General features: G+C 72.3%; 72 protein-coding genes and 2 pseudogenes. 41 read left to right on the forward strand and 33 right to left on the reverse strand.

Translation table 11 applies throughout. The features are described from left to right. A partial coding sequence (locus GWK25_RS43815; RefSeq protein WP_308404328.1) for an aminodeoxychorismate/anthranilate synthase component II occupies positions 1 to 626 on the reverse strand: 626 nt, incomplete at its 3' end. 28 nt (positions 627 to 654) lie between these two features. Beyond that, positions 655 to 1,245, reverse strand: coding sequence for an antibiotic biosynthesis monooxygenase (locus GWK25_RS26360; protein ID WP_308010920.1), 591 nt, complete (start codon positions 1,243 to 1,245; stop codon positions 655 to 657). A 478-nt stretch (positions 1,246 to 1,723) separates the two neighbouring features. On the opposite strand from GWK25_RS26360, the gene GWK25_RS26365 reads away from it, so the two are divergent. Next, entirely contained in the window at positions 1,724 to 2,377 is a 654-nt protein-coding gene (locus tag GWK25_RS26365) for a hypothetical protein (RefSeq protein ID WP_251829045.1), read from the forward strand. On the opposite strand, the gene GWK25_RS26370 is transcribed toward GWK25_RS26365, so the two are convergent. The 3 genes from GWK25_RS26370 to GWK25_RS26380 form a co-directional block, all read right to left on the reverse strand. After that, positions 2,368 to 3,282, reverse strand: a complete 915-nt coding sequence (locus GWK25_RS26370) for an SDR family oxidoreductase (protein WP_215453648.1) — start codon at positions 3,280 to 3,282, stop codon at positions 2,368 to 2,370. The genes GWK25_RS26365 and GWK25_RS26370 overlap by 10 nt on opposite strands. A 252-nt stretch (positions 3,283 to 3,534) precedes the next feature. Then, a complete protein-coding gene (locus tag GWK25_RS26375) occupies positions 3,535 to 4,164 on the reverse strand; it encodes an MBL fold metallo-hydrolase (protein WP_215453650.1) in 630 nt (209 codons plus the stop codon). Continuing rightward, the gene (locus tag GWK25_RS26380) at positions 4,164 to 5,252 is read right to left on the reverse strand and encodes an S-(hydroxymethyl)mycothiol dehydrogenase (protein WP_215453652.1); all 1,089 of its coding nucleotides are present in this window, start codon (positions 5,250 to 5,252) and stop codon (positions 4,164 to 4,166) included. The genes GWK25_RS26375 and GWK25_RS26380 overlap by 1 nt, the downstream gene beginning before the upstream one ends. Positions 5,253 to 5,631: 379 nt before the next feature. Between GWK25_RS26380 and GWK25_RS26385 the strand changes: the two genes are divergently transcribed. Beyond that, on the forward strand, positions 5,632 to 7,392 hold the full coding sequence (locus tag GWK25_RS26385; RefSeq protein ID WP_215453654.1) for an ABC transporter ATP-binding protein: 1,761 nt from the start codon (positions 5,632 to 5,634) through the stop codon (positions 7,390 to 7,392). Between the two features lie 28 nt (positions 7,393 to 7,420). Here GWK25_RS26385 and GWK25_RS26390 read toward each other — a convergent pair whose 3' ends face one another. Together GWK25_RS26390 and GWK25_RS26395 are read right to left on the reverse strand one after the other, a co-directional pair. After that, complete coding sequence (locus GWK25_RS26390) at positions 7,421 to 8,881, reverse strand: aldehyde dehydrogenase family protein (protein ID WP_215453656.1); 1,461 nt, start codon at positions 8,879 to 8,881, stop codon at positions 7,421 to 7,423. Positions 8,882 to 9,060: 179 nt separating this feature from the next. After that, on the reverse strand, positions 9,061 to 9,357 hold the full coding sequence (locus GWK25_RS26395; protein ID WP_215453658.1) for a hypothetical protein: 297 nt from the start codon (positions 9,355 to 9,357) through the stop codon (positions 9,061 to 9,063). A 211-nt stretch (positions 9,358 to 9,568) separates the two neighbouring features. Between GWK25_RS26395 and GWK25_RS26400 the strand changes: the two genes are divergently transcribed. Both GWK25_RS26400 and GWK25_RS26405 read left to right on the forward strand, forming a co-directional pair. After that, positions 9,569 to 9,934: a nuclear transport factor 2 family protein gene (locus GWK25_RS26400; protein ID WP_215453660.1), complete on the forward strand. Its 366-nt coding sequence runs from the start codon at positions 9,569 to 9,571 to the stop codon at positions 9,932 to 9,934. A 135-nt stretch (positions 9,935 to 10,069) separates the two neighbouring features. Continuing rightward, positions 10,070 to 11,299, forward strand: coding sequence for a glycosyltransferase (locus tag GWK25_RS26405; protein ID WP_215457595.1), 1,230 nt, complete (start codon positions 10,070 to 10,072; stop codon positions 11,297 to 11,299). A gap of 196 nt (positions 11,300 to 11,495) precedes the next feature. Here GWK25_RS26405 and GWK25_RS26410 read toward each other — a convergent pair whose 3' ends face one another. Continuing rightward, complete coding sequence (locus GWK25_RS26410) at positions 11,496 to 12,173, reverse strand: TetR/AcrR family transcriptional regulator (RefSeq protein ID WP_215453662.1); 678 nt, start codon at positions 12,171 to 12,173, stop codon at positions 11,496 to 11,498. A gap of 163 nt (positions 12,174 to 12,336) precedes the next feature. On the opposite strand from GWK25_RS26410, the gene GWK25_RS26415 reads away from it, so the two are divergent. Beyond that, positions 12,337 to 13,602, forward strand: a complete 1,266-nt coding sequence (locus GWK25_RS26415) for a YncE family protein (protein ID WP_215453664.1) — start codon at positions 12,337 to 12,339, stop codon at positions 13,600 to 13,602. Here GWK25_RS26415 and GWK25_RS26420 read toward each other — a convergent pair. Beyond that, positions 13,595 to 15,478, reverse strand: coding sequence for a cellulase family glycosylhydrolase (locus tag GWK25_RS26420; RefSeq protein WP_215453666.1), 1,884 nt, complete (start codon positions 15,476 to 15,478; stop codon positions 13,595 to 13,597). The genes GWK25_RS26415 and GWK25_RS26420 overlap by 8 nt on opposite strands. Positions 15,479 to 15,803: 325 nt before the next feature. On the opposite strand from GWK25_RS26420, the gene GWK25_RS26425 reads away from it, so the two are divergent. Next, positions 15,804 to 16,007, forward strand: a complete 204-nt coding sequence (locus GWK25_RS26425) for a hypothetical protein (protein WP_215453668.1) — start codon at positions 15,804 to 15,806, stop codon at positions 16,005 to 16,007. A gap of 73 nt (positions 16,008 to 16,080) precedes the next feature. Next, positions 16,081 to 16,644: a hypothetical protein gene (locus tag GWK25_RS26430; RefSeq protein ID WP_215453670.1), complete on the forward strand. Its 564-nt coding sequence runs from the start codon at positions 16,081 to 16,083 to the stop codon at positions 16,642 to 16,644. Positions 16,645 to 16,716: 72 nt separating this feature from the next. Here the strand turns inward: GWK25_RS26430 and GWK25_RS26435 are convergent, their stop codons facing one another. Together GWK25_RS26435 and GWK25_RS26440 are read right to left on the reverse strand one after the other, a co-directional pair. Next, on the reverse strand, positions 16,717 to 17,217 hold the full coding sequence (locus GWK25_RS26435; RefSeq protein WP_215453672.1) for a hypothetical protein: 501 nt from the start codon (positions 17,215 to 17,217) through the stop codon (positions 16,717 to 16,719). A 72-nt stretch (positions 17,218 to 17,289) separates the two neighbouring features. After that, positions 17,290 to 17,763, reverse strand: a complete 474-nt coding sequence (locus GWK25_RS26440) for a hypothetical protein (RefSeq protein ID WP_215453673.1) — start codon at positions 17,761 to 17,763, stop codon at positions 17,290 to 17,292. 272 nt (positions 17,764 to 18,035) lie between these two features. Between GWK25_RS26440 and GWK25_RS26445 the strand changes: the two genes are divergently transcribed. After that, positions 18,036 to 19,163, forward strand: coding sequence for an XdhC/CoxI family protein (locus GWK25_RS26445; protein ID WP_215453675.1), 1,128 nt, complete (start codon positions 18,036 to 18,038; stop codon positions 19,161 to 19,163). 21 nt (positions 19,164 to 19,184) lie between these two features. Here GWK25_RS26445 and GWK25_RS26450 read toward each other — a convergent pair whose 3' ends face one another. Both GWK25_RS26450 and GWK25_RS26455 read right to left on the reverse strand, forming a co-directional pair. Next, positions 19,185 to 19,688 (reverse strand): metallophosphoesterase, encoded by a 504-nt coding sequence (locus GWK25_RS26450; RefSeq protein WP_215453678.1) that lies wholly within the window; start codon positions 19,686 to 19,688, stop codon positions 19,185 to 19,187. Positions 19,689 to 19,700: 12 nt separating this feature from the next. Continuing rightward, positions 19,701 to 22,346 carry a SpoIIE family protein phosphatase gene (locus GWK25_RS26455; RefSeq protein ID WP_308404329.1) on the reverse strand — a complete coding sequence of 882 codons (2,646 nt, stop codon included), beginning with the start codon at positions 22,344 to 22,346 and terminating at the stop codon, positions 19,701 to 19,703. Positions 22,347 to 22,610: 264 nt separating this feature from the next. Between GWK25_RS26455 and lanKC the strand changes: the two genes are divergently transcribed. From lanKC to GWK25_RS43820, 4 genes and pseudogenes are all read left to right on the forward strand, one after another. After that, complete coding sequence (lanKC, locus tag GWK25_RS26460; RefSeq protein ID WP_215453681.1) at positions 22,611 to 25,322, forward strand: class III lanthionine synthetase LanKC; 2,712 nt, start codon at positions 22,611 to 22,613, stop codon at positions 25,320 to 25,322. Positions 25,323 to 25,409: 87 nt separating this feature from the next. After that, the gene (locus GWK25_RS26465) at positions 25,410 to 25,526 is read left to right on the forward strand and encodes a SapB/AmfS family lanthipeptide (RefSeq protein ID WP_005483995.1); all 117 of its coding nucleotides are present in this window, start codon (positions 25,410 to 25,412) and stop codon (positions 25,524 to 25,526) included. A 289-nt stretch (positions 25,527 to 25,815) separates the two neighbouring features. Further along, positions 25,816 to 27,615 (forward strand): ABC transporter ATP-binding protein, encoded by a 1,800-nt coding sequence (locus GWK25_RS26470; RefSeq protein ID WP_215453685.1) that lies wholly within the window; start codon positions 25,816 to 25,818, stop codon positions 27,613 to 27,615. Between the two features lie 611 nt (positions 27,616 to 28,226). Beyond that, positions 28,227 to 29,339 (forward strand): annotated as a pseudogene (locus tag GWK25_RS43820) (ATP-binding cassette domain-containing protein); the annotation flags it as partial. Positions 29,340 to 29,639: 300 nt separating this feature from the next. Here the strand turns inward: GWK25_RS43820 and GWK25_RS26480 are convergent. Next, positions 29,640 to 30,242: a response regulator transcription factor gene (locus tag GWK25_RS26480; RefSeq protein ID WP_308404330.1), complete on the reverse strand. Its 603-nt coding sequence runs from the start codon at positions 30,240 to 30,242 to the stop codon at positions 29,640 to 29,642. A 281-nt stretch (positions 30,243 to 30,523) separates the two neighbouring features. On the opposite strand from GWK25_RS26480, the gene GWK25_RS26485 reads away from it, so the two are divergent. Further along, positions 30,524 to 32,668, forward strand: a complete 2,145-nt coding sequence (locus GWK25_RS26485; RefSeq protein ID WP_215453689.1) for a SpoIIE family protein phosphatase — start codon at positions 30,524 to 30,526, stop codon at positions 32,666 to 32,668. 164 nt (positions 32,669 to 32,832) lie between these two features. On the opposite strand, the gene GWK25_RS26490 is transcribed toward GWK25_RS26485, so the two are convergent. Next, positions 32,833 to 34,221, reverse strand: a complete 1,389-nt coding sequence (locus GWK25_RS26490) for a S1 family peptidase (RefSeq protein WP_251829047.1) — start codon at positions 34,219 to 34,221, stop codon at positions 32,833 to 32,835. Between the two features lie 718 nt (positions 34,222 to 34,939). On the opposite strand from GWK25_RS26490, the gene GWK25_RS26495 reads away from it, so the two are divergent. The 4 genes from GWK25_RS26495 (at position 34,940) to GWK25_RS26510 (ending at position 41,136) form a co-directional block, all read left to right on the forward strand. Next, positions 34,940 to 35,155 carry a hypothetical protein gene (locus tag GWK25_RS26495; protein WP_033528587.1) on the forward strand — a complete coding sequence of 72 codons (216 nt, stop codon included), beginning with the start codon at positions 34,940 to 34,942 and terminating at the stop codon, positions 35,153 to 35,155. Positions 35,156 to 35,257: 102 nt separating this feature from the next. Further along, positions 35,258 to 36,064 carry an HlyD family efflux transporter periplasmic adaptor subunit gene (locus tag GWK25_RS26500; protein ID WP_215453692.1) on the forward strand — a complete coding sequence of 269 codons (807 nt, stop codon included), beginning with the start codon at positions 35,258 to 35,260 and terminating at the stop codon, positions 36,062 to 36,064. Continuing rightward, on the forward strand, positions 36,061 to 38,298 hold the full coding sequence (locus GWK25_RS26505; protein WP_215453694.1) for an NHLP family bacteriocin export ABC transporter peptidase/permease/ATPase subunit: 2,238 nt from the start codon (positions 36,061 to 36,063) through the stop codon (positions 38,296 to 38,298). The genes GWK25_RS26500 and GWK25_RS26505 overlap by 4 nt, the downstream gene beginning before the upstream one ends. Beyond that, positions 38,299 to 41,136, forward strand: a complete 2,838-nt coding sequence (locus tag GWK25_RS26510) for an NHLP bacteriocin export ABC transporter permease/ATPase subunit (protein WP_215453696.1) — start codon at positions 38,299 to 38,301, stop codon at positions 41,134 to 41,136. A 121-nt stretch (positions 41,137 to 41,257) separates the two neighbouring features. Here the strand turns inward: GWK25_RS26510 and GWK25_RS26515 are convergent, their stop codons facing one another. The 5 genes and pseudogenes from GWK25_RS26515 to GWK25_RS26535 form a co-directional block, all read right to left on the reverse strand. Continuing rightward, on the reverse strand, positions 41,258 to 41,752 hold the full coding sequence (locus GWK25_RS26515) for a GNAT family N-acetyltransferase (protein WP_215453698.1): 495 nt from the start codon (positions 41,750 to 41,752) through the stop codon (positions 41,258 to 41,260). Positions 41,753 to 41,761: 9 nt separating this feature from the next. Further along, the gene (locus tag GWK25_RS26520; RefSeq protein ID WP_215453700.1) at positions 41,762 to 43,132 is read right to left on the reverse strand and encodes an MFS transporter; all 1,371 of its coding nucleotides are present in this window, start codon (positions 43,130 to 43,132) and stop codon (positions 41,762 to 41,764) included. Next, a pseudogene (locus GWK25_RS26525) lies at positions 43,129 to 44,424 on the reverse strand (ABC transporter permease subunit). The gene GWK25_RS26520 and the pseudogene GWK25_RS26525 overlap by 4 nt, the downstream one beginning before the upstream one ends. A 20-nt stretch (positions 44,425 to 44,444) precedes the next feature. Continuing rightward, positions 44,445 to 45,935: an ABC transporter substrate-binding protein gene (locus GWK25_RS26530; RefSeq protein WP_215453702.1), complete on the reverse strand. Its 1,491-nt coding sequence runs from the start codon at positions 45,933 to 45,935 to the stop codon at positions 44,445 to 44,447. Between the two features lie 82 nt (positions 45,936 to 46,017). Continuing rightward, complete coding sequence (locus tag GWK25_RS26535; protein ID WP_308404331.1) at positions 46,018 to 46,614, reverse strand: GNAT family N-acetyltransferase; 597 nt, start codon at positions 46,612 to 46,614, stop codon at positions 46,018 to 46,020. A gap of 188 nt (positions 46,615 to 46,802) precedes the next feature. On the opposite strand from GWK25_RS26535, the gene GWK25_RS26540 reads away from it, so the two are divergent. From GWK25_RS26540 to GWK25_RS26560, 5 genes are all read left to right on the forward strand, one after another. Then, positions 46,803 to 47,825: a Ppx/GppA family phosphatase gene (locus GWK25_RS26540; protein ID WP_215453706.1), complete on the forward strand. Its 1,023-nt coding sequence runs from the start codon at positions 46,803 to 46,805 to the stop codon at positions 47,823 to 47,825. 57 nt (positions 47,826 to 47,882) lie between these two features. Next, complete coding sequence (locus GWK25_RS26545) at positions 47,883 to 48,110, forward strand: hypothetical protein (RefSeq protein WP_215457976.1); 228 nt, start codon at positions 47,883 to 47,885, stop codon at positions 48,108 to 48,110. A gap of 259 nt (positions 48,111 to 48,369) precedes the next feature. Continuing rightward, on the forward strand, positions 48,370 to 49,041 hold the full coding sequence (locus GWK25_RS26550; RefSeq protein WP_215453708.1) for a hypothetical protein: 672 nt from the start codon (positions 48,370 to 48,372) through the stop codon (positions 49,039 to 49,041). Between the two features lie 221 nt (positions 49,042 to 49,262). Then, positions 49,263 to 49,712, forward strand: a complete 450-nt coding sequence (locus tag GWK25_RS26555) for an STAS domain-containing protein (RefSeq protein WP_215453710.1) — start codon at positions 49,263 to 49,265, stop codon at positions 49,710 to 49,712. Positions 49,713 to 49,810: 98 nt separating this feature from the next. Further along, positions 49,811 to 50,002, forward strand: coding sequence for a hypothetical protein (locus GWK25_RS26560; RefSeq protein ID WP_215453713.1), 192 nt, complete (start codon positions 49,811 to 49,813; stop codon positions 50,000 to 50,002). A gap of 247 nt (positions 50,003 to 50,249) precedes the next feature. Here GWK25_RS26560 and GWK25_RS26565 read toward each other — a convergent pair whose 3' ends face one another. Continuing rightward, positions 50,250 to 50,684, reverse strand: a complete 435-nt coding sequence (locus tag GWK25_RS26565; protein WP_215453715.1) for a protease inhibitor — start codon at positions 50,682 to 50,684, stop codon at positions 50,250 to 50,252. Between the two features lie 567 nt (positions 50,685 to 51,251). On the opposite strand from GWK25_RS26565, the gene GWK25_RS26570 reads away from it, so the two are divergent. Next, positions 51,252 to 52,418, forward strand: coding sequence for an alpha-hydroxy-acid oxidizing protein (locus GWK25_RS26570; protein WP_215453717.1), 1,167 nt, complete (start codon positions 51,252 to 51,254; stop codon positions 52,416 to 52,418). A 233-nt stretch (positions 52,419 to 52,651) separates the two neighbouring features. Here the strand turns inward: GWK25_RS26570 and GWK25_RS26575 are convergent, their stop codons facing one another. From GWK25_RS26575 to GWK25_RS26590, 4 genes are all read right to left on the reverse strand, one after another. Next, positions 52,652 to 54,484, reverse strand: a complete 1,833-nt coding sequence (locus GWK25_RS26575) for an RICIN domain-containing protein (protein ID WP_215453719.1) — start codon at positions 54,482 to 54,484, stop codon at positions 52,652 to 52,654. Between the two features lie 576 nt (positions 54,485 to 55,060). Beyond that, positions 55,061 to 55,438 carry a toxin Doc gene (locus GWK25_RS26580; RefSeq protein ID WP_192360676.1) on the reverse strand — a complete coding sequence of 126 codons (378 nt, stop codon included), beginning with the start codon at positions 55,436 to 55,438 and terminating at the stop codon, positions 55,061 to 55,063. A 3-nt stretch (positions 55,439 to 55,441) separates the two neighbouring features. After that, positions 55,442 to 55,687, reverse strand: coding sequence for a hypothetical protein (locus GWK25_RS26585; RefSeq protein WP_215453721.1), 246 nt, complete (start codon positions 55,685 to 55,687; stop codon positions 55,442 to 55,444). An 87-nt stretch (positions 55,688 to 55,774) separates the two neighbouring features. Then, positions 55,775 to 58,018, reverse strand: a complete 2,244-nt coding sequence (locus tag GWK25_RS26590; protein WP_215453722.1) for a glycoside hydrolase family 9 protein — start codon at positions 58,016 to 58,018, stop codon at positions 55,775 to 55,777. Positions 58,019 to 58,411: 393 nt separating this feature from the next. On the opposite strand from GWK25_RS26590, the gene GWK25_RS26595 reads away from it, so the two are divergent. Together GWK25_RS26595 and GWK25_RS26600 are read left to right on the forward strand one after the other, a co-directional pair. Continuing rightward, positions 58,412 to 60,826 (forward strand): SpoIIE family protein phosphatase, encoded by a 2,415-nt coding sequence (locus tag GWK25_RS26595; protein ID WP_286014551.1) that lies wholly within the window; start codon positions 58,412 to 58,414, stop codon positions 60,824 to 60,826. Positions 60,827 to 60,973: 147 nt separating this feature from the next. Continuing rightward, on the forward strand, positions 60,974 to 62,233 hold the full coding sequence (locus GWK25_RS26600; RefSeq protein WP_215453723.1) for an SLC13 family permease: 1,260 nt from the start codon (positions 60,974 to 60,976) through the stop codon (positions 62,231 to 62,233). Between the two features lie 66 nt (positions 62,234 to 62,299). On the opposite strand, the gene GWK25_RS26605 is transcribed toward GWK25_RS26600, so the two are convergent. Further along, complete coding sequence (locus tag GWK25_RS26605) at positions 62,300 to 63,259, reverse strand: helix-turn-helix domain-containing protein (protein ID WP_215453724.1); 960 nt, start codon at positions 63,257 to 63,259, stop codon at positions 62,300 to 62,302. Between the two features lie 63 nt (positions 63,260 to 63,322). Between GWK25_RS26605 and GWK25_RS26610 the strand changes: the two genes are divergently transcribed. From GWK25_RS26610 to GWK25_RS44340, 4 genes are all read left to right on the forward strand, one after another. Next, the gene (locus GWK25_RS26610; RefSeq protein WP_215453725.1) at positions 63,323 to 64,117 is read left to right on the forward strand and encodes a phytanoyl-CoA dioxygenase family protein; all 795 of its coding nucleotides are present in this window, start codon (positions 63,323 to 63,325) and stop codon (positions 64,115 to 64,117) included. Positions 64,118 to 64,620: 503 nt separating this feature from the next. Further along, positions 64,621 to 64,812 carry a helix-turn-helix transcriptional regulator gene (locus GWK25_RS43825; protein ID WP_308404332.1) on the forward strand — a complete coding sequence of 64 codons (192 nt, stop codon included), beginning with the start codon at positions 64,621 to 64,623 and terminating at the stop codon, positions 64,810 to 64,812. Positions 64,813 to 64,861: 49 nt separating this feature from the next. Continuing rightward, positions 64,862 to 65,767 carry an alpha/beta hydrolase gene (locus GWK25_RS26620; RefSeq protein ID WP_308404333.1) on the forward strand — a complete coding sequence of 302 codons (906 nt, stop codon included), beginning with the start codon at positions 64,862 to 64,864 and terminating at the stop codon, positions 65,765 to 65,767. A gap of 397 nt (positions 65,768 to 66,164) precedes the next feature. After that, positions 66,165 to 66,299, forward strand: a complete 135-nt coding sequence (locus GWK25_RS44340; protein WP_286014552.1) for a hypothetical protein — start codon at positions 66,165 to 66,167, stop codon at positions 66,297 to 66,299. Here the strand turns inward: GWK25_RS44340 and GWK25_RS26630 are convergent. Continuing rightward, positions 66,289 to 66,894: a flavoprotein gene (locus tag GWK25_RS26630; protein ID WP_215453729.1), complete on the reverse strand. Its 606-nt coding sequence runs from the start codon at positions 66,892 to 66,894 to the stop codon at positions 66,289 to 66,291. The two genes, GWK25_RS44340 and GWK25_RS26630, sit on opposite strands and share 11 nt — an antisense overlap. Before the next feature lie 172 nt (positions 66,895 to 67,066). Between GWK25_RS26630 and GWK25_RS26635 the strand changes: the two genes are divergently transcribed. The 3 genes from GWK25_RS26635 (at position 67,067) to GWK25_RS26645 (ending at position 69,118) form a co-directional block, all read left to right on the forward strand. Beyond that, a complete protein-coding gene (locus tag GWK25_RS26635; RefSeq protein WP_215453732.1) occupies positions 67,067 to 67,639 on the forward strand; it encodes a MarR family winged helix-turn-helix transcriptional regulator in 573 nt (190 codons plus the stop codon). 285 nt (positions 67,640 to 67,924) lie between these two features. Next, on the forward strand, positions 67,925 to 68,545 hold the full coding sequence (locus GWK25_RS26640; protein WP_215453735.1) for a LysE family transporter: 621 nt from the start codon (positions 67,925 to 67,927) through the stop codon (positions 68,543 to 68,545). A 126-nt stretch (positions 68,546 to 68,671) separates the two neighbouring features. Continuing rightward, positions 68,672 to 69,118, forward strand: coding sequence for a nitroreductase family deazaflavin-dependent oxidoreductase (locus GWK25_RS26645; RefSeq protein WP_215453737.1), 447 nt, complete (start codon positions 68,672 to 68,674; stop codon positions 69,116 to 69,118). Positions 69,119 to 69,361: 243 nt separating this feature from the next. Here the strand turns inward: GWK25_RS26645 and GWK25_RS26650 are convergent, their stop codons facing one another. Further along, positions 69,362 to 70,402 (reverse strand): cation diffusion facilitator family transporter, encoded by a 1,041-nt coding sequence (locus GWK25_RS26650; RefSeq protein WP_215453738.1) that lies wholly within the window; start codon positions 70,400 to 70,402, stop codon positions 69,362 to 69,364. Positions 70,403 to 70,508: 106 nt separating this feature from the next. Between GWK25_RS26650 and GWK25_RS26655 the strand changes: the two genes are divergently transcribed. Both GWK25_RS26655 and GWK25_RS26660 read left to right on the forward strand, forming a co-directional pair. After that, positions 70,509 to 71,525, forward strand: coding sequence for a glutathione S-transferase family protein (locus GWK25_RS26655; protein WP_215453739.1), 1,017 nt, complete (start codon positions 70,509 to 70,511; stop codon positions 71,523 to 71,525). 48 nt (positions 71,526 to 71,573) lie between these two features. Next, on the forward strand, positions 71,574 to 71,870 hold the full coding sequence (locus tag GWK25_RS26660) for a DUF4235 domain-containing protein (RefSeq protein WP_215453741.1): 297 nt from the start codon (positions 71,574 to 71,576) through the stop codon (positions 71,868 to 71,870). An 84-nt stretch (positions 71,871 to 71,954) separates the two neighbouring features. Here GWK25_RS26660 and GWK25_RS26665 read toward each other — a convergent pair whose 3' ends face one another. Beyond that, positions 71,955 to 72,347, reverse strand: a complete 393-nt coding sequence (locus tag GWK25_RS26665; protein ID WP_215453743.1) for a VOC family protein — start codon at positions 72,345 to 72,347, stop codon at positions 71,955 to 71,957. Positions 72,348 to 72,717: 370 nt separating this feature from the next. Here GWK25_RS26665 and GWK25_RS26670 point away from each other — a divergent pair, with 370 nt between their 5' ends. Together GWK25_RS26670 and GWK25_RS26675 are read left to right on the forward strand one after the other, a co-directional pair. After that, positions 72,718 to 73,080 carry a DUF1304 domain-containing protein gene (locus GWK25_RS26670; protein WP_215457601.1) on the forward strand — a complete coding sequence of 121 codons (363 nt, stop codon included), beginning with the start codon at positions 72,718 to 72,720 and terminating at the stop codon, positions 73,078 to 73,080. Next, positions 73,077 to 73,649, forward strand: coding sequence for a TetR/AcrR family transcriptional regulator (locus GWK25_RS26675; RefSeq protein WP_215453746.1), 573 nt, complete (start codon positions 73,077 to 73,079; stop codon positions 73,647 to 73,649). The genes GWK25_RS26670 and GWK25_RS26675 overlap by 4 nt, the downstream gene beginning before the upstream one ends. A 203-nt stretch (positions 73,650 to 73,852) precedes the next feature. Here the strand turns inward: GWK25_RS26675 and GWK25_RS26680 are convergent, their stop codons facing one another. Continuing rightward, a complete protein-coding gene (locus tag GWK25_RS26680) occupies positions 73,853 to 74,962 on the reverse strand; it encodes an NAD(P)-dependent alcohol dehydrogenase (RefSeq protein WP_215453748.1) in 1,110 nt (369 codons plus the stop codon). 75 nt (positions 74,963 to 75,037) lie between these two features. Further along, positions 75,038 to 76,495: an aldehyde dehydrogenase gene (locus GWK25_RS26685; RefSeq protein WP_215453750.1), complete on the reverse strand. Its 1,458-nt coding sequence runs from the start codon at positions 76,493 to 76,495 to the stop codon at positions 75,038 to 75,040. A gap of 116 nt (positions 76,496 to 76,611) precedes the next feature. Here GWK25_RS26685 and GWK25_RS26690 point away from each other — a divergent pair, with 116 nt between their 5' ends. Both GWK25_RS26690 and GWK25_RS26695 read left to right on the forward strand, forming a co-directional pair. Next, entirely contained in the window at positions 76,612 to 77,040 is a 429-nt protein-coding gene (locus tag GWK25_RS26690) for a MarR family winged helix-turn-helix transcriptional regulator (protein WP_215453751.1), read from the forward strand. A 155-nt stretch (positions 77,041 to 77,195) separates the two neighbouring features. Then, positions 77,196 to 77,579, forward strand: a complete 384-nt coding sequence (locus tag GWK25_RS26695; protein WP_215453753.1) for an anti-sigma factor antagonist — start codon at positions 77,196 to 77,198, stop codon at positions 77,577 to 77,579. 14 nt (positions 77,580 to 77,593) lie between these two features. On the opposite strand, the gene GWK25_RS26700 is transcribed toward GWK25_RS26695, so the two are convergent. Further along, positions 77,594 to 78,562, reverse strand: a complete 969-nt coding sequence (locus GWK25_RS26700) for a ribose-phosphate pyrophosphokinase (protein WP_215453755.1) — start codon at positions 78,560 to 78,562, stop codon at positions 77,594 to 77,596. Positions 78,563 to 78,689: 127 nt separating this feature from the next. Between GWK25_RS26700 and GWK25_RS26705 the strand changes: the two genes are divergently transcribed. Further along, positions 78,690 to 79,346, forward strand: coding sequence for a DUF4230 domain-containing protein (locus GWK25_RS26705; RefSeq protein WP_215453758.1), 657 nt, complete (start codon positions 78,690 to 78,692; stop codon positions 79,344 to 79,346). Between the two features lie 291 nt (positions 79,347 to 79,637). Continuing rightward, positions 79,638 to 80,375: a VanZ family protein gene (locus tag GWK25_RS26710; RefSeq protein WP_215453760.1), complete on the forward strand. Its 738-nt coding sequence runs from the start codon at positions 79,638 to 79,640 to the stop codon at positions 80,373 to 80,375. Here the strand turns inward: GWK25_RS26710 and GWK25_RS26715 are convergent. Beyond that, complete coding sequence (locus tag GWK25_RS26715) at positions 80,356 to 80,592, reverse strand: hypothetical protein (RefSeq protein WP_215453762.1); 237 nt, start codon at positions 80,590 to 80,592, stop codon at positions 80,356 to 80,358. The genes GWK25_RS26710 and GWK25_RS26715 overlap by 20 nt on opposite strands. Before the next feature lie 148 nt (positions 80,593 to 80,740). Here GWK25_RS26715 and GWK25_RS26720 point away from each other — a divergent pair. Further along, positions 80,741 to 81,815: PHP domain-containing protein (locus GWK25_RS26720; protein WP_251829052.1), on the forward strand; the 1,075-nt coding region annotated here is incomplete at its 3' end.

Below are 81,815 nucleotides of genomic sequence, written 5' to 3' on the forward strand. Positions count from 1 at the left end.
CCGGGGGCGGGGGCGACCGCCGTGTTCTTGGTACGGGGGCTGCCCGCACGTTCCGCCGTGAGGTCGCGGAAGTTCGCCAGCAGCCGGTGGCCGTGGTCGGTGAGGATCGACTCGGGGTGGAACTGGACGCCCCACAGCGGCCGTTCGCGGTGCCGCAGCCCCATGAGGACGCCGTCCTCGGACCAGGCGGTCGCCTCCAGGGCCGGCGGCAGCGGCTCGCGCACGGACAGCGAGTGGTAGCGGACGACCGTGAAGTTCTGCGGCAGGCCCCGGAACAGGTCGCGGCCGTCGTGCCGGACCGTGGACAGGTGGCCGTGGCGGGGCCACGGCGCGGGCTCGACATCGGCTCTCTCCCCCACGGCGATGCCCTGGTGACCCAGGCAGACGCCGAGGACGGGGATCTCGGCCTCGGCGATCACCCGGGCGGCGATACCGAAGTCACGCGCTCGTGCGGGGTGGCCGGGTCCCGGCGACACCACCACGTTGTCGAATTCCCCCAACGCCGGAATGTCGTCGGCCGAGGCGTCGTTGAGCACGACCACCGGTTCCTCGCCGTTGACCTCGGCGATCAGCTGGAACAGGTTGTACGTGTACGAGTCGTAATTGTCGATGAGCAGGGTCTTCACCCGCCCACCCCCCTCTTCGTTCTCGGACCTAGGCGGTCCGTCGTTTGTGCCGACCGCGCAACGCCTGCAACGGCGGATACAGCCATTTCTTCAGGAATCTCTGGAGTCTCGGCATGAGAATCCAGGTGACGATGGCTGCCACGGTCAGACACAGCAGAAGTGTACGGAAAAGCGGATTCAGGTCGTTGAGATAGGGAAGTATCGCCTGGTTGAACAAGAACACGGGCGGGAAGACCGCCCCGGAATTCACCAACCAGAGTTTCCATTTCGGGGGTGGCCCCGGAGGGCCGGCCGGTGTCGGGGCCCGCGCGGTCTGGGAGTCGAACCAGGCCCTGGAACCCACGATGCTCCGCCGACCCGTCTCCTGCGCCAACGGGTCGGCTCCGGCCGACAACTGTGCCCAGACCACGGAGTTCTCCCAGGTCCGGACAGAGTCCTCGCTGTCGAAGCGGTAGACCACATGCCAATCAGCCTCTCCGTCGACCAGTACGCCACCCCCCAGAAAACCCGGCTGCTGCGCACTCCTACGCAGCGCGGCCCACCCCCAGGAGTGGAAGTCGGCCTCGCGCCCCGGCACCACCTGGTATGCGACGGTGACGGTAACGGGATTCCTGCTCACGCCGTCGAATACGCAAAGAACACGGGCACCGTTCAAGCATCAACGAAGATTTTCGACAGTGTCCGTATCATGCTCCTATGACGGTCTTTCAGATGTCTTGGCGGCTTCTGTCGCGGGGTACGCGGGAGTAACTTCAGGGAATTCACGGAAGCGCTTGCCGGATTAGCGGGAATAGGCGCATCATTCGCCGACAGTCTCCCGGGAATTACCGGAAAGGGAGGAAGCCGGTACATCGCGAGTGGACCGGGACCTCGCTCCGCTCCCCGTCGCGCCTTGGAACTCCGGACCCTGGGGTGGCAGCGGGAGTTGTTCGGACTGGGCGCGCAGTGGCGTCGCCGAGGCGCTGGACGGGCGGCCGGGGATCGTCGGGGCCGACGCCGGGACCGTCGACTCGGCCGACTTCGACACAGCCGCCCGTAGCGGTCACGCGTGACCGGGACGGATGCCCCGCGATCTTCGTCCCGGATACGGTCTGATCATGTCGACTTTCATCCAGCAGCTCCCGGCCCTGCTCGGCGTGGTGATCGGTGCACTCGGCTCGTACCTCGTGGTGATGCGGGGCGAGCAGGTGCGGTTCCGGCGCGAGCGGGAGACCCGTTGGGAGGAGCGACGGCTCTCGGTCTACGCCGACTGGGCGCGGGCCCTGAAGCAGTCCATCACCCTGACCTACCGGGTCGCCTCCCATCTCGGCAACGACCCCCATCCTCACCCCCTGTCACCGGAGGAGGCCGCGCCCCTGATGGCGGAGGCGACGGTCGCCCGGGATCCCTCCGGCGAGGCACTGCTGCTCCTCGGCAGCCCCGAGGTGGTGGAGAAGGCCCGTGCCTGGGTCGTCACGGTGATGAGGATGGAGGAGTTCCTGCGTGCCGGGACCCGTGACCCGGCGGCCTGGCAGGTGCTGCTGGAGCGGCAGCGCGCCGGGCGGGAGGCCTACTACGTCGCCGTGCGGGAGGACCTGGCGCTCCCGCCCGGCCACGCGGCGCACTGGCAGCTGCCGTCCCCGCCGCCTCATTACGGCGACGGTGTCCGGCTGAATCAGCGCGTCGGGGGTCGACCCGATACCGGTGACGAGGCCCGGCAGGGTGCCGGTGACGGGGCCCGGCCGGGTCCCGGTGACGAGGGTCAGCGGTAGCCGGTGGTGTCCGCCGGCTTGCCCGCGTCCTGGACCTCGACGATGTAGCGCCAGGCGTCCGGCCGGCTGCCGTCGAGGTCGGTGAAGCCGTAGGTCCGGGCGAGGGAACCGCTGGAGAGGGACTGCCCGTTGAAGCGGGCGACCTCCGGGTCGGCGGCGAGCGCGGCGACGGCCCGGCCGACGAAGCGGGGGGTCTCGGAGATGGCGAAGTGGGGGACGCGCTCCAGGGCGTCCCGCCAGTTCTCCTCGGTGACCCCGAAACCGTCGAGCATCATCTCCGAGCGGAGCCAGCCGGGGGTGAGGGCCACGGCGGTGGCGCCGCGCGGCCCCAGCTCATGGCCGAGGCCGAACGCCATGCGCAGGACGGACGACTTGGCGAGGTCGTAGAAGAAGGTGGCCCGGTAGTTGGACCCGTTGTACTCGGCCGTCCCGTCGGTCATCTCCACGACCAGGCCGCCGGGGTTGCGCAGCAGCAGCGGCAGGGCGAAGTGGCTCGTGATGGCATGGGTCTCGACGGCGAGACGCAGCAGCCGCAGCCCGTTGTCGAGATCGTGCTCCCAGACCGGACTCTCCCATTCGAAGAGCTTCTCGCCGCCCCAGACGTCGTTGACGAGGACGTCCAGCCGGCCCTGCTCCTCGGCGATCCGGTCGACGAGGGAGCGGACCTGTTCCGGTTCGAGATGGTCGGTGGGTACGGCGATGCCGTGGCCGCCCGCCTCGGTGACCAGGTCGGCGGTGTCCTCCAGGGTCTCCGGGCGGTCGTACTCGGAGCGCCGCTCCCGTGTGGAGCGCCCTGTCACATAGACCGTGGCTCCGGCCGCCCCCAGTTCCACGGCGATCCCCCGGCCCGCTCCGCGGGTGGCTCCCGCGACCAGTGCGACCTTGCCGTCCAGCGGCTTCGACATCCTCGACCTCCATTGCGTACGGGTACACCTTGGCCGACGCCGGGGGTGGTCCGGCGTCGTCGACACGAGGGTGTCGTGGAAGCCGGACATCTTCTGTCGGGTTTTCCGTGGGACTCCATGGCTCGGCCGAGGGGGTGATCGGGCGGCTGCGGGGTCGTCGGGGCTCGTCGCGCGGTTCCCCGCGTCCCTGTCGGGCGCTCATGGCGGGGCCCGGCTGCCATGCCTTCTCGGCAGCCGGGCCCCGGGCGGCCGTCAGTGACCGCGGGCGATCCACTCCTGGAGGTGCGGGGCCTCCGCTCCGATCGTCGTCGTGTCGCCGTGGCCCGTGCGCACGACCGTGTCGGGCGGGAGGGCGAGGAGGCGGTCACGGATCGAGTCGATGATCGTCGGGAAGTGGGAGTAGGAACGGCCGGTGGCGCCGGGACCGCCGGAGAAGAGGGTGTCGCCGGTGAAGACCGTGCCGAGGCCGGGGTCGTAGAGGCAGACGGCGCCCGGGGCGTGGCCGGGGGTGTGCAGAACGGTCAGGTCGGCGCCGGCGGCCTCGATGACCTGTCCGTCGGCCAGCCAGTGGTCGGGCAGCCGGTCCGGGTGGGTCTGCTTCCACAGCGGCAGGTCGTCGGGGTGGAGCCAGATCGGCGCGCCGGTGCGCTCGGCGAGGGCGGGGGCGGCGTCGATGTGGTCGTTGTGGGCGTGGGTGCAGACGATGGCCGCCAGTCGGCGGTCGCCCACGGCCTTCGCGATGGCGTCGGCGTCGTGGGCGGCGTCGATGACGATCACCTCGTGGTCGTCGCCGACGAGCCACACGTTGTTGTCGACGTCCCAGGTACCGCCGTCGAGGCTGAACTGGCCCGAGGTGACGAGGTGTTCGATACGGGCGGCCATCAGAGCGTCACCACCGATCGCAGGACGTCGCCGCCGTGCATCCGCTCGAAGGCCTTCTCCACGTCGTCGAGGCCGATGGTCTCCGTGACGAACGCGTCCAGGTCCAGGCGGCCCTGGAGGTAGAGGTTGATCAGCATGGGGAAGTCGCGGTCGGGCAGACAGTCGCCGTACCAGGAGGACTTCAGGGCGCCACCGCGGCCGAAGACGTCGAGGAGGGGCAGTTCGAGCTTCATCTCCGGGGTGGGTACGCCGACGAGGACGACCGTGCCGGCCAGGTCGCGGGCGTAGAAGGCCTGCCGGTAGGTCTCGGGGCGGCCGACCGCCTCGATGACGACGTCCGCGCCGAAACCACCGGTCAGTTCACGGATCGCCTCGACGGGGTCGGTGTCCTTGGAGTTGACCGTGTGGGTGGCGCCGATGCTCTTGGCGGTGGTCAGTTTCCGGTCGTCGATGTCGACGGCGATGATCTTCTCGGCGCCGGCCAGCCGGGACCCGGCGATGGCCGCGTCCCCGACGCCGCCGCAGCCGATGACGGCGACGCTGTCCCCGCGACCCACGTTGCCGGTGTTGATCGCGGCACCGATGCCCGCCATCACCCCGCAGCCCAGCAGTCCGGCGACCGCCGGGGCGGCGGCCGGGTCGACCTTGGTGCACTGGCCCGCGGCGACCAGCGTCTTCTCCGCGAAGGCGCCGATCCCGAGGGCGGGCGAGAGCTCCTGACCGGTGGAGGCGAGGGTCATCTTCTGCTTCGCGTTGTGGGTGGCGAAGCAGTACCAGGGCCGACCGCGCCGACAGGCCCGGCAACTGCCGCACACCGCACGCCAGTTGAGGATGACGAAATCACCGGGCGCGACATCCGTGACCCCCTCACCCACCGACTCCACCACACCGGCCGCCTCATGACCGAGCAGGAAGGGGAAGTCGTCGCTGATGCCCCCCTGCTTGTAGTGCAGGTCGGTGTGGCACACCCCGCACGCCTGAACCTTCACCACGGCCTCCCCCGGCCCCGGGTCGGGCACCACGATCGTCTCGATCCGCACCGGCTCGTTCCTGCCGGGTGCGATCACGCCGCGTACTTCCTGCGCCATGGTGAACCTTTCCGTCGATCCGTGAGAGGGCGGTCGCCCGCCCACGATCACCCTACGGACTGACCAGCCAGTAGGGCCTGCCGTGCGGCCGGAGCCGTGGCCGGAAAACGGCGCCTCGCCCGGTCACCGGACCACCGCCGAGCGGCAGCCCACCCGCCTCGCCCGGTCACCGCCCGGAGCCTCTGCGGTCCGCCGCCGAACCGGGCGCCGCCACCCCGTCGGCCGTGCTCACCGTCACCGTCGGCCGTGCTCACCGTCACCCCGGACCGGGAGCTGCTGCCGGGCAGTTGAAAGTCGTTCCCGGTGCTCCTCACCCCCGACGTAGGCTGAAGCTCCGCGCCCCGGTCCCCACTCCCCGACCGACCTGCCGAGGAGCCTCGTGAGCACCCCTGAGACCACCGCCGAGCGGCAGCCACCCACCTGGCGGCTGCTGCTCGGCTATGTACGGCCCCATCGTTGGACCCTGCTGCTGGGCGCGGTGCTGTCCCTCGTCACCGGAGCCACCGGCCTCGCCCTGCCGCTGGTGGCCCGCGAGCTGATCGACGACCTGTCGCACGACCGGACGATCACCTGGGCGCTGGTCCTCATGTCCGTGCTGGTCGTCACCAACGCGGCCGTGGGCGCGGTGGGTTCGTACGTGTTGCGGCGCACCGCCGAGTCGGTGGTGCTCGGCGCGCGGCGAGCCCTGTCGTCGTATCTGCTGCGGCTGCGGATCACCGCGGTGGACCGCAGCGAGCCGGGCGATCTGATGGCGCGGATCACCTCCGACACCACTCTGCTGCGCGAGGTCACCACCGACACCCTGGTGGGCCTCGGCACCGGCGGACTCACCCTCGTGGCGACGGTGGTGCTGATGGGTCTGGTGGACCCGGTGCTGCTGGTCGTGACGCTGGGCGTGATCGTGGGCGCGGGCGTGGTGTTCGGGGTGATCGTGCCGCGCATCAACCGGGCGAGCAGGGCCGCGCAGGACGCGGTCGGCGCGATGGGCGCCTCGCTGGAGCGGATCCTCGGCGCACTGCGCACGGTGAAGGCGTCCGGCGCCGAGCACCGCGAGGAGGAGACGGTCCACGCGGCGGCCGAGGAGTCGTGGCGGCAGAGCGTGCGCGCCGCCAAGTGGTCGGCGGCCGCCGGGAACACGGCCGGGCTCGCCATGCAGATCGCCTTCATCACCGTGCTGGCGGTGGGCGGCGCGCGGGTCGCGACCGGCGCGATCGACGTGGGCACGCTGGTGGCTTTCCTGCTGTACGTCTTCTATCTGATGTCGCCGATCCAGCAGGTCGTGGGCGCGATCACGCAGTACCAGACCGGTGCCGCCGCGCTCGCGCGCATCCAGGAGGCGCTGCGGCTGCCCGCCGAACCGGCCGGCGAGGCGGCCCCGCTGCCGTCCCCGGACGCGGAGCCCGCCGCGCTCGCCTTCGACGAGGTCCGTTTCCGGTACGCCGACGACCTGCCGTACGTCCACCACGGGGTGACCTTCGAGGTCCCCGCGCGGGGCATGACGGCGTTCGTCGGCCCGTCGGGCGCGGGCAAGACGACGGTGTTCTCGCTGATCGAGCGGTTCTACGACCCGGAGGCGGGCGTCATCACGGTCGACGGCCGCGACGTCGCCGAGTGGGAACTGGCCCGGCTGCGGTCCGCGATCGGGTACGTCGAACAGGACGCGCCCGTGCTGTCGGGGACGTTGCGGGACAACCTGCTCCTGGGCAACCCGCAGGCCGACGAGGGCGATGTCGGCCGGGTGCTGAAGACGACCAGGCTGGACGGGCTGGTCGCCAGGCTCCCGCAGGGCCTGGAGACCCTGGTCGGGCACCGGGGCACCAAGCTCTCCGGCGGTGAGCGTCAGCGGGTCGCCATCGCGCGGGCCCTGCTGCGCCGACCCCGGCTGCTGCTGCTCGACGAGGCGACGAGCCAGCTGGACGCGGTGAACGAGGCGGCGCTGCGGGACACGGTCGCCGACGTGGCCCGTACGACGACGGTGCTGGTGGTGGCCCATCGGCTGTCCACGGTGACGATGGCCGACCGCATCGTGGTCATGGACGCGGGCCGGGTCCGCGCGGTCGGCACCCACCGTGAACTCGTGGCCGCCGACCCGCTGTACGCGGAGCTGGCGGCCACGCAGTTCCTCGCGACGTCCGGTTAGCCGGGGCCTTGCCGGCCGGCGAGCGGGGTCAGAAGGGGAAGTGCGACTGCTGGCCGGCGATGGTCACCCAGCGGGTGTTGGAGAACGCCTCGATGCCCCAGCGGCCGCCGAAGCGCCCGTAGCCGGAGGCCTTGACCCCGCCGAAGGGGGCCATCGGCTCGTCCGCCACCGACTGGTCGTTCACGTGCACGATGCCGGTACGGATCCGGCGCGCGACGGCCAGACCGTGGCTGGCGTTCTCGGTGATGATGCCGCAGCTCAGACCGTTGTCGGTGTCGTTGGCGACGGCCACGGCGTCCGCGTCGTCGGCGAACGACCGCACGACGCAGAGCGGGCCGAAGGACTCCTGGTAGTAGAGGTCGGCGTCCTCGGGGACGTCGGTGAGGACGGTCGCCGGGTGCACCGCGCCCTCGGGCTGCCCGCCCCCGGTGAGCACCGTGGCGCCCTTGGCCACGGCGTCCTTGACCAGGGCGGCGATCCGCTGGGCGGCGTCGGCGCTGACCAGCGGGCCGACCACGGTGTGCGGGTGGTTGGGGTCCCCGGCCTGGAGACCGGCGACCTTGGCGGTGAACTTCTGCGCGAACTCCTCGGCCAGCGACTCGTGGACGAGGATGCGGTCGCCGGACATGCAGATCTGCCCGGCGTTCATGAAGACGCTGAAGGTGACGGCGTCGACGGCGTAGTCCACATCGGCGTCGTCGAGCACGATCACGGAGTTCTTGCCGCCCAACTCCAGCACGGCGGGCTTGAGATGGCGGGCCGCGTGCTCGCCGATGATCCGGCCGACGCCGGTGGAGCCGGTGAAGTTCATCGCGCGCACCCGCTCGTCGGAGATCAGCGCCTCGGCGATCTCCGCGGCGTCCTCGGGGGCGTTGGTGACCACGTTGAGCACACCGTCGGGGAGGCCCGCCTCGCGGAACACGTCCGCGACCAGCAGACCGCAGGCGATCGGCGCGTCCTCGCTGGGCTTGACGACGACCGTGTTACCGGCGGCCAGCGGCGCCGCCACGGCCCGCACACCGAGGATGACGGGCGCGTTCCACGGCGCGAACGCGGCCACCACGCCCAGCGGTTCGCGCAGCGCGAGGCCGAGCGCGCCCTCCTTCTGGCTGCTGAGGACCTCGCCGCGCGGAGCGGTGATCGCGGCCGCCGCCTCACGCAGGATGTTCGCCGCGAGCGCCACGTTGAAGAAGGCCCACGGCCGGGTGCCGCCCACCTCCCGGGCCATGATGTCGGCGACCTGGTCGCCCCGGCCCTCCAGCAGTTCGGCCGCCTTGAAGAAGATCGCCCGTCGCGCGAAGGGAGCGAGCGCGGCCCACTCCTCGAAGGCGGCGTCGGCGGCGTCCACGGCCCGCCGGACGTCCTCCGGCCCGGCCGCCGCGACCGTCGCGTACACCTCCCCCGTGTACGGGTCGAGGTCATCGGCGGTGCGGCCGGACGTGGCGGGCACGTCCTTGCCGCCGATCAGAAGGTCACGGGTGATGGCCATTGCGGCTTCCTCGGGGGTACGTGTCGACGACGGTACGTGATCGAGCATGATCGGTCGGGAGCGTCCGTAGTGCGAAATTCAATTACGTTACTATTCCGTGATCCTCTGCCCGGTCCCCGGGCATGTCAAGAGCCCCACCACGACGTCCGCGGCGGGGCTCCCGGTCCGTGCCCGACCGGCTACTCGATGGCGCCCAGCAGGCCGAGGGCGGGCGCGGCCAGGTCGGTGACCTGGTGCAGTTCGTTCAGCCGGTTCAGCTCGTGCACCTGGTCGAGGCTCTTGAGCTGCTGCGAGGGACGCGGCAGGGCCGCCCGGTGCTCCTCGGGCAGGTCGCTGACGGCGAGCGAGTCCAGCGTGGTCATCGGGTTGAGCTGGGTCGCTTCCGCGACGGCGTCCGCGTTCGCCATCGGTGCGGCCAGGCCCGTCACACCGACGGCGAGACCCACGGCGGCGACGATACGTCGAGTTGAGATCATGCCCTCAGCAACGGCCCCCGGCCCCCACCGGTCACGGCCGCTCACCCGTGAGGCGCATCCCGGGGACGTGCGGCGTGGTCCCCCCGCGCGGCGCACGCCCGCGCTCACGCCTGCGCTTGCCGTGTCGCGCCGGGCGGAGGAGCCTCAGGGGGAGAGGCCGTTCGCGGCCCGCTGACCCGTGCCGGGCCACGGCCTTCGAAGGAGGTCATCCATGGGCACCTCGACCAGCCCCGCCTTCGACGTCGAAGCGCTGCGCAGGGGCACGGAGGAAGCGAACGCGGCGACTTTGACGTCGCTCTACGCGGAAGACGCCGAGCTGCGCGTCGTGGACCGCAACACCCAGCCCAGCCATCCCAAGGTCCTGCACGGCCGGTCCGAGATCGGCGCGATGTTCGACGACGTGTGCAGCCGGGAGATGACGCACAAGGTCGAGCAGTGCCTGGTCCAGGGCGACCAGGTCGCGTTCACCGAGTCCTGCGAATACCCCGACGGGGTGCGGGTCCTGGCGAGTTCGATGATCTCCCTGAAGGACGGGAAGATCGTCGACCACACGATGATCCAGGCCTGGGACGAATAGCCGGAAGGCCGGGACGAGCGGGCCGCTCCGTCGTCGAACGGGCCGGGCGCAGGGGCTCTTTCGGGTCATCCCGCCGCGCTCCCCCTGACTCGGCGTGGTCGCGCCGCCATACTGGCCGGCGTGCGTGTAGCGATCATGACGGCTGGTTCCCGGGGCGACGTGGCGCCGTACACCGGGCTCGGGCACGGGCTGGTACGGGCGGGGCACGAGGTCACGCTGGTGACCCACACCCGTTTCGAACCGCTGGTGGCGGGCTCGGGGGTCACCTTCCACGCACTGCCCGTGGATCCGCGGGCAGAGCTGGAGTCGGAGCGCGGGCAGGGCCTGCACCGCAGTTCCACGGGCGCCGGGAAGCTGTACCGGGCGGCGGAGATGGCCCGGAGTCTGGTCGGGCGGATGGCCGGTGATCTGGTGGCCGCCGCCCGCGCCAGTGACGCCCTGCTGCTGGCGGGCACCCTCGCGCCCCTCGGCCACACCATCGCCCAGGGCCTGTCGATCCCCAGCCTGGGCGTCAACCTCCAACCCCTGGCGCCGACACGGGAGTTCGCGCCCCCGATGACCGGCGTGCGCTCCTGGGGTCCGCTAGGAAACCGGGCCGCGGGGCACGCGGTGAACACGGCCGTCGAGTGGATCTTCAAGGACGAGGTGCGCAGGCTGCGCGCCGAGTACGGGCTCGCGCCCGCCGGCCGTACGGCGGCGCGGCGCGCCCGGGAGCGGCCGGACCGGCCGGTGTTCCACGGCTTCAGCCCCCGGGTGGTGCCACGCCCCGGCGACTGGCGGGCGGGGCTGGACGTCACCGGCTACTGGTGGCCCTACGACCGCGAGGACCGACTGCCCGCCCCGCTGCTGGACTTCCTCGACTCCGGTCCGCCCCCGGTCTTCGTGGGCCTGGGCAGCGCCACCGTGCCCGATCCCGAGCGGATGAGCGGCGAGGTCGTACGGGCCCTGCGGGCGGCCGGGCTGCGCGGGGTGATCCAGCGCGGCTGGGGCGAACTGCGCGGGGAGGGCGACGACATGTTCACCGTGGGCGAGGTGCCGCACTCGCTGCTCTTCCCGAGGACGGCGGCCGTCGTGCACCACGCGGGCGCGGGCACGACAGGGGCAGGCCTGCGCGCCGGGGTCCCGGCCGTGCCGGTCCCGGTGCAGTTCGACGAGGGTTTCTGGGCGGCCCGCCTGGTCGCCCTCGGGGTGTCGCCGGGGGCCGTCCCCCTGCGGGGCTTCACCGCCACCGCCCTGACGGCCGCCCTGCGCCGGGCGACCGGCGACCCGTCGTACGCCCACCGCGCCCAGGCCCTGGCCGCCGAACTGCGCAGGGAGGACGGAGTGGCCCCGGTCCTGACCGCGGTGAACAGCCTGGCGGGTTGACCATGCGAGGAGGCCTGCCGGCCTGAGAGGCGACGGCTCCGCGGGCATGAAGGGCGACGGCTCCGCGGGCATGAAGGGCGACGGCTCCGCGGGCGTGAAAAGCACGGGGCGCAGCCCCTGCTTTTCAGGGGCGCGGGGAACTGCGCGGAAGGCCCCACGGACCCGCGCCCGAAGTACCACCCTGCCGCCCCGCCCCCTACCGCTCCACCCCTGCACCCTCCTCCGGTCGCCAGCCCGGCGGGCGGAGTATCCCCAGCAGCAGGCGGACCAGTTCGTCGACGACCACGTCGAGGGGGGCGTCGACCCAGCCGGCCTGCCAGTCATGGAGGAGGCCGTTGACGCTGCCGATGAACGCGGCGGCGGCGATGCGGTAGTCGCGGTGGACGGCCTCGCCGCGCTCCGCCGCGGCGTCGGCCTCGGCGCAGATGAAGTCGATCCAGCGGGCGCGGCGTTCGAGGCGCTGGCGCTCCAGCCGGGGACTGACGCCGATGATCTCGGTGAAGGTGATGCGCAGCCGGCGCGGGTCGCCGGTGACATTGGCGGCGTACGCGAGGAACGCCGCGGTGGCCCGCTCGGCGATCGGCCGCCCCTGAGCCGTGGCGAGCCCGGTGAGCGCGGCCTCCTCGGCCCAGTCGTTGACCCGCAGGTGGAGGGCGGCGAGCACGTCCTCCAGGGAGTGGAACTCCTCGTAGAACTGGCGGGTCGACAACCCGGCGGCCTCGCTCAGCGCCGCGATCGTGGTCCCCCGGAAGCCGGGGCTGTCGCCGAAGAGCTGCAACCCCGCGTCGAGGAAGCGGTCCCGGCGCTCGGCCCGGCGCTCCGCCGCGGATCTGCCCCCGTAACGGCCGGTGGGCTGTTTGAGCCTGCCCGACACGTATCTCCCTTCCGACGGACTCACCGTACGACGGCCGATGCCGCCGTCGCTCGATTTTGTCGTGTCCCTGGTCTTGTGGTGAAGCGGGACCGTTCCTTACTTTCCAGTAAGTCTTCTCTGAAAACTGCTCTGTTCAGACTCCGCCCGCGCAGGAGGATCCGACATGCCCCTCTCCCCCACCCCCCGTAGTCGCAGAAGCCGGCACCTCGGTGCCGTCGCCGTCGCGCTCGCGCTGACCGCCTCCGCCGCGGCGACCGCGACCCCGGCGAGTGCCGCCGCCGACCTGCGGGAGGTGATGTTCGTGGGCAACAACTGGGAGGGCACCGCGGACGTCATCAAGGCCTCCGGCGACTTCGCGAAGATCGGCCGGGTCAACGTCATCCCCGACAAGAACGCGCGGATGGCGGAGATCAACGCCGATCCGATCCGGTGGATCGCGTTCATGACGATCCGCAACAGCGTGGGCGAGGGCCACGACCAGTTCGTGGACGACATGTACTCCACACCGGACGGCTCCTCCATGGTGGTCTCCCGGCCGAGCTTCGCCGACGTGGTCTCCATCGACATCAGGACCGGTGCCATCAACTGGCGCTTCGCGGTGTCCGGTTACCGCGCCGACCACATGGCGGTCTCCCCCGACGGCAAGCGCGTCGCGGTGTCCGCGTCGACGGGGAACACCGTGCACGTCCTGGACATCGTCACCGGCAAGCAGGTCGGTTCGTTCAAGACCGGCGACAAGCCGCACGAGAACATCTTCACCAAGGACGGCAAGTACATCTGGAACATGGCGATCGGCGATGTGAACACCCAGACCGACGCGCCCTGGCTGGACTGGACGAAGGGCGACCGGAAGATCACGATCGCCGACGCGAACACCTTCCAGCAGGTGAAGGTGATCGACATGCGCGAACGTCTCAACGCCATCGGGCTGAACGACTACTCGGACGCCGTCCGGCCCGCCGCGTTCTCGCCCGACGAGACGAAGCTGTACTTCCAGGTGTCGTTCTTCAACGGCTTCTTCGAGTACGACATCGCCACGGACAAGATCACCCGCACCAAGACCCTGCCGAAGTCCCCCGGGGTCAGCGACGACCGCACCACCTTCGTCAACGACTCCCGCCACCACGGTCTGACCATGAAGCCGGACGGCAGCAAGCTGTGCATCGCGGGCACGATGGACGACTACGCGACCGTCGTGGACCGCGCGACCCTCCAGGAGGGCCCGCTGGTCCCCGTCTCCAAGCCGTACTGGTCGACCGTCAGCGGTGACGGCAAGTCCTGTGTGGTCTCCGAGAGCGGCGCCGACCAGGTCACGGCGATCGACTTCGCCACCGGGAAGAAGACCGTGTCCGTCGCAGTCGGCGACCACCCCCAGCGGGTGCGGGTGGCGAAGGTGCCCGCCGACTGGACCGGACCTTCCGCTAACTGAACCTGGCGGTCAGCCAGTTCGACAGCTCCGTCCGCGCCGCGTTCAGCTGCGTCGCGGTCGGGGCTGTCGCGCCGTTGGTGACCAGGGCGTAGTGCAGCTTGCCCGAGTCGGCGGCGGTGAGGAGCAGGCGGCGGCTGCCGGTGCCACCGGGTTCCCTGGCGGCGGCGATCGGCGTGGAGGTGGTGTACGCCGGCGGCGTGGCCGTCACCCCGAGGTCGGACACCACCGTGGTGGACGTGGTGGGGAAGGACGCCGGCAGGTGCAGCTCGGTCGGCTCGGTGCTGCCGTCCGAGCGCCAGACCAGCAGGGAGTACTGGCCGGAGCCGACGAGCGAGGAGACGTTCGGCAGGGAGCCGGGCACCGGGTTCCACGTCAGCGTCGTGGAGCCGTCGCGCGAGCGGTCCTCGTAGGTGAAGGCGACCGCCTTGCCCGCGGTGGCGCTCGGGTAGATCCGGTCCAGCATCCGGGCGTCCTGGCGGAGCACGGCCGTGCCGGAGTCGTCGAGCCGTACGGCGGAGAGGTCCTCGCCGTTCCAGGCGTCGCCCTCGACCTGCACCTTGTCGGGGTTGTCGTTCATCAGCTCGTGGTGGCGGCCCCAGTAGATGTCCCACTGCCACTGGGAGCCGGAGAGGACCGGACCGGAGGCGGTCGGCTTCGACCACCAGTCGACGCCCTTCACCCGGGAGTCGAGCGCCTGGTACATGGCCTTGTAGACCGTGGGTGCCTTGTCGGAGACCGAGCCGCTGAGCGGGTGCCCGAACTCGCTGACGATCGCCGTGGTGCCGCCGGCGGCGGCGCGGTCACGGACGGCCTGGAAGTCGTTCACGTACTGGCCGTTCTCCGCCTTGCCCCACATGAAGACGCCGGAGATCGCCTTCTGGTCGTAGAAGTGGGTGTTGAAGACGAAGCGCGGTCCGATCGTGCCCGAGTCGAGGAGGCCGCCCTCCTGCCTCTGGAAGTCGATGTTGGCGTTCCAGAAGAGGTTCGGCTCGACGAACGCCGGCTTGGACTGCCAGCCCGCCGAGTCCATCCGGGCGCGGAACTTGACGTAGAACGGCCACAGGACGTCCTTCTCCCACGTCCGGCTGGTCTGCCCGGAGTCGAGCTTCCCGGGATGCGGCTCGTTCCACGGGTCGAAGCCGACGACGCCCTGGAACTGGGCGGCCGTGAGGTTCGCCTTCATGTAGCTCATGGTCTTCTGCGCGGTGTCCAGGAAGGAGTCCTGGAGCCCGTGGGTGTTGTGCCAGAAGTCGTACGTCGCCTCCGTGACGGCCGCGTTGGAGGTGATGTTCTGGCCCCAGAACGGGCAGATGCCGCAGTACTCGTCGGGGTAGCCACCGAGGTCGACGGCCCACTTGGGGGCGCCGTCGCCGGTGTACCAACTGTCGGAGTCGAACAGCCAGCGGGAGTAGAGGTCCTGGTGGAAGTCGGGGTAGACCTTGATCCCGGCGTCCAGGAACGCGCCCATCTGGGCGGTGGCCGCCGAGAGGTAGGAGGAGCTCACCTGTCCGCGCACCGGTTCCGCGTAGGCCCAGGAGAGCAGGAAACGGACGGAGTTGCCGCCGCCGAGCGCTCTGAGCGCGGTCGCCGACTTCTTCGCGTCGGCGACCGAGGCGAAGGGCAGACCGTTGTTCTCCTTGAGTTTCGTCTCCCCCGAGACGTTGTAGCCGCGCAGGACGACCTCGCGGCCGAGACCGTCCTTGAAGGTGCCGCCGTCGACCGTGAGGGTGGCCGCGGCCTGGGCGTCGAACCAGAGTTCGTCCGTGAGAGCGGAGGCGGGCCGGGTGGGGCCCGCCGTGGTCAGGAAGCCGGTGACGAGGATCAGGACACCGAGCAGACGAGTGCGCAATCTTGACATGTCCGCCACATTCGACATGTTCACTACCGTCCCAATCGGCAGGCGGACCGTCAATAGCAACTGACGCACGAGTAAGTACCCTTTTTCGCAGAAGAGTTCACTCGTCACGGCCAACTCTTTGCCCGCACGCGACCAAGCAGGGGCGCTCGGGGCGCGCGCGGCGACAGAAGGACCCCCTGGGCCGAACGGGTGACGCCACCGACCTTGCCCTCCGGGAATTCAACCGACGTTCACCCGATCGTCACCATGAAGGGCCCTGTCGACGGAACCGACCTATGGTTGAGCGCAGTTTGAGCCTTTTGTTCCGTACTCCGTCCGGCTTACCCGAAAGGCGGTACGAGCGGTGGACAGCTCATTTCGCGGGCTCCGCGAACACAAGCCAGGCACGCGCGACTTCGACCCGAGGAGCGCACTGAAGCGCCCGGAAGCGCGCGACGAGCGCTGTGCGTCGTTGTACGACGCGATACGGGACATGGGCAGGTACGAGGCCGCGGTGGAGGCGGAGAAACTCCAGCGGGGTGGTGAGGACCTCCTGCCGGGCCCGTGACGAAGTGACGCGACAGAGACCGAGCCGTCTGTGAGGGGCTCGGCGAGACGGACCACCATCGGGCTGGGCTTGCATGGGCACAGAACCGCGGACCGACACCGGCTCCTTCCCGGAGGAGCCCTCGGGACGCACCACGGGGAACAAATACTTCAAGGAGTTCATGGGGGTCGTCCACGTGAGCCTGCGGAGCTGGTGGTGGGGGGAACCGCTGGCGGCGACACTCGGCGGTGTCGGGGGCGCCTGGATCGGGCACGACGACGACCTGCCGATGGACGAGGTGCTGGGCGTCGCCGTCTCCATGGTGGGCGTCATCATCGGGTCCGTGTTCGCCGTCCTGGCGATGATCACACGCGCCTGCGACAACACCTTTCTGCGCAAGGCGAGAAAGGCCCGCCTCCTCCCCGTCGTCAACTACCTGTGGCCGTTCTTCACGATCATCGGCATGGGGATCCTGTCCATCGTGTTCCTGCTGCTGATGGCCGGGATCTCCGAGGACGCGCCCACACTGCTGCTCATGACGGTCTGCGCGTCGGCGGGCTTCTGCGTCCTGTGGACGCTGGCCGGTCTGCTGCCCGCCCTGGGCGCGCTCATCGTCTTCACCCGCCTCATCGAGAAGACCTCCGGCGTGAACGACTGAGGGCGCAGCCCGAACGGCACCGGTGCGCAGCCGTGGTGCGCGTCCCCGCGCCGGTGCCGTTCCGGCTCGCCGTCACTCGTCGACGTTGAGCACGATGTGGGTCCGGTGCCCGTCCAGCGTGATGTAGCCGTCTCCGTAGGCGGAGCGGTAGTGGCCGGTGCCGCCGACGATGGCGGTCTTGGCCGTGACGGGCTGCAGGGGGCGGTAGTCGACCATGTCGCTGAGGGTCAGCGTGCCCTTCTTCAGGCGCAGCACGCGGGTGCACTGGGCGGTCACCGCCTCGGCCCGGGCCTGCACCACGTCGCACTCCGACTCGCCGTCACCGGCGTACCGCAGCTTCGGCTTGCCGGACTTCTTGACCTGCTTGGTGTACAGGTCCAGCGGTGTGGTCCAGGTACTGCCGACCACACCGTCCAGGGACGGCCAGGTGGCGACCCGGTTGACGCCGACGAGCTCGACCTTCTCGATGTCGTTGTCCTCGTCCTTCTGCTCGGCCTGCGCCGACGACGCGAGCAGGACGAGCGTGCTGGTGAGGGCGGTGACGACCACCCCGCGGACAGCCGATGTGATCACAGAACCTCCAGGTCGGACAGGGTGCACTCGGACGGCAGAACGGCCGACGTGGCGTCGGCGCCAGAGGGCCGGTCAGTCATCGACGTAGAGGTCGAAGACGATCCGCCGGGGCTCCAACGTGATGTAGCCCTCGCCCTCGGCGTCGTTGTAGATGCCCGTGCCGCCCGCGATGGAGGTCTTGGCCGTGACGGGCTCCTGGCCCTTGCGGCTGATCATGTCGTTGAGGGTGATCTCCCCGCCCTTGAGGCGCAGCACGCGGGTGCACTGGGCGGTGGACCGCTGGTGGTCCGCCTCGACGAGGGTGCAGCGCGAGCCGGCGTCGCCGACGTACTTGCCCTTGGGGTCGTGCAGTTGGAGGTAGGTGGTCCAGCTGTCGCCCGGCTCGGTGTGCGCGGCGGTCGTGTCGTACGCGGCGTGACCGACGAGCTTGACCCGTACGACGTCCTCGTCGCCGACGTCCGCGACGGCCGGTGCGCAGAGCGACGTGGAGAGAGCTGCGGCCAGGACGCCGAGGGTCACGGCGCCACGGGCAGTGGCAGAGGGCATGCATCCTCCCAGGTGTGTGTGACGGTGGGTGCTCGGACTCAGGAGCATGGTCATTTCATGTATCCGGGTCCCGCGTGGCAACGCGCCTGGCGCGGCGGGCGGCACAGGCCACCCGAACAGGGGCGCGGAGCCTCATCCGTATGGGCGTCCGCGCGACGGGCCGAACGCACTCGGGCCGGCGTAGGTCGGCGGGGCGGACTGTCGGTGTGCCGTACGCCGGGCCGCGTACTTGGATGGAGGGGGAACCGCCGGGAAGGCGAGAGGAGCGGGCGATGCGTGAGATCCTGCCGGCGCTCGGCGAGTGGTACGCGGCGGGCTCCCCCTTCGCGCTCGCCACCGTCGTCGCGGTCAGCCGGAGCGCGCCGCGCGGTCCGGGGGCGGCCATGGCGGTCGGCCCGGGGGACGAGGTCGTCGGCAGCGTGTCCGGCGGCTGTGTGGAGGGCGCGGTCTTCGAGCTGGCCCAGGAGGTCCTCGAGTCCGGCGAGGCACGGTCGGCGACCTTCGGGTACAGCGACGACGACGCGTTCGCGGTCGGGCTGACCTGCGGCGGGGAGATCACGCTCCTGGTGCGCCGGGTGACGACGGCCGAGGATCTCTCGTTCGGGCGGGTCGTCGCGACGGTGGGCGCCGGGCAGCCGGTGACGGTGGCGACCGTGACCGACGGGCCGGGACGGCGCGGCGCCACGCTGGCCGTGTGGCCGGACGAGGCCCGCGGAACCCCCGGCACCCTCGGAACCCTGGGCACGGCGGGTCTGGACGCCGCCGTGGCCGCAGACGCGCGCGGGGAGCTGGCTCAGGGAGTCACCGCGACCCGGCACTACGGTCCGCACGGCGAGCGGCGTGAGGACGCGGTCACCGTCTTCCTGCACTCGTTCGCGCCGCCGCCCCGCATGCTGGTCTTCGGCGCGATCGACTACGCGGCGGCCGTGGCCCGTATCGGTGACTTCCTCGGGTACCGGGTCACCGTGTGCGACGCCCGTCCGGTGTTCGCCACCCCGAAACGCTTCCCGGCCACCGTGGAGGTGGTCGTCGACTGGCCGCACCGCTATCTGCGCGGCACCGCCACCGACGACCGCACGGTGGTCTGTGTGCTCACCCACGACCCCAAGTTCGACGTGCCGCTGCTGGAGGAGGCGTTGCGCCGGCCGGCTGCCTACATCGGGGCGATGGGGAGCCGCCGGACGCACGAGGACCGCGCCCGGCGGCTGCGGGAGGCCGGGCTCGGCACCGCGGAGCTGTCCCGGCTGCGCTCCCCCGTGGGCCTGGACCTCGGCGCCCGTACGCCGGAGGAGGTGGCCGTGTCGGTCGCGGCGGAGATCGTCGCGCTGAGGTGGGGCGGCAGCGGGGTGCCGCTGACGGCGACGACCGGGGTGATCCATCCGCCGGCGCCGCCCGGGTGAGGTGCATGGCGCGCCCCCGGTTCAGGTCCTGGGCGGCAGTCGGTGCAGGCGCACCTGCGTGAGCGCGCCGTCCGCGACCGTCGCCGTCATGTAGGTGCAGTGGGGCTGCCGGCGGCGGTCGGTCGGGGAGCCGGGGTTGAGCAGGCGCAGACCGGTGGAGGTGGTCGTGTCCCAGGGGATGTGACTGTGGCCGAAGACCAGGACGTCGGTGTCGGGGAACCGGGCGGCGCAGCGGTGTTCGCGGCCCTGGGCGGGGCCGGTCTCGTGGACGACGGCGAGGCGCAGCCCGGCCAGGTCGGCGCGGGCCACCTCGGGGAGTCGGGCGCGCAGGGCGGGGCCGTCGTTGTTGCCGTACACGGCGATCAGCCGCCGTGAGCGGGCCTGGAGGAGGTCGAGGGTGGCCTCGTCCACCCAGTCGCCGGCGTGCACGACCACGTCGGCGTGCGGGAGTTCGGCGAGGAGTGGTGCGGGCAGCGCTTTCGCGCGCTTGGGCAGGTGGGTGTCCGAGAGGAGCAGCAGGCGCACCCGGCCAGCGTGTCACTCGATGGGGATCTCCGCCCACACCTGCTTCCCGCCGCTGACGGGGACCGTGCCCCATGCGGAGGACATGGCCTCGACGAGGAGGATGCCGCGGCCGCCGGTGGCCTCCCAGCCGATGACGGTGGGTTTCATCGGGGTACGGGGGGAGGAGTCGGCGACGGAGACCCGGAGGCGGTCGGCGAGCAGGGTGAGGTCGAGGCGGACGCGGCCGTCGGTGTGCACAAGGGCGTTGGTGACCAGTTCGGAGACCACGAGGAGCACGGTGTCGGCCATGGAGTCGACGCCCCAGCGGCGCAGGACGCGCCGGGTGTAGCGGCGGGCCTGCCCGACCGCCTGGGGGACGCGCCACACGCTCCAGTTCTCGCGCTGGGGGCGCAGGGCCATGCCGTCGTAGCGGACGAGGAGCAGGGCCACGTCGTCGTCACGGTTGGCGCCGCCGAGCAGGGTGTCGGCGACCACGCCGAGGTGCGCGGGATCGGCTGCGGACAGTTCGGCGGCGAGCTGGTCGAGGCCGTCCTCGACGTCGACGTCGGCGGACTCCACCAGGCCGTCCGTGGTGAGGGCCAGCAGGGTGCCGGGAGTCAGCCGCAGAGGGCTCATCGGGAAGTCGGCCTGCATCACGACACCGAGCGGCGGGCCGCCCTCGGCTTCACTGATCTCGGTGCTGCCGTTCGGGTGGCGCAGCACGGGCGGGATGTGCCCGGCGCGGACGTACCAGGCGGAGCCCTCCTCCATGTCGATGTCGACGTAGCAGCAGGTGGCGAAGAGGTCGGTCTCCATGTCCATGAGGAGCCGATTGGCGTGCGAGACGACGACGTCCGGCGGGTGTCCCTCGACGGCGTACGCGCGCAGCGCGGTGCGCATCTGGCCCATCAGGGTGGCGGCGCCCGCGTTGTGGCCCTGGACGTCACCGATGACGAGGGCCACGTGGTTGTCGGGCAGCGGGATCACGTCGTACCAGTCGCCGCCGACCTCCAGACCGGCGGTGGTGGGCAGATACCGGGCGACGGCCACCGCGCCGGGCAGCTGGGGCAGCCGACGCGGGAGCAGGGTGCGTTGGAGCATGCCGACGAGTTCGTGCTCGGCGTCGAAGGCGTGGGCCCGCATCAGGGCCTGCCCGGCCAGGCCGGAGGCGGCGGTGAGCAGGGCACGTTCCTCGGGTCCGAAGTCGTGAGGGTTGTCCCAGCCGATCAGGCAGGCACCGGCCATACGACCGCCGGCGGGCAGCGGGAGGACGGCGAGACCGCCGGGGCCGACGTCGGCGAGGGCGGGCTCCAGATCGGCTCCGGCGGGCCAGATCCCGGCGCGTCCCTCGCGCAGCGCGGTGGCGAGGGTCGGCATGGTGCGCACGGGCGCGTCCGGCCACTCGGAGCGCCACTCGGAGCGCCACACCTCGGGCCAGACCTCCGGCTGCGGCGGATCGAGGACGGTGACGACCAGGCGGTCGCCCTCCAGCTCGGCGAGGGCGATCCGGTCGGCCAGGAGCGGTTTGCGCAGGGCGGTCACCACGGCCTGGCTGACGTCCCGGACCGTGCCGGCGGTGGCGAGGGCGGCGGCGAGACGCTGGATGCGGGCCACGTCCCCACGCCCGGTGCGCAGGGTGGAGGCGTCGGCGACGGTGCCGACGAGGCGGGCGGGCCGGTTCTCGCCGCCGGGCAGGATCCGGCCGCGCAGCCTGAGCCACCTCTGCTCTCCGGAGGGCTGGAGGATGCGGAACTCCAGCTCGCGGTCGCCGATGGACATGTGGTCCGCCTCCACGACGGACATCAGCGCCGGCAGGTCCTCGGGCACGGTCAGCGCGATCAGGGTCTCGACACGGCCGTCGAAGTCGTCCCGGCCGATGCCGAACAGGTCCAGCAGGCCGTCGTCGACCTCGACCCGCCCGCTGTCCATGGCGAGGTCGAACGAGGCCCCGTGTCCGGCCGGCGGAGCGGGGGTGGCTCCGGCGGCCGCCTCGGCGAGCAGCCCGAGGCAGCGCCGGTCCTCGGCGTCGAAGGCGTCCGTGCCGTCGCCGACGGCCACCAGACAGCCGCGCTCGCGCAGCGGCAGCACGCCCAGCGAGAACCCCTCGGGGTGGGCGCGGCGGAGGTCGGCGTCCTCGGGAAGGTCGGCACTCTGGGGGGCGTCGGCGCCCTCGGGGACACCGGCGCCTTCGAGGACATCGGCGCCCTTGGGAACATCGGGGCCTTTGGGGACACCGGCGCCCTCCGGAAGGTCAGGGCCCTCGGCGCCTTGAGGGGCGTCGGCGCCCTCCGAGACACCGGCGCCCTCGGAGACATCGGCGTTCTGGTGCAGGTCGGCGTTCCGGAGCAGGTCGGCGTTCCGGTGCGAGGCGGTGGAGACGAGCCAGCGCGGGCGGCCCGAACGGCAGGTCTCGGCGACGGGGGCGGTGCCCGAGGCCGGATAGGTGTCGGAGAGCCCGTACAGGCGCCTGGGCACGCCGGCGGAGGCGGTGAGGGAGAGCGCCTCGCCCTCACCGTCCGGGAGGTACACGGCGGCGACGGTCGCACTGGTGAACACGAGCACCTGTTCGAGGATGGCGTGCAGCCGCTCGTGCGGATCGAGATCGCCGCCGAGCGTCTTGAGCGCGAGTTCGGCACGCAGCGTCCTCGTTCCGTGTTCCGCAGCGCCCTCACTGACCACGTCCGCAATTACAGCGCTTCCGGCACGCTCGCGCAGCCCCTGGGACCGTTCAGCGAGGCCGGGGGCCCGCCGCGAGGAGGCTCCCAGGGTTCGAAAGAACCCGAACAGATCTTTACGCATGCGTTCCGCACAGTGGTCGCGTGACAGCCGTGACGGGTCACTGGTGACAGCCGTGACTGTCGGGCACCGGGCCGGGCTGGAAGGCTCGTCCTCACCCGGCCCAGGGGGCGACGGCAGTGACGGCACACGACCCGGGGGACGCGCATGGACAAGCGGTACGAGGCGTACGCGCTCGCCGACCGACACTTCTACGAGACACCCGACCGGCTGTCGGCCGGTGACCGCGCCGGCACCACGGCGCCTGGCTACGAGACGGCCGGGCGCGCGGTCCCCGAGGGCTGGCGGGCCGCCCGGATCGGGGACTGGCTGACGCTGACCCCGGTCGACGACGGCGGGCGGCCCCGTCCCGGGCCCACCCAGGGATGGAAAGTGCACGCCTCCGCCACCCGGGGGAACGCGGGCCGCGTCGCGGCGATCGTGTGGGACTACTGCGTGCCCCGCCGGATCCCGTTCAAGTTCGTACCGGGCCCGCACCTGCTGCACCTGCGCAACGCGAAGTACGCGGCCCGCGACACCAGCGGCAAGTTCGTGACGGTCTACCCGGCCGACGAGGAGCAGCTGCACCTCGTCCTGCGCGAGCTCGGGGCGCTCCTGGAAGGCTTCGAGGGGCCGTACATCCTCACCGACCTGCGCTGGAACGACGGACCGCTGTACGTCCGCTACGGCGCCTTCGCCCGCTCCTTCGTCGTCGACGAGCGCGGCACGCTCGTCCCGGCCGTCCGCGACGGCGCGGGCACACTGGTGCCGGACCAGCGCAAGCCGACCTTCCACGTCCCGGACTGGGTGACCCTGCCCGCGTTCCTGGAGCCGCAGCTGGCGGCACGCAACACGACCACGGTCGGCGAGCTGCCGTACCGCATCGAGAAGGCGCTGCACTTCTCCAACGGCGGCGGCGTGTACGTCGGCACCGACACCCGCGACGGGCGCCGGGTCGTCCTCAAGGAGGGCCGACCGCACGCCGGGCTGGCCGCCGACGGGGCTGACGCGGTCACCCGGCTGGAGCGGGAGAAGGCCGCGCTGGAGCGGCTGGCCGGCCTGGGGGTCGTGCCCGAGGTCCGCGACTGGTTCACCCTGGGCGACCACCGCTTCCTGGTCATGGACTTCGTGGAGGGCCGCCCGCTCAACTCCTACGTGGCCGAACGGCACCCGCTGCTCGCCGCCGACCCCGAACCGGGCGCGGTCGCCGCGTACACGGCCTGGGCGTTACGGGTCCACCGGGCCGTCGAGGAGGCGGTGGAGGCCGTGCACACGCGCGGGATCGTCTTCAACGACCTGCACGTCTTCAACATCATGGTCGCGCCCGACGAGCACTCGGTGTCGCTGCTGGACTTCGAGGCGGCGGCGCCCGCCGAGGAGAACGGCCGCCAGGTCGTCGCGCACCCCGGATTCCTGGCACCCCCGGACCGCACGGGCCCGGACGTCGACCGCTACGCCCTCGCGTGCCTGCGCCTCGCGCTGTTCCTGCCGGTCACCTCGCTGCTGGTGGTGGAGCGGGAGAAGGCCGCGCATCTGGCGGCGGTGATCGCGGAACAGTTCCCGCAGGTGCCGCGGGCCTTCCTGGACGAGGCGGTGGCGGAGATCACCCGTGACACCGTCACCGGCACCGGCACCGAGGGGACGACGCCGACACCGGTGGCGCGGACCCGGGCCCCCGCGACCGGGGCGGCCGTGGCGGCCGGTGTGGAGGCCGGCTGGTCCCTCGCCGAGCCCGGCGACTGGCCCTACAGCCGTGACTCCATGGTCAAGGCGATCCTGGCCTCCGCGACACCGGAGCGCGACGACCGGCTCTTCCCCGGCGACGTCGCCCAGTTCTCCGACGGCGGCGGTCTCGGGCTCGCGCACGGCGCGGCCGGGGTGCTGTACGCGCTCACGGAGGTCGGCGCCGAGCGCTACGAGGAGGGCGAGCGCTGGTTGCTCGACCACACCGACCCGGTGCCGATCGGCACCCCGCTCGGTCTGTACGACGGTCTCGCGGGCGTCGCCCACACCCTGGAGCGGCTGGGGCACAGGCAGCGGGCCCTGGACCTGGTCGAGCAGGTCCTCGGTGAGAAGTGGCACAAGCTCTCGTCCGACCTGCGCGGCGGGCTCGCCGGGCTCGGCCTGGTCCTCGACGAACTGGCGCGGGCGACCGGTGAGTCCGCGCTGCGCGACCACGCGGCTCGGGCGGCCGACCTCCTCGTGCACCGTCTCGCCGAGCCGCGCCCCGCACCGCCCCGCCGCCGGGCCGGCCTGCTGCGCGGCGCGAGCGGACCCGCGCTGTTCCTGCTGCGCCGGTACGAGGCGACGGGCGAGCGCGCGTGGCTCGACGCGGCGGGCGAGGCGCTGCGGCAGGACCTGGAGTGCCTCGTCGAGCAGAAGAACGGAGGGCTGGCCGTCGACGAGGGGTGGCGGACCATGCCGTACCTCGGCGACGGGAGCGTGGGCGTCGCGATGGTGCTCGACGAGCATCTGGCGGCGAACGGTCTCACGGACACCGGCACGGGCACGACCACCGGCACCGGTCCTCTGCCGGACGAGTACACCCGGGTCCGGGCGGGTGTCCTGACCGCCGCGACCTATCGCTTCTACGCGCAGCCGGGGCTGTTCGAGGGCCGCGCCGGGATGATCCTGCACCTCGCCCGGTCGGGCGCCCCGCGCGAGCGGCTGACGGAACAGATCGCCGCCCTCGGCTGGCACTCCATGCCCTACCAGGGACAACTGGCCTTCCCCGGCAGCCACTTGATGCGGCTCTCCATGGACCTCGCCACCGGAACGGCGGGGTGCCTGCTGGCACTCGGCGCGGCCCAGACCGCCGCCGACACCGACGCCACGGCACACCTTCCGTTCCTGCCGCCGCCGCGACGGCGGCCCCATTGACGCGGCTTCGCCGTCCGGCGCAGTCGTGACGCACCACCCCGTCCCCACAAGGGCCCGTTCGCGGGCCATCGATCGAAAGGAATCGACATGGCACTTCTCGACCTGCAGACGATGGAAGCCGACGAGACGACCGGCACCGGCGGCCCCAGCTCCCTGAGCGTGCTGTCCTGTGTGAGCGCGGCCAGCATCACGCTCTGCCTCTGATCCGAGCGGGGCGTCCCGGCCGTCCGGGACGCCCGTCGGACCGGTACGGCGGCTGAGTCGCGCCGAGGGCTCCGGACGGCTCCCCTCCCCCTGTCCGGGAAGGGGCCGTCCGGAGCTCATCCGTCTGTCCTCCGTCCGTCTGTCCTCCGTCCGTCAGGCCTCCATCCGTCAGGCCTCCGTCCGTCTGGCCTCCATCCGGAGTCCTTCATCCGTCTGGCCTCCATCCGTAGTCCTTCATATGTAGTCCTTCATCCGGCCGTTCATCCGGTCGTCCCACGTCAGGACGGGTATGACGACCCTCACCGAAGGCGGTGCCCGCGGCCCGGCGGCCGTGTCCGTCCCTCTGCTGCGTTCGACCGTCCGGCACTCCGGTGCCCGCTGTACGGCCCTGGCGCTCGTGTCCATGGCCTCGACGGGGGCGAACCTGTTGCTGCCGGTCGCCCTGGGCCGGGCTCTGGACCTGCTGCTGGCGGGCGACCCGGACGGCTCCGCCTGGGTGCTGCGGTGCGCGGCGCTCGTCCTCGCGGCGGCCGCCCTCGACGCGGTCGAGACCGTGCTCGGCGGCACCACGAACGCCGGTGCGACCGCATGGCTGCGCCACCGACTCGTCCGGCACGTCCTGGCCGTGGGGCCACGGGCCGGCTCCCGGTTCGGCTCGGGGGACCTGGTGGCCCGGCTCGTCGGGAACGCGGCCCAGGCGGGCACGGCCCCCGCGACCGGTGCCGCGCTCGTCGCCGCGCTCGCCGGGCCCCTGGGCGCGGTGGTGGCCCTCGCGCTGATCGACCCGTGGCTCGCCGTGGTCTTCCTGATCGGCGCCCCGCTGCTCGCCCTGGTGCTGCGTGCCCTCGCGCGGGACTCCTCCGACTGCTCGACGCGCTACCAGCGGGCCCAGGGCCGTATCGCGGGGGGCCTGGCCGAGGCCGTCGCCGGACACCGCACGATCGCGGCCGCCGGCACGGCCGAGCGCACCGTCGCCCGTGTCCTGCGCCCCCTGCCCGAACTCTCCCGCCAAGGGCACCGCATGTGGCACGTCCAGGGGCGCGCCGCCGCCCGCGCGGCCACCGTGGCCCCGCTCCTGCAGCTCGCCGTCGTGGCCGGCGCCGGCGTCCTGCTCACCCGACAGCACCTGTCCGTGGGCGAGTTGCTGGCCGCGTCCCGCTACGCCGTGCTGGCCGCGGGCGTCGGCGTCCTCGTAGGGCAGCTCTCGGGCCTGGTCCGCGCGCGGACGGCGGCCCGGCGTCTGGACGAGATACGGAGCGAGCCCGCGACCGAGTACGGGGAACGTGCGCTGCCGCCCGGCGGGACGGGGCGGCTGGAGCTACGCTCCGTGACCGTCCGCCGAGGTGGGCGTGCCGTGCTGGACCGCGTCGATCTGGTGGTGCCGGGCGGTGGCACGGTGGCCGTCGTGGGCCGGTCCGGTGCGGGCAAGTCGCTGCTCGCGGCCGTGGCCGGGCGGCTGACGGATCCGGACGACGGGGAGGTGCGGCTCGACGGGGTGCCCCTGCCGGAGCTGGACCGCCGCGAGCTGCGCCGGGCGATCGTCCACGCCTTCGAACGCCCGGCCCTGCTGGATGGGTCGGTGGAGGACACCATCGCCTTCGGCACCGGCCGGCCCTCCCCCGCACGGATCCGGGAGGCGGCCCGCGCCGCGCACGCCGACGGGTTCGTCCGCCGTCTTCCCGAGGGCTACGCCACGCCCTGTGCCGACGCGCCCCTGTCCGGTGGGGAGGCCCAACGCCTGGGCCTGGCCCGTGCGTTCGCCCGCGACTGTCGTCTCCTCGTGCTCGACGACGCCCTCTCCAGCCTGGACACCCTCACCGAGCACGACATCACCGACGCGCTTCTTCGCCCCACCACCGGTGGCAGCCGGCTGCTCATCGCCCACCGCGTCACCACGGCGGCCCGTGCGGACACCGTGGTGTGGCTGGAGAAGGGGAGGGTGCGGGCCGTCGGACCGCACATGGAGCTGTGGCACACGGCGGAGTACCGGGAACTGTTCGGAACACGGGCCCCGACCGGCAAGGACGGGGGCGCCGCCGCCCGCGACGACACCACGGCACACGGCGCGCCGCGCGGAGGGGGCCGATGAAGGAGGCCGTTGGACGACGGGGCCCCACCGAGGGCCCCGAAACCGGAGCGACGCGCCACACGCGCACCGCGGGCACGAACCGACCCGGGGACGCCGGCGAAGCGCAGGCAGCCGGGGCCGCCACCGCCGCGACGCGCACGGGCGGCGAGAGCGAAGCACCGGAGACGGGGCCCGCCACCCGCGCGACGGGGACCGGCCGCGTCGACGGGGCGTCGCGGCCGGGTGTGCCCCCGCTCGGGCTGCCGCGCCGGGGCCTCCGGTTTCTCCGGGCGCGGAGGTGGGTCGTCGTGCGGCTGGTTCTGTGGTCCGTGCTGGAGACGGGGCAGACCTTTCTGATGGGGTACGCGCTCGCGCGAGCCCTCGACGACGGTTTCCTCGCGGGGCGGGCGGGCGTCGGCCTGGGCTGGCTCGGGGCCGCCGCCGGGGCGGTGGTGCTCGGGGCGCTGGGCACCTGGCGGGTGTACGCGTGCGTGGCGGGGCTCGTGGAACCGTTGCGGGACCGGCTGGTGCGCGGGGTGGTCGACCGGGGGGTCCAGGAGGCGGACGGCGGTGCCCTGTCGGGGCTGACCCAGCAGGTGGAGATCGCCCGGGACACCTTCGCCGGACTCGTCATGGTGTCCCGCTCGTTCCTGTTCACCTCCGCCGGGGCCCTCGTCGGCCTCTTCTCCCTGGCCCCGCCGCTGCTGCTGGTCGTCGGCCCACCACTGGTCACCGGCGTGGCCCTCTTCCTGGTGACGCTCAGGCCCCTGGCCCGCCGCCAGGAGCGTTTCCTGGTCGCCGACGAGGCCCTCGCCGACCGGCTCGGTACCGTCTGCCCGGGGCTGCGGGACATCACGGCGGCCGGCGCGGAGGACACGGTCGCCGCCGACACCGGCCGGTGCGTCGACGCGGAGTTCCGGGCCGCGCGCTCCCTGGCCCGTTGGGGCGTCGCGCGGGTCGCCTCCCTGGCGATCGGTGGTCAACTGCCCGTTGTACTGCTCCTGGTGGCCACCCCGTGGCTCCTGGATCAGGGGGTGAGCGCGGGCGCCCTGATCGGCGCCCTCGCCTACGTCACCCAGTCCCTCCTTCCCGCCCTGCAGAACCTGGTCCACGGCCTGGGCACCAGCGGCTCCCGGCTCGCGGTGGTGCTCCGCAGACTGGCCCCGGCACCCGCCTCCCGGCCCCCGGACGACATCCCGCGGCCCTCGACGCGCACCCCGTCGCCGCGCACCCCGTCGCCGGCGCACTCCCCCGTCTCGCCGAGCCCCGGCCCGCACCGCCCCGCCGCCGACCCGCGCGACGCGGCCTCCGGGGACGCCCTCTCCCTCGCCTCCGTGACCTTCGCCTACGGCTCCTCCGGCACCCCGGTCCTCGACGGCCTCGACCTCCGCCTCCCGCACGGCACGCACCTGGCCGTCGTCGGCCCCAGCGGCGTCGGCAAGTCCACGCTCACCGGGGTCGTCGCGGGTCTCCTGCGTCCCCGGCACGGCACCGTCCACTTGTGTGGGCGGCCGGTACCCGGCGCCACATCCCGCGCACACCGGGTGCTCATCCCGCAGGAGGCGTACGTCTTCGGGGGATCCCTCGCAGAAAACCTCGGCGAGCTGCGGCCGAAACCCGTGCCCGAGGACGAGTTGTGGGCCGCCGCCGAGGCCGTGGGGCTCACCGAGGTGATGGTCCGGCTGGGCGGCCCGGCCGGAGAGGTCGACCCGGGCGCGCTGTCCGCCGGGGAGCGGCAACTCGTCGCGCTGGCGCGGGCGTACCTGTCGTACGCGGAGGTCGTGATCCTCGACGAGGCGACCTCTCACCTGGACGCGGAGGCGGAGGAACGCGCGGAGCGGGCCTTCGCGCGGCGGCCGGGCACGACCCTCGTGGTCGTCGCGCACCGCCTCAGCTCGGCCCGCCGCGCGGACCGGGTGCTGGTCATGGACGGACGGTCCGTCGCGTACGGGGACCACGACGGACTCCTGGCCCGCTCACCGCTGTACCGGGACCTGGTCGGCGCCTGGCTCCCGGGACCTACGCCGGTGAGCTCCCCCGGCGCCTCAGAGCCACCCCTCCCCCTGCGAGATCCTGATCGCGTCGATCCTGTTGCGCGCCCCCGTCTTGCGGGTGATCGCGGCCATGTAGTTGCGCACGGTCCCGTGGGAGAGGTGCAGGCTGCCGGCGATCTCCGCGACGGAGGCTCCCTCGGCAGCCAGGGATAACACGCTCAACTCCCGCCGTGTCAGCGGCATCTCGGCGGCCTTGAGGAAGCCGAAGCCGAGGGAGTCGTCGACGAAGCGTCTGCCCCGGGCGACCTCGCGGATCGCGGACACCAGCCGCTGCGGGGAGCCCTCCTTGTCCACGTAGCCGAGGGCACCCGCCTCCGCCGCGCGCTTGAGCAGGCCGGGTCTGCCCGCGTGCGCCAGGACCAGCAGACCGGGGGCCGGGCCGCCCGTGCCGCGCAGATCGGCGAGCGGCGGGATGCCGACCGCGTCCGCGCAGTCCAGGTCCGCGGCGCAGACCTCGGGCCGCAGGGTCCGCACCCGCCCCGGCGCGGCGCGCCAGGACGTGTGGAACACCGTCAGGTCGGATTCCCGGCGGAGCCACTCCGCCAGCACCGATCTGACCAGACACTCGTCGTGCACGAGAAGTACCCGGATCACGTTCGCCCCTCCGCCTGCCGACCACCGATGTCCTCCGCTCAGCGCGTGCCCATTGTTGGCGCCCCCCACCACGCCCGGGCGCGAAGAACCAGCCATCGGGGTGCGTGGGGGCGCACTTACGGCGCCCGTGCGCGACGCCGCGCATCAGCGCGGGGGCATGGCGTGGGCGAGAGGGGGTACGGCGGAGCGTCCGCGGCCGCCGCTCGCCGTGCGCGGGCGGCCCCCAGGGAGGAGCCTTGACCCTGGGGTCTGTCGCACGGTCGTGCGAGGAGGTGGTCGGCATGTCCGACGTCCACGCGTCAGGAGCGCGGACGACCGTCGAGACGGGACGCGTCGGCCATCCACTGCTGTCGCTGGCACTGGCCGCGATGATGGACGACGTCCAGGCCCACTCGGGCGCGGTGTACCTGCTGACGCCGGACGAGCCGGTCCTGGAGATGGCCGTCATGGCGGGGCTGCCGAGATCGTTCGCCGCGCCCTGGGAGCGGGTGGGACTCAACTCACCGGTCCCGGTCTCCGAGGCCGTACGGGGCCGGCGGCTGGTGTGGGTCAACGGCGAGGAACAGATGGCCCGCCGCTATCCCCGGATCGCGGTGGTCCTGCCCTACCCGTTCGCCCTCGCCGCCCTGCCGGTGGCGACCCGCGACACCACCTACGGCGCGGTCTTCCTGACCTGGCCCGGCTCTCACCCGCCCGAGCTCAGCGAGCGCGAGCGGGACCAGCTGACCTCGGCCTGCGACCGGCTCGCGATGCGGCTGCGGCGCGCCGAGGAGGAGGGCCGCCCGGTGCGGCCGGAGCCGGATCTGTCGGCGCCGTCGGCGACCACGGTCGCGGGGACGCTCGGCACGGTGGAGGCCGCGCGGATGGTGGCGCGGCTTCCGTACGGGATGTGCGCGCTCGATCTGCACGGGCGGATCACCTTCGCCAACGCGGCCACCGCCGAACTGCTCGGCATCCCGGTGAGCGGCCTGCTGGGCACCCAGCTGTGGGTGTCCGTGCCGTGGCTCAACGATCCCGCGTACGAGGACCGGTACCGGGCGGCCCTGATGAGCCAGCACGTGACCTCGTTCGTGGCGCTGAGACCGCCGAGCGACTGGTTGTCCTTCCGGCTGTACCCGGGGACCAACGGTCTGAGCGTACGGATCTCCCGGGCCCGGGCGGTCGCCGAGGCCGAGCACGCGGCGCGGGAGGAGAGCCACGGGCCGGGCCGGCTGGTGACCATCCACCACGTGCTGGCGCTGGCGAGCGCGCTCACCGAGGCGGTCGGGGTGCAGGACGTGGTGGACCTGGTGGCCGACGAGATCGCCCCGGCCATCGGCAGCCAGGCCCTGGTGATGCTCGGCTCACGCGCGGGGCGCCTGCATGTGCTCGGACACCGCGGCTACGCCGACCCGCATCTCGTGGAGCGTTTCGACGGGATGCCGCTCACCGCGGCGATGCCCGGGGCGCACGCCCTGGTCACCGGAGTGCCGGCGTTCTTCGAGTCCCGGCAGCAGCTGGAGCACCTGTATCCGCTGCGGAAGGAGACACCGGACGGGCTGGGCGCCTGGGCGTACATCCCGCTGATCGCCTCCGGGCGGCCGGTGGGCACCTGGGTCCTCGGGTACGCGGAGCCGCATCCGTTCCCGCCCGAGGAGCGCGCGGTGCTGACCAGCCTCAGCGGCCTCATCGCCCAGGCACTGGAGCGGGCTCTGCTGTACGACGCCAAGCACCAGGTGGCGCACGGCCTCCAGAAGGCGCTGCTGCCGCACTCGCTGCCCTCCATCCCGGGCATCGAGTCCGCCTCCCGCTATCTGCCGGCCACCCGTGGCATGGACATCGGCGGCGACTTCTTCGACCTGGTCCTCTCCCACGGGAGGGCGTCGGCGGTCATCGGCGACGTACAGGGGCACAACGTGACGGCGGCGGGGCTGATGGGGCAGATCCGTACGGCCGTGCGCGCGTACACGACCGTCGGGCAGACGCCGGAGGAGGTGATGAGCAGCACCAACCGGCTGCTGATCGACCTGGGTTCGGAACTGTTCGCCAGCTGTCTGTATCTGCGGCTGGACCCGGAGCACGGGACGGCCGTCATGGCGCGGGCCGGGCATCCGCCGCCGTTGCTGCGCCGGCCGGACGGGAAGGTGCGGGTGCTCGACCTGGCGGGCGGTCCGCTGCTGGGCATCGACGCGGCGGCCACGTACCCGACGACGGAGGTGGCGCTGACGGAGGGTTCGGTGCTGGCCCTGTACACGGACGGGCTGATCGAGTCGCCGGGCGTCGACATCGAGGACGCGCTGGCGGATCTCGGGGAGCGGCTCTCGACGACCGGGGAGCGGCCGTTGGACGCGCTGGCCGACGGTCTCGTACGGGAGACCGAGGCGGCGCAGGAGCGGGCGGACGACGTGGCGTTGCTGCTGCTGCGGGCGACCGGCTCCGCCGGGTGACACCGCCGCAGGCGTGTGGTCCGGCCCTCCCGCCGGAGGGCCGGACCGTGCCATCTGCCGGCCGGAACCACTGTGGGTGAGCCGGCGGATGGGTCGTGGGGCGACGGGCGGGGTCAGTGGCCGCTGATCCCCGGGCCGTCGCCCACGTACTCGGTGGCTTTCGCCTACTGATGGTCGCCCTGGTCGCCTACGCCCTGCTCGTCGGCGCCCTGCTCGCCGGCGCCCTGCTCGTGCTCCTCACCCGCGCCCGCGGCGGCGGCCTCGTCACCGGCACCGGCCGCTGCGGCGCCCTCTTCCTCGCCCGCGCCCGCTGCGCCCTCTTCCTGACCGGCACCGGCGGCGGCTCCGCCGTCGGCCTCCTCACCGGCGCCAGCGGCGTCACCGGCACCGCCGGCGGCCTCCTCACCCGCGCCCGCGCCGCCGTCGCCGAGGGTGGCGCCCGTGGCCGCGAGGGCGGTGGTGACCGGCTGGAAGAAGGTCTCGCCGCCGACGGTGCAGTCGCCGCTGCCGCCGGAGGTCAGGCCGATGGCCTGGCCGTCCTCGGTGAAGAGCGAGCCGCCGCTGTCGCCGGGCTCGGCGCAGACGTTGGTCTGAATGAGGCCGGTGACGGTTCCCTCGGGGTAGTTCACCGTGGCTTCGAGACCGGTGACCTGGCCGTCGGCGAGCCCGGTGGTGCTGCCCATGCGGAAGACCTGGAGACCGACCGCCGCCTCGCCGACCGCGTTGATGTCGACCGTCTGGCCGTTGCCGAGGTCGACCGTGCTGGCCGCCTGCGTCGCCGGGTCGTTGTAGTTGACCAGGGCGAAGTCGCCGGCGCCGGGGAACGTGGCGGTCGCCGCGTCGACGGTGCCGATCGGCGCGCCGTTCTCCTCCTCGGACCACTCGGCCTCCGCGACACCGCAGTGACCGGCGGTCAGGAAGGCCGGGGCGCCCTCGGCATTGACGACGTTGAAGCCGGCCGAACAGCGGGCGCCGCCGCCGAAGATGGCGTCGCCGCCCTCCAGGAAGGGCTTGAAGGTGCCGGCGGACTTCTTGATGGTCGCCATGCCCGCGCCGAGCGACTTGACCGTCGACTCGATGGTGTCCCAGTTCTCGCCCGTGACCGTGGAGTCGGCGGTGACCTGGAGCTTGTTCGTGCGGGGGTCGATCGCCCAGGCGGTGCCCGGGACGGTGGCCTCCTCCTTCAGCGTGGCCGCGCCCTTCTGCAGCTCGGACCAGCTGTTCTCGACCTCACGGACCTCCGCGCCGGCCTCCTGGGCCTGGATGATCACGTTGTTGTCGTCGCCCTCGATCTGAAGGCCGTCGATGACGTTGATGATGAGGCGCTTCTCGCCCGAGTCGTAGTACGCGCCCGCGAAGGCTTCACCGAGCAGGTCCTGGAGCTGGGAGGCGAGATCCGAGGCGTCACTCGCGGCGAGCGTCTTCGGGGCGGCGCCCTTGGCGTCCGTCTGCGACGCCATCGCGTTCGGCAGGACGAGGGCTGCCGCGCCGAGCGCCGCCACACCGCCTGCGGCTATGAACGCCTTGCGCTTGGTGGCTCGTTTGTGACTCAACTCTTGACCTCCTGGGGACGGGGTCCGTACCGCCGTCCGGCGGGTGAACTGGGGGCGCCTGGTTGCCAGTTGGTACGGATGGTTCCGAGGGGGTGTTCAACGCTTCGCAGAAATATTCCGATCTTCCATTTCGCAAAGCGCGCTACGCCCCCCGTTGGCCTGCCATTTCACGACTTCCCGCCCCCGCGGCCCGTCGGGACCTTGTCGCACAGGCGGCCCACCCCCTCCTCGGTCCCGCTTCGACACCCTCGGCTACCGCGCGGTGGCGGTCCGTCGACGCCGGTGATCGGGAAACCGGCTGCGGGGAATCTCCACACCGAATGCTCAGCGGGGTCACGGGGGACGGGAGTTCTGCACAAGCGTGATTCGCGTGCCGTGCCTTTGAGGCTGGACTGTCCAATTCGTTTTCCTGCAGGCAATGAAGGACGTATGACGATGCCGCGATCCCTGTGAAGAAGTCGCTCCCAAGCCGTGCGCAAGCCTGCACCAATGAACCGTCATGGTCACCAAGTGCGCTGGTGGGGGGCCATGTTGATTGGATGTGCGCGGCGGCCATCTGCTTATATCCATCGCACCGCGGGGGCCGCCGAGTTCTCGGAGACGGGAGCAGCCGGCTCTCGAGGACGAGAAGTGGGCACCCACGTGCGCGGCCGTCGTTCTGTCCCCAGAAGGGGGCCGCTCCCCCCTTGTGAAGCGCTATATGAAGGGAAGTTCCATCATGAACTCCACCCCCCAGGTTGAGACCGCCGAGATCTCGGACGCCGCCCTCGACGCCGTCTCCGGTGGCCTCTCGGTCAACGCCGTCGGCACCGTCACCGGCCTGGTGGACGGCATCGCCCCGGTCTCCGGCCTGGTCAACACGGCCGTCGGCACGGTCGAGGGTGTCACCGGTCTGAACACCGCCCCGGTCACCAGCCTGGTCGCCGGTCTCTGATCGACCCCCAGTGCCGCTGAGTCCCGGAACCGCCTGACAGGTTCCGGGACTCTCGGGGTGCCCTGAAGCCCTCCAAGGCCGAAGCCCTACAAGGGAAGTCCCGTGCAGTTCCGCCAACAGGCCCTCGCCAAGCTCCAGTCGCCCGAGGAACTCGACCTCCCGGTGCGCTTCGCCCGCCCCCAGGGCTGGCTGGTGCTGTCCGTGACGGTGGTCGCGATGGCCGCCGCCTCCGTGTGGGCCGTCACGGGTTCCGTCGCCTCCACGGTCGGCGCGCCCGCCGTCCTCACCCATGGGCAGGGCAGTTACGTGCTCCAGAGCCCGGTCGCCGGCCAGGTCACCGCCGTCCTCGCGAAGCAGGGTGAGCGGCTGCCCGCGAAGGCCCCCGTGCTCAAGGTCGCCACCGCCGACGGTGAGCAGGTCGTGCGTTCCGTCGCGGCCGGCCGGGTCTCCGCGCTCGCCGCCACCATCGGCCAGATCATCCAGACCGGCGCGAACGTCGCGGCCGTCGAGAAGGTCGCCGACGCCGACGATCCGCTCTACGCGACGGTCTACGTCCCCGCCGAGAACGCGGCCTCGATCCCGAAGGACGCCGAGGTGGACCTGACCGTCCAGTCGGCGCCCACCCAGCGCTACGGCGTGCTGCGCGGCCATGTGAAGAAGGTGGACCGCGCCGCGCAGACCCCGCAGTCCATCGGCGCGTTCCTCGGCGACACCCAGCTGGGCGAGCAGTTCACCAAGAAGGGCCGGCCGGTGGCCGTCACCGTGCGACTGGACCGCTCGGCGTCGACCGAGTCGGGCTACCGGTGGTCCTCGCAGGACGGGCCGCCGTTCGAGCTGACCTCCATGACCATGGCCACGGCGTCGATCCGGCTGGCCGACGAGCGTCCGATCGATTGGCTGCTCCCGTGACCGCGTCCCAGGACACCGCCCGGCCCTCCGCGCGCGGCAGACGCAAGGCGGCCCCGCCCAGGCGCCCGGTGCCCAAGGCCGGGCGGAGGACCGTCCGCACGCCGACCGTCCTGCAGATGGAGGCTGTGGAGTGCGGCGCCGCGTCCCTCGCCATGGTGCTCGGCCACTACGGGCGGCACATCCCGCTGGAGGAACTGCGCATCGCCTGCGGTGTGTCCCGGGACGGCTCACGCGCCAGCAACCTGCTGAAGGCGGCCCGCAGTTACGGCCTGACCGCCAAGGGCATGCAGATGGACGTGGCCGCCCTCGCCGAGGTGACGGCACCGGCGGTCCTGTTCTGGGAGTTCAACCACTACGTCGTCTACGACGGCATGGGCCGCCGCTTCGGCAGGCGGGGCGTGCACATCAACGACCCCGGCAAGGGCCGCCGGTTCGTGCCCATGGAGGACTTCGACGCCAGTTTCACCGGTGTCGTCCTCGTCATGGAGCCGGGCGACGACTTCGAGAAGGGCGGCCGCAGGCCCGGTGTGCTCGGTGCCATGCCCGCCCGGATGCGCGGCACCTCCGGCACTCTGCCCGCCGCGGTCCTCGCCAGCCTGCTGCTGGTGGCGGTCGGCGCGGCGGTCCCCGCGCTGAGCCGCACCTACATCGACATGTTCCTGATCGGCGGCCAGACCTCCCTGCTGGGTGTGCTGTTCCCGTCGATGGGCGCGTGCGTGCTGCTGACGGTCCTGCTGACCTGGCTGCAACAGGCCAACCTGCTGCGCGGCCGGCTGATCTCCTCCACGCTCTCCAGCGCCCGCTTCCTGCGGCACCTCCTGCGTCTGCCGGTCACCTTCTTCTCGCAGCGCAGCCCCGCGGACCTCGTCCAGCGCCTCCAGTCCAACGACGCGGTCGCCGAGACCCTCGCCCGGGACCTCGCGGCCGCCGGTGTCGACGCGGTCGTGGTCGTCCTGTACGCCGTGCTCCTCTACACGTACGACCCGCAACTCACCGCCGTCGGCGTCGCGGTCGCCCTGCTGAACGTGGTGGCGATGCGAGTGGTGATCCGGCTGCGCGCGACCCGGACGGCGAAGCTGCGCGCGGACAACGCCCGGCTGACCAACACGGCGTACACCGGGCTCCAGCTGATCGAGACGATGAAGGCGACCGGCGGCGAGGAGGGCTACTTCCGCAAGTGGGCCGGGCAGCACGCCACCACGCTGGAGGAACAGCAGCGGCTCGGGGTGCCGAGCGCCTGGCTGGGGGTCGTCGCCCCGACCCTGGCCACGCTCAACAGCGCGCTCATCCTCTGGATCGGCGGTATGCGGGCGGTCGAGGGCCACATGTCCGTGGGTCTGCTGGTCGCGTTCCAGGCGCTGGTCACCCGGTTCACGGCGCCGCTCACCCGCCTCAACGGGGTGGCGGGCCGTATCCAGGACTTCGCGGCCGACGTGGCCCGGCTGAAGGACGTGGAGAACTTCCGGGCCGACCCGTTGTACGCCCGCCCGGACGCCGCCGAGTCCACGCGCCGGCTGAACGGCCACGTCGAGCTGGAGAACATCACCTTCGGCTACAGCCCCCTCGACAAGCCGCTGCTCACCGGCTTCGACCTCACCGTGGGCCCGGGGCAGCAGGTGGCGCTGGTCGGCGGCTCCGGCAGCGGCAAGTCGACGGTGTCGAGGCTGATCTCGGGCCTGTACGCCCCGTGGGAGGGCGTGATCCGCATCGACGGCCGCCGTCTGGAGGACATCCCCCGAGGCGCCCTCGCCGCCTCCGTCTCCTTCGTCGACCAGGAGGTGTTCCTCTTCGAGGGCACCGTCCGCGACAACGTGGCCCTGTGGGACCCCTCGATCCCCGACGAGGCCGTGGAGGAGGCCCTACGGGACGCGGCCCTGTACGACGTGGTGACGCGTCGCCCGGGCGGCATCCACAGCAGGGTCGAGCAGGACGGCCGCAACTTCTCCGGCGGGCAGCGCCAACGCCTGGAGATCGCCCGTGCGTTGGTCCGCAGGCCCAGCATCCTGGTCCTCGACGAGGTGACCAGCGCGCTGGACGCGGAGACCGAGCTGACCGTCATGGACAACCTGCGCAAGCGCGGCTGCGCCTGCGTGGTGATCGCCCACCGGCTCAGCACGGTCCGCGACAGCGACGAGATCGTCGTCCTGCAGCACGGCACGATCGTGGAGCGCGGCCGGCACGAGGAGCTGGTGGCACGCGGCGGCGCGTACGCCCAGCTGGTCAGGGAGCGATAGATGACCACCGTGCACGCGGCCCAGGGCGGCCAGGACGGCGACGTCGTCCTCGGCGCGCTCGGCGGGATGGGCACTCCCCTCGACTGCACCGGCCACCCCCGCCTGGACCTCGAAGGACCGCAGACGCTGTGGCTGGTGGCCTCCGGTGCGCTGGACCTGTTCGCGGTCGACGCCGTCCAGCAGGGCCACTGGCATCATCTGGGCCGCCTGGAAGCGGGTTCGCTGCTGCTCGGTCCGGTCACCGGGCCCCAGCACACACTGGTCGCCCGCCCGCTGCGCGACTGCGTTGTCCGGCGCATCGGCCTGCGTGAGCTGTACCAGCAGGCGGGCACCGAGACGTGGTCGTACGACGAGTGGGGCAACCCGCAGCTCGTGCCCCCGCAGACGAGCCCCCTCGAATACGCCCTCGCCCTGGGCGTCGGCCGTGGCCTGTCCATCCTCTTCCAGGCTCCGATGGCCACCGAGCAGGCCGCCGCGCCCACCGACGACGACGTCTTCTGGATGCGGGTGCCGCCCGGCAGCGTCCAGTACGGCTCGCTGTACGGCGCGGAGGCGGCGGCCGATCTGCTGATGGACCCCGGTGTCTGGCAGAGCATGGTCGACCAGCAGTACCGGCTGCTGGCCACGCTGGACCGCTGGATCGAGCAGCTGGAGCGCACCCACGAGGACCGTACGGCCGCCGGGATCAAGGCCGGTGAGGCCGTACGCGCCCAGGCCGACCGCACCCTGCTCGCCTCCATCGGCAAGTCCTCCGCGCACCGGCGTACGACGGCGGCCGACGCGGACGCCACCTACGCGGCCTGCGGGCTGGTCGCCCGCGCGGCGGGGATCTCGCTCTCCGAGCCGGCGCAGAGCGGCACCGAGAGCGACCGGCTCGACCCGGTGGAGCGCATCGCGCTCGCCTCCCGGGTCCGGGTCCGTGCCGTCCGCCTCACCGGGAGCTGGTGGCGGGAGAACGTCGGCCCGCTGGTGGGGCACCGGGCGCTGTCCGGCGCGCCGGTGGCACTGCTGTGGCGGCGCGGCGGCTATGTCGCCGTCCAGCCGTCGTCCGGCCGGGAGACGCCGATCGAGAAGGCGAACGCGGCCGAGTTCGAGCCGCGTGCCGTGATGTTCTACCGCCCGCTGCCCGAGCGGGTGCCGGGCCTGCTGCGCCTGATGCGGTTCAGCCTGCACGGGACGAGCGGTGACATGACGGGTCTGCTGCTCAGCGGGCTGGTGACGGTCGTGCTCGGCTCGCTCGTGCCGATCGCGACGGGCCGGATCCTCGGCGAGTACGTGCCGAAGGCGCAGGAGGACCTGATCGTGCGGGTCTGTCTGGCGATCATGCTCGCGAGTGTGGTGTCGGCGGCGTTCCTGCTGCTGCAGAACCTGACGATCCTGCGTCTGGAGGGCCGTATCGAGGCCACGCTCCAACCGGCGGTCTGGGACCGTCTGCTGCGGCTCCCGACGAAGTTCTTCACCTCGCGTTCCACGGGCGAACTTGCCAGTGCCGCCATGGGCATCAGCGCGATCCGGCGCACGCTGGCCGGCGTCGGCCCGGTGGTCGCCCAGTCGGTGACCGTCGGCGCGGTGAACCTCGCCCTGCTGCTCTGGTACAGCGTCCCGATGGCGCTGGCGGCGATCGGCATGCTGGTCGTGGTGGCGGCGGTCTTCCTGGGCCTCGGTCTGTGGCAGGTCCGCTGGCAGCGCCGTCTGGTGGTGCTGGGCAACAAGCTGAACAACCAGGCCTTCCAGACCCTGCGGGGGCTGCCGAAGCTCCGGGTGGCGGCGGCGGAGAACTACGCCTACGCGGCCTGGGCCGGCGAGTTCGCGCGCAGCCGCGAGCTCCAGCAGAAGGTCGGTGGCATCAAGAACCTCAACACGGTCCTGGGCGCGGTGTACCTGCCCCTGTGCACCCTGCTGATGTTCATGCTGCTGGCGGGGCCGGCGCGCGGTTCGATGTCGGCGGCGGAGTTCCTGACCTTCAACACCTCGGTGACCATGCTGCTGACATCGGTCACCCAGCTGACCGGTGCCTTCGTGTCGGCGGTGGCCGTGCTGCCGCTGTTCGAGGAGATCAAGCCGGTGCTGGAGGCGACGCCTGAGGTCCGTACGGCGAGCACCCGGCCGGGTGTGCTGTCCGGGGCGCTGGAGGCCCGCCGGGTCTCCTTCCGCTACGCGGACGACGGCCCGTTGGTGCTGGACGACGTGTCCTTCGCCGTCCGGCCCGGGGAGTTCGTGGCGATCGTCGGCCCCAGCGGCTGCGGGAAGTCGACCCTGCTGCGCCTGCTGATCGGTTTCGACAGACCGGTCTCCGGGAGCGTCCTGTACGACGGTCAGGACCTCGGCGCGCTGGACCAGTCCGCCGTACGCCGGCAGTGCGGTGTCGTGCTCCAGCACGCCCAGCCGTTCACCGGGTCGATCCTGGACGTCATCTGCGGCACCGAGCCGTACACGCCCGAGGAGGCCATGGCGGCGGCCGCGATGGCGGGCCTGGCGGAGGACATCCAGCGCATGCCGATGGGTCTGCACACCATCGTCCAGGGCAACGGCGCGATCTCCGGCGGACAGCGGCAACGCCTGATGATCGCGCAGGCGTTGATCCGCCGGCCCCGCATCCTCTTCTTCGACGAGGCCACGAGCGCCCTCGACAACGAGACCCAGCGCACGGTCATCGAGAGCACGAGGGCCCTGAACGCGACACGGATCGTCATCGCCCACCGGCTGTCCACGGTGATGGACGCGGACCGGGTGGTGGTGATGGAGGACGGCAAGGTGGCGGAGGTGGGAGCGCCGGTCGAGCTGCTGGCGAACCCGGCCGGGCGTCTGCACGAGCTGGTCCGCCGGCAGATGGCGTAGCCGGCCGCCTCTGCCCGTCCCGTTTCGGGGCTCCGCCCCGGACCCCGTTCGCGCAGTTCCCCGCGCCTCTGAAAGGGGGCGTGGGGAACTGCGCGAGGAGCCCCGCCGGGCCCGCAGCCGCTCAGAGCGACAGGTCGCGCTCGTACCAGGTGCCCGGTTCACCGCTGAGGTCGGCCGGGTCGGCCGGGCCGACGGGCACGAATCCGGCCTTGCCCAGCACCTTCCGGGAGGCGGCGTTGTGGTGGGCCACGGCCGCCCGCAGGGTGCGCAGGCCGTAGCGGTCCGCCGCCGACAGGCACAGCTGCCGTACGGTCGCGGTCGCCACGCCGTGACCGGCGACGTGTTGGGCGACCCGGTAGCCGAGTTGCGCGGAACCGTCCTCGATGTCGATCAGGTTGAACCTGCCGAGTACCGAGCCGTCCTCGGCGAGGAGCACATGGAAGGCGCAGACGCCCGCCTCCTGTTCGGCCAGGAGGGCGTCGTACCGGTCGGTGAACCGGTCGAAGAAGGCGTCGCCGCGGTCGGGGACGGAGGCGGCGAACCAGGCACGGTTGGCGAGTTCGAACTCCAGGACCTTCGTGGCGTGTTCGGCACGCAGCAGCTGCAACTCGGGCATCGCGCGACCCTAGCCCGAGGGCGTGCCGAGGGCACCTGATTTCTTGCGCGCGGCGGGCGCCGGCCGCGTCGGCCCCGGCACGAGGAGGACCGATGCGACCGGCACCGCGGCGAGCGCGAGCCACGGGACGGGGGCCGGCAGGTTCGCGTCCATCAGGGCGCCCGCCGCCGCGCTTCCCACCAGCACGATCACGCCGGAAACGGAGGACATCGCCCCGGTGTAGAGCCCCAGGCGGCCCTCGACGGCGAGGTCCGGCACCCAGGCGCGCGCCGCCGGGGCCACCAGCATCTGGCCCACCGTCAGCAGCACCACGAACCCGGCGGCGGGCAGCAACCCAGCCGTGCCCGTCCACTCGGCGGGCCGCGCCAGGCCCACCACCGCGAACCCCGAGGCGATCAGGAGCAGCCCAGCGGCCATGGACCGCCGCAGGTCGAGCCGCCCGGCAGCCCACCGCGTCACCGGCAGCTGCGCCGCCACGACCAGCAGCGAGGACAGCCCGAAGAGCCAGGCCAACGCCGCCTGCGAACCCGTGGCCCGCTCCACCTCGTCGGGCAGGAGCAGATACAGCTGGTTGTAGGCCAGGAGGTAGGCGCCGTACGCGCAACACAGTGCCAGGAAGCGCCGGTTGCGCAACAGTCCGCCGAGGCCGCCCTTCACCTCGACGCGCTCCCTCCCCGGAACGTGCTGCGGCAACAGTCTGACGTGACCCGCGAGGACGAGGACGAAGACCCCGGCGCCCGCGAGGCAGACCACCCGGTAGTCGACGGCCAGCAGCAACGCCCCGATGAGCGGTCCGACGAAGGCTCCGGCCTGCCCCGCCACCGTGAACAGCGCGAGCACGCTGGTCCGGGGCCCGCCGCCCGACTCCTCCCAGACCACCGCCTGCCGGGCGACCTCGGACTCGACGGCCGGGGAGAAGAGGGCGGCGGCGAAGCCGATCAGGAGGACGGACGCGATGACCGACCAGTTCTCGTCCGCGTACCCGAGCCACGCGAACCCGGCGATCCGCAGCACGCACCCGGCCAGCACCACGGGCCGTACGCCGTACCGGTCGGCGAGGGCACCGCCGACCACGAACAGCCCCTGCTGGCTGAAGGTGCGCAGCCCGAGCACGAATCCGACCATCCAGCCGGCCATGCCCATCGCCGTGCCGAGGTGCTCGGCGAGGAACGGCAGCACCGCGAAGAAGCCTACGTTGAAGGCGAGTTGGGTGAGGACCAGCAGCCGCAGGAGCGGGTTGAGCTTCGCCCAGGTACCGCGCCGCGACACCGTGACGGCCGGGCCGCCGGCCGCCGCGCGCGTTCCTTCCTCTCTCTGCGTCCTCTCCCGGGTCCTTCGCCGCGCGGGCGTCGCGGGCGGGTGCTGTTCGGGCTCGGTCATCCGGTCTCTCCGACGGTGGGGGCGGCGGCGGGCTTCGGTCGTCGGTGTACGGCTCCGGCGCGCGGACGGCGCGGCCACCGCACCCCGCCCGCCGCCGTGACCGCGAGCGCGCCGAGCAGGGCGAGCGCGCCGGCGGGGGCGAGGACGGCCCAGGGGGCGCGTTCGGCGTAGGGCTGGTTCTCGGCGAGGAGGAGGCCCCATTCGGGGTCCGGCGGCTGCGCACCCAGGCCGAGGAAGCCCAGCGAGGTCAGGGCGAGGGCCACGCCGGGCAGCCGGAGCAGGGCGTGCCGGGCGACGGGTGGCAGTACGGCGGGAAGCAGCTCACGGCGGAGCAGGTAGGTGTCGTCCGCGCCGAGCCCTTTCGTGGCCGTGATGTGGGTGGTGGCCCGTTCCTGTTCGAGCAGGGCCGTGGTGTGCGCGGCCAGGGGCACCCAGGCGACGGCGGCCACGGCCAGCGCCGGTGTCGCCGCTCCGCCGCCCGCGACTCCGGCGACGAGGAGACCCGCGAGGACCGCGGGGACGGCGTTGACGGTGTCGACGAGGGGCCCGGACAGACGGGGCAGCAGCCCTAGCAGGAGGCCCGTCAGCAGCGCGGCGGCGCTGATCGTGACGGCCAGGGCGAGGGTGGTGAAGGCGCCGTGGCCGATGCGGGCGAGGAGATCGCGGCCCAGTGCGTCGGTGCCCAACGGGTGGGCCCAGGAGGGTGGTTGGAGCCGGGCGCCGGTGTCGAGGGCCAGCGGGTCGCGGGCCAGACCGAGCGCGACGACCGCCAGCAGGAGGGCCCCGTGCGGCAGGGGGGCGCGGCTAGGGGCCGGTGGCACGGGGCGGTGCAGGGAGTGCAGCGCGCCGTCGCGGAGGGCGGGGCCGATGAGGAGGCGGGCGGCGCGGCGAGCAGCGCGGCGCCGCTGCCGCCGCCCCGGCGGTCGTCGAGGCGGCGGTGCGCGCCGAGCCACAGGGTGCGGGCGCAGACCGCCGCGGCGGTGACCGCCGCGACGCCGAGCGCGGCGGCCATCAGCAGCAGGGAGACGCCGAGTGCCTGGAGGACGGAGGGGGTGACCCTCGGCGCCGGAGATCCACGACCGGCCCGCGTCACCCCGGACCAGTCCGCCGAACCACTGCCCCAGGAGTCGCAAGGGGCCCGCGTCGAGGCCGAGTTCGTCGCGTACGGCCGCCAGGACCTCCGGCGTCGGGTCGCGTTCGGCGGAGCGTGCCTTGAGGACGGTGAGCGCCGGGTCGGTGCGCGACAGCCAGGGCAGCAGGCCGATGCCGCACAACAGTCCCGCGGCGAGCAGGGTCCGCCAGAGTGCCCGTGTCAGCGCCGGGTCCCCGTTCCTACCAGCGTGCGCTCGTACGGGTCGAGGATCACGCCCCGCACCGACGCGCCGACCCCGGTGATGATCCGCTGGTGGACGAGCGGGACGGCGGCGTCGGTGCCGAGGATCGCGGCCTCGGCGTTCATCGCCGCCCGCTGCCGCTGCGCGGTGTCCGACTCCTTCTCGGCGGCGGCGACGGCCCGGTCGACCTTCTTGTCGCAGAGCAGGGCGAGGTTGTAGCTGCCGTCACAGGTGAAGTCGCTGGCGAGGATGGAGACGGGGTCGCCGGTGTCGAGCAGGGAGTTGCGGGCGCCGACGAAGGCGTCGAACTTGCCGGAGAGGGCGTCGCTCTCCAGCCGTGAGTACTCACGGACCTCCAGTTTCACCTCGAACCCGGACTCCCGCAGCTGCTGTTGCAGCACCTGAGCCACCTCGGGCAGTTCGGGCCGGTTGTCGTACGTGGCGAGGGTCAGGGAGGCGCCGTCGGGGTCGCCGGCCTTCGCGCGGCCCGCCGGTTCGACGCGCTGGGCGGCGGCCCAGGTCACGGCGGGGCCGAAGATGCCGACTCCGGCGTCGGCGTGGCCCTCGTACACGTCGTCGGCGAGGACGGAGCCGTCGACGGCCTCGCGGGCGGCGGCCCGCAGCTTCGGGTCCTTGAAGACGCCGGACTCGGTGTTGAGCAGGAGGCTGGTGGTGCGAGTGGTGGCCGTCTCGCGGCGGGTTCCCTTGTCCAGGGTGGAGGCCTGCGACACGGGGACGGCCTCGGCGATGTCGACCTGGTCGGTGCGCAGCGCGTTGGTGCGGGCGGAGCCGTCGGCGATGAACCTGGCGTCGATGCCGGTCGCCTGGGCGCGGCCGCCCCAGTACGCGTCGAAGCGGTCCAGGGTGGCGGCGGTGGTGCCGGTGACGTCGGTGATCTCGAAGGGGCCGGTGGCGGTGCCGACCGGGTTCACCCGCTTGCCGCCGTAGGCCTTGGCGGACAGGATCGCGAGGCCGGGGCTGGTGAGCCGCAACGGCAGTGCGGGGTCCGGGTCCTCGGTGGTGACGCGCACGCGGCGGTCGCCGTCGGGCTTCGCGGTGAGCGTGGTGCCGGAGAGCGCGGCAGTCACGGGCTCGGCCTCGGTGGCCCGGTTGAGGGCGGCGGCGACGGTGGCCGGAGTGACCTCGGTGCCGTCCTGGAAGGTGGCCTCGCGCAAGGTGAAAAGCCAGTTCCGGTCGTTCTCGCGGGTCCATGACTCGGCGAGCGCGGGGGCCGCGACGCCGTTGGCGTCCAGCTTGGTGAGGCCTTCGGTGACGCCGAGGCGGCTGAGGAGGGTGGCATCGGCGCCGTAGGGCGAGAAGTTCTCGGCGGGCGGGAAGGCGAGGGCCACGCGCAGTCGTGCGCCGTCACCGGACGCGCCGTCGGAGCTCCCACCGTCCGAGGCGAAGCAGCCGGTCAGCAGGGGGGCGATGAGCAGGCCGGCGGCGGCGCGGCGGCGGACAGAGCGCATGGTCCTTGGTTCTCTGTAGGGGCGGGCGAAGAGGGGCGTGACGACAGAGGGGAGCGCGACGCAGACCACATGACAATGATTTTCATCTGACGGGCGAGGAGGTGTCCGCCACGGGCGGGGGCACGGACACGGGAGCGAGCGCGGGCACTCGCACCGGCACGGGCACCTCGAAGTGCACCACCCGTTCCCCGGTCGTCTCGCGCTCGTCGCACACGGCCACACCCTGCGAACGCCAGAAGTCCTCGGCGCCGGGCACCCCGGGGTCGGTGTGCAGGTAGACGGAGCGGTAACCGCCGTCGTCGGCCGCGAAGTCCAGCAGCGCGGCGACCAGCCGCCGGGCGAGCCCACGGCGCCGGTGCTCGGCACGGACGTACACCCGGCGCAGCTGGGCGGTCTCCCCGGACGGGTAACGCTCGGCCAGCCAACGGGGGTTGGGCGGATGGGCGGGCCCCCGGGAGTCCAGCGCACCGGTGGCGACGACCGCGCCGTCCCGCTCGTCGACCGCCACCAGGAGCACATGCCGGTCGGGGGCGACGTACGCCGCCCGCAGGTCGATGATGTCGCCGTGCCAGCGCGGCACATAGCCCGTGCCGAAGTCCCGGTAGACGGTGTCGAGCATCACCGCCCGCGCGCCGTCGAGGTCCTCGGGCCCCGCCACCCTGATGTCGTAGTCCTGCACCTGCACATCATATGCAATAACTTTGATCATTCCGATCAGGGGTTCGGGTCGCCGCCACTTCGGGAGGGGCGCCGCCCCTTCGGGTGGGGCGGTGCCCTCGGCGCGCGGGCGGCCTGGATGCGACGGTGTGCCTCCGGCCGCCGTACGGGACAGGCGTGTTGGGGCGACCACCGGGTACTCCGGAGGTCATGCGGATGAGCGTGGTGGATGTGGGATCGAACACCGTACGACTCGTGGTGGCGGACGCCGAGGGGGGTGTGCCGCTGCCGGTGCACACCGCCAAGTGGCGCCTGCGGCTGTCCGAGCAGGTTCCGCCCGGGGGTGATGTGCCCGAGGAGGCCGTGCAGCGGCTGTGCCGGGCGGTCGCGGCCGCGGCGCGGACCGCGGAGAGATGGGGGGCGGCGACGCCGCTGGCGTTCGCGACGGCCGTGGTGCGGTCCGCGCCGAACTGCCGGGAGGTGCTGCGCACGGTGCGCGCGGAGACGGGCGTGCCGATCTGCACCCTGCCCGGCGAGGTGGAGGCCGAACTCACCTTCCTCGGGGCGCGGCGGTGGATGGGATGGCGTTCGGGGCCGCTGGCCCTGCTGGACATCGGGGGCGGCTCGCTCGAGGTGGCCTTCGGGCGGGGGCGGCTGCCGGACTTCGTGGCCTCGCTGCCGCTGGGGGCGAACCGGTTGACGCACGAGTTCTTCCACGGGCAGGACCCGCCGTCGGCGGAGAGCATCAAGGCCCTGCGCCGCAAGGTCCGTCATCAGCTCCGGGACGTCTCGGCCCGCATCCGTTGGGAGGGGCCGCGCACCGCCGTGGCCACCTCGCGCACCTTCCAGCAGCTCTCCCGGCTGTGCGGTTCCGCGCCGGGCCGCCACGGGCCCTTCGTGGAACGGGAGTTGCGGTGCGCGGACCTCGGCGAAGCCGTCACCCGGCTCGCCGCCCTGCCCGCGAACCAGCGGTCCACCCTGCCGGGCATCTCCGCGCCCCGGGCGACACAGAGCCTCGCCGGGGCACTGGTCGGGCACACCACGATGAAGCTCGCCGGCCTGAAGAGCGTGACGATCTGCCCCTGGGCGATCCGCGAGGGCGTCCTGCTTCGGCACATCGAGGACGGCCCGGCGTGGTGGTCGGAGGTGACCCGGGACGTCGAAGCCACCGGGTCGGCCGGTGCGAGCACGCCGGGCGCGGTGCCCCTGCGCATCGCGGCCCCGGCCCGCTGACCGCACCCGGCCGGCCCGCCCTCACCTGAAACTGCCCTCGCTGACCGGAAGGCCCCCATGAACCACCACGACGAGCAGAACCGGCACCACAAGCACGACGAACGCAACAAGCCCGGCGGGCACGGCGGGAAGGACGAGCCCGACACCGCCCTCGACGAGATCCTGCGCGAGGCGGAGCGGGCCGAAACGGACGTCACCGGCTCCGAGAGGCGCCGCCACGACGGCGAGGCGGGCGAGGCGATCACGCCCAACGAGCGGGCCCAGGAGGAGTCACACGACGGCTAGGGGGTCGTTCGCACGGTCCGGGTGAGGGCTGTGCGGCCTGGGCGAAGCCCAGTTGCCCGGGTGGTGCGCCGAAGACGTCTTGACGCAGGTCTCGTGCGAGCGCAGCAGTGCTTCGATCCTGGCTGTCTGCAGCATGACAGGGTGCCGGCGACTGCGGGCAGGTGTGAACTCGCGTGCGATGAGGCGCCAGGAGAAGGATGAGGGGACGATGTCGCACGAGCACGGCGGAAGGCTGAAGGTCCGCTTCTGGTGGGGCTCCGTGGAGTTCGACGGCCGTGTCCTGCGGGTGACCCGGCCGTGGCGTGTGCGATGGCGCCCGCGCACGACCCGAATACCGGTCGCGGACCTTGGCTACGCCGAGTTTCACGAGGTGGGCGAGTCGGGTCGGGGCTGGTGGACGATTACTCGTCGCGACGGCGCGGAAGAGCAGATGTACCTCTCGGTGCGCAGCGGACGCCGCTTGTCGGGAGTGAACCATGCCGTCCTGCGCACAGTCGTCGGGCGGACCACGATGCTTCTCGCGGGCACGGACATCGGCCTGGGCCCATGGCCGGATGAGGTGTGGCAGCGAGTGCTGGCCCTGTCCCCCGGCATGGCCGCGCTGCGCGGGCCGGATCGCGCGACCTTGTTCATACCGACGCCCGGTGTACCGACACCGTCCGAGGCGGACATCGCGCTCGCCGGACTGCGCGACCCGAGCCTGCAACCGACTTTCCCCAAACACACCTGGTGGGAATCGGTGCGGCGTATCAACGATGCCGAACCCTGGCGGGTGTTGCTGGCGGCCCTGAGTGCCGACCGCGAGCCCACCACGGACCCTGAGTGGTCGTACGTGGCCGCTGCCGCGATCGCCGACGGCCGAACGCGATCCGAGCCCGACGGCAGGCCCGGCACGGCCCCGACCACTGACCGGTCACGACGCGACCACTGACCGGCCCCCAGCCACGCGCTCGAACCCTGTCGTCCCACCGCATGAGAGGCATCAGCTCTGCGCCCCCGCGACGCCCCCTCCTCAAAAGTCAATACGCGGGGCGGAAATTCACCATTTCGGGTGTCGTAGATCTTGCGCCGGGCGCGAAAGGGATGGCGCGCTCCACGCCGGGGTAGCTAACCGGATCCGATGCGCCCTACCCCTGACAAGGTGGAGCCGCCATGACGCCGGATGCCCATGACCGCGCCGCCCCCAGCCCCGAGGACACGGCCCCCGAGTCCGGAGCCGGGGCCGCGTCCCGGGCTCCTGTGGACAATCCCTACGCCCGCACCCGACGGATCGGCCCCTTCGTCGTCATCGAGGTCTCGGGCGAGATCGACCTGGCGTCGGCGGGGTCCCTCGCCGAGCATCTGACGGCCGCCGCGACCGGGGCAGCTCCGCCGGACGTGCTCGTCGACCTGCGCCACGTCTCCTTCTTCGACTGTTCGGGTCTGCGCGTACTGTGCAGAGCGGAAGCCACGGCCAGGTCGCGCGGCGGGCGACTCCGTCTTGTCTCCGACCAGCCCCGGATACGCCAACTGCTGCGCGGAGCAGGTTTGTTGGGCCGCTTCCCGCCGCTGCCGGGCATCCCGCCCGCTCCCCCGTCCCAGCGACGGCCAAGTCGCAACTAGCGGTTCAATGAAACGATTGAAGGACCTGCGGCAGGCACACACCGTGCCGGGAGACACCGGCGCGGAATCCGAGCGGCACAGAAGTGGAGACGCGCGAAGTGAAGTTCCTTCTCGAAGTCGACCTGGACAGCACGGGCTGGGACGAGGGCACCACCGTGCAGGAGTTGGAGCGCATCCTGCGCTACTGGGGCGGCAACCTCCGGCACTGCGAGATCGGCGCCGGGGACGGACAGCCCCTGTACGACTCGGCCCACCAGGAGGTCGGCCGCTGGTCCGTCACCTCCGAGTGACGATCGGCCCCCGGGCATGATGCCGGGGGCCGGCCCGCGGCCCCACTCCGCTTCGGCCGGCCCCCGAACGGGGATCGCGTGACGCACCGTGACAGGGCTCGCGCTCCCCAGCCACGGGCCCTCGCTCATCACTCACGGGGCCACGCAACCCCGGTCTCGCGGCCGCCGTCGGGCGACCGTGTCCTACGGGACGTTCACGTCGTACGAGCGCTACAGGTCGTACGAGCGCCATGGGTCGTGCGGGAGTTCAGAAGGAGTAGAGAACACTCGCGGCGGAGTCCTTCAGGCACTCGTTGGCGAAGGTGCGCTCGTACGCGACGCGCTTGCCCTGCCAGACGCCGTGCACCGTGACGATCACCGGGTCGTACTGCTTCGTGCACATGGCCCCGGCGTTGGCGCTCAGGGCGTCGAAGTCACCGCCGCTGCCGCGGAGTTCGGCGCAGGCGTCGGCGGGCGCCGGATGGGTGCCGCCGGGCTTCGGCGCGCAGCTCAGGGTGACCGCGCGCTCGGGGGTGACGGTGACCGAGGTCTCGCCGTGCCCCACGGTCAGCACCAGGGCCGACGGGGCGTAGAGACTTTTCGCCACGGGCGCGGGGTCCGCGAGCGCGGGCCCCGCGAAGGGACCGCAGACAGCGGCGGCCGTCAGGGTGAGAGTCGCTGCCAGGCGCGCGGTCTTCGGCATGGTGTGCATCCTTCCGCTCTGCAGGAATGCCCGGACGGCTCCGCCACATCGGTCGCGTGTACGAAGCCGGCCCGGACGGTGCCGGTTCGGCGAGCGCGAGTCTGCCGGGTCCCCGACCGGAACACACATCGACCCCACTGGTTTCGGTAACTTTGAGTGTTGAATCAGTGGCTCGAAGTCACAGAATTCGAACATGCAAACCCCGATTCTGAGCGGTTCTCGATCGCCCCATGATCATGAATGGCCGGATCTCCACGGCTCGGCAATCGGCCTGAAACATTCCGCTTCGGCTCATGACAACCGCCCGAACGGCCCCGCCCCGCGCCGAGGATGGTGGACGATACATCCACCGGGCCGCCGGGAGATGGATGAACCGCCCTCTGGCCACCGCTCGACACGCGCCATTACCGTCGCCCCTGGCCTCTGCCTCCTGCCTCCGCTGAGCCCCGGCCCCCGGGTGCGGCCCAGCGGCCGTCAGGCGTGCGGAACGGTGGACGGCGCGTGTTCGGGTCGTCAGGATCGTCGGCGACATGGGGCGTTCTCGACGGTGAGGGGCAGGGCCGACGCATGGGGAAGCACTGGGCGGACTTCCAGTACGAGATCTACCTGGGCGGGATGGTCGGGACCGTGCCCCGGTTGCCCACCGACCTGACCCGGCTGGAGGAGTTGGCCGCACACCGGCTCGGTGCCGGTCCCGTCGGCTATGTGGCGGGCAGCGCGGGCAACGGCAGCACGGCCCGCGCCAACCGGGAGGCGCTGGAGCGGCACCGCATCGTCCCCCGGCTGCTGCGGGACGTGGGCGAACGCGATCTGTCCGTGGAGGTGTTGGGCCGTGCGCTGCCGGCACCGGTGGCACTCGCCCCGGTGGGCGTGCTGTCGATCGTGCACCCGGAGGCGGAGCCGGCGGCGGCGCGGGCTGCCGCCGCGCAGGGGCTGCCGTACATCCTGTCCTCGGCGTCCAGCACGCCCCTGGAGCAGGTCGCGGAAGCCATGGGGGACGCGGAGCGCTGGTTCCAGCTGTACTGGGCGAAGGACCGTGAGGTCACCCGGAGCTTCCTGGAACGGGCGAAGGCCGCCGGGTACTCCGTGCTCGTCGTCACCCTCGACACGCCGTTGCTCGGCTGGCGGCCCCGCGATCTGGACCGGGCGTACCTGCCGTTCCTGCACGGCGTCGGCACCGCCAACTACTTCACCGACCCGGCGTTCCGGGCGGGGCTCGCCAAGCCGGTCCACGAGGATCCGAACGCGGCCGTGCTGCACTTCGCGGGCATGTTCGGCGACCCCGGCAAGACATGGCCCGACCTGGCGTTCCTGCGTGACCTTTGGGACGGGCCGATCGTGCTGAAGGGCGTGCTCCACCCGGACGACGCGCGGCTCGCCGCGGACGCGGGGATGGACGGGGTGGTCGTCTCCAACCACGGGGGGCGGCAGGTGGCCGGGGGTGTCGGGGCCGCGGACGCGCTGGCGGGGGTCGTCCGGGCCGTGGGTGAGCGGATGACCGTGCTCTTCGACAGTGGGGTGCGCACGGGTGATGACGTCTTCAAGGCGTTGGCGCTGGGGGCTGCCGCCGTGTTGGTGGGGCGGCCGTACGTGTACGGGTTGGCGCTCGACGGGCAGGCGGGGGTGGAGCATGTCCTTCGGTGTCTGCTCGCCGAGTTCGATCTCACGTTGGCGTTGGCCGGGCATCGGGGGCCGGGGTCCGTGGGGGCCGAGAGCCTCGCTGGGGGTGCCTGACGGTCTGCTCGCCCCCGCCGCCCCTACCCGTCCCATCCTCAAGGGGCGGTGCCCCTTTGACCCCCGAGCGTCCGTCCGGTGGGGGCTGGTCGCACAGTTCCCCGCGCCCCTGAAAAGGCGGGGCTGCGCCCCAGCCTTCTCAGGCCCGCGGGCCTGAATCCTTCAGGGGCGCGGGGAACTGCGCGAGAAGCCCCACCGGACCCGCGCCCGACAACGCCTCCTCCGGCCCCTTCCTACAGGCCGAGGCCGGTCAGAAGCGCCGGGACGTCCGCGGACGTCAACGGCGCCAGATGCGCCCCCGGCTTCGGACCGTCCGCGTCCCCCTCGTCGCCCACCGACATGATCGAACCGCCCTGCTCCACCTCGGCCTCCGGTGTGGCGTACGGCGACGGCGTGTCGGACTTCTTCGATTCCGGGACCGGGGAGTCGTCCGTGTCCGGTGCCCCTGAGACCGGCTCGGTCTCGGGCCTGGGCGCCTCGGAACCGGAGACGGAGAGCGACTCGGGGCTGGCGGTCACCCCGTCGGTGAGCCAGCGCTGCGTGGGGGAACCGTCCCGGACCTTGACGACGATGTCCGCCTCGGGCTCGGCGACGATGGGGGCCATGGCGAGCCCCTCGCCCCAGCGGGGCAGCAACTCGCCCTGGACGCTGAAGTCGTAGCGCACGTCGTCGGCCCGCCCGGAGTCCTCGTCCGCGCAGCGCCCGAGGACGACGACACCGGCGTCCACCTGGGAGTCCAGGCAGAGTTCGGGGTTGGCGACACTGCGCAGCAGCCCGTCCTCCTCGTAGGACCACTTCTGGGTCCAGCCCGAGTCGCACACCGCGAGTTCGGTGGAGGCTCCCTTGACCGCCTTCCCGCCCTGGATGTCGAGGCACAGGTCGGCGGCCTGGTTGCGCAGCCGGGTCTGCTGGGGGGCCGTGGGCTGTCCGGCCGAGGCCGGCGGGGTCGGCGAAGCGCTGCCCCTGGTGGCCTCGTTGCCGGTGTCCGGCGCGGTGGCGACGCCCCCGGCGGCGCTGGTGGAGGCGGTGGGGTCCGCGCCGCTGCCGTCGTCCGAGAGGAACACGGCACCCAGGACGGCCGCGAGCAGGGCGCCGGAGGAGAAGCCGACGGTGATCAGGGCCCGGGGGTTGCGCCCTCCGGAGGTGAGGCGGCGGCGCTGCGCGGGGATCTGGGAGAGCAGCCGGTGGCGCCCGCCGCTCCCCGGACGTCTCGACGCGCCCTTCTGCGGCATCCGGCCGGGCCGGGAGTCGAGGTAGCGCCGGGCGCCCCAGCCGAGCACGGCTTCGGCGATGACCCCGCCGAGTCCACCCTCGAAATGGCTGAGTTGCTCGGCCGCGTAACGGCAGTAGCGGCACTCCAGGAGATGCTGCTGGACGTCCGGCAGCAGAGCGCCACCGCGACGAATGGGCACGTCCAGCAGCCGGTTGTAGAAGCGGCAATCCTTGGACGGCGCGAGTTCCCGGTGGGCGCGGACACAGCCCTCGCGGAATTTGTCGCGGGCCTGCTCCAGGGTGGCCACCGCGCTGTCGGCGTCCAGCCCCAGCAGACCAGTGGGTATGGTTATCGTTTCGGCTTCTACCTCTGTGTGCCACAGCAGGCACTGGGCGACCGCCGGGAGGGCCTGGAACGAGCGCTCGATGAGCTTGCGGTTTTCCGGCGTCATGGACTTCGCCGCCCGCATACCGCGTCCGCCGGCGGGCTTGCGCAGATCCGGCAGCACGCCGGAGACGCCCCCTTCCGCGGACCATTCCTTGACGGTGTCGCGCGCCGCCACCAGCAGCCGCGGCCGCAGGGCCACACCCGACTCGCCTCGCATCAGCCCGTCGAGCACCCGGTGGAAGGCGGTCGCGGTGACCATCGAAGCGACCTGCGACGGGGTGGCGAGACAGATCGCCGCGTAGTCGTGGGTCGACTGCCAGTGCCGCGCCATCAGCAGGGCGACGGGGTCACCGGTGCCGCCCTCCGGCCATCCCCTCAGCCGGGCGGCGAGGGTCTCGTCGGACTCTCCGGGCACCGGGCCGGGCGCGGGCGGAAAAGTGGGGCGGGGAGGGTGGGGGGTGTGCACAGAGCGGGTTCCTTCCAAGGCAGAAGATGGCACACGGAGTTGTGACCGCCGAAAAGGGCCCTGGATTGGTGCGTACCTTTTTGGCGGGCGCTGGGAGAGCGACCGGGAAACGAGCCACACGACAACCGTCCCCCTCGGGCCTTTTGGGCCCTTGGGCTACGGGGAAAGTCAAGTGGCCTTTCCGGCCGGGCCATTGCCCTGCGCAGGAAGGTCACCCTTGCACAAGTTACTCGTGGCTAACAAGGCACTCGTGCAACATCCGCATCACTAAAAGCAGGTCAGATGACCGGTACCGATGCTTCCGCTTCGCAGAATGAACCCTTCCGGTTCCAATTCACTCGAGGATTCAAGCACCCCGTGTGAACCGCACGCACGCCCCGGTGGTCCGCGCACGCTCCCTGCGCGCCGATGGTTCGTTGTTCACTTGACCCGGCCACCTCGGAAGGCCCCGCGCGGAACGGCGGCTCTCCCGCGCGAAACGGCCGCCGACCTTGATCCTCCCGCCCTCGGTCGGCGGCCCCGGGGGGAAATGCCGCGCGCATCCCTCCCGCACCGGCTCGACGAGGTCTTCGCCCCTCAGATCTGCCAGGACCGCAGCCGGTCCGCCGCACCGTAGACGTCGGTCTTCCCGGAGATCAGGTCACGCGCGAGATCCACGAGGGCCCCGTAGGGCGGGTCGATCCCGACGCCGCTGACGAACATGTAGGCCACGGCCGTCGCACAGGCGAAACGGGCGTTGGCGGCGGGCAGGGGCTTGAGCAGGGCGAGGGTGTGCAGCAGCGCGGCGGCCCGCCAGGCCGGGTCGGAGTCCACGCCGAGGCGCGGCGGGTCGACGCGGTGCCGGGCCACGGCGGCGACGAGCGCCGAGAAGTCGCTGACGGTGGGCTGCTCGGGCATGACCTCTTCGTGTCGCTGGAGCAGCCAGGGCACATCGATGTGGATGACGGGGGCCATCGGTCAGCCGGCCCGTCCCTCCGCCTTGGCGGCGGGTTCGTCGTCCGGGAAGGCGGCGGCGAACTCGGCGGCGTGCGCGGTGAAGAAGTCCCGGAAGGCCTCCGCGCCCTCCTTCAGCGCCCGGTGCCGCACGATGTCGGCCGCGGCCGCCTCGCGCACGAGCGCCTTCATCGACGTACCGCGTTCCTTGGCCATCTGCCGCAGGTCCTCTAGCTCGCGGTCGCTGAACTCCACATTCAGAGCTGGCATGCGCCCACGGTACCGCGCGGGTACTTACCCGTAAATAACCGCAGCTCACGGGTACTTCCGCGCGGTACCGAAGGGTGGTGCGAGGGATCAGACCTGGTCCGCGACGAACGACGCCATGCGGGCCAGCGCCGCGTTCCAGTTGATCGTGTGTTCGTTGGTCGACCAGGACTGGATGTCGTCGATGTAGCAGAACTGGCCGACGCAGCCCTGGAGTTTGCTCTGCGCGAAGGGGTCCTGGATGCCCGAGTTCGGGCCGCCCGCGAGGGTGCCGGCCGGCGGGTTGGGCTGGTCCGGGTCGAGCTGGTGGGCGTACCAGCGGCTGTGCTGGTTGCGGGCGTCGACCTCGCCGTAACCGGTGACGTAGGAGATGTTGAGGGCGTTGCGGCCGAAGAGGTAGTCCATGCTCTGGATCGCGCCCTCACGGTACTTGGACGCACCGCTGATGTCGTAGGCCGTGGCGAGGACGACCGCGTTGTTGAGGATCTGGTGGTTGGAGCCCCAGTCGTAGAGGTTGTTCTCGGGCGCGTACGGCATGCCGTACGGGTGGGCCTTCAGCGTGGCCAGGTAACGGTCGGCGGCCTTGAGAACGGACTGGCGGACCTTGTCGCGGCCGGGCAGCCCGTTCGGCACGGTCGCGAGGTCGAGGCGGCCCGCGGCGGCCGTGCGGGCCCAGTCGAAGCCGATGGGTCCGAAGATGTCGGCGGTGTGCACGGGTGAGGCGAGGACGTGGTCCTGGAACGTCTTCTGACCGGTGGTGAGGTACAACTGGGCGGCCGCCCAGTAGAACTCGTCGGTGACGTTGTTGTCGGCGTAGGTGCCCCCGCCGATGCCGTCGCTCTCGGAGGCGTACACGGCCGGGTGCTCCAGGGCCGCCGCCCACGCCGTGCGGGCCGCCCTCAGCGCCTTGGCCGCGAAGGCGGGGTCGTAGGGGCGGTACAGGCGGGCCGCCTGTGCGGCGGTGGCCGCCAGGTTCAGGGTCGCGGCGGTGCTCGGCGGATGCAGCTCGCGCTTCTGCGGGTCGTCGGCGGGCATCAGCGGCAGACCGGTCCACTGCTCGTCGTGGATCTTGTGGTGGGCCATGCCCGCGAGGGGCTTGCCCTTCGGCACCTGCATCTTGAGCAGGAAGTCCAGCTCCCAGCGGACCTCGTCCAGCAGGTCGGGCACCTTGTTGCCGCTCTCCGGGATGTCCAGCGAGCCGTCGCCGAGCTCGCCGGCCTTACCCGTACGGGCGTGCAGCGCGCGTTCGTAGGTGCTCAGCACCTCCCAGGTGGAGATACCGCCGTTGACGACGTACTTGCCGTGGTCGCCGGCGTCGTACCAGCCGCCGGTGACGTCGAGCCGGTAGTCGCAGACACCCGGCTGGCAGGGCACGTCACCGTCGCCCTGGTTGGGCGCCACATCGACATGGCCGGCGGCGCGGCCGTAGCCGGGGCGCAGGTCGTCGCTGATCGGGGTGCCGCTGCGCTGGGTGTAGTAGTACTTCAGCGAATCCAGGCGCAGGCGTTCGTAGGCGGCCGGGTCGATGTCGAACGGGCGGCTGGTCTCGCCGTCGGCGACCAGGGTGAAGCCGGTGCCGCGCTTGCGGTACGCGCCGAAGTCGATCGAGTGGACGCGCTGCCCGGAGGAGGCGTCGAGGCCGCGCGGGGTGCTCTGCCCGCGGGCGACCACGGCACCCGAGGCGTTCTTCAACTGCCAGGGCAGCTTCGCGGCGGCGTCGGTCACCAGGGTGGCGTTCTTCGGCCCGGCGGGCAGATAGGCGACCTGGTTGACCCGCACCCGGGGCCCGGTGTCGGGCTCGTACACCTCCGGCGGCACCCCGCCGAGCAGCGACACGTCGTCCATGCAGAAGGTGAACGGGTCCGCGTTGCCGCCGACCTGGAAGCCCACCTGGCCCTGGGCCGTGTCGACGGGCGAGGTGAAGGTGTACGAGTAGCGGTCGCCCGAGACGTTCAGCTGCGGGCTGACCTCGAAGTAGGTGTCGTAGGGGGCCGCCGACAGGCCGACGATGGCCCGCAGGACGTTGCCCTGGGGCGTGCCGGAGGCGGAGAAGCTGAAGCGGTACGACTCGCCCTTGACCAGGGTGATGTCGTTCTGGCCGACGGCGGCGTCCCAGCGGTTGGTGGTGCCGCCGGGGATCTCGGCGCACAGGCGGCCGTCGGTGAGGCCGGCGGTGACGTTGCCGGTCGTCCACCAGGGCGCGGTGGTGGTGTCGAAGGTGCCGTTCTTGACCTGTTCGACCTCGTCGGCCTGGGCGGACCCGCCGGGCAGCGCGGTGAGCGCGGCCGCGAGGAGGCTCGTCAGGGCGAGCAGGGTGGTTCTGCGTCGTTTCACGTCTGGGCTCCTCGGAGGAGGTGGGGGCGCGGCCGGTGACGGGTGGGGCGAGGGCGTGGGAGCGCTCCCAGATGCGGACATCGGCCATGCTGTAAGAGACATGACAGCCCGTCAACGGTCCGGACAGGACTGGTTTTCCGTCCGGTTCGACGGACCGGTCCTGCGGGACGGCGACCGTCCCGGCCGCAGGCGCCGCCCGCGGGAGTGCCGGCGGCGCGGAGGCGCCCGTCCGGCGACCGGCCCCTGGGACGTCACGCGCCGCCGCGCCACCGGGCGAACACGAGTTCAGCAAATCGGGCGGAGGTACGGTTTCCCGTCCGCTTTCCCGGCGGAGCGCATAGGCTGGAATTCGCCCGTAAGCCCGTTCGGTCCGGCGGAATGGAACACGCGACGATGAGGAGCCGCAAGGTTACGCACGGTGACACCCCTGCGTACGCCCTGGACGGTGCCGCCACCGCGCGGGCAGCCATGGACGGCGACGGCACGATCGTGGAGTGGAACGAGGGCGCCAGGCGTCTGCTGGGCTGGCACGCTACGGAGATCGTGGGCCGTCCCGCCGAGGAGCTGCTGGCCCCCGGGGGCTCCTTCCTGCCGCCCCCGCCGGGCAGTCGCAGCTGGAACGGCACGCTCGCGCTGCGTCACCGCGACGGGCGCACGGTGACGGCATGGCTGCTCGCCCACCACCGGGGCCTGCGGAGCGCCGACGGCAACGGCAGCTGGCTGGTTCTCTGTCCGCTGGACGATCCGGGTCCGCTGGTCCGGGACGATCCGCTCGCGGCCGCCGTCATGTTCCAGTCGCCGTGCGCCATGGCCGTCTTCGACGACCGCCTCCGGCTGCGCGGCATCAACGAGGTGATGGCGGACGCCGTGGGGATGCCCGAGGACAACCTCCGGGGTCTGCACATGTCCGAGATCCTCGGCGGCCGCCAGGGCGAGAAGCTGGAGCAACACCTGCGCGAGGTGCTGGCCCTGGGCCGCCGCAAGGACGTGCAGACCTTCCTCCGGGCGGCCGACGAGGACCGGGCCCACGCCTGGTCGGCGGCGATCGCCCCGCTCATGGACGAGGCGGGGGTACCGATCGGGGTCTGTGTCACCGGACACGACATCACCGAGCAGTACCTGGCGCGGCAGCGACTGCAGCTGGTCAACGAGGCGAGCATCCGCATCGGCACCACCCTCGACGTGCGGCGGACCGCCCAGGAGCTGGCCGACGTGTGCGTCCCCGTCCTCGCCGACTTCGTCAGCGTCGACCTCATGCAGTCCCTCGACCACGGCGACGAACCCCACGAGGGCCCGCTGTCCGCGCCCTTCACACTGCGCCGCGCCGCCCACCAGTCGGTGACCCCCGGGTGTCCCGAGGCGGTGGTCGAGGTGGGCCACACCGATGTGTACCCGGCCACCTCCCCGCAGGCGGCGTCCCTGTCCGTCGGGCACACCATCGTGGCGACGGACCCCGCCAACACCCTCTCGGACTGGCTCGCCTGGGACCCGGTGCGCAGCCAGCGGGTCAAGGAGCTGGGCGTCCACACCACGATGTCGGTGCCGATCCGGGCCCGCGGCACCACCCTCGGCGTGGCCGTCCTCACCCGCTTCAAGCGGCTCGACCCGTTCACCCCCGACGACGAGCTGCTGGCCGAGGAGGTGACGGCCCGCGCCGCCGTCTGCATCGACAACGCCCGCCGGTACTCCCGCGAACGCGAGACCGCCCTCGCCCTCCAGCGCAGCCTCCTCCCCCAGACCCTCCCGCGCATGCCCGCTCTGGAGGCCGCCTCCCGCTACCTCCCGGCGGCGCAGGCCGGGGTCGGCGGAGACTGGTTCGACGTCATCCCGCTGTCCGGGATGCGGGTGGCCATGGTCGTCGGCGACGTCGTCGGCCACGGCGTCCAGGCGTCCGCCACCATGGGCCGCCTGCGGACCGCCGTACGCACCCTGGCCGATGTCGACCTCGCCCCCGACGAGCTGCTCACCCACCTCGACGACCTCGTCGTACGGCTGTCCGCCGAGGCCGGCAGCGAGGGAGTCACCGGTGAGGTGGGCGCCACCTGTCTGTACGCCGTCTACGACCCGGTGACCCGGCGCTGCACCTTCGCCCGTGCCGGGCACCCGCCGCCGGTGGTGCTGGACCCGGACGGACGGCCCATGGAGGTCGAAGTGCCGTCGGGACAGCCCCTGGGCCTCGGCGGACTGCCCTTCGAGTCCGCCGAACTCGAACTGCCCGAGGGCACGGTCATCGCCCTCTACACCGACGGCCTGATCGAGACCCGGGACCGGGACATCGACGCCGGTCAGGAGCTGTTGGCGGAGGCGCTGTCCGGCCGCAAGGGCTCCCTCGACGACATCTGCCAGGACGTCGTGCAGTCCCTGCTCCCCGCGAACGGCGCCCCCGACGACGTGGCACTGCTGCTGGCCCGCACCCGGGGACTGCGGGCGGAGCGGGTGGCGACCTGGTCGATACCCGCCGACCCCGCGTTCGTCGCCCGGACGCGTCAGTACGTGCTGACGCAGATGGCGCTGTGGGGCATCAGCGAGTCGGCGTTCACGACGGAGCTGGTGGTGAGCGAGCTGGTCACCAATGCCATCCGGCACGGCGCCCCGCCCATCCAGCTGCGCCTGATCCACGACGACACCACCCTCATCTGCGAGGTGTCGGACGGCAGTGGCACCGCCCCGCATCTGCGCCGGGCCAAGACCTTCGACGAGGGGGGACGCGGGCTGCTGCTCGTGGCCCAGCTGACGCAGCGCTGGGGCAGCCGGCACACCGAGGACGGCAAGACGATCTGGGCGGACCTGGCCCTGTCGGAGGAGTGAGCACGGCCTCGGCGAGGTGAGCCGGATCTCACCTCACGGTCACTCGCGTGTTCGTCGAGTGTCGCCGGGCAGCTGTAGGGTGCACCAGTCTCCGCGCCGTCGAGCGCCCTGACTCCCCCCGCCGAAGCACGCCCCGAAAGCCCTGCCTTGAACACCGCCCTCGCCGAGGTCCTGTCCGTAGTCCTGCTCGTCGTCGTCCTCGGCTGCGCGGTCGCCCGCCCCTTCGGCCTGCCGGAGGCGGTCGTCGCCGTACCGGCCGCCGGGATCGCCGTGGCCGCCGGCGCCGTCTCCCTGGACCACGCCCGCGCCGAGGCGGAGCTGCTGGGCCCGGTGCTCGGGTTCCTGGCCGCCGTGCTCGTGCTGGCCAAGCTCTGCGACGACGAGGGGCTCTTCCAGGCGTGCGGGGCGTGGATGGCGCGCGCGTCGGCCGGCCGGCCCCGTCGGCTGCTGGGGTCGACGTTCGCCCTGGCCTCCGGCATCACGGCGGTGCTCAGCCTCGACGCGACGGTCGTGCTGCTGACCCCGGTGGTGTTCGCGACCGTGGCCCGGCTGGGCGCCCGCCCCAAACCGCATCTGTACGCCACCGCGCACCTGTCGAACACGGCCTCGCTGCTGCTGCCCGTGTCCAACCTCACCAACCTGCTGGCGTTCACCGCGAGCGGGCTGACCTTCACCCGGTTCGCGCTGCTGATGGCGGCGCCGTGGGCGGTGGCCGTGGCCGCCGAGTACCTGGTGTTCCGGCGGTTCTTCGCGGCCGATCTGGACGCGGCGGCGCCCCCGCCCGAGGAGCCCGTCGAGGCGCCCGAGCTGCCGATGTTCGCGCTGGTCACGGTCGTGTGCACGCTCGCCGGCTTCGTGCTGACGTCCGTGCTCGGGATCGAGCCGGTGTGGGCGGCGCTGGCCGGGGCGCTGGCGCTCTCGGTCCGTGCGCTGGTTCGCCGCACCACGTCCCCGGTCGCACTGTTCCACTCCCTGTCCCTGCCCTTCCTCGCCTTCGTGCTGGCGCTCGGGATCGTGGTGCGCGCGGTGGTCGACAACGGGCTCGCCGACGCGCTGGGCCGGGTGATGCCGTCCGGCACCGGTCTGCTCGCCCTCCTCGGCGTCGCCGCCCTGGCCGCCGTCCTCTCCAACGTCATCAACAACCTGCCCGCGGTCCTGGTGCTGGTCCCGCTGGCCGCCCCGCTGGGCACGGGCGCCGTCCTCGCCGTGCTGCTGGGGGTCAACATCGGCCCGAACCTGACGTACGCAGGTTCCCTGGCCACCCTGCTGTGGCGGCGCATCGTCCACCAGCACGACCACGGGGTGGACCTCGGCGAGTTCACCCGCCTCGGCCTCCTCACGGTCCCGGCGGCCCTGGGGTCGTCGGTGGTGGCGCTGTGGCTGTCGCTGCTGGTCTTCGGCGGCTGAGGCGGTCCACCGCCCACCCCCGCCGGTCGGCGGCACGACCGGGACGAAGGCCGGGGACGGGGCCGTTCAGTCGCGGTCCCGGAGCCCCTGCCGGTACTCTCCCGGCGGCACCCCGTAGCGCTGCCGGAACACCCGGCTGAAGTGGAACGGGCTGCCGAACCCGGAGGCGGCGGCGACCCGTTCCACGGGGAGCTCGGTGACCTCCAGGAGACGGGCGGCGTGCAGCAGGCGGGCCTGGCTTAGGGCACGCATCGGGGAGTGGCCGAGCTGCTCGGTGAAAAGGTGCGCGAAGCGGGACGGGGAGAGGGAGACCCGCTCGGCGAGGGAGTGGACGGTGTGCGGGGCACCGGGGTCGGCGGCGATCAGGTCCTGCGCCCGCCTGATCCTCGGATCCACCCCCGGCCGGCGCGGCTCCGCCCTGGCGGCGGTGAGCAGCACCACCTCCTCCAGTGAGCACAGGGCGAGTTCACGGGCCGCCGTGCCGTGCGCGACGGCGACCTCATCAGGGGGTGCGAGGGCCCCGGGCGTCGACAAGGTGCCGCCGCCCTGCGACGGTTCGACGTCGGTGCGCGGGGCGGGCGGGGTGCCCTCGCCGGTCCAACGGGCGTCCGCCAGCATGCGGCGAAACGCAGCCTCGACCCGTTCGCGGATGCCGTCGGGCGCCGGGGGCACGGCGTACACGCGATCGGCGGTCTCGTACGGGCGCAGCCAGGCGGTCCAGGACGGACGCGCCTGGCAGTGCACCCACCAGAACGCCCAGTGCCCGGCACCGGTCAGGACGGTGTAGTGCTGCGGCACCCCCGGGCCGAGGACCACGAGGTCACCCGGGCCGGCCGGGACCCGCGTGCCGCCCTGCCGCAGCAGTCCTCTCCCGCCCGTGGTCCAGGTGAACAGCCAGCTGTCCGCGCCGCGCGGCCGGTGCACGGCGTAGGACGGCCGCTGGTCGAAGCGTCCGATGATCACCTGGCCCGGCGCGGGATTGTCGGGCGCAGCAGTCTCGGGCAGGTCGTCAGCATGCACAGGCATCCTCCGGAAGAGCGCTCGTGCCTAGCTTGGAATACACGACGACGCCGAGAAGGGGTGCCGCGGATGACAGTCACGGACAACACGGAGTTCGAGGAGAACGGCTATGTGGTGGTGCGGAGGCTGTTCTCGCCCACCGAGATCGAGCAGCTGTGCGACCGGTTCGCGGCGCTGCGGGCCGGCGGCCCGATTCCGGGTCACTTCGAGCCGCGCCCGGCCCCGGACGACGGGCCGGCGGATCCCCTGCAGGTCTACCCCCGGGTGATGCATCCGCACCGCATCGACGACATGTCGCTGCGGGTTCTCCTCGACACCCGGCTGCGGGAGATCCTTGAGGAGCTGCTCGGCGAGGAGGTTCTGGCCGCGCAGAGCATGTTCTACTTCAAGCCGCCGGGGGCCCGGGGGCAGGCGCTGCACCAGGACAACTTCTATCTGCGGGTCGAACCGGGGACCTGTGTGGCCGCGTGGATCGCCTGCGACGTGATCGACCGGGACAACGGCGGTCTGGAGGTCGTGCCGGGGACGCACCGCATGGATCTGTTCTGTCCGGAGGCGGCGGACCCGGAGGTGTCCTTCGCCCGCGAGTACGTCGCGCCGCCGCCCGGTCTGACCCCCGTGCCCGTCGACATGTCCCCGGGTGACGTCCTCTTCTTCAACGGCAGCCTGGTCCACGGCTCCCAGCCCAACCACACCGCCGACCGCTTCCGCCGTTCCTTCATCGGCCACTACGTGGGCCGCTCCGCCGAACGCATCGGCCGCTACTACGAGACGCTGACGATGAGCGGCGCCCCCGTGACCCTCGCGGAGAGCGAGGGAGCGGGCCCGTGCGGCACGGAGTTCGAGCCGGTGGGCGCCCACTGAGGCTCAAGGCCGGTCGAGCATTTCCCCGGCGGACCGCCTCGGACACCGTGCTCGCCCGGTTCTCGGACCCGGGAGCTGGTCGGCCAGGACGCGATCGCCTACCACTCCCGGGTCCTCCCCCACCTGGTCGAGGCAGCCGTCCGCTGCGGCGACCGGGTCCTGGCCACGACGGCCCTGCGGACCCTGGAGTCCCGGGCGACGGCCACCGGCACCCCCTGGGCGCTCGGTCTGCTGGCGCGCTGCCGGGCCCTGCTCGCTCCCGGACGACGCCGATCCGCTGTACCGCGAGGCGATCTCGCTGCTCTCCGGCAGCGGCGCCCGTGCCGACCTGGCGGTCGCGCACCTCCTCTACGGCGAGTGGCTGCGCCGCCGCAAGCGGCGCAGGGCCGCCCGCGAACAGCTGCGCGCGGCGCTGACGATGTTCGACACCATGCGGGCCCGGAGCTACGCGACGCGCGCCGAACGGGAGTTGGCGGCGACCGGTGCATCCGCGGCGCGGTCCGGTGGGAGCGGACGGGGCGCTCACCCCGCAGGAGCTGACCATCGCCCGGCTCGCGAAGGGAGGCGCCACCAACGCCGAGATCGCGGCCCAGCTGTTCATCAGCGCGAGCACGGTCGACTACCACCTGCGGAAGATCTTCCGGAAGCTCGACGTCACCTCACGCCGTCGGCTGACACGCGTCCCGGACCTCTGAGGCGGCGGCCGGGGAACCGGACCTCTGGGGCCGCGGCCGACGGAGGTCCGTGGGCGCCGGGCGGCAGCTGTGGCGAGGTGGAAGGGCTCGGCTTAGCGTCGATCACGGGTGGCGGTCCACCCAGTTCACCCGGTCCACCCGGTCCACCCGGTCCACCCGGTCACGACTACGCGTTCCACAGGATTCGGCGCCGCGCCGCCGCGCCGGAGGATGCACGGGTCGGACACACCCGCAGACGGGAGCACCCCCATGCCGTACCCTCGCCCCGGCCTACCCCGGCTTCGAGGTCGAGGTCGAGTCGCTGAACGCCGACACCTCCCCGATCGAGAAGGTGACGGTCCCCCAGATCGTCGACAGCCTGGCCGCCCTCGTCCAGGGCCTCGACAAGCCGCTGGTCCTCATCGGCCACTCCGCCGGCGGAGTCTTCGTCCAGCTGCTTCTCGACCGGGGCCTCGGCGCGGCGGGCGTGGCGATCAACTCGGCGCCCACCGAGGGGGTCGCCGTGCTGCCCCTGGCCCAGATCAAGTCGGCGTTCCCCGTGCTGAAGAACCCCGCCAACCGGCACCGCGCGGTCGGTCTCACCTTCGAGCAGTGGCACTACGCGTTCACCAACACCTTCCCCGAAGAGGAGTCGAGGGCGCTGTACGAGCGGTACGCCGTGCCCGCCTCCGGGAGCATCTTCTGGGACAGCGCCCTGGCCACCCTGCGCCCCGGCCACCAGAGCATCTATGTGAACTACCACAACGGGGACCGGCCGCCGCTGCTGTTCGTCTCGGGCGAGAAGGACCATCTGATGCCGCCCAAGGTGCAGCATTCCAACGCCAAGCACTACAAGTCGCACACGGTCACCGAGGTCAAGGAGTACCCCGGGATGCCGCATCTGCTGCCCGCCGCGCCCGGCTGGGAGGCCGTCGCGGACGGCGCCCTCGACTGGGCAGTCGCGCACGCGCGCTGAACTCCCGTACCCGGGGCGGCCGTCGCCACGGCCGCCCCGGGCCTTTCCGGAAGGGATCCCCGTATGACCGGCGTCCGCCTCACGCACATCGGCGGCCCGACGACCCTGATCGAGATCGGTGCGCTGCGGCTGCTGACCGATCCGACGTTCGACCCACCGGGCCGCCGCTATGCCTTCGGCTGGGGCACGTCCTCGCGCAAGACCGCCGGGCCCGCCCTGCCGGCGACGGAACTGCCGCCGGTGGACGCGGTGTTGCTCACGCACGACCATCACGGCGACAACCTCGACGACGCCGGGCGGGCCCTGCTGCCCGGGGTGGAGACCGTGCTCACCACCCCGGCCGGGGCCCCAGGCCGTGGACGTCTGCCGGCTGCTGCGTCCTCGTACCGTCGTGCCGGTGCACTACGAAGGATGGAGTCACTTCCGCGAAGCCCGCGTGGCGGCCGAGCGGACGTTGGCCGGGGCCCCTGCCGAGGTGCGGGACGTGTTCCGGTGGCTGCCGATGGGGGCGGTGACGGAGCTCAGCGTGTGAGGGCCTCTCCCCCGTCGTCCGCCTCCAGCAGGTCCAGCGCCCGTTCCCACAGGAACTCGCCGCGTCCGCCGTCCGCCCCCTCGGCCTCACCGGTGTACGGGTCGCCGAACCTGACGCCCATGCCGCGCAGCCGCTCCAGGCTCGCGCGGTACGCGGGGTGGGCGGCGAGAGCGTCGGCGACGCAGGGCAGCACGGCGATCGGGACCCCCAGGCCGCATGCCTCGCACAGCGTGCCGACCGCTAGGGTGTCGGCCAGTCCGGCGGCCCACTTGTTGACGGTGTTGAAGGTGGCGGGCGCGACCACCACGGCGTCCGGCGGCGGGAAGGGGCGGGCGTCGCCCGGTCGCCGCCAGGCGGAACGGATCGGGCGCCCGGTCTGCGCCTCGACGGCGGCCGTGTCGAAGAAACCGCCCATGGCGACCGGCGTCGCGATGACCCCGACCTCCCAGTCCCGTTCCTGGGCGGCGGTGACGAGCTTGCTGACGCCTGCGGCGACGCCGGCCGCGCAGACGACGACGTAGAGGAAGGGCCCCTCGCCCCGGCCGGGCCCGCTTCGTCCCGACCGGTCTTCGGCGGTGTTCGCAGTCGCAGTCACCTGTCGACCCTACTGAACCCGCCTCATCCGCCGGGCGACCTCGCGACAAAGCGTTCGACGTCCGCGGCGGTCGGCCGGAGCAGTCCATGCGGGAGGTGGTGCTCATGGCGGATCACCTCTCGTCCGTACAATTTGATCCCGAATGACCGATCAACCGATCAAAGGAGCACCCGTGCCCGGCCATCGATCCATCACCGAAGCCGAGAAGCTCGCCGCCGCGAAGCTGGGGGACTTCTCGATCCGCTGGGACCAGATGGCGGCGGTGGCGAACATCTACCGGGCCGCCTCGGCGGTGCGGCAGCACCTGGAGAACTCCGTGCTGCGCGGTTCCGACCTGACCTGGACGGCCTTCGTGGTGCTGTGGGTGGTGTGGGTGTGGGGCGAGTCCGAGACCCGGCACGTGGCCGAGGAGGCGGGCATCTCCAAGGGCACGCTCACGGGGGTGGCCCGGACGCTGGAGTCGCGCGGGCTGGTGCGGCGGGCGGACCATCCGACGGACGGCCGGCTGGTGCTGCTGGCCCTCACCGACGAGGGCGAGGAGTTGATGCGGCGGGTGTTCCCGGCCTTCAACGAGGAGGAGTCCTTCGTCACCGGGCAGCTCAGCGACGCGCAGTGCCGGGGCCTCGCGGAGGGGCTGCGCAGTGTCGTGCTCCAGGTCGAGGAGCACGGCGAGGAGCGCCGCCGCACCCTGCTGAACGGCGCCGAGCCCGCGCCCCGGCGCAGTGGCCGCCGCCCGAAGGCGTGACGGCTCCGCGCCCGACGCACCTGCCCGTCCACCCCCGCACCTTCCTTGTCGTTTGTGTTCGAACAAGGCAGGTGGACGTCTCATCCATGGTCAAGGGCCGCCGGCGAATCGATCGCGCACGGCGCCCGTCCTGGCCCTAATTCGCTTGCGAGGGCGGAGCGGCTGCCCTCACGATCTGCGCATGTTCACCCATCACACCTCCCTGACGCCGTTGCTCGCCACCGCCTCGCCGGTGCGGGGGCAGCAGCAGCCGGGCCGACCGTGGGAGCCGACACCGCCCCGGTCATGACGGCCGCGCTCGTCGCGGGGCTCCTCGCCGGCTATGGCATCGCCATCCCGGTCGGAGCGGTCGCGACCTATCTCGTCTCCCTCACCGCCCGTACGTCCCTGCGGACCGGAGCGTGCGCCGCGCTCGGCGTCGCGACGGCCGACGGACTGTACGCCCTGCTCGCCGCCCTCGGCGGCACGGCTCTCGCGAACGCCCTGCAACCGGTGCTGACACCGCTGCGTTGGGCCTCCGCCCTGGTGCTCCTCGCGCTGGCGGCACGCGGCGCGATCGGGGCGGTCCGCCAGTACCGTGCCCGGCACCTGCCCACCCGCGCCCAGCCGGATCCGGTCGGGCCCGCGCGCGCCTATGTCACCCTCCTGGGGATCACCCTGCTGAACCCCACGACGGTGGTGTACTTCGCCGCGCTGGTGCTCGGCAGCCGTGCCACGGAAGCCGTGAGCGCCTTGGAACAGGCGGTGTTCGTGCTCGCCGCGTTCCTCGCCTCGGCGAGCTGGCAGCTGCTGCTCGCGGGCGGTGGCGCCCTGTTGGGGCGCGCGCTGACCGGACACCGGGGCCGGCTGGTCACCGGCCTCGTGTCGAGTGCCGTGATCGCGGGACTGGCGGTGCTGCTGCCGTAGCCGTCGCCCGCGGCGGGCCGCGCTCCCACACATTCCGTGCGGGCGTGGCCCGATGAGGATGATTCCGCGAGGGGCCGGTGTTGAATGCGGGGACGAGTCCGTAAGCCACAGCAAGGGACGGTTGCCATGCCTCTTGAGGGCGAGTACGTGCCCAGCCCCACCCAGTGGGTGCGCGAGCAGGTCGAGTTGTACGAGAGCTCGGGCGGCACACGGGGGACGACGCTGCTGGACACCGGGCTGCCGGTCATCGTGCTCACGACGCGCGGCGCGAAGAGCGGGAAGATCCGCAAGACGCCGCTGATGCGGGTGGAGCACGAGGGGCGGTACGCGGTCGTGGCCTCGCTGGGCGGAGCGCCCAAGCACCCCGTCTGGTACCACAACGTCAAGTCCGACCCGCTGGTGGAACTCCAGGACGGGCCCACGCGGCAGGACCTGACCGCGCGTGAGGTCACCGGGGACGAGAAGGCGGAGTGGTGGGACCGGGCGGTCGCGGCGTATCCCCCGTACGCGGACTACCAGGAGAAGACGGACCGGGAGATCCCCGTGTTCGTGCTGGAGCCGGTGGAGGGGTGACCGTTCCCCGTCGGCGGTGAGGGGCGGCATGTCGTCGGGTGCGGGTCCGGTGAGGGCTTCTCGCGCAGTTCCCCGCGCCCCTTATGGGCCTACGGCCCTTTCGGGCCCGAGAAAAGCAGGGGCGCAGCGCCGCTTTTTCAGGGGCGCGGGAACTGCCCGAGAAGCCCCCACCGGACCCGCACCCGGCGAACAAAAAACTTCGCCCCGCCGCGCATGTTCCCCGAAGGGCCGGGCACCCGAGTCTCAGGCCCCGCCGCGTTCCCCCGTCGCGGCGGGGCTTTCTCCTGCCCGCTCCCCCGGACCCGTCTTCTCCGTCACGTCGAGGAAGATCTGGTCGGCCTCGGGGACGACATGGGCGATGGAGCGCTTGATACGGACGGCGACCAGCTCGACCTCCTCGCTGTCGAGGCCGGGGACGAGGTCGACGCGAGCGGCCACCAGGGTCGATTCCAGGCCGAGTTGCATGGTGAGCAGGGCCTCGACGGTGTCGATCTCGGGCTGCGCCTCCAGCAGGGAGCGGATCTTCCGGCTGGGTTCGGGGTCGGCGGCGACCCCGATGAGCTGTTCGCGGGCGTCCCGGCCGAGCCAGTAGGCGACGTACACGAGCAGGGCCCCGATCGCGAAGGAGGCGGACGCCTCCCAGATCACCTCGCCGGTCATCATGTGCAGAACCATCCCGGCGATCGCCAGGGTCACCCCGAGGACCGCCGTGCCGTCCTCGGCGACCACCGTGCGCAGTGCCGGGTCCCGCAGTCCGTCGACGCCGCCCTCCCGCCGCACCTGGTGCAGGGCCCGCAGCAGTGAGGCGCCCTCGGAGAGGAGGGCCACGACGAGCACGGCGATTCCGGCGATGTAGCCACCGTAGGAGTCCGCGCTCTCGGCCGTCAGGGCGTGGACCGCCTGGTAGAAGGAGAAGCAGCCGCCCATCACGAAGATGCCGACGGCGGCCAGCAGGGACCAGAAGAAGCGCTCCTTGCCGTAGCCGAAGGGGTGCCGGGCATCGGCGGGGCGTCGGCTGCGGCGCAGCGCGGCGAGGAGGAAGACCTCGTTCAGGCTGTCCGCGACCGAGTGCGCGGCCTCCGACAGCAGGGCGGGCGAGCCGGCGAGGAGTCCGCCGACGGTCTTGGCCACGGCGATCAGCAGGTTGGCGCCGAGGGCGACGAGGACCGTGATCCTGGTCCTGCGGTCCGCCCGTGTCCCACCCTCTTCCCGGGTCCCCGGTTCTTCGAGAACCGCCCCGCCCCGCTCGTCCTTCGTCTCGGTGTCTTGTGGTGTCCGGGTCACTTTCGCCGCTTGCCCCGACCGGTCGCGCTCACACCGTGGGGGTTGCTCGAATCGGGGAACTCCTGTCAGGGCAGATGTATCCGGACGGGACGGGAGGACGGACGGCATGAGTGTCGGTGAGGGCAACGAGGCGTACGGGCGGAAGGCGTTCAAGCGGTCCAGGAGCCACTTCGCGGACCGGATCACCGCCGACGGCCGCGACGGCTGGCCGGTGGAGCCGGGCCGCTACCGGCTGGTGGCCAGCCGTGCCTGCCCGTGGGCCAGCCGGGCAGTGATCTCCCGGCGGCTGCTGGGTCTGGAGGACGCGCTGTCGATGGCCGTCGTCGACCCGATCCAGGACGACCGGAGCTGGCGGTTCACGCTGGACCCGGGCGGCCGCGACCCGGTGCTGGGCATCCGCTTCCTGAAGGAGGCGTACGACGCCCGGGAGAGCGACTACCCGGGCGGGGTCAGCGTCCCCGCGGTCGTGGACGTGCCGAGCGGTGAACTGGTCACCAACGACTACCAGCGGATCACCCTCGACCTCGCCACCGAGTGGACGGATCTGCACCGCGAGGGCGCGCCCGACCTGTACCCCGAGGCCCTGCGCGAGGAGATCGACACGGTGATGGCCGAGGTCTACGAGGACGTCAACAACGGCGTGTACCGGGCGGGCTTCGCCACCGGGCAGAAGGAGTACGAGGAGGCCTGTGCCGGGGTGTTCCGGCGGCTGGAGGCACTGTCGGAGCGGCTGGCGGGGCAGCGCTACCTGGTCGGCGGGACGATCACAGAGGCGGACATCCGGCTCTTCACCACACTGGTGCGTTTCGACCCCGTCTACCACGGTCACTTCAAGTGCAACCGCTGGAAGCTGGCGGAGGACCCGGTGCTGTGGGCCTACGCCCGTGATCTCTTCCAGACCCCCGGTTTCGGGGACACCGTCGACTTCGACCACATCAAGCGGCACTACTACCAGGTGCACACGGGCATCAACCCGACCGCCGTGGTGCCGCTGGGGCCCGATCTCGCGGGCTGGCTCGCCCCCCACGGGCGGGAGGACCTGGGCGGCAGCCCGTTCGGCGACGGCACGCCGCCGGGGCCGGTGCCCGCCGCCGAGGTCGTGGCCCCGCGGGGCCGTCCCTGACCGGACGGCGTCGCCGCCGACCATCCGCACGCGAAGGAGGAGGACCAGATGTCCAAGAAGAAGAAGCTGCCTGTCGCCTACAAGCCGATCGGCTTCGCGCTGGGCTGGGTGAGCGGTGCGGTGGCCTCGGCCGCGTTCCGCAAGACCTGGAAGCTGATCCGGCACGAGGACGACGCGCCCGACGCGCTCGACCGGGACCGGGGCTGGGGCGAGATCCTGCTGGCGGCGGCCGTCCAGGGTGCGATCTTCGCGGTCGTGCGCAGTGCGGTGGACCGCACGGGCGCCAAGGCCATCGAGCGGTCCACCGGGGTGTGGCCGGCCGACCAGAAGGGAGGCCGGGACTGACGTCCGGACGCCGGCCGGGTGGCCCCCGCTGGGGCCGCCCGGCCTCTTTTTTCGTGCCCTGGACCTGCCCCTGGCCTGCGGCCCCTAGCCCTGCTTGGGGGCCGTGGGGTGTTCGCGGCGCAGTGTGAAGGAGTGGCCGGCGGGGTCGGAGTATCCGCGCTCCTCGAAGGGGCCGCTCGCCTCCTTGGTGTCGACCGGACGTCCGCCCAGGGAGACGATCAGCCGCTCGGCCTCGTCCAGGTCCTCGACGTAGAAGTCCAGGTGGGCCTGGAGGGAGTTCTCGGGGCGGGGCCAGCTGGGCGGGGTGGCGTTGACGTCGCGACGGAAGGCCATCCGGGCACCGCAGGCGCCCTCGATCTCGACGCGGTTGGCGGTCGCGTCCGTCTCCCGCGCGTCCAGCAGTGCCTTGTAGAACACCGCGAGCTTCTCCGGTTCGGCGCAGTCCAGCACCACGAGGCCCGCCTGTACCAGTGCCATGTCTCCTCCGTACGGGATCCCGGGCGCGGGGGACGGTCCGCCGCCGCCCATACGCTCCCCGGGTACCCGCCGGCTACAGGTTCAGCCGCAGGGTCGGCCCCACCGCCATGCGGCCCGTCGGATCGGCGACCCTCATGGCGTTGTACGTCCGGCCCGTTCCCGGCTCGGGGCCCGCGTCTCGCGATCGTGCACGGCGGCCAGCAGCAGCCTGGCGGGGTCCTTCAGGGCGGCCGTGAAGATCTCGGCGGACAATCCGCCGCCACCGGTTCACGCCTCCCCCGATTGGACTTCCCGGACAGTCGTCCAGCTATAGTGGACACCTGTCCAAGAAGTTCGGAAAGCATCGAGTGAACGACGGAGTCTGTTGACCATGGAGATCCTGGCGAACGTGCTGGTCGCGCTGGTGGCCCTGCTGCACGCGTACATCCTGGTGATGGAGATGTTCCTTTGGCAGAAGAAGCCGGGGATGTCCTTCCACGGAATGGACGCCGAGATGGCACGGCGGACGGCCTCCCTCGCCGCCAACCAGGGTCTCTACAACGGCTTCCTCGCCGCCGGTCTGGTCTGGGGCCTGATCGCCGACGACCCGACCGGGTTCCGGGCGCAGATCTTCTTCCTGTCCTGTGTGATCGTCGCGGGCGTGTACGGCGCCGCCACCGCCAACCGCCGCATCCTCGTCGCCCAGGCACTGCCCGGCGCCCTGGCCCTGGCCGCCGTGCTCGCCGCCGGATGACCCCCGAGGAGCCCCGGGCCACGGAGGACCCCCGAGCCTCCCGCACCCGGGCCAGGCTGCGGGAGGCCCTCCTCGACGAGTGCGCTCGGCACCCCCTGCACGAAGTCAGCGTGGCCGCGCTGGTCCGCCGGGCGGGGGTGGGCCGCGCCACGTTCTACGTGCACTACCCGGACCTGGAGGCGCTGGCGGTCGACGCCTGCGCCGATGTCGTACGGGAGGCCGTGGAGGCGCTGCACGCCTGGCGCGGGCGCCCCGACCCGGTGCGGGCACCGGACGCCCTGCCCGCGTTCTTCGCCGGTCTCGCCCCGCACGCCGCGCTGTACCGCGCGCTGCTCGCGCCCGGCGGCGGTGGACCGCTCGGCCGGGTGCTGCACCGGGACCTGCGCGCCTACAGCCTGCGGGAACGCGAGCTCGCGGGGGCCGCGGACGCGCCGCTGGTGGCCTCCGCCGTGGCGGCCACCTTCGCGGGGGTCCTCGCGGACTGGCTGCACGGCCTGCTGGACGGCACCCCGCGGGAGATCGCCGACCAGGCGTGGCAGCTGCTGGTCGCGCTGCACCGCAGCCGCTGAGCGCCCCGGACGCGGCCGCCCCCCGGTCCCCGCGGCGCGGGACGCCTCATGCCCCGGACAGCCCTGTGGGTGACCTGGCGTGCAGGTCACCCACAGGGCCGGGGGTCACGTGGGGAGAACGTGCCCCGGCGGGAGATGGCTTCTGGGCCGTCGGAGGCGGTGGGCGGGCTCGCGGGCGTCGGGCCACCCGGCGGGCCCGCGTGTCAGAAGGTCAGCACGGGCTTGATGCTCCGGCCGCCGCTCATGTCCGCGACCGCCCGGTCGATGTCCTCGAACTCGTACCGGCTGATCATCCGGTCGAGCGGCAGCTTGCCCTCCTTGACGAGCTGGACGAGGACCGGGATGGCGGTCTGGATCTCGTTGTCGCCGAGGGTGAGGCCGACGACGCGCTTGCCGCCGAGCATGCCGTTGACGTCGAGGGAGACCTCCGTGCCGAACGGCGGGGCGCCCACGATGACCAGCGTGCCGCGGGCGGCGAGGGCGTCGACGCCCTTGCGGAGCACGGCGACGCTGCCGGTGGTCTCCACGACGCCGTCGGCGCCCCGGCCGCCGGTGATCTCCATGATCGCCCCGGTGATGTCGGCGACCTCGCCGGCGTTCACCGTGTGGGTGGCCCCCAGCTCCTTCGCCAGTTCCAGGCGCTCGCTCACCTTGTCCACGGCGACGACCGTGGTCGCCGGGGTCAGGTTCGCCGCCATCACGGCGGACAGGCCCACGGCCCCGGCGCCGAGGACGACGACGGTGCTGCCGGGGCGGGGCTCCAGCACGTTCCAGACCGCGCCGACGCCGGTCTGGACGCCGCAGCCGAGCGGGGCGATGGAGTCCAGCGGGACGTCCGGGTCGACCTTGACGAGGCCGCGCTCGTCGACCAGGGCGCGCTCGGCGAAGGAGGACTGGCCGAAGAAATGGCCGCCCAGCTCCTGGCCGTCACGGCTGATGGTGCTGGTGCCGTCGGCGCGCCGACCGCCGATCAGGTTGAGCGGGAGCCAGGTGGCGCAGTACGCCGGGTGCCCGTCGCGGCAGTTCTGACAGCCGCCGCAGGAGGTGAAGGACAGGACGACATGGTCGCCCGGGGCGACGGCGGTGACACCCGGGCCGACGGCCTCGACGACACCGGCGCCCTCGTGGCCCAGCACACCGGGCAACGGGAAGGGCAGCCCGCCGCTGGCGACCCCCAGGTCGGTGTGACACAGGCCGGCCGCGACCATCCGGACCAGGACCTCGCCCTGCGCCGGCTCGTCGAGGACGACCTCGGAGAGGGTGAAGGGCGCGCCCCCGGACTCGACCACGGCCGCACGTGTGGTGGTGGACATGCTCATGAACTCCTTGTTCGTCGGTGAGCCACCGGACCGTTCCCGCCGGCTCACCGGGGATCCCGGGGAAGGCGCTCAGTCGAGCGAGACGACGACGGACTTGACCTTGGTGTAGGACTCCAGGGCCTCGGGGCCGTACTCACGCCCGAAGCCGGAGGCCTTCACTCCGCCGAAGGGCACGGCGGGGTCGAGCATCGGCCAGTCGTTGACCCAGACGATGCCCGCCTGGAGGCGGTCGGCCACCCGGTGGGCGCGGGTGAGGTTCGTGGTCTGGATGCCGGAGGCCAGGCCGTACGGCGTGGAGTTGGCCAGTTCGACGGCCTCGTACTCGGAGTCGAAGGGCTGCACGGTGAGGACCGGCCCGAAGACCTCCTCCTGGACGACCCGGGAGTCGTTGGCGAGGTCGGCGATGACGGTCGGCTTGTAGTAGTAGCCGCCGTCGAGGTCCAGGCGCTCGCCGCCGCACACGATGCGGCCGCCCTCCTTGCGGGCCAGCTCGACGTACTCCTCGACCTTCTTCAGGTGCCGCTCGCCCGCCATCGGGCCGATGACGGTCTCCGGCTGCCGGGGATCGCCGAGGGGCACGCCGGGCACCGCGTCGGCGAGGATGCCGAGGACGGTCTCGTAGACGGGACGGGCCACCAGCAGCCGGGGGCCGCCCATGCAGAACTGGCCCGTGTTGAAGACGAAACCCTTGATGATGGCGCCGATGGCCTTCTCGATGTCGGCGTCCTCGAAGACGACGTGCGCCGCGTTGCCGCCCAGCTCCATGGTGACCTGCTTCAGCCCCTCGCCGGCGACGCTCGCCGCGTGCCGGCCGGTGGCGGTGGAGCCGGTGAAGGCGATCTTGTCGACGCCGGGGTTGCGCAGCAGCGCCTCGCCGGCGACCGGGCCCGTACCCGTGACGACGTTGTAGACGCCGTCGGGGACGCCGGCCTGCTTGAGGAGGCCCGCCATGTAGAGGGCGCTGAGCGGGGTCTCCTCGGCCGGTTTGTGGACGACCGTGTTGCCGGCCGCGAGCGCGGGGGCGATCTTCGAACCGGCCAGGATCAGCGGGAAGTTGAAGGGGGTGATCGCGCCGACCACACCGATCGGGCCGCGCCTGGTGTAGGCGAGGCGGTTGTTCGGGACGTCGCGGGCGGAGCCGTCCAGGGTCCAGGCGAGGGAGGCGTAGTACTCGTAGTCGTTGGCCGCGTTCGTCACGTCGACGGCGTGGGCCAGCGTGATGGGCTTGCCGACGTCGCGGCTCTCGATCGCCGCGATCTCGTCGGCGTTCTCCCTGATGAGCTGGGCGACGCGATGCAGGATCCGGCCGCGCTCGCGGCCGCTCAGCCCGGACCAGCCGCCGCCGTCGAAGGCATCGCGCGCGGCGCGCACCGCGGCGTCCACGTCGGCGGCGCCCGCCTCCGCGACGGTCGTGACCACCTGGCCCGTGGACGGGTCGATCACGTCGGTCCGTGCCCCGTCACTCGCCTCGACCCACTGCCCACCGATGAACAGCCGCCCGGGCTCGCTCTCGAAGGTGGTCGTCATTGCCCACTCCTCAGCTTTGGTCCAGCCTTGTTCGCCACATCTTCAACCAACAGGAATCCTGTTGGTCCGCAGTTTCATCACACACAGGATTCCTGTCAATGCTTTACGCTGACCCCATGGTCGGCACCAAGGCACACCCGTCGCTCCTCTACATGGTCAAGCAGGTAGAGCTCGTTGTCCGCTCGCGCCTGGACGAGCTGGTGAAGCCGGCCGGGATCACGGCGCTGCAGTACACCTCGCTCACGGTCCTCCAGCGCCACGACGGGCTCTCGGCCGCCCAGCTCGCCCGCGACTCGTTCGTGACGGCCCAGTCGGTCGCGGATCTCGTCCGCAGTCTGGAGAACCGGGGGCTCGTGCGCCGGGAGCGCAATCCGCGCAACCGGCGCGAGCTGCACATCCTGCTGACCGACGAGGGGCGCGAGCTGCTCGCCCGCTTCGCCGGGCCCGTGCGCGAGCTGGAGGAACGCATGATCAGCAACCTCACCCCGAACCAGGCGGAACAGCTCCGGCAGGCGCTGTCCAAGGCGTGGCACGCGCTGTCGTAGGAGGCACTGCGCGAAACTCCGGACGGCTTGCCGAAGAAATCGCAGACATATGTCAATCGAACATGCTGAAATTCACTCTGACGAGGGTAACTTGCAAGGCGGGGAAGGGTTTTGCCCTCACACCCTCACAGAGTCCGGTAGGAGGCGATGCCGTCGTGTCGAGCGACCCCACACCGCCCGCGACCGGGTACCTGCGCGTCCGCACGGACCGCGGCCACAGCGTGCTCGAACTGCACGGTGAGATCGACATCGCGGCGGCCGTGGAGATCATTCCGCATCTCGACGCGGAGACCGGACGCCCCGGCGCCCGGGTCGTGATCGACCTCCGGCACGTCGAGTTCTTCGACTGCTCCGGGCTGCGGCTGCTCTACCGGGCGCGGCAGCGGGTGCTCGACCGCGACGGCGAACTGCGCCTGGTCTGCACCCATCCGCTCACCCTGCGCGTCCTCAGGGTCACCGGCCTGGCCCGGCTGCTGCCGCCCGCCGCGTCCCTGGACGCGGCCCTGGGACAGCCCGAGGCCACGTCCGGCACGTTATGACCCCGCTCCGGCCGTCAGCCCTCGTCCCCCGCGTCGCCCGCGGGCGCGTCGAACAGGGCGCTGACGGACTCGCCGTTGTGGATACGGCGGACCGCCTCCGCGAGAGCGGGGGCGATGGAGAGCACCTTCAGCTTGTCGGTGCGCTCCTCCACGGGAACCGGCACGGTGTTGGTGCAGACGATCTCCAGCACGTCGGGCTGCTCGCTCAGCCGCTTCAGAGCGCCCGCCGCGAACAGCCCGTGGGTGCAGGCCACCCGGATCGAGCGCGGCCCCAACTCCCTTAGCCGCTGCAGGAGTTCCAGGACGGTACTGCCCTTGGCGATCTCGTCGTCCAGGACGATCACATCCCGTCCGGCGACCTCGCCGATCACCGAGCTGATGCTCACCCGGTCGTCGGCGAACCGCTGTTTGGCACCCGCCGCGACCTGCGCGCCGATCATGCGCGCGAACGCCGCCGCCTCCTTGGCGTTGCCCAGGTCCGGGGAGACCACCGTCGTACGCGTCAGGTCGTAGCGCCGGAAGTGCGCGGCCAGCTCGCGCAGCGCGTGCAGATGATCGACCGGCACCGAGAAGAAGCCGTGCACCTGCGGCGAGTGCAGCGTCATCGCGAGCACCCGGCCGGCACCCGCCGACACCATCAGATCGGCGACCAGCCGGCCGCCGATGGAGATCCGCGGGGCATCCTTCTTGTCCGAGCGGGCGTACGAGTAGTGCGGCATGACCACGGTGATCCGGCCGGCCGAGGCCCCGCGCGCCGCATCGCACATCAGCAGCAGCTCGACGAGATGCTCCTGCACCGGCGTGACCAGCGGCTGGACCAGGAAGACGTCCTTCTCCCGGCAGTTGGCCTGGAGCTGCACCTCCAGACAGTCGTTGGCGAACCGGCTCACCCGGGACGGACTCAGCGGCACCCCGAGGTGCGCGCAGACCTCCTCCGCGAGTTCGGGGTGGGCGCTGCCGGTGAAAACGGCGATGTCACGCACGGTCGGCTCCTCGCATGAGCATGATCATTACGGGTTGCGCGGCTCATGCTAGGCGAACAATCGCCAACTGGGCGTTCCCCCAGGGCCTTTGAGGGCATTCGTTGAAAGAGGAAGGAGGGCCGTCTACATGACGACGTCCATCAAACGCACGCGTGTGCCCGGCTGGGCCAAGCTGCTCGCCGCCGTGGTCATCCTCATCGTGGTGCTGCTGGCCGCGCTGCGGATGCTGGTCTTCGGAGGGCTGGACGACGTGTTCGGCACCGAGGAGCACGACCGCTCGGGACCGACGCTCCTGAAGTCCATCCAGGACATGAGCCGTTACGACGCCGCCTCGGGCAACTTCCAGGTGGTCGTCGACCTGGAGAAGGACGCCAAGTACCTGCCGGACGCGATCCGCGGCACCCGCACGCTGTACGTGGGCGCGGGCACCGTGGACGCCTATGTCGACCTCGGCAAGGTCGGCGAGAACGACGTGAAGATGAACGAGGACCGCACCTCGGCCACCATCGACCTCCCGCACGCGCAGCTCGGCAAACCCGCCCTCGACACCGAGCACTCCTACGCCGTCTCCAAGGAGCGCGGCCTGCTCGACCGCCTCGGCGACCTGTTCTCGGGCAACCCCAACAGCGAACAGGCCGTACAGCGCCTCGCCGTCAAGCACATCGGGGACGCCGCGAAGGAGAGCGAGCTGAAGGAGCGGGCCGAGGCCAACACCACCGACATGCTCGAAGGACTGCTGAAGTCGCTCGGCTTCAAGGAGGTGAAGGTGACGTACGGGTCGTGACCGGGCACCGGCGCCCTCCCCGGCTGCGGGGAGGGCGTGCCGTACGCCGGCCCGTCCGCGGCCGGCGTACCCGCGCGCCCTCCCACGCCCCTCCGCTCCCGGGCGCCTGACGGCGCCCCTCGAACGGGAGCGGGTCCCTGTCACTCGCGGTCCGGGTGCCCGCGAGGGGCGGTCCGAAACCCGGCGGGGGCCGGTCGGCGACTTCCCGCACACGGCGCGCGGGTGGGCATCGTGGACCGCTTCGGGGGTAACCACCTTGATACACAGGGAAGTTGAAATCGGGAGGGTCGCATGGCCGGCACCACGTCACGTACCCGTTCCACCACCTCCGGCCGCCGTTCCCCGGCGGCCGAGCGCGATCCACGCCCGCTCCCGCTGCCCCTGCGGCTGCTGGTGATGGCCCTGGCGTTCCTGGCGATGGTGGCGTTCGGAGCGGTACTGGCCGGGCTCACCCTCCAGCCGTCCCCGGCGTCGGAGGCGCTCACCCACAGCAACCTCCGCCCCGGCGCCTCACTGGAGCTGTACTGGCACCACCCCGACCCGCGCGACGCGCTCAAGCAGGTCGGCGGGAACGTCCTGCTGGGCCTGCCGTTCGGGATCCTGCTGCCGGTGCTGGCGCCCGGCGCGCGGGGTCTGCTGCGGGTGCCCGCCCTGACCGCGCTGATGATGCTGCTGGTCGAGCTGGTGCAGGGCGCGCTGGTCACCGGGCGGGCGTTCGACATCGACGACGTCATCCTCAACACGGCGGGCGCGCTGCTGGGCTATCTGCTGCTGGGCCGGCGCCTCGGCCGGGCCGTCCACGCCCGGGCGCCGCGAGCGCCGAAGCCCGCACCGGCCCGGGGCAGGACGCCGGCTCGCGGCAAGGGAGCGGCTCGGGGCAAGGGAGCGGCTCGGGGCGCGGGAACCGCCCAGGCAAAGGCGTCGCCCCAGCCGAAGGCCCCGCGCGGCGCCTGGGCCCGGCGTCTGCGGGTGGTCCGTCGCAAGGAGTCCGGACCGGGGGCCGGGCGGGCTAGCGCGGCGTCCAAGTGAGCTTGTCGCCGCCCACCCAGCGAACCTGGTCGGGATCGTCGAGGTCGTGCACGACGACCCCGTAGGCGGCGGCCGCCTGGAGGACGTCCGTCAGCCGCTTCGCCTCGCCGACCACCTGACCGTCGATCTCCACGATCCGGAAGGGCGGCGTACCGGGCTGCACCCCGAGCACCAGGACCCGGGGATGGGAAATGTAGGGGCTCGCGCTTTCGGTCATGTTTCGAGGGTAGAGCGGTCCGGCGGCGGGTGACCGGGTGAGGACGGGACGGTGCGGCCCGACCGGTCCGACGCCGCCCGTGATCGTAGGGCCGTCGTGCGGGTACCCGGGGCCTGGGTGACGCTGGAAGCGGGAGGCTGGAGGTGCCATGGATCCCGTCGAGGCCCTGGACCGGATCGCTTTCCTGCTGGAGCGGGACCGGGCCCCCACCTACCGCGTACGGGCGTTCCGTACGGCAGCCGCCGTGCTCGGCGCGTTGCCGGCCGACGAGGTCGCCGAGCGGGCGGCCGCGGGTTCGCTGGAGTCGCTGAAGGGGGTCGGGCCGAGGACCGCGCAGGTGGCGCGTGAGGCGCTGGCCGGGGAGGTGCCGGGCTACCTGCGGAAACTGGAGGAGGGGGCCGAGGCTCCGCTCACGGAGGGTGACGCGGGCGCGGAGCTGAGGAAGCGGATCAGGGGCGACTGCCATGTGCACTCCGACTGGTCGGACGGCGGCAGCCCGATCGAGGAGATGGGCCGGACCGCCGCGCGCCTCGGCCACGAGTGGACGGTGCTCACCGACCACTCCCCCAGGCTGACCGTCGCCCGCGGCCTGTCCCCGGAGCGGTTGCGGGAGCAGCTCGACGTGGTGGCCGCGCTGAACCAGACCTGGGCGCCGTTCCGGCTGCTCACCGGCATCGAGTGCGACATCCTCGACGACGGCTCGCTGGACCAGGAGCCGGAGCTGCTGGACCGGCTGGACGTGGTGGTGGTGTCCGTCCACTCCAAGTTGCGGATGGACGCGCGGGCGATGACCCGGCGGATGGTCGCCGCGGTGCGTGATCCGCACTCCGACGTGCTCGGGCACTGCACGGGGCGGCTGGTCACCGGACGGGGCCGGCCGGAGTCGGAGTTCGACGCGGACGCGGTCTTCGCGGCGTGCGCGGAGACCGGGACGGCCGTGGAGATCAACTCCCGGCCGGAGCGGCTGGATCCGCCCCGGCGGCTGCTGCGGCGGGCCGTGGAGGCGGGGGTGCTGTTCTCGATCGACACGGACGCGCACGCACCGGGGCAGTTGACGTGGCAGGTGCACGGGTGTGCGCGGGCGGAGGAGTGCGGGGTACCGGCCGAGCGGGTGGTGACGACGTGGCGGGTGGATGAGGTGGTGAGGTGGGCGCGTGATCGGGAGGTGCCGGAGGGAGTGGTGAGTGCCTGCTGTCTCCTATACACATCTGACGCTGCCGACG

Source organism: Streptomyces sp. ATCC 21386, assembly GCF_018728545.1.
In the GTDB taxonomy this organism is placed as follows: domain Bacteria; phylum Actinomycetota; class Actinomycetes; order Streptomycetales; family Streptomycetaceae; genus Streptomyces.

Excerpts from the sequence above, each read along its gene's own strand:
- GWK25_RS26365 (WP_251829045.1), top strand. The coding sequence starts at position 1,724 with ATGTCGACTTTCATCCAGCAGCTCCCGGCCCTGCTCGGCGTGGTGATC.
- GWK25_RS26370 (WP_215453648.1), bottom strand. The coding sequence starts at position 3,282 with ATGTCGAAGCCGCTGGACGGCAAGGTCGCACTGGTCGCGGGAGCCACC.
- GWK25_RS26375 (WP_215453650.1), bottom strand. The coding sequence starts at position 4,164 with ATGGCCGCCCGTATCGAACACCTCGTCACCTCGGGCCAGTTCAGCCTC.
- GWK25_RS26380 (WP_215453652.1), bottom strand. The coding sequence starts at position 5,252 with ATGGCGCAGGAAGTACGCGGCGTGATCGCACCCGGCAGGAACGAGCCG.
- GWK25_RS26390 (WP_215453656.1), bottom strand. The coding sequence starts at position 8,881 with ATGGCCATCACCCGTGACCTTCTGATCGGCGGCAAGGACGTGCCCGCC.
- GWK25_RS26395 (WP_215453658.1), bottom strand. The coding sequence starts at position 9,357 with ATGATCTCAACTCGACGTATCGTCGCCGCCGTGGGTCTCGCCGTCGGT.
- GWK25_RS26400 (WP_215453660.1), top strand. The coding sequence starts at position 9,569 with ATGGGCACCTCGACCAGCCCCGCCTTCGACGTCGAAGCGCTGCGCAGG.
- GWK25_RS26405 (WP_215457595.1), top strand. The coding sequence starts at position 10,070 with ATGACGGCTGGTTCCCGGGGCGACGTGGCGCCGTACACCGGGCTCGGG.
- GWK25_RS26415 (WP_215453664.1), top strand. The coding sequence starts at position 12,337 with ATGCCCCTCTCCCCCACCCCCCGTAGTCGCAGAAGCCGGCACCTCGGT.
- GWK25_RS26420 (WP_215453666.1), bottom strand. The coding sequence starts at position 15,478 with ATGTCGAATGTGGCGGACATGTCAAGATTGCGCACTCGTCTGCTCGGT.
- GWK25_RS26430 (WP_215453670.1), top strand. The coding sequence starts at position 16,081 with ATGGGCACAGAACCGCGGACCGACACCGGCTCCTTCCCGGAGGAGCCC.
- GWK25_RS26440 (WP_215453673.1), bottom strand. The coding sequence starts at position 17,763 with ATGCCCTCTGCCACTGCCCGTGGCGCCGTGACCCTCGGCGTCCTGGCC.
- GWK25_RS26445 (WP_215453675.1), top strand. The coding sequence starts at position 18,036 with ATGCGTGAGATCCTGCCGGCGCTCGGCGAGTGGTACGCGGCGGGCTCC.
- lanKC (WP_215453681.1), top strand. The coding sequence starts at position 22,611 with ATGGACAAGCGGTACGAGGCGTACGCGCTCGCCGACCGACACTTCTAC.
- GWK25_RS26465 (WP_005483995.1), top strand. The coding sequence starts at position 25,410 with ATGGCACTTCTCGACCTGCAGACGATGGAAGCCGACGAGACGACCGGC.
- GWK25_RS26470 (WP_215453685.1), top strand. The coding sequence starts at position 25,816 with ATGACGACCCTCACCGAAGGCGGTGCCCGCGGCCCGGCGGCCGTGTCC.
- GWK25_RS26485 (WP_215453689.1), top strand. The coding sequence starts at position 30,524 with ATGTCCGACGTCCACGCGTCAGGAGCGCGGACGACCGTCGAGACGGGA.
- GWK25_RS26495 (WP_033528587.1), top strand. The coding sequence starts at position 34,940 with ATGAACTCCACCCCCCAGGTTGAGACCGCCGAGATCTCGGACGCCGCC.
- GWK25_RS26510 (WP_215453696.1), top strand. The coding sequence starts at position 38,299 with ATGACCACCGTGCACGCGGCCCAGGGCGGCCAGGACGGCGACGTCGTC.
- GWK25_RS26515 (WP_215453698.1), bottom strand. The coding sequence starts at position 41,752 with ATGCCCGAGTTGCAGCTGCTGCGTGCCGAACACGCCACGAAGGTCCTG.
- GWK25_RS26520 (WP_215453700.1), bottom strand. The coding sequence starts at position 43,132 with ATGACCGAGCCCGAACAGCACCCGCCCGCGACGCCCGCGCGGCGAAGG.
- GWK25_RS26530 (WP_215453702.1), bottom strand. The coding sequence starts at position 45,935 with ATGCGCTCTGTCCGCCGCCGCGCCGCCGCCGGCCTGCTCATCGCCCCC.
- GWK25_RS26540 (WP_215453706.1), top strand. The coding sequence starts at position 46,803 with ATGCGGATGAGCGTGGTGGATGTGGGATCGAACACCGTACGACTCGTG.
- GWK25_RS26545 (WP_215457976.1), top strand. The coding sequence starts at position 47,883 with ATGAACCACCACGACGAGCAGAACCGGCACCACAAGCACGACGAACGC.
- GWK25_RS26555 (WP_215453710.1), top strand. The coding sequence starts at position 49,263 with ATGACGCCGGATGCCCATGACCGCGCCGCCCCCAGCCCCGAGGACACG.
- GWK25_RS26565 (WP_215453715.1), bottom strand. The coding sequence starts at position 50,684 with ATGCCGAAGACCGCGCGCCTGGCAGCGACTCTCACCCTGACGGCCGCC.
- GWK25_RS26570 (WP_215453717.1), top strand. The coding sequence starts at position 51,252 with ATGGGGAAGCACTGGGCGGACTTCCAGTACGAGATCTACCTGGGCGGG.
- GWK25_RS26580 (WP_192360676.1), bottom strand. The coding sequence starts at position 55,438 with ATGGCCCCCGTCATCCACATCGATGTGCCCTGGCTGCTCCAGCGACAC.
- GWK25_RS26585 (WP_215453721.1), bottom strand. The coding sequence starts at position 55,687 with ATGCCAGCTCTGAATGTGGAGTTCAGCGACCGCGAGCTAGAGGACCTG.
- GWK25_RS26595 (WP_286014551.1), top strand. The coding sequence starts at position 58,412 with ATGAGGAGCCGCAAGGTTACGCACGGTGACACCCCTGCGTACGCCCTG.
- GWK25_RS26605 (WP_215453724.1), bottom strand. The coding sequence starts at position 63,259 with ATGCCTGTGCATGCTGACGACCTGCCCGAGACTGCTGCGCCCGACAAT.
- GWK25_RS26610 (WP_215453725.1), top strand. The coding sequence starts at position 63,323 with ATGACAGTCACGGACAACACGGAGTTCGAGGAGAACGGCTATGTGGTG.
- GWK25_RS26640 (WP_215453735.1), top strand. The coding sequence starts at position 67,925 with ATGACGGCCGCGCTCGTCGCGGGGCTCCTCGCCGGCTATGGCATCGCC.
- GWK25_RS26645 (WP_215453737.1), top strand. The coding sequence starts at position 68,672 with ATGCCTCTTGAGGGCGAGTACGTGCCCAGCCCCACCCAGTGGGTGCGC.
- GWK25_RS26655 (WP_215453739.1), top strand. The coding sequence starts at position 70,509 with ATGAGTGTCGGTGAGGGCAACGAGGCGTACGGGCGGAAGGCGTTCAAG.
- GWK25_RS26660 (WP_215453741.1), top strand. The coding sequence starts at position 71,574 with ATGTCCAAGAAGAAGAAGCTGCCTGTCGCCTACAAGCCGATCGGCTTC.
- GWK25_RS26665 (WP_215453743.1), bottom strand. The coding sequence starts at position 72,347 with ATGGCACTGGTACAGGCGGGCCTCGTGGTGCTGGACTGCGCCGAACCG.
- GWK25_RS26670 (WP_215457601.1), top strand. The coding sequence starts at position 72,718 with ATGGAGATCCTGGCGAACGTGCTGGTCGCGCTGGTGGCCCTGCTGCAC.
- GWK25_RS26675 (WP_215453746.1), top strand. The coding sequence starts at position 73,077 with ATGACCCCCGAGGAGCCCCGGGCCACGGAGGACCCCCGAGCCTCCCGC.
- GWK25_RS26680 (WP_215453748.1), bottom strand. The coding sequence starts at position 74,962 with ATGTCCACCACCACACGTGCGGCCGTGGTCGAGTCCGGGGGCGCGCCC.
- GWK25_RS26685 (WP_215453750.1), bottom strand. The coding sequence starts at position 76,495 with ATGACGACCACCTTCGAGAGCGAGCCCGGGCGGCTGTTCATCGGTGGG.
- GWK25_RS26690 (WP_215453751.1), top strand. The coding sequence starts at position 76,612 with ATGGTCGGCACCAAGGCACACCCGTCGCTCCTCTACATGGTCAAGCAG.
- GWK25_RS26705 (WP_215453758.1), top strand. The coding sequence starts at position 78,690 with ATGACGACGTCCATCAAACGCACGCGTGTGCCCGGCTGGGCCAAGCTG.
- GWK25_RS26710 (WP_215453760.1), top strand. The coding sequence starts at position 79,638 with ATGGCCGGCACCACGTCACGTACCCGTTCCACCACCTCCGGCCGCCGT.
- GWK25_RS26715 (WP_215453762.1), bottom strand. The coding sequence starts at position 80,592 with ATGACCGAAAGCGCGAGCCCCTACATTTCCCATCCCCGGGTCCTGGTG.